The sequence below is a fragment of the Lentzea sp. NPDC051208 genome, assembly GCF_040682435.1.
GTDB classification, from domain to species: Bacteria; Actinomycetota; Actinomycetes; order Mycobacteriales; family Pseudonocardiaceae; genus Lentzea; species Lentzea kristufekii.
In genome coordinates, this window is the sequence record NZ_JBFBAW010000006.1 from 220,678 (window position 1) to 331,206 (window position 110,529).

Here is a 110,529-nt window from a genome sequence, read left to right on the forward strand (position 1 = left end):
CTACTTTCGCAGGTGGCGGCACCCGACCATTCCGCCTGCCGGACACGTGCGTCCGTTCACTGCACTTCCTTGCGGAACAGGGCCGTCCACAGGAACGACTTGCCGAACCACGGGGAGTCCGGCGGTTCCTCCGTCATCCGGCGCAGGTCGACCTCCGTGAGGTCCTGGAAGATCCAGCGCAGGTCGTCCGGGGTGTAGCCGACGCCGCCGGACAGGCCGGACCGCTGGTACAGGTCCGCGTCCGGTGTGGAGGTACCTTCCTCGGCCGTGAAGCAGGTGAGCGCGAAGTGGCCGCCGGGGACGAGGGCGCGGTCGAGCAGGGCGAGATAGCCGACCCGGCGGTGCGGTGGCAGGTGGTGGAAGCAGCCGGAGTCGTAGATCAGGTCGTACGAGCCCTCGGACGTGAACGCGTCACCGTGCCGGAAGCGGATGTCGAGGCCTTCGGCGCGTTCCTCGGCCCACCTGATGGCGGTGGCCGAGATGTCCACGGCGTCGACCTGGAACCCGTTGCGCGTCAGGAAGAGGGCGTTGCGACCGGGACCGCAGCCGACGTCGAGCGCACGACCCGGCACGAGCGTGCCGCGCTCCACGTACCGGGCGAGGTTCTCGTCCGGCTTGGTCACGAAGAACGGGACCTCGCGCGAGCGGTCCGCGTAGAAGCGGTCCCACCAGTCGCCGCCGCAGGGCGCGGACAACTCGTCCAGCAACGCCATGACGTCCTCGATCGTGCGCACGGTCCGATGCTCTCAAACCCCCAGGTAGACGCCTTGCAAGTCTACCTGGGGGAGGGGTTCGCAGGCCGCCTTCGCGCCCACGAAGTCGCACTTCCTGATGGCGTCGACGAAGTTCGGGTTGGCGTACCAGGTGTCCGGGTTCCCAGGGGTCGGCGACGCGGATGTTCGGCTCGTTGCCGCGTCGCGCCCGCCGCGGTCCAGACGTGGTCGGGGAAGTTCTGCCACGGTCCGGAGCCCGGCATGTCCCAGCCCGTCACGACCTTGGCGAGGTTCGCGCCCTGGTTGTTGATCGCGTCGATCCACGTCTGGTAGCCGTCGGTGAGCAACGGGCCGTGCGCGCGGTAGTGCGGTGCGGCCGACGCCCGGCCCGGCAACGACGCCATGGCCGCCGCGACGGCACTTGCCGTCAGCTTGCCGATCGCACGGGCGGTATGCGGTTGCACCCTCGTACGGTGTATGGCAACATCAGTTAGGTGATCTTCTGACCCCGCTTCCGGCATCCGTTCTTCCGGCGATGGGGGTCGCTCATGTCAGCTCAGTTGACGATCAAGAAAGTCACCAGGAACTACGCGTTCAAGCGCGTGCTCGACGACATCTCCCTGACGGTCCGGCCGGGCGAGAAGCTCGGTGTGGTCGGCGAGAACGGCTCGGGCAAGTCGACGCTGCTGCGGCTGATCGCCGGGCAGGACGTCCCGGACGACGGTGAGATCACCGTGGTGGCGCAGGGCATCGGCTATCTCGGGCAGGTGCTCGACCTGCCCGCCGACGCGACCGTCGGCGATGCGATCGACGCCGCGCTCGTCGAGATCCGGTTGCTGGAGCAGCAGATCGCGGCCGCGGCGCGGCAGGAGAGGCTCGACGAGCTCGGGGAGTTGCTGACGGCCTTCGAGTTGCGCGACGGCTACTCCGCCGACGCGCGGGTCGAGGCCGCGATGTCGGCACTCGGTGCGAGCGCTGGCCGCGAGCGCACGCTCGGCACCTTGTCGGGCGGGGAACGCGCCAGGCTCGCGCTCGCCTGCGTGCTGTCGGCCGAGCCGGAACTGCTGCTGCTCGACGAACCCACCAACCACCTGGACGACGAGGCGTTGTCGTGGCTGGAGAACAGGTTGCGGCAGCACCGGGGCACGCTGGTCGTCGTCACGCACGACCGGTTGCTCCTGGAGCGGGTGACGACGGCGATCGTCGAGGTCGAGAACCGGACGATCACCCGCTACGGCAACGGTTACGCCGGTTACGTCGCCGAGAAGAGGGCGGCGCGGCAGCGGTGGGAGCAGGCCTACGCGGAGTGGGTCGGCGAGATCGGGCACTGGACGCAGTGGCGTGGCACGACGGCACAGCGCGTGGCGCCGGGACGCCCGATCCCCGACCACAACAAGTGCAAGTACAACGGCGACGGCCGCCGTGTGCAGGCGTCGATCAGGACGCGGGTGCGCAGCGCGTCCGAACGGCTGGAGCGGCTCCGCGCCGATCCGGTACCGAAGCCGCCGGAACCGTTGCGCCTCAACGTCCCGCTCGACGGGGCGGTGCGCGAGGGCACGCTTCTGGAGTTCGAGGAGGTGAAAGTCGGGGCGGGGCAGCGGTTGCTGGTGACCGGACCGAACGGCGCCGGCAAGTCGACGTTGCTCGACGTGCTGGCGGGTGTGCTCGAACCGGGCCACGGCTCCGTCGTCCGGAACGGTGTCATCGGCTACCTGCCGCAGGAAACCGTTGTGCGTGAGCCGAAGCAGACGGTTCTGCAAGCCTTCGGCGGGAGTGCGGACCGGCTCGAAGCGCTGGGGTTGTTGCACAGGGCGGACTTCGCGACCCCGGTGGGCGCGCTGTCGGTCGGGCAACGGCGGCGAATCGAGCTCGCCCGGTTGCTCAGCGGGGAATTCGACGTGCTGTTGCTGGACGAGCCCACCAACCACCTGTCGCTCGCGCTGGTGGAGGAACTGGAAGCAGCGCTCGCCGACTACCCCGGCGCCGTTGTCGTGGCGTCGCACGACCGGTTGCTGCGGCGGCGGTGGCAGGGAGAGGAGCTCAGAACGGCTCGTAGCAGTCGAACGTCTCGATGGCGCTGATCAGCCCGTCGCGCGTGTCCACGAACTGTGCGATGTGCGCGACGAGCTGCTTGCCGTCTCGGAGCATGCCGGTCCAGGTCAGGCGCAGGATCGCGGTGCTGCCGGACACCAACGCCGAGTGGAGGTCGTACTTCTGGCTCGACAGCAGCCCGGCGCCCTCCTCCGAGTTCGCGATCATCTCGTCGATGGACGACCGGGCGCCGTGCGGCTTGATCAGGTTCGGGCGCTCGACGGTGATCGCGTCGGCGGTGAAGTGGCGGCGCAGCGCGGGACCTGACTCCCCGGCTTCCAGCGCGCGGTGCAGTGACGTGGTGAGACCGATTGGATCCATACTCACAACCATAGTTGTACAACCTTGGTTGTCAATGTGAGGATTCGGTCGTGGACCTGATGGACATCGACCTGGCGACTCTCGCCTACCTCACCGGCAGCTCCGCGAACGACGCGATCCTCAAGCGGCTGCGCGAGATCGGGCACGAGGGTGTCCGCGTGTCGCACGGGTACCTGATCCAGCACCTCGTCGAGAGCGAGCCGAAGGTGGGGGAACTGGGCGAGCTGCTCGGCGTCACCCAGCAGGCCGCCTCGAAGCAGTTGCTGGAGCTGGAACGCCTCGGCTACGTCCGGCGCGTGCCGGACCGCGTGGACGGCCGGATCCGGCGCGCTCAGCTGACCGACCGGGGCCGGCGGCTGGTCGAGGACAGCCGCCGGCTCCGGCGTGAGCTGGACGTGCACGGCGATGACGAGGTCAAACGCGCGTTGATCAGGCTCCTGGTCGCGACGGGCGGTGCCGAGAAGGTGTTGAAGCGCCAGGTGGTCCCGGACGCCTAAGGGCGGAAGACCGGCTCGATCCCGTAGTTGCCGCCGAACCAGGTGTCGGCCGGGAAACCGCCGCTGTAGCTGTACACGCCGGCGTTCACCGGGATCTTGAACAGCGTCTGCGCGAGGTTGCCGATGAAGTAGTTCTCGGTCGCCTTATAGCCGCCTGCGGGCGTGTAGTACGAGACGACGTACTCGGTGCCCGCGACCACGGCCTTTGCTGTACGACACGCACACCCCGGCGATCAACGACCTGGGATGAGCAGGCCGTCGAGGTCGGCATGCGCGTCGCGGTCGACCGTCCGGGCTCGATCACGGCCCTGATCATCAGGCGCGGCGACTACACCGGGCCCGTGACCGCGCGGGTCTGGTCGAACGGCACGCTGCTGGCCGGTGGGGTCCAGTTGGTGCCGTGGTCGGTGGAGAACTCGACCCCGGTGATGCCGCCCGCCTCGCCGTTGACGGCGCCGCCGATCACGAGCAGCGGCTGGTTCACCGGAACGGAGACCTCGGCGGTGGGCGAGAAGATCATCGCCACCGGGTTGTCCGCCGCGAGGGCGGGAGTGGGAGAGACCAGGACAAGAGCCAGCAGCAGTACCGCTATTCGTCTCATGTACGGCGAACCGTCGTCGGAACAGGCGCAGTTACGGCGGCCCGCTGTTCGGTCGTGCACCCATTCGGCTGACGGTCGTACCCGTGTTCGCCAGATGTCGTTGACGAGTGCATGACCTGTGACAACGAAGTCCCGGTCCCCGCAGCCGGGGCTCCGGTTCGTCGTCGGCAGTTCCTCACGTTCCTCGTGGCCGCGCCGGTGCTCACCGTCGCGGTTCCCGGCACGGCCGAGGCCGTCATCCCGACGCTGCCGCAACCGGCCGAGATCCTCGATCTCGGCGACATCCTGATTCTCGCCGGTACTCCGACCGCGGGCGCGCTCGCCGTGCTCAGCGTCGGCGAGGACGGCGTCGTGACCCTCGACCTGCCCCGCGCCGAGGTCGGTCAGGGCATCACCACGGCCTGCGCGATGCTCGTCGCGGAGGAGCTCGACCTGCCCCTCGGTCAGGTCCGCGTCACGCTCGCCGACGCGCGGCCCGAGTTGCTGATGAACCAGCTCACGGGCGGTTCCAACACGATGCGGTCGGTGTACGGGCCGATCCGGCAGGCGGCGGCGGCCGCGCGGGCCAGGTTGCTCGCGGCGGCGGCGAAGCAGTACGGCGTGGAGGTCTCCGGACTGTCCACTCGCGACGGTGCGGTGATCCTCCCGGACGGACGCCCAGTCCTGTACGGGTTGCTGACGTCCGCAGCCGCGCAGCTCACCGGAGTTTTTGCGGCGCAACCGAAACCGGCCTCGGAACACCGGCTCGTCGGCACGCCGCAGTCGCGCATCGACGCCCGCGCGATGGTCACCGGTCAGTTCCAGTACACGCTCGACCGCGACGTGCCGGGCGCGATGCCGACGGTCGTGCGCAGGCCGCCGACGATCAACGGCTCGGTGAGGTCGGTCGACTCCGCGGCGGCCAGGGCCATGCCCGGTGTGCTCGCGATCGGGGTCGTGCCGACGGGCGTGGCGGTCGTCGCGGAGACGTTCGGGCAGGCCATGGCGGCCAGGGACGCGCTGAAGGTCACCTGGAACCCCGGCACGATCGACGCGTTGTCGGACAAGGAGATCCGCGCCAAGCTGCGGGCCGCCACGCTGCCGTTCGTGGTGCCGCCGCTGCTGACTCAGCACCTGGACATGGAGTTCGACTTCGCGTTCGTCAGCCACGCGCCGATGGAGACGAACTCGGCGATCGCGGACGTCCGCGACGACCGGGCCGAGATCTGGGCCGGGTTGAAGTCGCCGATCGTGGCGCGCCAGACCATCGCGGCGGCCATCGGCCTGCCCGAGTCCGCGGTGACCGTGCACGTGACGCAGGGCGGCGGTTCGTTCGGGCGCCGGCTCTTCTTCGACGCCGCAATCGAGGCCGCGCAGATCTCCAAAGCACTGCGCCGCCCGGTGAAACTGATGTGGAGCCGCACCGACGACATGCGGCACGGCCGGGCTCGCGCCGCCAGCCACCACAAGTTGCGCGCCACGTTCGCGCTCGGCAACGTGCTGACGTTCGAGCACCGCGTCGCCTCCGTCGAGACCGACTTCCGGCACGGCCTCGGCGAGGTCCTCACCGCGACCGCCGCGTCGCTGCCGGTCGCGGGCAACCTGTCGTTCGCGCAGACGGTGTTCCTCACGACGTGCAAGGTGCCGTACAACTTCGGCGTGGTGACCTCGCTGCTCAACGAGGTGCCGCTGCGCATGCACACCGGGTCGTGGCGGTCGGTCTACTCGGCGAACACCCGTGGTGCGGAAGAGGTCCTGGTCGACCAGCTCGCGGCGAAGATGGGCAAGGACCCCGTCGCGTTCCGCCGCGAGCACCTCAAGACCGCCCGGCAGCGGGCCGTGCTCAACAAGGTCGTGGCGGAGGGCGATTGGGGCCGTGCGATGCCCAAGGGCTTCGCGCAGGGCATCGGTTTCCACGACGAGTACAAGTCGTGCACGGCGTGCCTGGTCGAGATCGACGCCCGCGACCCGCAGAACCCGCGCGTGGTCAAGGCGGTGATCGCGGTCGACGTCGGCCGCCCGATCAACCCGCGCGGTCTCGAAGCGCAGATGCTCGGCGGCCTGACCGACGCCATCTCCACCACGTTGCGCGCCGGTCTGCACATCGACAGGGGTCTGCCGCTGGAGGGCTCGTACTCGCAGTTCCACTACGCGCGCCAGAAGGACACCCCGAAGGACGTGCGGATCTTCGTGATGCCGGCGACGGGCGAACCGGGTGGCGCGGGCGAGCTGGGTGTGCCGGCCGCGGTCGGCGCGATCGCCAACGCCTACGCGCGGGCGACCGGCGTGGTGCCGCGCAGCTTCCCGATCATCTTCCCGGTCGACTTCGAGCCGTTCCCGCGCTGAAGGAGCGTCCCCTGTGCCTACCTACACGTTCGTCGTCAACGGGAAGCCGGTCACCGTCGACGCTCCCGCGGACCTGGCGCTGCTCTGGGTGCTGCGCGACAAGCTCGGCGTGCGAGGCCCGAAGTTCGGCTGCGGCATCGGTGTGTGCCGCGCCTGCACGTCCCACCTGAACGGTGCGGAGATCCAGCCGTGCGTGACGCCGGTGGCCGAGTGCGCCGGGCAGTCGGTGACCACGATCGAGGGACTGGCGTCGGGTGACGACCTGCACCCGGTCCAGGAGGCCTGGCTGGAGCAGGACGTCGCGCAGTGCGGCTACTGCCAGCCGGGGCAGATCATGGCCGCGGCGGCGTTGCTCCGGACGAAGAGGGAGATTTCGGACGAGGACGTCGACCGGATCGCGAACGTCTGCCGGTGCGGTACCTACTTCCGCATCCGGCAGGCCATGAAGTCGGCGGCGGCCAAGATGTAGAAGTCGGCCGGATGGGTGCCGGCGCAGGAGGATCTCGTGCCGGCACTGTCCGTTTTGCTGCTTGTCGCCGTATTGGCGTGTGCGGTCGTCAGGCCGTGGGGCTGGCCCGAGGCGGCGGTCGCGGTACCGGCGGCGGTGATCGTCGTGCTCGTCGGGGCGTTGCCCGTCGACCACGTGGTGGACGAGGCGGTGCGGCTGGGGCCCGTGATCGGGTTCCTGGCCGCGATCCTCGTGCTCGCGCAGCTCTGCGACGACGAGGGTCTCTTCCAGGCCTGCGGCGCCTGGATGGCGCGCGCGTCCGGCGGCAGGCCGAAGACGTTGCTGGGCGGGGTGTTCGTCACGGCCTCGGTGACGACGGCGGTGCTGAGTCTCGATGCGACGGTCGTGCTGCTGACGCCCGTGGTGTTCGTGACGGCCGCGCAGCTCGGCGTCCGGCCGAAGCCGCACGTCTACGCGTGCACGCACCTGTCCAACAGCGCGTCGTTGCTGCTGCCCGTGTCGAACCTGACGAACCTGCTGGCGTTCGCGTCGAGCGGGCTGAGCTTCACGCGGTTCGCGGCGCTGATGGCGTTGCCGTGGGTCGTGGCGATCGTGGCCGAGTACGGGGTGTTCCGGCGGTTCTTCCGCACCGATCTCGACGCGCCCGCGCACGAGCCCGGGGAGCAGCCGCAGCAGGAACTGCCGGTGTTCGCGCTGGCCACCGTCGGCCTCACGCTGGCGGGGTTCGTGGTCGCGTCGGCGACCGGCGTCGACCCGGCGTGGGCGGCCTTCGCGGGTGCGCTCGTCATGGCGGTGCGCGCGCTCGTCCGGCGCCGCACCACGCTGGTCAAGGTCGTGCGGGCGGCGTCGCTGCCGTTCCTCGCCTTCGTGCTGGGCCTCGGGGTCGTCGTGCGGGCGGTGGTCGACAACGGGCTGGACGACGTCCTGCGGCTCGTGATCCCAGGCGGCACCGGCCTGCTCGCGCTGCTCGGGGTGGCCGCGGTCGCCGCCGTGCTCGCCAACGTGATCAACAACCTGCCGGCGGTGCTGGTGCTGCTGCCCCTGGTCGCGCCGATGGGGCCGGGTGTGGTGCTGGCGGTGCTGCTGGGCGTGAACCTCGGCCCGAACCTCACCTACGCCGGGTCGCTCGCCACGTTGCTGTGGCGGCGGATCGTGCACTACCACGACACCGAGGTGAACCTGCCGGAGTTCACGAAGCTCGGCCTGCTCGCCGTGCCTGCCACCCTGATCGGCGCCGTCGTGGCGCTGTGGGCGTCCCTGCACGTGATCGGAGGATGACCATGACGGTGGTCGTGTGGATCGCCGACGACACCTGGCAGGACTGCGTCGACGCGGCCCGCACCTGCTCGGGAGACTTCCTGTTGCTGCACGTCAGCGATCACGACGTGCCCGGCGCGGCGCACAGCGCGTTCGCCGGGTTGTTCGGCCGCGGCCATCCGTCGCGCGACCCCGGCAGCCGCCTCGACGACCTCGCCGCGGGCCACGCCTCGCAACTTCTCGAAGCGGCCGCGGAACGCCTGGGGCTTCCGTGTGCGAAGGAAGCGCGCATCGGTCGCGTCGAGCACGAAGTCGTTGCGGCTGCGCAGGGAGCATCGCTGCTCATCCTCTGCCGCGACGGCGCCGTGAGCCACGCCGGTCCGCGCAGCCTCGGTCCGGCCACCCGGTTCGTCGTCGACCACGCGCCCTGTCCGGTGCTGCTCGTCTGGCCGTCACAACTACGTAGGCGCAAACTTGCGCGCACGCACTTTTGGCGCCTAGTCTTGGTGGCATGCGCGCCAAAGGCATCGCGTACGACACCGGTTTCGTGCGCCACGGAGAGATCTCGCCGGAGAAGTTCGACCTGGACGCGGTCAGGCGGGACCTGACCGTCATCAGGGACGACCTGCACTGCAACGCCGTCCACCTGGTCGGCGGTGATCCGGAACGGCTCGAACAGGCCGCGGAGATCGCCGCCGGGCTGGGACTGGAGATCTGGTTCTCGCCCTACCCGCTGGAGCTGACACCGGCCGAGATCCTCGACCTGTTCGCGGACTGCGCGCGGCGGGCCGAGCAGGTCCGGCTCACGGGTGCCGAGGTCGTGTTCGTGACCGGCGTCGAGCTCAGCATCATGAACTCCGGCTTCCTTCCCGGCGACGACGTGATGCAGCGCCTGAGCCGGCTCTTGGGGCAGCCGCAACGGATGCAGGAGGCGGGCGCGAGGCTCAACGAGTTCCTCGCCGAGGCCGTCGCACTGGTGCGGGACCACTTCGGGGGCAGGCTCACCTACGCCTGCATCCCGTTCGAGAACCCCGACTGGGACCTGTTCGACATCAGGTCGTTCGAGCTGATCCGGTCCGCCGAGGTCGCCGACGTGTACGCCGAGAGCATCAGGAACTTGGTGGCGCAGGGAAAGCCGGTCGCCATCACCGGTTTCACCACGGCGGCCTGGCGCGGTTCCGGCGCCGTGGCGCCACGCAGCATGGAGATCGTCGAACACGACGAGGCCGGGGTGCCGGTGAGGGTGAAGGACGGCTACGTCCGCGACGAGGCCGAGCAGGCCACGTACCTGCGCGAGGTGCTGGAGACCTTCGAGGCCGAGGGAGTCGACGCCGCGTTCGTCTACCTGTTCGCGCTCAACAGCTACACGCACCGGCCGGACGATCCGAGCCGCGACCTCGACATGGCGAGCCCCGGCATCGTGAAGGTCTTCGAGGACCTGTCGTGGGAGCCCAAGGCCGCGTTCGGTGCTGTCGCCGAGGTCTACGCCCGGATTTAACCGCTTGGCGCGCGCGGTGCCGCCAGCCAGACTCGGGGCACCATGAGCAGCAGATTGCGAGCGATCGCCCACGACACGGTCGAGATCTCCGGGCGAGGCTCCTACTCCACCGCCGCGGGCGAGGTCTCGATCGCCGTCGCTCCCGCCGTCGCGGGAACCCGGCTCCACCTGCCGGACGAGGTGCTGTCGCTGCCCCCGGAGACTTCCGGTGTGCGCATCGACGTCACCAACGAGTCCACTTTGGAGTCGACGCGCCGGCTCGGCGGTGACGTCGCGTGCCTGGTCTTCGCTTCCGCTCGCAACCCCGGCGGCGGGTTCCTCAACGGCGCGCAGGCGCAGGAGGAGAGCGTCGCCAGAGGGTCGGCGCTCTACCCGTGCCTGCGTGCCGCCGGTGAGTTCTACGCTTACCACCGCGCCCACGACGACCTCACCTACAGCGACCGCGTGATCTACTCGCCGCGCGTGCCGGTGTTCAAGGACGACAAGGGAACCCTGCTGCCCCAGCCGTACGAGGTCTCGTTCCTCACCGCCGCCGCGCCGAACCGGTCGGCGATCCTGCGCAACCAGCCCGAACGCGCCGACGACATCCCGCTCGCGTTGCTGCGGCGCGCCATCCGCGTGCTGCACGTCGCGGCGGCGCACGGGCACCGCCGGCTCGTGCTCGGCGCCTGGGGTTGCGGGGTCTTCGGCAACGACCCCGCCACCGTCGCCCAGGTCTTCCGGATCGCGCTGCGGGACAACCGCTTCTTCGACCACGTCGTCTTCGCGGTGCTGGACCGGCAGAAGGGGACGCCGACGTTCGCGGCGTTCGCCGACGCCCTCAACTCTGCTCGGTGAAGCCGTCGGGGATCGAGGTCTTGAGCTGCGCGAGGTTCTCCGGCGTGGGCGGCAGCCACGTGACGTCGAACGCCGTCGCCCCGTCCTGCTCCCAAAGCCAGCGCATCGGCAGGTAGCTGGAGGCGTCTACCCACATCTGGGTGGTGGGCTCCGCCTTGTGCCCGGCGATGGTCAGGCGCACCGTCTGAGCCCCGCGGATCGGCTCACCAGGCCCGGCGACGGTGATGCGGCCGTCCCGGATCGCCTGCTGGATCTTCTCCGGCGTCCACACCTCGTCGTCCGGGCTCTCACCCGGTTCGTCGCGGAAGGTGCGGGCCCGGTGGTCGGTGAAGACGTTCCCGGCGGCCGAGCGGCTCAGGTCCACGATCGTCCTGCCGTCCACGGACGCCCGGTACCGGAACGCACTGCCGTCCGCGGCGTGGCCGACGTCCCCCACCAGAAGCACGGCTGTGCGCAGCAGCGCGGTCGAGCGGTCCAGTACGAACCGTTCGAAGTCTGCGCTCGATTCAAGTTGCACGCACAGGTAGACGACGATCTCCCGGCCTCGGTTGACATGGGTGAGGCATCCCTCGCAGCCCGTCACGCTCGCCGATCAGGCCTCTGACCTGCGTTGAGCCAAAATGGCAGCACTCTGAGCCAGAAATCCTTGTGGGTGGCACCACTGTGTGCCATAGTGGTGCCATGGATCTGACCCCGTATGTGGCTTCCCTCGGCCGCGAGCTGCTGACCGCCGTCGAAACAGGCGGCGACGAAGCGAGCGCGCTGGTCGAGCGGTTGACCGTGACGATGGAGTCGGCGATCCGGCTGGCGCTGCTCGAAGCGCTGTCCGCCGCCGCCGACGAGATCACCGCGGACCTGGCACCGGACTCGGTGCAGGTGCTGCTGCGGGGCCGTGACCCGAAGTTCGTCGTGACGCGCCGGACGCCGGAGCAGCCCGCCGCCGCCACTCCCGAACCGGCTGCCGCCGCGCCCGCCGAGGACGTGGCAGCGGGCTTCGACGACGGCACCACCGTGCGCATCAACGTCCGGCTGCCCGAACCGCTCAAGGCCGCGATCGACGAGGCCGCGGCCAAGGAGGGCCGCTCGGTCAACGCGTGGCTCGTGCGCGCCGCGTCGGCCCAGCTGAGCCCGAAGCGCGACGCCGTCGCCGACGCGCTGACGGGCGGCGTCCCGGCGCCCCAGCGTTTCGTCGGCTGGGTCCGCTAACACCGCTCCCGCACCACTTCGCCCCGACCTGCGGGGATGTTCCACCGACACCTTCTGAGGGGACAGCCATGCCTTCTTACGAAACGCCAGAACCGATTTCCGTACTGCTGGACGTCTACGCGGGGTACGTCCAGATCGTCGCGAGCGACCGCACCGACACGACCGTCGAGGTGCGGCCCTCCGACCCGTCCGACTCCTCGGACGTCGAGGCCGCGCAGAAGACCAAGGTCGACTACGCCGACGGCACGCTGACGGTGCGCGGGCCGAAGCGGACGTTCGACTTCTCCAAGAAGACCAGGTCGGTCGACGTCGTGATCGAACTGCCGGCCGGGTCCACAGTGGACGCGGACGTGTCGGCGGGCGGCGTCCGCACCTCCGGGGTGCTCGGCGTGACCGAGGTCGACATGTCCGCGGGCAACATCCACCTCGACCGGACCGGGCCGCTGAAGGCCGACACCGGCGCCGGAGCGGTCAACATCGGCGAGGTCAGCGGCAACGCCGACGTCAAGACCGGCAGCGGCCACATCCGCATCGGCACGGTTCACGGCGCGCTGGTCGCCAAGAACTCCAACGGCCACATCGACGCCGGCACGGTGGAGGGCGAGCTGAAGGCGCGTTCCGCCAACGGCGACATCACCGTCGAACGCGCGGGTGGACCGGCGGAGGCCAGGACGGCGATGGGATCCATCAACGTCGGCGAGGTCGTCCGCGACACCGTCACGCTCAACACCGCTATGGGCGGCATCGAGATCGGGATCGCCCAGGGCACCGCGGCGTGGATCGACGCCAAGACCTCGTTCGGCCGCGTCACCAACACGCTCGAGGGCAGCGACGGCCCCGGCAACTCCGCGGAGACCGTCAGGGTCACCGCCCACACGTCCTTCGGCGACATCACCGTCCGCCGCAGCTGAGGGGAACACCATGAACGCGATCAAGGCAACCGGCCTGCGCCGCTCCTACGGCGACAACGAGGTGCTCAAGGGCGTCGACCTGAACGTCCAGCGCGGCACCGTCTTCTCACTGCTCGGCGCGAACGGCGCCGGCAAGACCACCACCGTCAAGATCCTCTCGACGCTCATCCGCGCGGACGGAGGCAGCGCGTCCGTCGCCGGTCACGACGTGGCGAGCGACCCTGACGCCGTCCGCGGCGCGATCGGCGTCACCGGTCAGTTCTCCGCCGTCGACAACCTGATGACCGGCCGCGAGAACCTGAAGCTCATGGCCGACCTGCACCACCTCGGCAAGGTGAACGGCAAGCGCAAGACCGAGCAGCTGCTGGAGCAGTTCGACCTGGTGGACGCGGCCGACAAGTCCGCTTCGACCTACTCCGGTGGCATGCGGCGCCGGCTCGACCTCGCGATGACGCTGGTCGGGTCGCCGCAGGTGATCTTCCTGGACGAGCCGACCACGGGCCTCGACCCGCGCAGCCGCCGCACGATGTGGCAGATCGTGCGGGAGCTGGTGGCGAGCGGCGTCACGATCTTCCTCACCACCCAGTACCTGGAGGAGGCCGACGAGCTCGCCGACCGGATCGCGGTGCTGGACCAGGGAAAGATCGTCGCCGAGGGCACGGCGGACGAGCTCAAGCGCCGCATCCCCGGCGGTCACGTCCTGCTGCAGTTCACCGATCCCCGGCACCTCGAAGCGGCCATCCGGATCGTGGGCGACTCCTCCCGCGACGGTGAATCGCTCGCCCTGCGCGTGCCCAGCGACGGCAGTGTCCGCTCGCTCAAGGGATTGCTCGACCGGCTCGAAGACAACTCCGTCCTGGTCGACTCGCTCAGCACCCACACGCCCGACCTCGACGACGTCTTCCTCGCCCTCACCGGCAGCCCCGACAAGGTGGTCCAGTCATGAGCTACGTCCTGACCGACTCGGCGACGATGGTGCGCCGCAACCTCACGCGGATGATCCGCTACCCGTCGCTGACGTTCCAGCTCCTGATCATGCCGGTCGTGTTCCTGCTGCTGTTCGTCTACGTCTTCGGCGGCACGCTGGGCGCCGGGCTCGGCGGGCCGAGCGGCGGACGGGGCGAGTACCTCAACTACGTCACGCCGACGATCATCCTGATGTCGATCACCGCGGCGGTGCAGGGCACGAGCATCTCGATCGCGATGGACATGACCGAGGGAATCGTCGACCGGTTCCGCACCATGAAGATCGCCAGGGTGTCCGTCCTCACCGGACACGTCGTCGGCAGCCTGGTCCAGACGCTCCTCGCCATGTCCGTCGTCTTCGGCGTCGCGGTCGCGATCGGGTTCCGGCCGCAGGCGAGCGGTCTCGGCTGGCTCGCGCTGATCGGCCTGCTGTTCGCCATGTCGTTCGCGATGATCTGGCTGTCCGCCGCGCTGGGCCTCGCCAGCAAGTCCGTCGAGTCGTCGAGCAACGTCGGCCTGCCGCTGATCCTGCTCCCGTTCTTCGGCAACGGTTTCGTGCCCACCGACTCGATGCCGACCGTGCTGCGCTGGTTCGCCGAGTACCAGCCGTTCACCCCGTTCATCAGCGCCCTGCGCGGTCTGCTGATGGGCACACCGATCGGCAACAGCGGCTACATCGCCTTCGCCTGGTGCGCCGTCATCGGGATCGGCGGCTACCTCTGGTCCAAGAAGCTCTTCAACCGCGAATCCACCCGCTGAAGGAGACACCGATCATGCTGCACGGCCTTCCCATGGAGCGCGACGTCACGCCGTTCATCCCGCCCAGCCAGATCTCCCTGGTGCGCGAGACCCGCCCGGTCAGCCCGATGCTCTTCCCCGACGGCCACGAGGGCTGGTTCATCACCGGCTACGAGGCCGTCCGGCAAGCCTTGGCGGACATCAGGTTCAGCAACCGGCAGGACCTCGGCATCATCCACGTGCCGTTCCCGACGCCCGGCATGCCCGAGCAGACGGAACCGTCCCCGCAGACGCCCGGGCTGTTCATCAGCATGGATCCGCCGGACCACACCCGGTTGCGGCGCAAGCTCACCGGCGCGTTCACCGTCAAGCGGATGAAGGCTCTCGAAGAGGGCATCATCGAGATCACCGAACGGCAGCTCGACGAGCTGGCACGGCTCACGCCGCCGGTCGACCTCGTCAAGGAGTTCGCGCTTCCGGTGCCGTCGCTGGTGATCTGCGAGATCCTCGGCGTTCCCTACGCCGACCGCGACACGTTCCAGACCAACTCCTCCAAGTTCATGGAGCGGGAGGTGAACCTGGAAGACAAGATGGCCGCCTACATGGCGATGAACACGTACCTGGCGGAGCTGGTCACCAGCAAGCGCGCCGAACCGGGTGACGACCTGCTGTCCGATCTCGCCCGGGACGAGGACCTCAGCATCGAGGAACTCTGCGGGATGTCGTTCCTGCTGCTGCTCGCGGGCCACGAGACGACCGCGAACATGCTGGCGCTGGGCACTTTCGCTTTGCTGGAGCACCCGGACCAGCTGGCCGCGCTGCGGTCGGACCCGGCGCTGATCCCCGACGCCGTCGAGGAGCTGCTGCGCTACCTCGCCGTCGCCGACGTCTTCTTCCGGTACGCCGCCGAGGACATCGAGTTCTTCGGGGAGACGATCCCCAAGGGCTCGTCGGTCATCCTGTCGCTGCTCGCGGGCAACCACGACCCGGAGCGTTACGAGCACGCCGACACGCTCGACGTGCACCGCAACGCCCGTGGCCACCTCGCGTTCGGGCACGGTGTGCACCAGTGCCTCGGTCAGCAGCTGGCCCGCATCGAGATGCGCGCCGGGTTCGAGGGACTGCTGCGCCGCTTCCCGTCACTGGAACTCGCCGTGCCGGCCCGTGAGGTCAAGCTCAGGACCGACATGAACATCTACGGCGTGCACGCCCTGCCGGTCACCTGGGCATAACCGCCCGTCAGACGGTGAAACCACCGTCTGCGTTGATGCTGGCGCCGGTGACGTACGCACCGGCCTCACCAGCCAGAGCCGCGACGACAGCGGCGATCTCCGCTGGTTCTCCGTAGCGCCCCAACGCCGTCAGACCGCGGATCGTGTCCGACAGCGGCCCGTCCGCCGGGTTCATGTCGGTGTTCGTGGGGCCGGGATTCACGACGTTCGCCGTGATGCCCAGCGGACCCAGTTCACGCGCCAGGCCCTTCGTCATCCCGATCAGCGCGGTCTTGCTGGCCGAGTACAGGGCGAAGCCGGGAAACGGCGCGTACACGGCGACATTGCTGCCGATGCTGATGATCCGGCCACCTTCACGCATGTGCCGTGCCGCCGCACGCGCCGCCAGGTACGGCGCGCGCACGTTCACGGCCATCGTGTGGTCGAACTCCTCCCGGCCGAGCTCCTCCAGCGGTCCCACCTGGAAGACCGCCGCGTTGTTCACGAGCACGTCGAGCCGTCCGAAGTGGACCGCGGTCTCCTCGACCGCGGCCACGACGGCGTCCGGGTCGGCGCTGTCCGCCCGGATCGCGAAACCGTTGTCCGGCTTGGTGTTCTGGTACGTGACCGCGACATGTGCGCCGAGCGCGGCGAGCTTCTCGGCCACCGCGGCCCCGATGCCGCGGCTCCCGCCGGTGACGAGAGCCGCTTTCCCCTCAAGTGATCCCATGTCGATCAGCCTGCTGGAACCGCCGTCAGGATTCTGGCGGGAATCGGACCGTCAGTTGGCGCCTCGGGTGTACGCCCACGCGGTGCGGTTGAGGGAGTCCTCGATCCCCGTGAAGCCCTCGTTGGGGTTGAGCACGTCCTCGTGGAAGTCGACGTCGACGTCGTCCGCCGTGCCGCCGATGCCGTCCGGACCCACGCCGAACATGCCCTTCGGGTTGCCGCCCTGATCCATGATCGCGTCGAGCGCGTTGAACTGGTCCTGGTGCCAGCTGCCCGACATGTGTCCAGCCTCGTGCGCGGTGATGTTGCCGATCGCCCGGCCGATGAACGTGGTCTTGTCGCTGGCCGGCGTGATGTAGGCGTTCAGCGAGGTGCGCGTCTGGGAGGCCGGCGCGCTGAGGACGTCGAGGAGCACCAGCGAGGTCTCCTCCTTGCCGAAGTTGCCCGCGTCGATCGACTGCGCGATGCCGACGGTCTGGATGCCGGACTCGGCGATCGAGCCACCGACGACCACGCGGCTGACGTTCTTCTGGCCCCACGGGTCGGCGTGGTCGCGGCTGTTCAGGATCCGCACGGCGAACCGCCTGTTGGTGCCCTTCGCGGCCAGGTCGTGCTCGATGTTCTCGCGCACGGTCGCGACCACGCCGTCGATCACGGCGTTCTCGTCGGCGCCGGTGAGACCCCAGCCGGGCAGGAACCTCCTCAACGGCGAGAGGTCCTTGTTGCCCGCCGCGGGGTCGACGCCGAAGATCCGGGTGTTGACCCGCGCTCCGTCGAAGTCGAGGAAGATCGTCAGGACCTCGGGCCGCTGGTTGAGCTCCGAGCCGGGACGGTAGGCCTCGACCGTGACGTCGTAGCGGCCGTCACCGTTCTCGACGCCGACGGTGTAGCGGCCGTCCTTCGGCGCCACGAAGTCCGCGACGGCGTTGCCACCGGCGGGCATCGGGGAGTTCGCGGCGTACAGGAAGCTGAAGTCCTGCGACGAACCGAAGACCTCGCGGCCGGCGGGGTCGTGGACGACGACCCTGGTCGCCTTGCCCGCCGCCGACGCGCCCAGCACGTCGCCCGCCTTCAGGTCGACCGAGAAGTAGTCCTTGTCCGCGGGGCCGCCACCGGTCGCGATGGTCAGGTCGTACGCGCCCTCGGTGAGGACGCGCTTGCCGGTGCCGGGTGTCATCGGGTCGGCCGGGATCCCGCCGGGGCCGGCCGCCGCGACCATCACGTAGACGTCCTGCCCGGCGTCCACGGGGACCCGCAGCCTGCTGTCCGTGCTGCCCGCGAGGTTGTCGTGCTGGTCCAGGAGCTGCCCGGTCGCGTCGAACGCGGCGAGCAGGGTGTCCAGGTCGCCGGTCGGCGTGTCCGTCTCGAGGAGGACGATCCGCCCCTCGGTGCCGCCGGCCAGCTTGTAGAAGTCGTGGTCGCCGGTGCCGTCGCCGCCGCTGCCGTACGGGCCGTCGCCGATCTTGCCGCTGGTGCGCACGGCCCTGTCGCGAGCGGGCACACCGGGGTCGCTCGCGAGCGGGATGGCGTCGTTGGTCTCGGCGAACGGCGCCACCACCGGGATCGTGGGGTCACCCGCGAGGTCGCCGACGAGCGTGAGCTTCGGGTTCTTGCCCCTGCCGGTCCCGAACCCGGCCACGTGCTCGGCCTTCGAGGGCGCGTCGTTGGCGCCCTGCCCGGTCTCCTTCTCGGTGTAGGTCAGCGGCTGGCCCGCGCTCTTCGCGGCCGCGCGCGACTGCTTGCGGGTCTCCCGGTTCCGCTGCACCGCGGCCCAGTCGACCTTCGCCTCCGCCGGCAGGAAGGCCAGCATCGGGTCGGGCTGGAACAGCGGTGCCTCGGGCTCGGCCGCCGACTGCCCGCCGGCGACCAGAGCCAGTGCCATACCTGCTGTGAGCACGCCGAACAGATGCTTTCGCATGGTCAGTCCCCCCAGTTCGGTCCTTCCACCGAGGAAACCAGCGCCGTGCGGGCGGGACGAGCGTTTTGGTCAGCCTTTGTCCACTTCAGGACATTCGTGGATCAGACCGTGGCCTTGCGCATCGGCTGCGCGACCTCGTGCAGGTGCTGCAGCACGTACCCGTAGGAACGGAACAGGCCGCACTGGGCGTAGGAGATCCCGTGCTGCTCGCAGAACTTGTGCACGATCGCCTGCGCGTGCTTCAGGTTCGGTCGCGGCATGCTCGGGAACAGGTGGTGCTCGATCTGGTAGTTCAACCCGCCGAGCAGGATGTCCACGAACCAGCCGCCCCGGATGTTGCGCGAGGTCAGCACCTGCTTGCGCAGGAAGTCGAGCGAGTGACCGGCCGACAGCACCGGCATGCCCTTGTGGTTGGGGGCGAACGAACAGCCCATGTAGAGGCCCCACAGGGCCTGGTGCACCAGGATGAAGGTGACCGCGTACACGGGGGACAGGACCCAGAACACGACCGCGAGGTACACCACGACGTTCGCGATCATCACGGTCCGCTCGCGGCCCGCGTACTTGATCGAGTGCCAGTGCAGTGCGAAGCCTTCCAGCAACAGCAGCGGGAAGAACAGCACGGCCTGGTGCGAGGCGATCCACCGCAGCGGTCCGCGCTTGGCCGCTCCCTGCCGTTGCGTGAACGCGAGCACCGAGATGTCGACGTCCGGGTCCTCGTCCTCGTGGTTCGGGTTGGCGTGGTGGCGGCTGTGCTTGCCCACCCACCACTCGTAGCTGACGCCGACCAGGCCGCTGTGGGCGTAGCCGGTGATCTCGTTCCACTTCTTCGAGGCGAAGATCTGCTTGTGGCCCGCGTCGTGCCCGATGAACGCGAGCTGCGTGGACATCACGGCCAGCACGACCGCTACCGCGAGCTGCCACCACGAGTCGCCCAGCAGCGCGAACGCCACCCAGGCCGCCGCGTACACCACGAGGTTCACGCCGATCCGGATGAAGTAGTAACCGCGCCGCCGAGCAAGCAGGCCAGCCTGCTTTATCTCGGTGGACAACTGGGCGAAATCGCTCGCCTGCCGAAGTGCCATTTCCGCAGAATGCCTGATCGCGGCGACTAAGTCATGCACGGCCCATGAAGTCGTTACCAACCAGGCGGGTCACACGGGCGTCGGCGGACCTACCAGCTCACGAGGCAGAAGGGGTGGCCGGTGGGATCCGCGTAGACGTGGAACCGCTCGCCACCGCCTTCGAGCCTGCGCGCACCGAGGGCCGGCACCTTCTCGCCCGCCGCCGCGAGATCGTCCACCCGCACGTCGAAGTGCATGTGCGCGGTCTCGTCCGGCCACTTCGGCGGTTGCCAGCCCTCGACCCGTGCGAACGCCACGCCGGGCCGGTCCGGGGCGTCACCGATGACGACGAACTTTCCGTCGTCCCGGACCCGGACCATCCCGAGCAGCTTTCTCGTAGAACTCCGCGAGGCCCTGTGGATCAGGGCAGTCCACCACCAGGCCGTGCCGGCGTCCGATCATGCGCGGATGCCGGCACGGATCGAGGGCAATTTCCGCCCTGGATCACGCGAGCGGCATCGCCATCACCACGGGTGTGGTCGGTGTCGGCGAACCTCCCGACGGCTCCACGGTCAGGGCGACCTCCTGCGCTCCGGTCAGCCCGCTGACGACGACCGGTGACGACCGCGAGTCGAGCAGCCCGGCCGAGTGCGGGTCACCGTCGGCGCCGATCAGCCAGAGCTGGTAGGTGTGGCCGTCGGGTGCCTGCGGCAGGTCCTTGGCGAGGAACAGCGCCTCATCGCGGCTGACCGACACCACGGCGGTACCGGTGGCGCCGTTGGGCGCCTTGCCGTTGATCAGCTTCGCGTCCGGCGTCGACAGGAAGTCGGAGAAACGGGTGTACTCGCTGGAGAGCTGCGCCAGCTGCCGTTCCTGGTCGGACTGCGAGTACTGCACCGTCACGAACACCGCGGCGACGAGGCAGGCGGCCGCGAGCAGCCCTCCCGCCCAGCGCTTGCGGCGCGGGTCCGGCACGCGTGCCGTGTGGGGGGACAGCTGGCGGGTCTCGGCCGCCGCCGCGAGCACGCGGGCACGGAGCTGAGGAGGTGGCGAGTACTCCACCGCGCCACCCAGCCGTGCTGCCGTGGCCGCGAGTTCGGTGACCTCGACCGCGCAGCTCTCGCAGTGCGTCAGATGCGCCTCGAAGGCCGCTCGTTCGATGTCCGACAACGCGTTCACGGCGTAGGCGCCGGTGAGCGTGTGCAGATCAGCGGATGTGGTCCTCATCCGGTCACCCCCATGCAGTCCCGCAGTCGGATCAGGCCGTCGCGCATGCGGGTCTTGACCGTGCCGAGCGGGATGCCCAGCAGGCTCGAGACCTCCGGATACGAATAGCCCTGGTAGTAGGCGAGCAGCACGGACTCGCGCTGCAGTTCGGTCAGGAAGCTCAGGCAGCGCCGCACCTGACGTTGCTCCAGCCGGACGTCGACCTGCTCGCTCACCTCGTCGAACGGCCTGGCCGGGTCGAGGCGGGCCGCGCGGTCCTCGCGGTGCGTGGCGGCCTGGGCGGACCGGACGCGGTCGACGGCCCGGCGGTGCGTCAGCGTGAGGATCCAGGTGGTGGCGCTGCCCCGGTCGGGGTCGAACCTGGTCGCGGTCCGCCACACTTCGAGCATCACCTCCTGGAACACCTCCTCCGACTGAGCCTGATCCCGCACGACGCGCCTGATCAGCCCGAACACCGAGCCGGACACGACGTCGTAGAGCCGCTCGAACGCCGCCTCGTCACCTCGTGCGACCAGCGCGAGCAGGTCGTCGGCGGTCGGGCCGACGTCACGAGGGGTGCTCTGCAGGCTTTGCAACGCCCGCTCACGCTCTGGCATCCCTGGTCCTCTCCTCGGCTGTTGTCCTCTGTTGTTCGCAGCAGGGCCGCCTTTGGATCGGTTCGGAATGCGTCATCACACCCAGGCGCGGCCGATGGTCTTCCAACCGCCTTGGAAAACCGCTCGTCAGTCCGTTGCGGACTCTTCGGTTGGTAACGGATTCATAACCAGACCCATCCGCTTCCCGAGGGGCGGCGAATCACGAGCAGCAACTGCTCGATCACCCTTTGGAGATGTCTCGTCATGAACATGACCGTCCGCAACACCGTCCTGGCCGTCGGCGCCGTCTCGCTCGCCCTGTTCGGCGCGGCGTGCGGCTCGGGTGACATGGCCAGCAGCGGTAACACTTCCAGTGCCGCGCCCACCACGACCACCCAGTCCTCGGCTGCGATGGCCGACCCGGCCAAGGACCTCGTCGGTCCGGGTTGTGCCGACTACGCCAAGCAGGTCCCGTCCGGTTCCGGTTCCGTGAGCGGCATGGCCGCTGACCCGGTCGCCGTCGCCGCCAGCAACAACCCGCTGCTCACCACGCTCGTCAGCGCGGTGTCGGGCAAGCTGAACCCGAAGGTCAACCTGGTCTCGACGCTCAACGGCGCTGAGTTCACCGTGTTCGCGCCGGTCGACTCGGCGTTCGCGAAGATCGACGCCGCGACGATCGAGAAGCTCAAGACCGACGACGCGCTGCTGACCAAGATCCTGACGTACCACGTCGTTCCGGGCCAGATCTCCCCGGACAAGATCGCCGGTGACCAGAAGTCCGTGCAGACCGGCACCGTGAAGGTCTCCGGTTCGGGCAACGCGATCAAGGTCAACGACGCCAACGTGATCTGTGGTGGCGTGAAGACCGCCAACGCCACCGTCTACCTCATCGACTCGGTTCTGATGCCTGCCTGACCTCACTCGCACGGCAACTGGGCACTCACGTCTCGGACGTGAGTGCCCAATGCCGTGCTTCGGTCTATTGTGGATTGTTCAGAAACTTTGCGCGTGAGCCAATCCACTCAGCCGTCTGTTCCGAACAACAGATGTGAAGGCAACACGATCCGTCCTCATCGGCCTGGTGTCGGTGGCCGTGGCGTTGGCGGTAGGACATCTCGTCGCGGGGCTGGTGAGTCCACTGGCCTCGCCGTTCCTCGCCGTCGGCAACACCGCGATCGACCTGACGCCTCATCCGGTCAAGGACTTCGCGATCCGCACGTTCGGTGAGAACGACAAGCTGGTGCTGCTCGGCGGCATGGCGGTCGTGCTCGCGGGCCTGGGCGTGGTGGCGGGACTGCTGTCGCGCCGCAGTCCGTGGCCCGGCACGGCTCTCGCCGCGGTGCTCGGTCTTGTCGGCATCGTCGCGGTGCTGGCCCGGCCGACGACGACCACGTGGGGCGTGATCGCTCCGCTGGCCAGTCTTGTGGCCGGTGTGGCGGCGTTCCGCTGGCTGTGGTCCCAGGGCCGCGCCCAGACCCCGGCCGAGACCCCGGCCGAGACCCCGGCCGAGACCCCGGCCGAGGCTCCGGGCAGGCGGAAGTTCCTTCTGTCGACAGCGGCGATCGCCGCGGTAGCGGGTGTCGCGGCGGCAGGCGGGCAGTGGCTCGCCGGTCGGGTGGACATCGAGGCGTCGCGGCGTGGCATCACGTTGCGGCCCGGGAAGAAGGCGCCGGAGATCCCGTTCGACGCTGACTTCGCGCGTGAGGGCACGCCGTCGTTTCTGACGCCGAACGAGAAGTTCTACCGCGTCGACACCGCGCTCACCGTGCCCCGGCTGCGCGCCGAGGACTGGCGCCTGCGGGTGCACGGCATGGTGGACAACGAAATGCTGCTCACCTACGACGACCTGCTGCGGCGTCCGCTGGTGGAGAAGACGATCACGCTGGTGTGCGTGTCCAACGAGGTCGGTGGGCCGTACATCTCCACGTCGAACTTCATCGGCGTCGACCTGGCGGACCTGTTGCGGGAGGCCGGTGTGCGTTCCGGCTCCGACCAGCTCGCGACGCGCAGCGTGGACGGCTGGACGTGCGGCACCCCGGTCGACTCCATCATGGCGCCGGGCTCGAACGCGATGCTGGCGCTGGGGATGAACGGCGAGCCGCTGCCGCTGGAACGCGGCTTCCCGGTCCGCATGGTCGTGCCTGGCCTCTACGGCTACGTCTCGGCGACGAAGTGGCTGGTGGACATGGAGCTCACCACCTTCGACGCGTTCGACCCGTACTGGGCGCAGCGCAAGTGGGCCAAGAAGGCACCGGTCAAGACGATGTCCAGGATCGACCGGCCGAAGTCCTTCGAGAGGGTGCCGGCGGGCCGGTTCGTCGCGGCGGGCATCGCCTGGGCCCAGCACACCGGCGTCGACCGCGTCGAGGTCCGGGTCGACGGAGGGCCCTGGCAGGAAGCAACGCTGAGCCGGGAGGTCAACGTCGACACGTGGCGGATGTGGCGCATCGAGCTGGACCTGAAGGAGGGCAACCACACCGTGGAATGCCGTGCCACCGACCGGAAGGGTTACACCCAGACCAACGAGCGTGCCGCTCCGATCCCGGACGGCGCGTCCGGCTGGCACTCGATGGTGTTCACCTCGGTGGCGGGGTAGGCGTGCTCAGCGCGACAGTCCACATCGGACAGCAGCGCCGGTACGAGTTCTGGTAACGGGTCGATAACCAGACCCATCCGTTCGCCCAGTGGTGGCGAATGGCGATTAGCAACTGACCGAACACTCTTGGAGATGTCTCGTCATGAACATGACCGTCCGCAACACCGTCCTGGCCGTCGGCGCCGTCTCGCTCGCCCTGTTCGGCGCGGCGTGCGGCTCGGGTGACATGGCCAGCAGCGGCAACACTTCCAGCGCCGCGCCCACCACGACCACCCAGTCCTCGGCCGCGATGGCCGACCCGGCCAAGGACCTCGTTGGTCCCGGCTGTGCCGACTACGCCAAGCAGGTCCCGTCCGGTTCCGGTTCCGTGAGCGGCATGGCCGCTGACCCGGTCGCCGTCGCCGCCAGCAACAACCCGTTGCTCACGACCCTGGTGAGCGCGGTGTCGGGCAAGCTGAACCCGAAGGTCAACCTGGTCTCGACGCTCAACGGCGCTGAGTTCACCGTGTTCGCGCCGGTCGACTCGGCGTTCGCGAAGATCGACGCCGCGACGATCGAGAAGCTCAAGACCGACGACGCGCTGCTGACCAAGATCCTGACGTACCACGTCGTTCCGGGCCAGATCTCCCCGGACAAGATCGCCGGTGACCAGAAGTCCGTCCAGACCGGCACCGTCAAGGTCTCCGGTTCGGGCAACGCGATCAAGGTCAACGACGCCAACGTGATCTGTGGTGGCGTGAAGACCGCCAACGCCACCGTGTACCTCATCGACTCGGTGCTGCTGCCCGCCTGACATCTCCAGGAAAGCAGTACCGCGACTCCGGGAACCGCGCTGTACGCGCGGTTCCCGGAGTTTTTCATGTCTCCTCGTCGGTGAGTCTGATGTGGACGGACGTCGCGCAGGAGGACACGAACAGCGGGTGGTTCTCCGGTTCGCGGATGACCACCACGACCACGGTGTCCGCGGCCGGCAGTCACTCCATCAGGTGGATCGGGCCATGCGGCCGATCCGGAACCACCGCGCCGCACGGATGTAGAGCGCGAGGATCCGCCAGATGCGGTTCAGCCGGCTCGGGACGGCGCCACGCACGTCCCTGTGCGTCCGCCTTCAGGACCGGGCGCACAGGGACGCGGCCCGCCATCTGATCCGCGATGTTGATCACTGTGCGTCGACGTGATGTGCGCAATTCTGTGTCGCAAAGTAATCGAGAATTCGTGTTTCGAATTAATTCGCTGCTTTGAGCTGCGTGAACGAAATTGCTTCCACTTTCGAGTGAACCGGTGTCCGTGGGGTGTCGAATACACCGATGTACAGGCGCTGATTCATCGAAAGGGGGTGATTACATGAAGTCGACATGCCCCACAGCACTGCGGCGGACGCTAGGTGTGGCCGGTTTCCTGATCGGGTTCGGGCTGCTGTCCGCCGGAGTGGCCAGTGCCGACGAGGGTGACTCGCCCGGCCTGCTGGACGGGGTCACCACTCTCGTCGCCCCCGTGACCGACGCACTCGCGCCGGTCACGCGCACCGTCACCGAGGTGACAGACCCGTTGCTGGCACCGACCGTGGACACCGTCGTGCAGACCTTGAGTCCGGTGTTGGAGCCACTCCAACCCGTGACGGCGCCGTTGCTCGCCCCTGTGGCGCGCACGGTGCAGGACGTGCCGGTGGTGCTGCGGATCGTGGAACCGCTGGTGACGCAGCCATCTGATCAGGCTGACGTACCGCCGCCGGTCACCGCGCCGACCGTGGCCGAAGTGCCGCTCGCACCGGCCGTGGTGCCGGAGATCAACACTGCGGCGCTGCCCGACCGAGTCGCGGTGGCAACATCACCGCGGCAGCAACAGATGTACGCACCTGACGTGGCGCCACCGATCGAGGCGCCCCGGAAGCAGTCGCCTGAAGTGCCGTCCGCCTTACCCGGCACGACAGGAACGGCGTCGTCGAGCGGATCGGCGAGCACGGCCGTGTCGGACCTCCCAGCGGAATCGGGAGTTCGCCCGCACAGCGAGTCGCTCGTCGCGAGCCAGGACCATCAGGTCCACGGGTCGTGGTGCTACTACTACGGCCGAAATCATCCCAGTTGAGCAGTCCTGCCGACCAAGCCGACCAGATCACCAAGCTTGATTGACGGGAAGGTTCGACAATGCACAACTCTGTGCGACGCGGTCTGCTGGCCGCAGCGTTCTCCGGAGGATTCCTCCTGTTCGGAACGGCGATGGCGAGCGCCGACACCGGAGGCAACGGTCTCCTCGGCGGCGTCGGGGACGTCGTGAACTCGGTCGTCAACGGTGGCAACGGCGGTGATTCGGGCGATGGCGGCAACGCCACCAGCTCGAACAACGCCACGTCCGGCAACTCGGGCAATTCCGGGAACTCCGGCGCCACCGGTGGCAACAGCGCTTACGGCATCTGCGTGCTGGCTGAGTGCCACACGAATGTCAGCTCGGGGGACTCGGGTAATACCGGTGCCACGGGTGCGACCGGTGACGCTTCCAACCACAGCAACACCGTGGGTGGTAACTCCGGTTCCGCCGGCAACGGTGGCGACGCCACCGCGGCCGGCCGGGCGCAGAACGCCGGTGCGACCGCGGGCAAGGGTGGCAACTCGGGCGACGGCGGCGACGCCAAGAGCTCGAACACCGCGCGGTCGGGCAACTCCGGTGACTCCGGCAACTCGGGTGACACCGGTGGCAACAGCGCTTACGGCATCTGCGTGCTGGCTGAGTGCCACACGAATGTCAGCTCGGGGGACTCGGGTAATACCGGTGCCACGGGTGCGACCGGTGACGCTTCCAACCACAGCAACACCGTGGGTGGGAACTCCAGTCCCGCCGGTGACGGCGGCGACGCGGCGGTCATGAACCACGGCAAGTGGAGCAACCACGGCAAGTCCGGCTCCACCGCGGGCAAGGGCGGCAACTCGGGCGACGGTGGCAACGCCACCAGTTCGAACAACGCCACGACCGGCAACTCGGGCGACTCCGGGAACTCGGGTGACACCGGCGGCAACAAGGCCGCCGTCCGCACGACCGGTTCCGAGCGCGGCCACGGCTGGTCCTGGAACAGCACCAGGTCCTGGACCACGGTGACGTCGGGCGACTCCGGCCACACGGGTGCCACCGGCGCGACCGGTGACGCGGGCAACCACAGCGTCACCAAGGGCGGCAACTCCGGCCCGGCCGGTAACGGCGGCGGTGCCTGGGCAGTGACCGAGCAGGGCAAGTCCTGGAACCACGGCAAGTGGAGCAACCACGGCAAGTCCGGCTCCAGCGCGGGCAAGGGCGGCAACTCGGGCGACGGCGGCAACGCCACCAGCTCGAACAACGCCACGACCGGCAACTCGGGCGACTCCGGGAACTCCGGCGCCACTGGCGGCAACGAGGCAGTGGTGAAGACCGAGAACAAGAACCACCGCGGCGACAACTGCCACGGCTGGAAGCACCACAACGGCTGGAAGCACGGCTGGAAGAACCACGGCACCAAGTCCTGGACCGAGGTCACCTCGGGCAACTCCGGTGACGCCGGCGCCACCGGTCCGACCGGCGACGCCTCCAACCACAGCACCACGGTCGGTGGCCACTCCGGTCCCGCGGGCGACGGCGGCGACGCCACGTCCTGGACCCACGGGAAGCACTCCGTGGAGGCGTGACCACCAGGTGATCACAGAGCGGGGCCGGCATCTGCCGGTCCCGCTCTTCGCTTTCCGGCGATGTGTCTTCCTCCGCCAGCGGGGTAGTCGAGTGGGGGAAACGCGATATCGGACGAGGAGGAACCGTGTCGATCAACGCCGACGCCCAGACCGTGACGGGGACGAAGGACAAGGACTACAACATCATCTGGTTCGTGGAGGCCTGCCTGAGCAACGCTCTGCGGCTGGAGACCTACGCCCAGGACGCGGAGAGCGCGGGCGACTCGGAACTGGCGGAGTTCTTCCGCCGCGCGCAGGGCGAAAGCCGCAAGGGCGCCGAGCAGGGCAAGGCACTGCTCGCACAGCGACTCGGCAAGTAGCGCACCGGATGGATCGCCGCCTGGCCCTGGACCTCCGGCCGGACGCTCAGGGCCGGGCGAGCGTCGAGTCCGGTGTGGACGACCGGTTACCGGCGCAGCCCCGCCAGCGCCTCGCCGAGCGTCGGGTGCACGCGGAACACCGTGTCCATGCCGGAGAAGTGAAGAGTTCTGAGCACCGCGGCCCTGTCCGCCACCACGCGGAGATCCGCCGCGAGCCGGTGGGCGGCCAGCAGGGCGCGGATGCCGGAGGAGTCGAAGAAGGTCACCTCACGCAGGTCCACGACCAGCACGCCGGGCGACTGGGACAGCTGGGTGGAGAACTCCGCGCGCAGCAGTGGTGCGGTGAAGATGTCCACCTCGCCTGCGACGGCGACGATCGGGACGCCGTCCTGCCACGAGCCGCGCACAGAGCAACTGGGCGTGCCGGGGTCAAGTCCTTGCTTCAACACGGTGACTCCACTCTGCGTTGGTGGGACGTGCACCGAGCTTCTGGTTGAACTCGACAGGCGAAATACGTGACTTCTCCTCCACGGTAGGCCTTGGAACCACAGTTCACAACGCGAAGAGAACAGTGGTGCGGCATCTGGCGCAGTCGAGGCGGCAGCAGCGTCACATCGACCACGAGCGGTCCACGCCGGGATCGCCTACCGTGGGCCAGGGGTTCAGAACGCAGCACCTGGTCAACCCCGTCGCCGTCATCGGTGTCCGCCGGACGGGAAGGAGACGATCCGAGGTGCCGCACATGCCGCCCAGTGCCCAGGACTGGAACGTCGACCGGGCCAGGTTCACGGCCGATGCCGAGGAGGCGCTCGCGTCCGGCCGGGCGCCCACGCGCGATCACGGAGCGCCGCTCGGGCCGCTGGCCCAGCAGTTCGCGACCCTGACCTACTCGCTGCTCGACGCCACCACGGCCGGGGAGGTGCTGCAGCAGATCGTCCAGGCCACGTCGCGGGTCGTGCCCGGTGCGGACCTGGTCAGCGTCACCCTGCGGTCACGGGACGGGAAGTTCCACACACCGGTGGAGACCGACCAGGTCGCGATCGAGCTCGACCAGCTGCAGTACGACCTGGTGGAAGGTCCCTGCCTCGACGTCGCGGACCCGGCCGGCCCCGCCGTCGCCGCCGCGCCCGACCTGGCCACCACGTCGTCCTGGCCCCGGTTCGGCCCGGCGGCCGCCGAACGCGGCTTGGGCGCGGTGTTGTCCACGGCACTGCTGCCCGAGATCCAGTCGCCCCGGCTGTCCGGTGCCCTGAACATCTACTCGCGCCGGCCGCACGGCCTCGACGAGACGGACCAGGCGATCGCGTTGCTGCTGGCCACGCACGCGTCCCTCGCGCTGGCACACACCGAGGCCGTCGACATCGCCACCCTGCAGGCCGAGCAGCTGCGCCGCGCGATCGACTCGCGTGACGTCATCGGCCAGGCCAAGGGCGTTCTCATGGCGCGCCGCGGGCTCACCGCAGACGAGGCGTTCGACCTGCTGCGCCGCTCCTCGCAGCACCTCAACGTGAAGCTCGTCGAGCTCGCCGAGATCGTCGCCAGCCGTCACGACGAGCTCGATCTGCCCTGACCCGCCGACGCGGTGAAGTGCGCGGAGGGTGAGGGGTTCGTAGGCTGGAACCTGACGTGTGACCGTCGGCCAGAGGACAGCTGTTGGACGGGCAACGCCGGGACCGGCTCATAGAGCAGGTGCTCGAGTGCAGGACGACGTCAGGGCGTGCGGAACTGGGGCATGCCCTCAGCGCCGTGTGCGTGCGCGTGCTGCCGGACGTCGATGGCGCCGCACTGGTCTTCTACAGCGACTCCCAGGCTCAGGAGCTTGTCGGTGCCAGCGATCCCTGGGCGGCGGGCATCGAGGAGGCGCAGTACACCGTGGGTGAGGGGCCGGGCTTCGCGGCGGTCGCGGCGCACGGCCCGGTGCTGGTTCCCGACCTCAGCTTCGACGAGGTGCGGTGGCCCGTGTTCGCCGCGACCGCCCGGAGCGCCGAACTCGCGGCCGCGTTCTTCTTCCCCCTGCAGATCGGCGCGATGCTGCTCGGCACGCTCGGGCTGTACCGCCGCCGGCCCGGCGTGCTGTCCGCGGAGTTCGTCTTCGAGGCGGCGTTGCTCGCCGACCTGATCTCGCACAAGCTGCTCCTGCACAACGAGCAGATGGCGAGCGAGGAACGGATCTGGCTGGAGACGTCGTACCAGGACGTCAACATGGCGACCGGCATGCTGGCCGTCCTGCTGCGGATCAGTCTGGAGGACGCGTTCCTGCGGTTGCGGGCGCACGCCTTCGCGGCGGGCAGGTCGGTCGTGGACGTGGCCGGGGACGTGCTGGCCCGGCGTCTTCCTCTCGACCGGCTGACCGACTGACCCGCACGCCGGCACGGGCGCGCGTCTGTCCGAAATGGACGTTGCGGCCCCGGCGCCGGCTGTGCCGCGAGCTCCGGACCATGGCGGGTCGTATGCTGCGGAAGTGCCCCTTGTCCAGGAACAGATCGCCGTCACGCTGAGCGAGCTCACGGCGAGCCTGGTCGGCCGTCACGACGCCGAGTCGGTTCTGCGCCTGGTCACCGCCGCGTGCGAGAACCTGCTGTCGGCGTCCGCGATCGGGGTGATGCTCGCCGATCCGCGCGGCGGGCTGAGCGTGGTGTCGGCCTCTGACGAGCAGGCGCGGTTCCTGGAGCTGCTGCAGAGCCAGATCGACGAAGGCCCGTGCGTGGACTGCGTGCGCGAGAACGCGCTGATCGACTGCCCGGACCTGGAAGACGGCTCCGGCCGGTGGCCGGCGTTCATCCCGGCCGCTCTCGACGCCGGGTTCCGCGCGGTGCACGCCGTGCCGATGCGCCTGGCCGGCGACGCCATCGGCGGCCTGAACGTGTTCTACGCGGCGGTCACCCCGTGGGAGGCCTGGCAGCAACGGCTCGGGCAGGTGCTCGCCGACCTGGCCGTGCTGGGCCTGTCACAGGACGACGACCCCACGCGCACCCACCGGCTCGCCGAGCAGACCCTGACCACGCTCAACGACCGCGTGATGCTCGCCCACGCCATCGGCATGGCCGCCGGCACCCTCGACACCACCACGGACGAGGCCCGCGGCCTCATCCTCGGCTACGCCACGAGGAACCAGAAACCGATCCGCGACGTCACCCGCGAGCTCACCAGCGAAACCTCAAAGCAGCCGCGCTGCGACCTGCGGACGCGAGCTAGTCGCACCGCGCCGTGCCGCGCAGAGGTGCTCCGGCGTCGTGCAGGTGGCGCAGCACCTGGGCGTAGGAGCGGACCATGGTGGTCTTGCTGTACGGAATGCCTTGCCGGGCGCAGAAGTTCTCGACGACGGGTTGCGCGAGGCGCAGGTTCGGGCGGGGCATGTGCGGGTAGAGGTGGTGCTCGATCTGGTGGTTCAACCCGCCGAGCAGGGCGTCGACCCAGCGGCCGCCGGTGACGTTGCGCGAGGTCAGCACCTGCTTGTGGAGGTGGTCGAGGCGCTGTCCCTCGGCGATGATCGGCATGCCCTTGTGGTTCGGCGCGAACGAGCACCCCAGGTAGACGCCCATCAGACCCTGGTGCACGGCGATGAACACGACGGCCTTCAACGGTGAGAGCACCAGGAACACCGCGACCAGATAGGCGGCCAGCGGCACGAACTGGAGCGCGGCCTCACGCCACGGGTTGCGCAGTTCCCTGCGGAACAGGGCGACGAGGCCGGAGATCCGCAGCACGGCGGCCTCGGCGAGCAGCAGCGGGAAGAAGAGGAACGCCTGGTGCTTGGTGATCCAGCCGTACACGCCGCGCTTGCCGTGTGCCTGCGCGCGGCTGAAGGCGAGGGCGTGGATCTCGATGTCCGGGTCCTGGCCCTCGTGGTTGGGGTTGGCGTGGTGGCGGTTGTGCTTGGCCACCCACCACTGGTAGCTGATGCCGGTGAGGCTGCCGTGCAGGTGCCCGACCAGGTCGTTGTTGCGGTGGCTGCGGAAGATCTGCCGATGCCCCGCGTCGTGCCCGATGAACGCGAGCTGCGTCGACGCCACGGCCAGGGCCACCGCGAGGAGCACCTGCCACCAGGAGTCGCCCAGCAGGACGAACGTCACGGCGATCCCGCCGAGCAGCACGCCGTTGATCGCCATGCGCAGCGCGTAGTAGCCGCGGCGGCGGTCCAGCAGGCCGGCCGTCTTGAGCTCTCTGGTCAGACGGGCGAAGTCGCTGCCCCGAGGACGTTCGGCTGTGGCCGGTAGCGCGTCTTGGGTCGAGGTCATGTTCCTGCTCCGGTTCTCGGTTCGTCGGCTTCGGTGTCCAGGCCGGGTTCGTCCGGCCCGGACTCCTCAGGTTCGCTGGTGTGCACGTCGGCGGGTGCCACGTGTTCGTCCGCCTCGCTCAGCAGCGAGCGGATCGCGGAGTTGAGCACCGCCAGCAGCGGTACCGCGAGCAGGGCGCCCGCGATGCCCGCGACGAGCAGTCCCGACGCGATGGCCAGCACCACCGCGAGAGGGTGCAGCTTGACCGCCCGTCCCAGCAGGAACGGTTGCAGCACATGGCTTTCCAGCTGGTTCACGGCGACGACGATGATCAGCGCGATCGCGGCGGTCACCGGGCCGTTCGCGACGAGCGCGATGAGAACGGCCACACCGCCCGCCACCACCGCACCGAAGATCGGGACGAACGCACTGATGAACACCAGTGCTGCCAAGGGAACCGCCAGCGGCACCTTCAGCACGGCCAGCCCGATGCCGATGCCGACCGCGTCCACCACGGCGACCGCCCCGGTCGCGCGAACGTAGCTGACCAGCGCGGCGAGACTGCGCCTGCCGGCGACGTCCACCCGCCTGCGGGGTCCGCCGGGAACGATGCGGATGAGGAACTGCCAGATCCGCGGACCGTCGTAGAGGAAGAACGCGAGCGCGAACAGCACCAGCAGCATCTCGACGAGCGTCTCACCGACCGTCGCGGCCGTCGTGAGAGCGCTCGACGTGATGCCGGACTGGTTGTCCTGCAACGTTTTCACGACCCGGTCGGCGAACTCGCGCAGCTGACCCTGACTGAGCTGCAGCGGTCCGTTGACGAGCCATCCGGACACCGCGTCGATGCTGCGTGCCAGCTGCGCCGCGAGGTCCGGCACACCGTTGACGAAGGTCATCACGACGAACGTGAGCAACCCGCCCAGCACCGCCAGTCCGCCGACGAGCACCACGAACGTCGCGAGACCCCGGGGAAACCGCTTCGCCATGAGGAAACCCACGGCCGGCGCGAGCAACGCGGCCAGCAGCAGCGCGATCGCGAGCGGCACGACGAGTGACGCCAGCCTGCCGAAGATGACGCCGACGACGTAGAGCGAGGCCACCACGACGAGGAAGCGCCAGCCCAGCGCCGCACTCACGCGCAGTGCGGAGGGGATTGTGTTCCGCGTGGGAGACGGGTCCCCGCGGTCGGTCATCACGATGGCTGTACCTCCGGAGTCGATCTCCGACGCCGGGGTCCGGGGTCATCGGTGAGATGGCGTGTCCGCACGCCTCTCCAGGGGATTCCCCGCCGGCCGGGCCACAAACCCGGATGGACTGTGGCGATGTCGAGGGGTGAGGCACAGTCTGCTCCGGCTCTCGAAGAACGAATGCAACGTTCGGGGTCACTTCTCCATTAGGGGTGCGAATTCGAGAGCGAGCCGGACGATCGGGAGTGGCCGATGGAGTTTGCCGAGTACGTGGCGAGGCAGCGTCCCGCGCTGATGCGGTTCGCCATGGTCCTGACCTGCCGGACGTGGCTGGCCGAGGACCTGGTGAGCGACGTGCTGGGCCGGGCGTTCGAGCGCTGGGACCGGATCTCGGTGATGGACGAGCCGAACGCCTACGTGCGGCGGATGGTCGTCAACGAGTACCTGTCCTGGCGAAGAATGCTGACCCGCACGTCCCCGCGTGCCGAGGTCGAGCCGACGGTGATCTCCGACGGCGCGGCCGAGCGGGCCGAGCGGGACGCGATGATCAGCCGCCTCGCGAGCCTGCCCAGGAAGCAACGGGCGGCCGTGGTCCTGCGCTACTACGCGGGCATGTCCGACAGGGAGATCGCCACGCAGTTGGGGTGCAGGGAACCGACGGTGCGCAGCCAGATCCATCGGGCACTCAACGTTCTGCGCATCGACCTCACCACCGGCGCACCCCACTTCCAGGAGACCTCATGAGCGACCTTCGCACCCTCCACGACGCCTTCACCGAGTTGGAGCGTCGCGTCGACGCCGCGGCCACGGGCAGGGCCCCGGTCGTGCGGCCGCGGCGGACCGTGCGGCTGGTCCCCGTCGCGGCCACCGTCATCGCGGTGGCGGGCCTGTTCGCGGGTGCGGTGTGGCTGGTGCCGGGTGACTCCGGCACGCCCGCCGCCGGCCCGCCGACGACCGCACCGGCCACGACCACGGCGCGCAGCCCGGTCCCCACCTCGCCGGACGACCTGATCGCCCGGTTCAGGGTGGTGCTCGGCGACACCGCGACGTTCGAGGTGACCCAGAAGGTGACCGTGCCGAAGGCCTCCCCGTCCAAGCAGCCAGGATCGGGCGTGACAAAGCTGGACGGCCCGGACGGCAACGCGCTCGTCGGCGGGACGCTGACCTCCGAAGGTCTCACCGGGGGCTTCAGCCTGATGATCTACCCCAGCGATTCCGAGCCCGGCGAGTGGTGCAGGAACTCCAGTCCGGCGAACTGCGTTGTCAGCACGCTGCCCGACGGCTCCCGGCTGGCGACCGAGACCGCGCGGCCGGCTCCCGGCGCGGTGTCGTACCTGGCGTGCATAAAGCGGCCCGACGGGACGACGGTCCTCATGAACGTCAGCAACCAGGAGGACCCCTGGGGCGCCGCGATCAACTCGCCGGGCGGCCGGATCTACTCGACACAACCGCCGCTGACCCTCGAGCAGCTGACGGCGATCGTCACTTCGGACAAGTGGTGAGGAGGTTCGTGATGGCCGGGCACCTCGGTGGCCGGCCAGAAACGGAGAACGAGGATGAACCCGCACAATGCAGAGAAGCAGGCCGAGACGAATCTCGACCTGCTTCTCTGGAGTACGCCGCCAGGGACTCGAACCCCGGACCCGCTGATTAAGAGTCAGCTGCTCTAACCAACTGAGCTAGCGGCGCTTGTTTGTGTGCCGGAGGCTTGCTCGTTCCGACGTGAAGAACGTTAGCACAGGGGTTCCAACCGGTTTTCACGCGGGTCACCCGTTCGACTTGTCGAACCCCGTGTGGAGGAGCCACTGGGCCGCCGCGTAGGTCGGCATGACCCCCGCTGACGCCACTCGCGCGGCGCGTTCCCCGAGGACGAAACGGCTCGCGCCGAGCAGGGCGTCCGACACCGCGAACAGGGCCGCGCCGCCGAGAACTCGTCGTGCGCCGGGGCCGCGGGCCGTCGACGCCGCGGCGACCATCGTGCCGAGTGTCAGGGCGTAGAGGCCCACCGGCTTGCCCAGCGGGCCTGCCGCGCGGGCGAACACGGCGGCCCCCGCGGCCGATGCCGCGACGATGGGCACGACCGCCTTCCGGGAGCCCGGCGAGGAGCGGCGGGCCAGGGCCGCGGTGTAGCCGACGTGGGCCACCAGGAAGCTGAAGAGTCCTGTGCGGAACGCCCGGTCCGAGTCGCCGAGCAGCGCCACGTCGCCGAGCCACGAGCCGGCGAGACCTACCGCCATGCCGGCGTCGCGGGGTGGGCTGGTCACGGCCAGGACGGGCATCAGTGCGGTCTTCGTCACGGGGCGCACGGACCTGGCGCCGCGCACGGCCGCCGCGATCGAGTCCGCGATCGCGGCGACCGCGTACGCCTGCTTCTTCATCGAGCACCTCTCGCCATCGAGGCGCTCAGAGTAAGAGCTCCGTCTCACTGTCGCCGCCGTGTCGTCGATCACGAACGACGTCCGCGGTGTGGCGTTCTCCACGCTGGTGAGCCCGGTTCGCCCCCAGAAGTCCGCGCAGTGCGGTCGGCGTGTGTCCGAGGTGTTCGCGCACCGTGCGGCACAGGTGTGCCTGGTCGGCGAACCCGAGGTCGGCGGCGAGCACGGAGAGGCTGGGCTCGCCCTGCTCCAGCCGATCCAGCGCACGGGAGACGCGGACACCGTTGCGGTAGCGGGTCAGCGACACCCCCAGCACGCGGGTGAAGGCACGGCTCAACCGGTACGGCGAGACGCCCAGGAGACCGGCGAGCGGAATCAGTCCCGCGGCAGCCGGATGGTCGTCGCCGATCACGCCTCGAGCCCTGGCGACCAACGCCTCGTCGCCGCCACCGTCCGGGGCCGGTGTGGTGACGACCTGCTGGACGGCCTGCGCCACGAGGCCCACCAGCTCCTCGGCCCCGTCGTCACGCGCGGCCGCGAGAAGCCGGCGGTGGGCGAGGTCGAGCCGGCCGTCCACGTACAGCGACGACCCGGCGAACCGCGGTGCGTCGCCCGCCAGCGCGCGCCACAGGCCGGGCCGCAGGCTGATGGACGTGCACACGTCGCCGCCGGCGGGATGGGAGAACTGCTCCTCCTCGCCGGGTAACCCCAGATAACCGACCGTGCGGTCGAGGTCCGTGCACCCGCTCCGGACACGGCGGCGGAACCCTCCACTGCGCACGAGCACGAGCCGCACGTCCGCGTGCGGCTGCTCGGCCGACCAGCCGCGGTGGTCGTCGTGGCAGTCCACCGAGGACACGGTGAACTCCGGACGGGCCGCGAGAACGGTGAAGGACAGCACTGCCTCAGGCTAGAGACGGGGTCTGACATTTTTCGTCGCAAGGATGTTCAAGACCCGCGAGGCGGTCGCGGCGCAGGCTGGTGCGCACCCACCCAGAAGGAGCGGAACATGCCTGCACTCGCGCAGCTCACCACGGTCGTCCTCGACTGCGCCGATCCCGGCCCGCTGGCCGAGTTCTACCGCGCGGTCACGGGCTGGAAGGTCACCTCCAGCGACGACGACTCCGTCTACCTGGGCGAGAACGGCGTCCAGCTCGCGTTCGTCCGCGTGCCCGGCTACCGGCCGCCCGCCTGGCCCGGTCCGGACAAGCAGGCGCACCTGGACTTCCACGTCGAGGACGTCGCGCTCGCGGTCGAGCAGTTGCTGGAACTCGGCGCTACCAAGCCGGATTTCCAGCCGGGCGAGGGGCAGTGGACCGTCCTGGCCGACCCCCAGGGGCACCTGCTCTGCCTGTCGGAGTGACGCCGGGCGACGAGAAGTCGTAGTCCGACAACGGAAAGCTGTTCGCGGCACGGTGTGCGCTCACCGTCGAGGTCGGCCGCAGCAACGTGGCTTCGCCGTGCTGGTTGAAGTAGTAGCTGTGCGCGGTGGCGCAGTGGCCGAGCGAGAACACCGAGCTGCGCGCGACTTTCGTGCGCATCCGTTGGAGGAACTCGTCGTTGGCCCGCTGCGTGACCTCGAAGACCGACGAACCACGGGAGCGCATCGCCGTGAACAGCCGCCGCATGTGCGCCATCTGGCACTCGATCGTCGTGAAGTACGACAACCCGCTGTAGGAGTACGGACTGTTGAGCGACAGGTAGTTCGGGAACCCCGGCACCGTCACGCCCTCATAGGCCTGGAAGCGGTTCTGCCGCCACCACGCACCGAGGTCCCTGCCTTCGCGGCCGATCACCTCGAACGCCGGGAAGTTGGTGTCCCAGAGGTCGAACCCCGTTGCCAGCACGAGGACGTCGATCTCCGCCCTGCCCTCCGCCGTGACGACCCCGGACGCGTCGACCCGCTCGATCGGCGACGTCTCGAGCCGCACGTGCGGCCGGGTGAACGTGCGGAAGTAGTCGTTGGAGAAGGTGGGCCGCTTGCAGCCGAACGAGTAGTCCGGGGTGAGCCTGCGCCGCAGTTCCGGATCGCGGACCTGGCGGTGCAGGTGCCGGCGGCACCACCGCTCGGCCAGCCGGTTCACCACCCGCAACTGCTTGTAGCGCACCACCCCCGAGATCATCATGAGTTCGAGGATCGCGCTGCCCAGCCACCGCACGGCCCGCTGCGCGAACGGCAGCCGCGCGAACAACGTCCTGATCGCGGGCGGAATCGGGTGGTCCGGCTTCGGGCTGACCCAGATCGGTGTGCGCTGGTGGACGGTCAGCGCGGAGGCCTGCCGGGCCAGCTCGGGAGTCAGCTGCACCGCGGTGGCACCCGTGCCGATGATCGCCACCTCTTGCCGCTCAGGTCCCTCGCCGCCGCGCTGACGTCCGCCTACCTCTCGCACGGCGTCGAACTGGGTTACCTGCGAGCGGATCTCGACGTCGACAACACCGCCAGGGCCATCAACGGCATGATCCTCGGCACCGCGATCTCCTCACTGCGCACGCCGGAAGCCCAGGCCGCGCAGAGTGAAGCGCTGCGGCGCGTCATGTACGACGGGATCGCCGCACGCTAACCGAGCCACGTCCGGGCGGCGACGACCAGCGCGTCGACCCCGGTGGTCAGCGTCGGCTCGACGTCCGGCGCGTACTCGGGGGAGTGGTTCATCGCCACGGGCCGACCGGGTTCGCGGGTGCTGAAGTCGGTGCCGCCGAGGAACCAGAACACGGTCGGCACGCCCGCGGCCGTGCCGAACACGCCGACGTCCTCGCTGGCGTTGACGACCGCGCCGGGGATCAGGTTGCTCTTGCCGAAGTGCTCGGCGAACGCGGCCATCGTCCTCGTGGTCGCGTCCGGATCAGACACGAGCACCGGAGTGCCGTCGTACCAGTCGAACTCGGGCTCGCGCGGCGCCCCGGACGCGGCGGCTTCGGCGCGCGCGATCCGTTCGACGGCCGCCCGGACGATGCCGCGGACGTGCTCGTTGAACGTCCGGATGTTGACGCCGATCTCGGCCGTCTCCGGGATGACGTTCTCCTTGGTGCCCGCCTGCAACCGTCCGACCGTGACGACGGCACGTTCGGACGGCGCGACCTCGCGCGCGACGATGCCCTGCAGCCGCACGACGGTGTGCGCGGCCATCAGCACCGGATCGATCGCGGTCTCCGGCGCCGAACCGTGGCCGCCGCGCCCGAACAACGTGACGCGCACCGAGTCGGAGGCCGCCATCAGCGGGCCGCTGCCGTACGCGATCATCCCGGCGGGCAACGGGCTGACGTGTTGCGCCAGCACCACCTCAGGCTTGCCGAACCGGTCGAACAGGCCGTCCTCGACCATGTTCCGTGCGCCACGGCCCAGTTCCTCGGCCGGCTGGAACACCACGAGCAACGTCCCCGACCACTCCTGACGGGTCTGCGACAGACGTTCGGCCGCGCCGATCAGGCACGTGGCGTGCATGTCATGCCCGCACGCGTGCGCCACCGGCACGTCCTCACCGTCCGAACTGGTCGCACGGACCGTTGAGGCGTAAGGGAATCCCGTCGTCTCCTGCACGGGCAACGCGTCGATGTCCGCCCGGAGCATCACGAGCGGGCCGTCGCCGTTGCGCAGCACGCCCACCACGCCCGTGCCGCCGACCTCGGTGGTGACGTCGTACCCCAGCGGCCGCAACGCCTCCGCGAGCACCCCGGCCGTGCGGAACTCCTGCAGCGACAGTTCGGGGTGCTCGTGCAGATCGCGGTAGAGCGCGTGCAGGTCGGGCACTGTGTCTCCCTCAGTCCTGGCCGAGTTTCGGCAGCTCGTCGACGAGCACGGCCAGCGAGCGCAGCAGCGCCTCGCGGTCGGCGGGCGCCAGCCGGGAGAGCAGGCGTTCCTCGCCCCGCTGGATCTCGGCCTGGACCGCGCCGTGCCGGCGACGGCCTTCCTCGGTGATCGAGACGAGCCGTGCGCGCCGGTCCGCCGGGTCGCGCGTGCGCTCCAGCAGGCCGTCGGCCTCCAGTTCGTCCAGCACGCCGATGATCCGGCTCTTGTCCGCGCCGATGAACTCCGCGAGCGCGGCCTGGGTGCGCACCGGCTGGCCTTCGAGCGCGTCGAGCACGACGTAGCCCCACATGCTCAGGCTGTGGGCGCGCAGCACCGGCTGCTCGGCGGCGACCAGCGCTCGCTGCAGCGGCGCGATCATCGCCGCGAGGTCACGTCGCCGGCCGTCCACGGACAGGATGATAGCGACCTTGCGGCGATAATATGCATGTGCATATCGTAAGCACATGCTTATTAATGACTTACTCGTCCAGCACCGCGGTGTGGTGGCGGACCAGCATCGAGATCGTGTCCCGGGTGTCGGCCGACGACCTGGGCAGACGCACGCCCTGTGCCGAGTGGACACTCGCCGATCTGCTCGCCCACATGACCGCCCAGCACCACGGCTTCGCGGCCGCGGCCCGCGGCACCGGCGGCGACCTCGCGGCCTGGGAGGTCAGGCCCGCCGGCTCGGCCGGCTACGCCGAGGCGGCGGAGGACGTGCTGGCCGCGTTCGCGGAACCCGAGGTGCCGCAACGGGAGTTCGCGCTGCCGGAGTTCGGGGCGAGCTTCCCGGCGGTGCAGGCGGTGAGCTTCCACCTGATCGACTACGTGGTGCACGGCTGGGACGTCGCGCGCTCGCTCGGGCTCGGCTACCGCCTTGCTCCCGAGGTCGCCGAACCGGCGCTGCGGATCGCGCGGGCGGTCCCGGACGGCGACACCAGGCTGGCACCCGGCGCGCCGTTCAAGCCCGCGGTGGACGAGAACGGCCAGGATCCGCTTCGCCGGATCCTGGCGGCGCTGGGGCGGTCGCCGGACTGGGCTTGAGCCTCAGGACCAGTCCCAGCCGATGCCGAGCACGCCCGGCTGGACGTCCTTCGCCGTCAGGTGCAGCACCCGGCCCGGCGCGAGCGCGAGTTCCTCCCCGCGCACCAGCGCCGCGTCCACGCCGGGCTGCGCGAGGGCGTAGCAGCGGACCGGGAGCCGGGGCTCGGTGAACTGCACGCTCATCACGTACGCGCCCACGGGATAGCGGAACGCACGCCGGTGGTCGTGGGCCACCGCACCGGTCTCCGCGATGGTGAAGCGGTACTCCAGCAGGTGGGTCTGGCCTGCCCGCAAGGTGTGGTCGAACAGCAGTTCCGCGGCGATCACCGGTGCTCGGGGATGCCTCCGCACGCGTCCCAGACGGCAGTTGCGCACGGCCTCCGCGCCCAACGCCTCCGGTGGCGTGCCGTCGTCCGCGCAGTACACCGCCAGGTAGCGGTCGGGGTGGCCCGCGACCGCGCGCAGCACCTGTCTGGTGTGGATCGAGCGGAGCGCGCCGTGGCCGTCCACTGTGGCCGCGTCGTCCTGCGACCACAGGCGCAGGTCGCTGTCGGACGGACCGACCAGCGCCTCCACCGTCTCCGCCAGCGACTGCGCGGGTTCCAGCATCCGCCCGTAGCGCCGGGGCTGCCGCTGCTCGGTCACCCACCTGCCACGCGGGCGCGGCGGCCCGAGCAGGGCTTCCAGGGAGTGCCGCGGCAGGCCGAGGATGGTCTCGATGGCCTGGACCGCGCGCAGCGAGTCGGCGCGTTCGGGACGGCTGCGGCCCAGCCGCCAGTAGCTCAGCGTGGAGAGGCTGACGTGGATGCCCCGGCGGTCCAGGCGGTCGCGCAAACGTTCCAGCGTGAGACCGCTGCGCTCGATGGCGGCGCGCAACGCGGCGTGGAACGGACCGGAGTGCAGCAGCACCTCGACCTCGTGGCCGACGTCGGGCGGAACGGCCACCGCGCACCCCCTCCACTGTGGAAGAAACAGTTTAGAAGGCTGCTCACGCCCGATATGACCGACGAAGGTGGGTATCCCTCCACAGTATTGAAGGTGCTTTCCACAGTTGTGGACATCTGCCACAGGCAACCTTGACCGCGTCGGACCACCGGTATGTCATCGGCGCGGCGGCCCCTGCAAACGCCGCCGAATCCCTGCACTGTGCCGATTTCCCCTGGAGGGCACATGTCCCGTCCGTTGTCCGCGCGCCGATTCGCCGCGCTTCTCTCCGCACTCGCGACCGGTGCCGCCCTGGCGGTCGCGCCGTCCGCGACGGCCGCCGAGACCGACCTCGCCACGACCGTGCGCGCCACCATGCTCCAGCAGCACGGCGACGCGCTGAAGCGGCAGTGGGACACGCAGACCTTGCGTGAACCGCTGTTCGAGCCGACCCGCACGTCCGGTGCGTGGGTGTTCGGCAGCACCACCATCCCGCTCGCCCACGGCCAGGAGCACGGGGCACCGCACATGGCGTTGTTCCTGGCCCGCAAGGAACGTTCCGCGTGGCGGGTCGAGCTCGACGGCACCGCCGGGTTCGCCGCTCTCGCCGCACAGGCGCCGTCCGGCGTGCTCAGCGACGGCGAGAAGCGGACGTTCGCGGCCAACCAGAACAACCGGGCACAAGCACTCGCGCCCACCGGCCTCGGTCTGCCGTGGCCGGTGAACGTGGCGTGGTGGATGGGCGGCGGCCCGCACGGCAACAGCGGCAGCAGCCGGCCGTTCAGTTCCATCGACTTCAACGGCGGTGACGGCCGGGTCCTGTCCGCGGGCAACGGCCGCGTCTACAAGAGCTGCGTCGTCGGCCGCAGCGCACTCGTGAAAGTCGTGCACGACAACGGTTACAGCACCACCTACTACCACATGTACAACCTGACGACGCTCGCCGACGGCAGTGCCGTGCGCACCGGCACGTACCTCGGCAACATCGGCAACGAACTGCCGTGCGGCGGTTCGAGCAGCGGTGCGCACGTGCACTTCTCGTTGCTGCGGGGCAACACCCACGTGAGCGTCAACGGGATGACGATCGGCGGCTGGACGTTCTACGAAGGCTCGCAGGCCTACGGCGGCTACGCGCAACGCGGCAGCACGCGCGTGTCCGTCGGCGGCCGGGTCACGAACTACGGCGGTGGCGGCACGACGCTGCCCACCGGCACGGTCGACGCGGGCCCGAACAGCACGGTGAACCTGCGGTCCGGACCCGGCCTGAGCCACTCGGTCGAGGGCACGGTCGCGGACGGCGCGGTGGTGGCCATCGCGTGCACCAGCCGCGGCGAGACCGTCGAAGGGGTCTGGGGCAGCACGAACCTGTGGAACCGGCTCGAAGACGGCAAGTGGATCAGCGACGGTTTCGTCGACACCGGCTCGAACGAACCGGTGGCTGCGGACTGCTGAGCCGAAAACGGAGAAGCAGGTCGAGACGAATCTCGACCTGCTTCTCCGGAGCACACGGAGCCGTCACGGCGATCGTTTCCGAGCCGCTCCGAACTCCTCTCCGGCCTTGGTGCCCCCGTCGACCAAGCATGTCGACCCCGGTCAGATAGCCGGGTGCTTGGCTCGCGCAGAATGCGAGCACAGCTCGAAGTCGTCGGGTCGTTGCTCGGCAAGGCGGAAGGCAGACTCCGCGTGCTGGAACAGTTGCTCGACGGATGCCTTGCCGGTGATGTCGCACAGCACGCCGACCGCTTCGACTCCGGCCACGGCAAGCTCGCGCACCGCATCGTCCAGGTGCGTCCGGTCGAGGTCCGCCAGCACGATCCGGTGGTCGTGACCCATGAGCCTTGCCGTTGCCAGCCCCATGCCGCCGGTCCCGCCGGTGATGACCGCAGCGGCGCGTGCAGTCGACATGTTGGTCCTCGTCGTCGGGGCTCAGCTCAGGGATACCGTGCTCGCGTCCGCATCCTCGTCCCTCCTCGCCGTCGCGACCAGTTGACCGGGGTGGAGCTACCCGATCCGGTCGTGCCGGCCCCGCGTTGAGCGGCGTTCTCGCGATGGTGATCGATCACCTGGCGGTGACGCCGGCTTCGAGCCCGGAATCGCCGCAGTGGCGGAGCTCGTGTTCGACATCGGCACGGGCTCGGATCTGGTCGTTGTGCGTCGCGACGACCACTGCGGCGCCGGTGGCCGCCAGCTCGCTCATGATGTCGATGACGACACCGGTGTTGACGTTGTCCAGCGCCGAGGTCGGTTCGTCGAGCAGGAGGATCGGCGGGCTCTTCACGAGCAGTTGGGCCAGCGCCACGCGCTGCTGCTCACCGCCGCTCAGGTGGTAGATCTTCTCCTTCTCCCGGCCTGCCAGGCCGACGCGGTCGAGGGCCTCCTGCCGGCGAGCCGCGTGGCCGCGCCGGGTGGTGCGAGCCAGCCGCAGGTTTTCCTCGACCGTCGCGTCCTCGATCAAAGCGAGGTCCTGCAACAGGTATCCGATGTTGTCACGCCGATAGCGGCGGCTGGCGCCGCGGTTCAGCGCGGTCACCTCTGTCCGGTCGTAGGTGATGCGGCCCTCGGTCGGGCGATCGAGCAGGCTGAGACAGTTGAGCAGCGTCGTCTTGCCGGTGCCGCTCATACCGGTGATCGCCACCACCTGCCCGGCTTCGACTGCGATGTCCAGTCCGGACCACAGCGTCCGTCGACCGAACGACTTGCCCAGTCCGTCAACACGAATCATCGACCGTTCCTTCACAGCGATTCGACGGGCCACGATCATGCCTCGTCCGGCACGGCAGCGGTGATGCGGCGATGCACGACGACGAGAAGCGCGGTGAACAGGAGGATCGCAGCCATGGACGCGGTCATCGCGGGCACCAGCCGCCACCAGTCGGGCGCCGGCACCGACGGGGGCGCCGGAATGCCGCGGCGGGCGTAGGTGGCCACCTCTCCCGCACGCTGCCAGTTGCTCACGCAGATCCACGCGGCGACCGCCAGCGGAATGATGCTCTCGATCAAAAACTGCCGCCGGTGGATGCGCCAGAAACCGCGACCGGCGACGTGCCCGGCGTAGATCGCGCGAGAGTGCTTGCGCGTGTAGAGCAGGCAGCTGGAGACCGCAGCCGACGCCAGGACGGAAATCACCAGCACCAGCATCAGGGAATCGGAGATCAAGCGACGGATCTCCGCCGTCTTGTTGTCGGTGAGCAGCCCTGCGATCGGCAGCATCCCCAAGATGCTGCCGGAAGGCAGATCGCGCCCCACCGACGACGTGACGTCCTCCGGTGAAAGGACGGCACCGTAGTAACTCGCCCATGCGGCGAGGCGGGAGTCGCTGATCAGCGGTGAGCCGTTGGGAATCGAGACGATCACCGCGTCGCGCGCCATCGGCCGGTTCATCGGAGTGCCGTCGGCATTGGAACTCTGACTCTTGACCGCGTAGAGGAAAAGCTCCTGCCCATCCGCTGCCGCCAGCCGCTGCACGTGCGGCACCGCCACTCCTGCCGGCAACGCCGCAGGGGCGAAGCTGTCGAGAACACTGCCGGTTATGGAGTCGGCGTGCTGGTTCAGACGTTCAGGGACGATGATGCGAACGGTGTTCTCGGGAGCAGATCCGATCCGGGAACCCGCGGAATCCAGAACCGGCTGCGAGGCAAGAAACGTGTCGTTCACCCACAACACTTCCGTCTCACCCAGAGACTCCGTTGCCGGGAGATAGGCCTGCAGTGAATCCCGTTTCACGACGGTGACTCGCCCACGGGAATCCAGCTGCCGCAGCCACGCGCCGACTTCCTGGTAGTTGCGGTCACTCTCCTCCCGGGTGCGATAGCCGGGCAAAGTGATGTTGACCGATTCGCCCACGCCGGCAACGTGCGGAAGAGCGGCATTTCGATTCATCAGACCCGTGTAGTCCGCAGCTACCCCGGCTACCGCGGGAACGACCAGCAGGACGGCGGCCACTCTCAGCGGGTACAGCAACGCCATCGCCGGGCCCAGCCGCATCCTTCCCTTCAACGCCTCCACCGTGGAAGTCACGGACACCGCGAGGACTGCGATGACGTAGGACAACACCACGACAATTCCGGTGGCCACAGCAGTGTTTCCGGCGAAACGGGCGAACACGGAGAACTGATTCCACCCGTTGTACCAGAACAGGAAAGCGCAAACCGCCGCGCCGAACACCAGAGTGGTCGTCGCGCAGAACGGGGCCAGTGCTCGCGCGTCCCGCCACATCATCTGCAGCACTGAAGCACCGTGCAGACGCCACACCGCATATCGCCGGGCGCTGAGCAGCACCGATCCGACGGTCAACGTGACCAGCCCGGTCACCAGCGCGACGGCCAGGCCCGCCAGGCTCAGCAGGTAACGCAGGAACACCATGCCGAACGTGACCGAGGAAGGCGGCGTGCCGTGCAGACCGAGCTCGTCGAACCGCGCCGCCAGGTCCAGTGCCGCATCCGGTGGCCCGAACACCCGGTACGCGGCCCGGGGGTCCAGTCCATCGCCTGGAACGAAGGGTTTGACGGTCAGCTCCAGAGCTGGTGACCGGCCGAAAGGACGCAGCAGATCCCGCGCCCACCTCGCGTCATCCGCCCCCGGATCACCGGACGTGACGTAGACGTTCCGACGGTGATCGCCGTCGTAGAAGTTCTCGTCGACCCGGATGATGCCGACGTGATGCTGATCAGCGACCGCGGTGAGAGTCGCCACCACCTGCTCCCACGAGACGGTGCCGCGGTTGTCGGTGATCTCCAGCAGTGAACTGCCCCGCCAGCCCGGATGTTCGTCCGAATCCCCGGCGGCCAGGAAACCCAGCAGCGTCGCAGTGGTCAGCACGAGACAGGCCACGAACTTCAATCCGATGTACCGCACGCCTACCATTTTCGAGTCCAGTCGCAGGTGAGGCTTCCCGCTCGAACATCTCCGCCTCTCGCAGGGCGAACCTGCCCACGCTCCGCACGTGCCGCCGGCCCTTCATCACCGCAATCCAGGCATCGCGTCGCACAACAACGCCTGAAAATCGGTGCCGATCGCCGGCGGCACGCCGCACCTTAAGCTGCGAAGCCAATCCGCCGCAGGATCAGCTCACACGCCAGAAAGCTTCGATCGGAGCGCTGTCGAAGATGTCGCGGTTCACCGACGTGTCGGCCCACAAGCGCGGACCCTTGTCCGACGAGTCCGATCGGCTTCCCTGCCGCGAGGTAGCGCCATGGTTTTTGTCGGGGTGGATGTAGTTCGACCAGCCCTTGACGAGGTTGGTGCCGCGATCCCAGGTTCCGCCGCCCACCTCTTCCGCAGCGACGACGAAACGGGCCGCATCCCCGTTTCGCGTCGACACCCCGGCGGGAAAGATCTCGGACCCGCCGACGAGTTCACCAGCGGCGTTGAACTGGTCAGCACCCTTGATCACGCTGCCCGCGCTCGCCGAGCCCAAGGTTTCCGAACCCTCCGCCGAAGCGGACGACACTCCCGCGAACACAGTGGAGCCCACTGCCAGGCCAACAATCAGTGCGTTCCTCAAACCGGCCATGATCGCCTTCCTTGATGTGATGAATAAGGATGCAGGGGGCGATGAACAGTGCAGGATCAAAAACGTGAATCGAGCAATCGACGACAGGCAAAACCAGGATGGCAACGATGTCATTCAATGCAGCATCTTGCAACGACGATCAGACCCCCAGAATCTGTCACTGTCGTCAAATGGGAAAGATCTGCCCCCAGACCCGAAAATGATCATATGGATGAGGCGCAGGAGCGTCAATCACGGTTGAACGATTCGGTTGCACGGACCAGTGGTCAGCGCGGCTCAGAGCGGACGACCCGGAGCAACGCCCAGTTCCACCGCAACGGCACTCCCGGCTACGCCCCGCGGCATCGTGCTGCCGAGGCATGGAGGTGTGCGAGGTGATGACTCGGTTGAGTACCCGAAAAGCAGAGAAGCAGGCCGAGACGAATCTCGACCTGCTTCTCTGGAGTACGCCGCCAGGGACTCGAACCCCGGACCCGCTGATTAAGAGTCAGCTGCTCTAACCAACTGAGCTAGCGGCGCTTGTTTGTGTGCCGGAGGCTTGCTCGTTCCGACGTGAAGAACGTTAGCACAGCGCCTCCGCGCGCTCCCAATCGGCTGGTCAGCACCGGTTTGGGGGTGTGCCCGCCACGTAACGATCCGGCCACTTGCGCAACTCGGAGCCACCCCCTGTCGTCACCTAGTCGGGGGACGACGAAACACCTTCGTGCAGTCTCGGGAGCGGCGACAAGCAGATCGGAAGTACGTCGATGGGGATGTGGAGCAGGCGCGGTCGTGGGGTGGTCATGGCGGGAATCGCTGTGATGCTGATCGCAGGCTGTTCGGGTGGGGGCGATCCGGCGAGTGGTGGTGGTGCCGGTGGGGAGTCGAGCGCTCCTCCTCCGCCGCCGAAGCCCGTCACGCTGACACTCGCGTTGAACAACGGCGCGGCCGACGTGTCGCCCGGTCTGCCCGTCATCGCGACGGCGGCGGACGGGAAGCTGACCGACGTCAAGCTGACCAACCCCGACGGCAAGGTCGTCGAGGGCAAGATGAACGCCGAGTCGACGCAGTGGACCAACACCGAGCCGCTCGGGTACTCCAAGACGTACAAGCTGGTCGCCACGGCCACCGGTGAGGACGGCAAGACGGAGACCAAGGAGTCGTCCTTCACCACGGTGAAGCCGCGCACGCTCACGTACGTGTCGACGAACCCCCAGGACGGCACCACGATCGGCGTCGGGCAGCCGCTCGCCTTCTACTTCGACGAGCCGGTGGCCGACAAGGTCGCGGCCGAGAAGATGCTCGAGATCACCACCGAGCCCAAGGTCGAGGGCGCCTTCTACTGGTTCAACAAGAAGGAGGTGCACTGGCGTCCGGAGAAGTTCTGGAAGTCGGGCACCAAGATCACGATGAACATCAAGGTCTACGGCAAGCACATCGGTGACGGCATCTACGGCCAGGAAGACCGCACGATCACCACGACGGTCGGCGACGAGGTCATCCACGAGGCGGACGGCCAGTCGCACCAGGTGATCACCAAGGTCAACGGCCAGGTCGTGCGCACCATGCCGACCTCGATGGGCAAGCCGGCCGACGCCACTCCCACCGGCACGTACGTGCTGATGGAGAAGTACAACCACATGATCATGGACTCGACCACGTACGGCCTCGCGCTGGAGAACGGCGGCTACAAGACCCCGGTCGACTGGGCGTACCGCATGTCCAACAGCGGCATCTTCTTCCACGGCGCGCCGTGGTCCATCGGCGACCAGGGCAAGCGCAACGTGAGCCACGGCTGCCTCAACCTGTCGCCGGAGAACGCCAAGTGGGTGTTCGACAACAGCAAGCAGGGCGACGTCGTGATCGTCACCAACTCCGGCGGTCCGGCGCTGGAGCCGTGGGACGGCTTCGGCGACTGGCAGGTCCCGTGGACCACCTGGGTCCAGGGCAACCGCTAGCGGCCTAGGAGACCGTCACCTGACCGCCCGACACGGTCAGGTGACGGTTCACCTGCACCGCCTCCAGCATCCGCCGGTCGTGCGTCACCAGCAGCAACGTGCCGGGGTAGTTGTCCAGGGCCGACTCCAGCTGCTCGATCGCGGCCAGGTCCAGGTGGTTCGTCGGCTCGTCCAGCACCAGCAGGTTGACCCCGCGGCCCTGCAGCAACGCCAGCGCCGCCCGCGTCCGCTCACCCGGTGAGAGCGACGCCGCCGGGCGCATCACGTGCACCGCCTTCAGGCCGAACTTCGCCAGCAGCGTCCGCACGTCGGCCGGGTTCATCTCCGGCACGGCCTCCTCGAACGCGTCCACCAGCGGCAGATCGCCCAGGAACAGCCCGCGTGCCTGGTCCACCTCGCCGACCACGACGCCGGAGCCCAGCGTCGCGTGGCCCGAGGTCAGCTCCACGCGGCCGAGCAGCGCGGCCAGCAGCGTCGACTTGCCCGCGCCGTTCGCCCCGGTGATCGCGACCCGGTCCGCCCAGTCGATCTGCAGGTCCACCGGGCCGAGGCGGAAGCCGCCGCGCTCGACCACGGCCGCCCGCAGCGACGCCACCACGGCACCGGAACGCGGGGCCGCGGCGATCTCCATCCGCAGCTCCCACTCCTTGCGGGGCTCCTCGACGACGTCCAGCCGTTCGATCATGCGGTCGGTCTGCCGGGCCTTCGAGGCCTGCTTCTCGGTGGCGTCGGCACGGAACTTGCGGGCGTTCTTGTCGTTGTCGCCCGCCTTGCGCCGGGCGTTCTTCACGCCCTTCTCCATCCACGACCGCTGCATGCGCGCACGGGCCTCCAGCGAGGCCTTGGTGTCCGCGAACTCCTCGTAGTCGTCACGGGCGTGCTGACGGGCCCGCGCGCGTTCTTCGAGGTACGAGTCGTAGCCGCCGCCGTACAAGCGCACGGAGTTCTGGTGCAGGTCGAGCTCCAGCACGCTCGTGACCGTGCGGGCCAGGAACTCGCGGTCGTGCGACACCACCACCGTGCCGGCGCGCAGGCCCGTGACGAACTTCTCCAGCCGCTCCAGGCCGTCGAGGTCCAGGTCGTTGGTCGGCTCGTCGAGCAGGAAGATGTCGTAGCGGCTGAGCAGCAACGACGCCATGCCCGCCCGTGCCGCCTGGCCACCGGACAGCGAGGTCATCAGCGCGTCGAGGCCGACGGTGAGGCCCACGTCGGCGATGACCTCGAGCGACCGTTCCTCCAGGTCGGCGCCGCCCAGCGCGAGCCACTGGTCGAGCGCGTCCGAGTAGCCCTCGTCGTTGCCCGCGGTCAGCGCCTCGGTGGCCGCGTCCAGCGCGGCCTGCGCGTCCGCGACACCGGTCCGCCGGGCCAGGAACTCGCGGACGGTCTCGCCCTCGCGGCGTTCGGGTTCCTGCGACAGGTGCCCGACGTTGGCCGCGGGCGGGCTCAGCGTCACCCGGCCGGATTCGGCGGGGACGAGCCCGGCCAGCGTCTTCAGCAACGTCGACTTGCCCGCGCCGTTGACGCCGACGAGCCCGATGACGTCGCCGGGAGCGACCACGAGGTCCAGCCCGGAGAAGAGGACGCGGTCACCGTGTCCGGCGGCGAGGTCCTTGGCGACAAGAGTGGTCACAGCGCGCTCCGACAGGGGTGGGCCGTGGCGGCCGCCGGTGGTTTGGTGTATCGGGGGTCCGGGGGACGTCCCCCGGCTGGGGTCTGGGGGCTCGGCCCCCGGGAAAGAACGAAGCCGGACCACGTTCGCGCTTTTTGCGAACATGGTCCGGCTTGTCAGGGTGAGTGACGGGACTTGAACCCGCGACACCTGGGATCACAACCCAGTGCTCTACCGACTGAGCTACACCCACCATTGCCAGTCGTTGACCGGCGAGAGAAGCATAGCAACGGCATCCACTGATATTGAAATCGGGGGTCAGTCGACGTTCTTGAGCAGGTCAGCGGCCACGGCCTGGGCCTGCTCGGTCGACGGCCCCGGCTGCGGCACGAACGCCGTCCGCCGGTAGTACGCGAGCTCCCGGATCGACTCGACGATGTCGGCGAGCGCCCGGTGCGCGAGACCCTTGCCCGGCTGCGCGTAGTAGATGCGCGGGTACCAGCGCCGGCACAGCTCCTTGATCGACGACACGTCGACCATGCGGTAGTGCAGGTGGGCGTCCAGCGCCGGCATGTCGCGGGCGATGAAGCCGCGGTCGGTGGCGATGGAGTTGCCGGCCAGGGGAGCGGTCCGCGGGTCGGGGACCCATTCCTTGATGTAGGCCAGCACGGCGGCCTCGGCCTCCTCCAGGGACACCGTCGACGCGCGCACCTCCTCGGTCAGGCCCGACTTGGCGTGCATCTGCATGACGACTTCCGGCATCGAGGCGAGCACGTCGTCATCCGCGTGGATCACAATGTCCACGCCGTCGCCGAGCACGTTGAGCTCGGCGTCCGTGACCAGTGCCGCGATCTCGATCAGAGCGTCCTTGCCCAAGTCGAGTCCGGTCATCTCGCAGTCGATCCACACCAGACGATCCATCACGCCCGGAACATTACTGCGCGGAGCGTCAACTTCGAGTGGCGGCGTGCAGCAACCTGGTTACGCTCCTCGTGCATGACGGCTCAAGCTGAGATCGCTGCCGGGTATGAGTCGGAGAGCGCGGCCATCGAGCTCGGCGCCGTGCTGGTCGACGGGACTGTGGAGCCGAGCGCCCGCGTCCGCATCCCGCTGGCCATGGTCAACCGCCACGGACTTGTCGCGGGCGCAACGGGAACCGGCAAGACGAAGACCCTCCAGCTGCTCGCCGAACAGCTGTCGGACAACGGCGTGCCGGTGCTGATGGCGGACGTGAAGGGCGACTTGTCCGGTCTGTCGCAGCAAGGTGCGGACAGCGACAGGACGAAGGCCCGGGCCGCGGACACCGGGGACGACTGGCAGCCGGCGTCGTACCCCGTGCAGTTCCTGTCGATCGGCACGGGCGGTCTCGGCGTTCCCCTCCGCGCCACGATCACGAGCTTCGGGCCGATCCTGCTGTCGAAGGTGCTGGGCCTGAACGACACCCAGGAGTCGACGCTCGGGCTGATCTTCCACTGGGCCGACAGCCGCGGCCTGCCGTTGCTCGACACCAAGGACCTGCGCAGCGTCATCCAGCACCTCACCGGCGACGAGGGCAAGGAGGACCTGAAGGGCATCGGCGGTGTCTCCAGCTCCACCGCGGGCGTGATCTTGCGGGCGCTGGTCAACCTGGAGGCGCAGGGCGGCGACAGGTTCTTCGGCGAACCGGAGCTCGACCCGGCCGACCTGATGCGGCAGCGCGATGGCAAGGGCGTCGTCAGCCTGCTGGAACTGGCCGAGCTGCAGGGCAACCCCGCGCTGTTCTCCACGTTCCTGATGTGGCTGCTGGCGGAGCTGTTCGAGACGCTGCCCGAGGAGGGCGACGTCGAGAAGCCCAAGCTCGTCTTCTTCTTCGACGAGGCGCATCTGCTGTTCTCCAACGCCTCCAAGGCGTTCCTCGACCAGATCACCCAGACCGTGAAGCTCATCCGGTCCAAGGGCATCGGCGTCTTCTTCTGCACGCAGCTGCCGACCGACATCCCGAACGACGTGCTGTCGCAGCTCGGCGCACGCGTTCAGCACGCACTGCGCGCGTTCACGCCCGACGACCAGAAGGCGTTGGCGCGCACGGTGAAGACGTATCCGACGACGCCGCACTACGACCTGGAGAAGGCCCTCACGTCGCTCGGCATCGGCGAGGCGATCATCACCGTGCTGAGCGAGAAGGGCGCACCGACGCCGGTCGCGTGGACCCGCCTGCGGGCGCCGCGCTCGTTGATGGACACCATCGGCAACGACGCGATCAAGCAGGCCTCGCAGGCGTCGGACCTGCACGGCAAGTACTCGGAGACCGTCGACCGCGAGTCGGCCTACGAGCAGCTGATGCGGAAGGTCGCGCCGCCGCAGGAAGAACGAGCCCCGGACGCCCCTCCCCGGCGACAGGAGAAGGAGGAGCCGGGGCTCGTCGAGAAGGTGCTGGGCAACAGCGCCGTGAAGTCGTTCCTGCGGTCAGCGGGCAGCGCCCTGGCGCGCGAGATCACGCGCGGCATCTTCGGGACCTCGCGCAAGCGACGCTGACAGCACGGCCGCGCCGATGCACAGGGCGCCCGCGACGTACCAGGCCAGGTCGTAACTGCCCAGGTGGTCGCGGGTGAGCCCGGCCGCCGAGGCTGCGAGGGCCGCGCCGAGCTGGTGCGACGCGAACACCCAGCCGAACACGACGGGGCCGGACACGCCGAAGTACTGACGGCACAACGCCACGGTCGGCGGCACCGTCGCGACCCAGTCCAGGCCGTAGAAGATGATGAACACCAGCATCGACGGGTGCGCCGACTCGCTGAACAGCTGCGGCAGCAGCATGAGCGAGAGGCCGCGCAACGCGTAGTAGCCCGCCAGCAGCAGCCGTGAGTCGACGCGGTCGGTCAGCCAGCCGGACGCGATCGTGCCCACGATGTCGAACACGCCGACCAGCGCGAGCAACCCGGCGGCGGTCGTCGTCGGCATGCCGTGGTCGTGCGCGGCGGGGATGAAGTGCGTGCCCACCAGGCCGTTCGTGGACGCGCCGCAGATCGCGAAACCACCGGCCAGCAACCAGAACGGCCGGGTCCTGGCCGCCGTGGCCAACGCGCCCAGCGCACGCTTGGCGGCTCCACCGGCCGGCGGCGGGGGAGTGTCCTCGGTCGCGCCGAGAGGCAGCAGGCCCACGTCACGCGGGTACTCCCGCAGGAAGAGCCCCGCCAGCGGTACGACGGCCAGCGCGGCGATGCAGATCACCAGCGAGGCGTACCGCCAGCCGTAGGACTCGGACAGCCAGGCCACCGTCGGCAGGAACACCAGCTGGCCGGCCGCGCCGCCCGCCGTCAGCACGCCGGTGACCAGGCCGCGGTGCTTCACGAACCAGCGTCCGGTGATCGTCGCGACGAACGCCAGCGCCATCGAGCCGGTGCCGAGTCCGACGACGACGCCCCACAGCAGAACCAGCTGCCACGACGCGGTCATGAACACCGTCAGCCCGCTGCCGATCGCGACCAGCGTCAACGCGCTGGTCACCACGATCCGCACGCCGAACCTGTCCATCAGCGCGGCCGCGAACGGCGCGGTCAGCCCGAACAGCAACAGGTTGATCGAGATGGCGAGCGAGATCGTGCCGGTCGTCCAGCCGAACTCCGCCTGCAACGGCTCGATCAACGCACCCGGCGCCGCCCGGAACGACGCGGCGCCCACCAGGGCGATGAAGGACACACCTGCGACAACCCAGGCCCAATGGAGTCTCACGCCGACAAGATTCGGTGATGGCCGATCCTGCGACCAGTGGCCCGATGGCCAACATGTGAAAGAATCAGGCCATGCATCGGATCGCCGTTCTCGCGCTCGAGAAGTCCGTCGCGTTCGACATCGGCAGCGCGACGCACATGTTCGGACGGCTCGAAGACTGCTACGAGGTCGTCGTCTGCTCGCCGGACCGCCGACCGATCCCCACCACCGGCGGCTTCACCATCGCGCCCGACCACGGCCTGGAGGTGCTCAGGGACGCGGACACGGTGCTCGTGCCGGGCACCCACTACCAGCCGGCGCGCGAAGGCCGGCTCGAACCCGCCGTCCTGGAGGCGCTCACGACGACGAAGGCGCCGCGGATCATGTCGATCTGCACCGGCGCGTTCGTGCTCGCCGCCGCCGGGTTGCTCGACGGCAGGCCCGCGACCACGCACTGGAAGACCACCGACGAGTTCCGCGCGCTGTACCCGAAGGTGCGCCTGAACCCGGACGTGCTGTTCGTCGACGACGGCGACGTGCTGACGTCCGCGGGCGTCGCGGCCGGCATCGACCTGTGCCTGCACGTCATCAGGTCCGACCACGGCAGCGAGGTGGCGAACTGGGTCGCCCGCTACTGCGTCGTCCCGGCGTGGCGGCAGGGCGGGCAGTCCCAGTTCGTCGACCGGCCGGTGCCGGACTACCCGGACACCTCGACCGCGCTCGCCCGCGAATGGGCGCTGGAGCGGCTCCAGGAGCCGCTCGACCTGGCCGCGATGGCCGCGCAGGTGCGGATGAGCGTGCGGACGTTCACCCGCCGGTTCCGCGCGGAGACCGGCATGTCACCGGGTCAGTGGCTGACGCAGCAGCGCGTCGACCGGGCCCGGCACCTGCTGGAGTCCACGGACCTGCCGATCGACCAGGTCGCGAACCACGCCGGCTTCGGCACCGGCGCGGCTCTGCGGCAGCAGCTGGCCGCCTCGATCGGGATCTCGCCGAGCGCCTACCGTCAGTCGTTCCGCTCGGCTTGACCGTCCACAGTGGAGTCGATCAGGAACGGGCGCAACAGGTCCGGCACGGCCTCGTCGGCGAGCGCCAGCCCGTGCGACTCGCCGACGTCCGTCACGTGGTAGATGCCCGCGCCCGCCGCCGTGGTCGCGCCGATCGTCATCAAACCGCTGCGGCGCTGGAAGAACGACCGCTGGATGCGCCAGCCGATGATGCCGGTGCGCTGCAACGCGACGGTGCTGCGCACGAGGGAGTTGTTGCGCGTCACCAGATAGCGCTCGTCCAGGGCGTTGCCCAGTGACCGGTAGTTGTCCCAGCCGACCAGCGCGGCGAACGGGAGGATCGCCACCGGGATCGGCCACGCCCACGACGGCGCCCAGATCGCGAGGCCCGCGGCGATCACGACCCACGGCAGCACGTGCCGGAACATGCTGCGGCGCAACGCGGCGAACGGGTGCTTGCGGAGCCGGAGCGTCGTCGGGTCGTTGCCGACCTTCAGCACGTCCCGCGACACCTGGTGCGCCACCGACAGCGGCGCGGGCGGCAGCAGCAGGTTGCTCTCGCCCTTCGAGCCCAGGCCCGTGGTCACCGCGGCGAGCTTCGCGCCCTTGCCGGCGCGCACCAGCAGCGGTTCCTGGATGTCGACGCCGCGCAGGCGCTGTTCCTCGACCGACACCGAGCGGGTGGTGAGCAGACCCCGTTGCACGCGCAGGGTTCCGTCCGGCTCGCGGGTCAGCCGGTAGTTCCAGAACTGCAGGATGTAGAGCGGGATCGACAGCAGCAGCCCGACCACGGCCAGCAGGACCAGGAACCCGGCGAAGAGCGCGAGGCTCGGGTTCTCGAACAGCCACTCCCACAGGTCCCGCACCGGGTGCAGGCCGAGGTCGTCGGCGTAGTTGGACAGCACGCCGAACAGGGCGCCGATCGCGACGAGACCCGACAGCGACAGCGGTGCGAACTTCAGCCACTTCAGGTCGAGCTGCGAGATGACCTCGGACTCGGGCAGCGGAACCGGTTCCGCGTGCTCGCCCTCCGCCGCCTGAGCCGTCCGGGGCGCGACGCCCTTCCGCAGCAACAACAACCGCAGCCGTTCGGCCTCCTCCTGCGTCACCGCGTCGAGCGTCAGGCCGTCCGTGCCGGGGACGTCCTGCTGCCCCGTGCCGATCCGCACCGCCGAGAGCCCGAAGATCCGGTGGCCCGGCTTGGAGGTGAGGTCGACCGTCCTGATGCGATCACGCGGCACCGCGAGCTGCTTGCGGGTCAGCAGGCCCGTGTGCAGCTCGACCTGGTCGTCGGTGATGCGGTACCTCGTGGTGCGCCAGATGAGGTAGCTGAAGGCGAGGATCGCCGCGACCGTCGCGCCGCTGGCGATGAGCCGCCACTTCTCGCCGTTGCCGGTGAACAGCAGCACCAGGATCGGCACCAGCATCGCGACGCCCTCGTTGAGCGGCCGCACGACCAGCATCCGCACGTGCAGGCGGTGCCACTCCTGCAGCGGCTCGACGAACTCCGGTGCGGCGGGAAGCCCGGCCGGCACCTCCGAAGGCGTGCTCACGTGGCATCACCGGGCGTGGCCTGCGTGGTGTTGGTCAGTTCCACCACGAGCCTCTGCGCGACCTCGTGCTCCAGGCCCTCGATCTCCACCGGTCCGGCGGCCGACGCCGTCGTCACCGTGACGGTGGACAGGCCGAGCATCTGCTGGAACGGCCCGCGTTTCGTGTCGATCGTCTGGATCCGCGACACCGGCGCGACTCGCCACTCCTGGTTCAGCCAGCCGGAGAGGGTGTAGACGGCGTCCGGCGTGGTCTCCCAGCGGTGGACGCGGTAACGCCAGCTCGGCTCGACCGCGGTGTGCACGATCCCGACGACCAGCGTGGCGATCATGAGCACGAACTCCCACGTCGGCGGCTCGTCCACCAGCAGGTACACGACGAGCTGGGGCACGAAGAGCACGAGCCAGAAGAGGGCGGCCTGCATCGTCCACAGCAGGACGGACTTCGGGCTCACCTGGTGACGAGGCGTGCGCAGTTGCAGAGTCACCTCACCAGGGTGCCTCACCTGCACCAGGTGGTGTGGCCAGGTGTGTCAATTGGTGTGTCGGCGACCGAGGTGGTCTTGCTTGCGAGGGAGGCAAGACCACCTCGGGCAGGGCGGGTCGGTCAGGGCTGCGAGCAGTACGGCGGGGTGAACTTGTCGCTGTCGTCAGCCGAGGCCGCGCCCGACATCGCCAGCAGCGCCCCCAAACTGAGGATCACGGCCGCGATGCTTCGAGCGATAGTGTTCAACTTCATTGAGGGGCTCCTTCGTTAGGTGGCGGCCGTGGATGAGGGCAGGAAGTCGTTGACGAGGTTCGGTGCTCGGTTGCGGACGGTCCGGCTGCAACGCGGTTTGTCGCAAAAGGACCTCGCGTGCCCCGGTGTCTCCATGAGCTACGTGTCCCGGCTCGAGTCCGGTGAACGCGTTCCGTCGCCCACCGTCGTCCGCAGGCTCGCCGAGGTGCTCGGCGTCGAGGAGTCCGAGCTGGTGGTCGACGAGGACCGCACCGCCATGCAGGACGAGGCGCTGGCGTGGTGCGAGGCACTGCTCGCGTACCACGACGGCGACCTGGTGCTGGCCGTCGATCTGCTGGAAACGCTGGGAAAGCGGTCGGACGAGGAGATGTTCGGCTGGTGCGTGCGCTGGACGCGCCTGGTGATGCTCGCGCGGCAGCGAGACCACGAGGGTCTGCTGCTGGCGGCGGCGAAGTTGCGCAAGTCGTGGTCTCCCGGTCCGGCGGTGGACGCGCTCGTGGAGATCCTGCGCGCATCCTCGTTGCGGCGCCTCGCCCGGACGGCCGAATCCGTGCGGGCCGCGACCGAGGCCGTCGAGCTGGCGAGCGGTGACGGCGACCGGGTGCGCCGCGTCCACACCCGCGCGCTCATCGCGTTGTGCGCGGAGCTCACCGCGGCGGGACGACTGGCCGACGCCGAGCAGGTCGTGGACCAGCTTTCCGTGCGGTTGCCCGAACTCGGCCGCGACCGGCTCGCGATCTCCACGTGGTGGGTGCGCGCCAAGGTCGCGGATCGCCTGGGGGACCGGATGGAGGCCGCGCACTGCATCCGCGAGGCCGTCGCGCTGCTGGACGACTTCGACGGCGATCCCGAGTACCGCTGCCGGGTCCGGCTGGCCGGGGCGTCCATCGCGTTGCGCACGCCGGGAGCGAACCTCGACGAGGTGGTCGCGTTGCTGGACGAGGTGGAGACAACGGTCGCCGCGATGCGCCGGCAGGACGGCCTGCTCGCGCACGCCCGTGCGTTGCGGGCGGAACTGGCGTTGCGCGACGGAGAGGTCGACAGGGCGCGCGAACTGGCCGAGGTCGCGCTCGGCACCGGAGAGCTCGACGCCGAACAGCGGTTGCGGTGTCACCTGCTGCTCGTGCGGGCGGCGGACGAGGTCGACGCGGACGGCGGCGACGCGCGCACCGCTCTGGCCGCCATGCTGGAGCACATCAACCCCGAGGTCGTCGACCCGCTGCTGTGGCGCGACGTGGCACGCGTCGCGCTCCGAAAGCACTGACGGGAGCGCTCGGCGGCGTTGCCTGCCCATGACCGCCCCTCGCTCATTAACCGGACACGTTGTTAACGGAGCATGACACAGACCAGTTACCCATCACATCACCCAATTGAACCGCGCCGCTGTGGGTAAAACACCCGGGAACCGGCAGTTCCCGGTCAGGGACAAGCGGCCGAACGGGCGATGGTCAACAAGTGCTCTCAAACCAGTTGTCAATAGGTTGACAATGCATTACTGGCCGGTGGTCAAGTTCATCCACCACACGATGGCGCCGGCACGGCCGTTGACGTCAAGGGTCGTGTAGATGCGCTGGAGGTGGTTCTGCACGGTCTTGGGGGACAGGCCGAGCGACTCCGCGACCATGGCCGTGCTCGCCCCGGCGGCCACGAGCCGCAGCACCTCGATGCCGCGTTTGGTGAGCCCCGCCCGCAGCGCGCGGGCGATCCGGGTGTTCGTGTGCTCCGCGGTACCGGTTTCGTGCAGCTCGCCGACGTTCGGAACGCGGACCACCGCGTCCTCCCGCTTGGGCTCGAAACGCCTGTGCGCCAACTGTTCCACGAGCCGTGACGACAGGTCGTGCTCGCGCATCCGCAGCAGATCGCGGCCCTCCTGCAGTTCCCACAGCCGGTACTGCTCCAGTTGCATCCGCGCGTGGCGCAACGCCCGTTCGAGATCGCCGGACCGTTCGTGCGCCTCGCTCAGCTGCTGGTGCGCGTGCACCGCCACCTCCCGTGCCAGGCAGCTCATCGCGAGCTCGGCGGCCTGGGAGAGCTGGGCGATCTGCTCGGGGTAGCGCGCCCGCGCACCGCTGAGCCGCGCCCGTGCCATCAGCGCCTCCGCCCGTGCCACCGGGCGGTTCCTTCCGGCAAGCAACTGGTCAGCGCGCTGCCAGCTGCGGTGTGCGCGGTCAAGTTCACCCAGATCGATGCGCACGTGTGTCAGCAGCACGGTGACCATCGCCATCCGCACCGGGTCGCCGAGCGTCTTCCAGCGGTCGCGCACCTGAGCGCACAACGCCTCGGCGCGGCGGAGCTTGCGCACGCACGGCTCCCCGTCGAGGCTGCAGCGGTTCTCCGCGGTGCGGATCATGCAGTGCTCGTGGTACTGCATCCGCATCACCCGTGCCTGTTCGAACAGCACCGAGCCGATCAGCTCGTTGTCGCCGGTGAGCTCCGCGAGACCCAGCGCGCGGGCGAAGGAGTTGAAGCTCCGCTCCCGCGAGTCGAGCCGCAACTCCACCACGGCACGCGAGAAGCTGCACCGCGCCTGGAGTCCGATGTGGCGGTTGGCGGCCGCGATCGCCTGCACCTTGTCGATCGTGTCGAGCGCGCTCGGCCACAGCCCTCGCTTGCCCAGCGCCACCGACTGCGCCAGGACACCTTCGGCCACGCCCTCCGCGTCGTCCAGCCACGAGTACGCGGCCACGGCCTTCTCCGCGTACTCCAGGGCCTCGCCTGGCCTGCCCTCGTCCAGCGCTATCCGCGCCTCGCGCAGGTTGTGCACGGCGTTGGATCGCGGATCCGCGGTCCGGCCGGGAACCGTCATGGTGAAGCCCCCTAGTTCGGAGGCTGACTCTAGTGCTGTTCGCGCAATTGACGTTTCAACACTTTTCCGGCTGCGTTGCGCGGCAACTCGTCGACGAAGAAAACATCCCGGGGAACGGAGTACCGCGCCAGATTCGCCTTCACGTGTTCACGTACGTGTTCGGCCGTCAGGGTTTTTGCGCCGACAACGAAAGCGGCGAGACGTTGACCCCATTCTTCGTCCGGCACGCCGAGCACCGCCACCTCCGTGACGCCGTCCAGCGTCGAGAGGAGGGCCTCGACGTCGTGCGGGTACACGTTCTCGCCGCCGGAGACGATCATCTCGTCGTCGCGGCCGGCCACGAACAGCAGGCCGTCCTTGAGGTAGCCGAGATCGCCGGTCGACATCAGGCCGTTCAACGACTCCTTGCTGGTGCCGTTGGTGTAGCCGTCGAACAACATCTCGTTGCCGACGAAGATCCGTCCGGTCTCGCCCGGCGCCACGGGTTCGCCCTTATCGTCCACAATGGCCAGTCTGGTGCCGAGCGGCGGTTTTCCGGCCGTGCCCGGCTCGCGCAGCATCTCCTCGGGCGTGGCGATGCTCGCCCAGCTCACTTCCGTTGAGCCGTAGAGGTTGTAGAGCACCGGCCCGAACTCCTCCAGCGTGCGGGCGGCGACCTTTGGCGGCAGGGCGGAGCCGCTGGACGCGATGATCCGCAGCTTCGGCCGGTGCTCCGCCTCCAGCATGCGTTGCAGCATCACGGGAACCACGAACATGGCGGTGCACCTGTCGGCGTCCTTCAACGCCTGCGCCGGGTCGAACCTGCGGCGCAGCACCAGGGTGGCGCCGAGCACGAGCCCGAGCTGGAAGGCGGCGAGCCCCCACGCGTGGAAGAGCGGGGAGGTGATGGAGATGACGTCGCCGTGCCGGAGCGGGATCCGGGACAGCAGCGCGGCGGCGGGCGCGAGGCTCGCGGGTTCCGGCCTGCGGGCGCCCTTCGGCGTGCCGGTGGTGCCGGAGGTGAGGATGATCAGCCGGCCGCGCGGAGGCCTGCGGGGGAGTGGTTTCGTGGACCCGTTGGCGATCAGCGACTCGAGCTCGTCGGTGAAGAACGTCGGCAGGCCGGGCAGGACCTCGGCGAACTCGCGGTCGGCGACGATCCTGTCGATCTTCTGGTCCTGGGCGACCTGGGCGAGTTGTCCTCCGCTCAGGCCGGTGTTGAGCAGCACGGCGTCCGCGCCGATCTTCGTGCACGCGGTCATCGTCTCGACGAAGGCGCGGCTGTTGCGGCACAACAGGCCGATGCGTTCGCCGGGGCGGAAGGCGTGCGCGAGCCTGCTCGTGCGCTCGTTCACTTCCGCGTACGTGAGCACACCGTCGTCGTCGATGATCGCCGCGCGGTCCGGGTGGCGTCCCGCGCCGGTCTGGTAACCCCACGCGAGCGTGATGTTCCAGTGCAGATACCCGCGCACGGTGCCGGCGAGCCCCCGCGGGCCCAACGGCCGGATCACTCCGGCTTTGACCAAGGTCAGCAGCACGCGGGTCACCATGCGACCCACTTTGCCATCTACCTACTAGCGAGTAGGTAAGAGTGTGACGGCAGTCACATATCGGTGTTGGACGCACTCACCACGGCGTCGCGCAACGCCGCTCGCAGACGGCCGACCTCCAGCGGTGTCAGCACGGCGGCCTCTCCCGGCGGCACGGTGATCACTACGTGCCCCTGGCTGACGAACACCGTCATGTCCCGTCGGCGCGAAGCGATGTCGCGGCAGCTCACCTGCCACTCCTCTTGGGCTCCCACGGGTTTCTTCCTCCAGCTCACTCGGCGCGCCGGCCCGGTGTTCGGCGCTCGCGTCAGAGAGACGCGCGTCACCGGTCGTCATGACGACGGTTCGGCGTTCTCTGTCCGGCGACCGTGCCGAGCTGCGGATAGCGTCGCACGTGGGACGACATCAGGTCACCTGGAGGGGTGAATATGGCGGAACCGCAACGCATTGTGATCGTGGGTACGGGCCTGGCCGGTGCCTCGGCGGCGGGAGCGCTCCGGGACCGCGGCTACGGCGGCAGGATCACCATGTTCGGCACCGAACTCCACCGCCCGTACGAACTTCCCGCGCTGTCCAAGGACGTGCTGCTCGGCAAGGCCGCGGAACCCGCGTGGGTGCACGAGCCGGGCTTCTACTCCGACAACGAGATCGACCTCCAGCTCGGAGTGTCCGTCCTGGAGCTGCGGACCGGCGATCACACGATCGTGGACTCGGAAGGAGCAGTGCGGCCCTACGACCGGCTCCTGCTCGCGACCGGCTCGCGGCCACGCGTACTGCCTGGCGCGCAAGGACATGTGCTGCGCACGCTGGACGACTCGCTGGCGCTCAGGTCGGCGTTGCGCGAGGGCCGGCACGTCGTGATCATCGGCGCGGGCTGGATCGGCTGCGAGGTGGCGTCCGCCGCCCGTGCGCACGGCTGCCGCGTCACGGTGGTCGACCCGCTGGCCGAACCGCTGGTGCGCGTGCTGGGTGCCGAGATGGGCGCGGTGTTCCGGGGCCTGCACCAGGAGCACGGCGTGCAGTTCGAGCTGGGCACCGGGGTCGCGAGCTTCTCCCCGTCCGGTGTGCGCCTGGGCGACGGCACCGAACTGATCCCGGACGTCACGGTGCTGGCCGTGGGAGCGGCACCACGACTCGAACTGGCCGAAGCGGCCGGCCTGGAACTGACCGACGGTGGCATCGCGGTCGACGCCACGTTGCGCACGTCCGCCCCCGACGTGTTCGCGGCGGGCGACGTGGCGGCGCAGCACCACCCGCGCTACGGCCACCGCGTCCGCGTCGAGCACTGGGCGAACGCGAAGGACCAGGGCACGCACGTGGCGGGGTCGCTGATCGGGCTGGACGAGCCGTACGTGAAGTCGCCGTACTTCTTCACCGACCAGTACGACCTGGGCATGGAGTACCGCGGTCTCGCGGCCCCGGACGACGAGCTGGTCGTGCGCGGCGATGTCGCGTCGCGGGAGTTCATCGCGTTCTGGCTGCGTGACGGACGGCTGCGGGCGGCGATGAACGTGAATGTCTGGGACCACGGCACGGCGTTGAAGGCGCTGGTGGACGCGCAGGCGACGGTGACGCCGGAGCAGTTGCGCGAGGCGGACCTGGGGGCGCTCGTCTAGATGCAGGAGCCGTGCACAGGGCCCTCGCCGCGCGAGAGGTCCTGCAGGGCCTTGCGGATGATCGCCATCTCCTCGGGGGAGAAGCGGGAGTGGAGGGCGCGTTCGACCTCGGCGAGCGCGTCGCCCGCCTCCTTCTGCAGCTCACGGCCCTTGTCGGTGATCACCGGTGTGCGCACGCGCCGGTCGTTCGGATCGGGGACGCGCACGATCAGCCCGGCCCGCTCCAGCTTGTCGAGCTCGCTCGTCAGCGTGGTCTTGTCGAGGCCGAGCATCGCGCCGAGCTTGAGCTGGGTGCGCTGGATCTCCTCGTTGGCGAGCGTCTGCAGTACGAGCTGACCGCGCAGCGAGATGCCGAACTTCGCGATCTCGTCGCCGTACGCGGCGCCGACGCGCTGGGTGGCGCGGTGCAGCAGCCAGTTGAAGTCCCACTTCTGCAAGCAGGCTTCGATGACTTCCGACTGCTCCTCCATGTGTCCCATCCTACATCCCGGAGAAGATGTTCTCGGCTCAGAACATCTTGACTCGGAAGTTCTTTGCTCGTATGTTCCGAGTATGACCAATCTGCTTCACATCGACACGAGCATTCGGTACGAGGGGTCCGTCACCCGCGAGATCTCGGGCGCGTTCGCCGAGAACTGGCGTGCCGCGAACCCCGGCGGCAGCTACGTCTACCGCGACTTGCACGCGTCACCGATCCCGCACAAGGACGGCACCGACCAGGGCATCGCCGCCGACCTGATGGCCGAGGTCGACGCCGCCGACGTGATCCTCATCGGCGCGCCGATGTACAACTTCTCGATCCCGTCGACCCTGAAGGCCTGGATCGACCAGGTCGCGACCTCCGCGAACTTCGCCCGTGAGGACGGCACGTTCGCGTGGGGCGGCAAGCGCGTCGTCGTCGTGACGGCACGCGGCGGTTCGTACAAGCCGGGCACTCCGCGCGAGGGCTTCGACTTCCAGGAGCCGTACCTGCGCGCCGTGCTGTCGATGGTCGGCCTCGACCAGAACCTGGAGTTCGTCCACGCCGAACTGACGCTGGCGGACGTGGTGCCGCAGATGCACCAGTTCCGCGAGCTGGCGGTCGAGTCGCTGGCCGACGCGCACCGCGTGGTCAAGGAACTCGCCAGCGCCTAACGTCGGTCGCATGATCGACAAGGTGGCTTGGATCTACCTGGAAGACGGCCGCGTGCTCGGCACCCGGTCGGCAGGCAAGGACACGTACTACCTGCCCGGCGGCAAGCGCGAGCCGGGGGAGTCCGACGTCGAGACGCTCGTGCGCGAGATCCGCGAGGAGCTGTCCGTCGAGATCGACGCCGCGTCGGCGAAGCACGTGGGGACGTTCGAAGCGCAGGCGCACGGCCACACGTCGGGGGTGACCGTGCGCATGACCTGCTACACCGCGTCGTTCGACGGGGAACCGGTGGCATCGGCCGAGATCGAGGAACTCGCCTGGCTGACCACCGCCGACGCGGACCGGATCTCCCCGGTCGACCGGATCATCTTCGCCCACCTGAACGAGGCAGGGCTTCTTCGCTGACCCTCGAAAACAGAAAAAGGAGAGCGCTGCTCTCCTCCCACTCCAACATATAGCGCACCCGGGGCCTTGCCACAAGACCCTGGGTGTGCTTCACCATTTCCCGGCCAACGTCATTCACCTGGGGAAATGGGGATCACTCCATGATCGACGTCATCATCGCCGGCGGCGGACCGACCGGCATGATGCTGGCCGGCGAACTGCGGCTGCACGGCGTGGGCGTGGTGGTGCTGGAGCGGGATCCGGAGCCGACGAAGGTCGTCCGGGCACTCGGCCTGCACGCGCGCAGCATCGAGGTCCTGGACCAGCGGGGCATCGCCGAGCGGTTCCTGGAGGCGGGCACGACCCACCCGCTCGCCGGGTTCTTCGCGGGCATCGACAAGCCCGCGCCGGAACGGCTCGACACGAAGTACCCGGTCGTCCTCGGCCTGCCGCAGCCGCACATCGAACGCCTGCTCACCGAACACGCCGTCGACGCCGGCGCCGAGATCCGGCGCGGCAGCACGGTGACCGCGTTCGACCAGGACGACGACGGCGTGACCGTCGAACTCGCCGACGGCACGTCGTTGCGGGCGCGGTACCTGGTCGGGTGCGACGGCGGGCGCAGCACCATCCGCAAGCTGGCCGGCATCGACTTCCCCGGTGAGCCGTCGCGGGTGGAGACGCTGCTCGGCGAGATGGAGATCGGCATCCCGTGGGAGGAGGCGATGCCGCTGATGCTGGAGGTCCGCAAGACGCAGAAGCGCTTCGGCATCGGCCCGATCGGCGGCACCGCGACGTACCGCGTCATCGTGCCCGCGGAGGGCGTGAACGAGGACCGGACGGTCATGCCGGCCCTGGACGACTTCAAGGAGCAGCTCGTCAGGATCGCCGGGACCGACTTCGGCGTGCACACGCCGCGGTGGATGTCCCGCTTCGGCGACGCCACCCGGCAGGCCGAGCGCTACCGGTCCGGCCGCGTGTTCCTCGCGGGCGACGCGGCGCACGTCCACCCGCCGACCGGTGGCCAGGGGCTCAACCTCGGCGTGCAGGACGCGTTCAACCTGGGCTGGAAGCTCGCCGCGGCCGTGCACGGGTGGGCGCCGGAGGGGTTGCTGGACACCTACGAGGCCGAACGGCACCCAGTGGCCGAGGAGGTGCTCAACAACACCCGTGCGCAGATCGAGCTGATGAAGGTCGAGCCCGGCCCGCAGTCCGTGCGGCGGCTGTTCACCGAGCTCGTGCAGTTCGAGGAGGTCAACCGCTACCTGATCGAGAAGATCATCGCGGTCTCGGTCCGCTACGACCTGGGCTCGGAGAACGACCTGGTGGGGCGGCGGATCGGCGACCTCGCGCTCAAGCGCGGCGGGCTCTACGCGCAGATGCACGCCGGTCGCGGGATCCTGCTCGACCAGGCAGGGACGTTGTCGGCCGCGGGCTGGGCGGATCGGGTCGACCACGTCGTCGACGTCACCGAGGACCTCGACGCGCCCGCGGTGCTGCTGCGGCCGGACGGGCACGTGGCGTGGGCCGGCGAGGACCAGGCAGGCCTGGAGGGGGCGCTGACCCGCTGGTTCGGGACGGCTCGCTGAGGTCACCCGTTCGAGGGCCGGGGGCGCTTGTCACACTGTGCGGCGTGTCCGAGCCGATGACAGCGGTGCTCTTACGAGCCGCCGACCTCACCGCCTCGGGGAAGCCGCGGCAGGCGATCGACCTGCTGCGGCCCCTCGTGGCGGCGAACCCTCGGCACGCGGAGGCGTGGTGCCGGCTCGCCGCCGCCCACCTCGACCTCGGTGAGGCGGACAACGCCCTCGACTCGGCCAAGCGCGCGATGGTCCTCGACGGCGAGCCCGCCTGGCCTCAAAGACTCGCGGCACTGGCCCTGAGCGACCTCGGCCGGCACCAGGAGGCGGCGGTCGCGGCGCGGGAGTCCGTGCGGCGCAAGCCCGGCGACTGGCGCTGCTACGTCGTGCTCGCCGAGGTCCTCGCCGACAACCCGGACGGCGCCGTCGAGGCGTTCGACTCGGCCCTGCACGCCTCCCAGCTCGCGCCGACCGAGGCGCGGGCGTTCCAGGTGCTCGGCGACGCGGCCCTGCGGATGCGCGACTGGGGCACCGCCGAGCACGCGTACCGCTCGGCGATCAAGCTCGATCCGTCCGACGCGGACTCCAAGGCGAACCTCGCGACCGTGCAACGGCGCCGTTCGGCCAAGCCCACGCCGCTGCAGTTGAACAAGGTGCAGGTGTGGCGTGCGCTGCGCACGCTCTCGTTGCTGCTGATCGGTGGCGGATTACTCGGGCTGATCGCCGGCATGCCCCGGCCGACGCCCTACCTGGGCTTCTTCACCGGTGCGTTGATCCTGTGCTGCCTGGTCGTGGCGTTGCGGCTGCGTCCGTACAAGCTGCTCTTCGGTCTGCGCAAGCTCGCGGTGACCGTGTCCCTGCTCGCCGTTTCGGCCCTGGTCCTGCTCGGCTGGACCGTCGCGTTGTTCTTCGGGGCTACGACGATGCAGCCACTTGTGCTTTCCTGGTTGTGCGCTGTCGTGGGGGGAGCGCTCGTCTACGTCGGTGGAGGCAGGAAGCGGTGATGCGTCGCAACGCGGTCGCGCTCGCGTTCCTGCTGTTCCTCGGACAGCTGTTCATCGTCGCCGCGCCCGCCGAGCCCGTCGTCGCCGGATCCGTCATCCGGCACGGCCACGACTTCGCGAACCTGCCCGTCACCGCTCCCCAGCCGCACAACCCCCACGCCGCCCAGGTGCCGCAGGCACAGGTGCCTTCCGACGTGCCGCCGGTCGCGAAACCCGCGCTGCCGGTCCGGTTCGTCATCTCCTTCGCCCGGCGCGTGCACCGCACGCCCGACGGCCTGCGCTGGACGCCCCAGCCCGCTCGTTCACCGCCTTCCGGTCGCTGAATCCCTTTTCCAGCAACCCCACTCCGGAAGGTCTTCTCACCCATGTCGCGCGACACCGCGCGACGAGGGCTGCTCGTGCGCGCACTCATAGCGCTCGGGGTCCTCGTCGCATCCGCTTTCCTGCTGCTCACTACGGATCCCCGCCTCGGCCTCGACCTGCGCGGCGGAACCCAGATCGTCCTCGAAGCCAAGGGCGATGCCGACGCCGCCGACCGTTCACTGGAGGTGTTGAGGCGTCGTGTGGACGCTCTGGGCGTCGCCGAACCGGTGATCGCCCGCTCCGGCGAGAACCGCATCGTCGTCGAACTGCCCGGCGTCCAGGACCCGCAGGAGGCCGTGAAGGTCCTCGGCCAGACCGCGCAGCTCACCGTGCAGCGGGGCGGCCAGACCGTCATGACCGGTGAGGGCATCTCCGATGCCCAGTCCGCGCGCAACCCGCAGGGCGCGGGTTTCGTGGTCAACATCCAGTTCCAGGGCGACGCCCCGGCGAAGTGGCAGAAGGTGACCGGCGAGGCGGCGTGCGAGCCGTCCGGCACCCCCGGCCGGCAGATCGCGTTCGTGCTGGACGGCAAGCCGATCTCGTCCCCCGAGGTCAGCCTCGACACGCCCTGCGGCGCCGGTCAGGCGGGTGGCTCGACCACGATCACCGGCCGGTTCTCCCAGGCGGAGGCCAAGGAGCTCGCGCTGGTCGTCCGTTCCGGCGCGCTGCCCGTGCCCGTCGAGGTGATCGAACAGCGCACCGTCGGCGCGACCCTGGGCGCCGAGGCCATCGAGGCCAGCGCCCAGGCCGCGATCATCGGCATCGCCCTGACCTCGCTGTTCCTGATGGTCGCCTACCGGCTGGCCGGGTTCCTGGCCGTGGTCGCACTGGTCGGCTACGCGGGCGTCGCGTACGCCGAGCTGCTGGCGGTGGGGGCGACGCTGACCTTGCCGGGCCTGGCCGGCTTCGTGCTGGCGATCGGCATGGCGGTCGACGCGAACGTCCTGATCTTCGAACGGGCGCGCGAGGAGTACGCCAGGAAACCCAATCTCCGCCGCGCCTCGGAGAGCGGCTTCCGCGGCGCCCTGAGCGCGATCGCCGACTCGAACGTGACGACCCTGCTGGCAGCCGGTCTGCTGTTCTGGCTGGCCACGGGCCCGGTCCGCGGCTTCGGCGTCACCCTGACCATCGGTGTGCTGGCCTCGATGTTCAGCGCACTAGTGCTCTCCCGCGTGCTCGTGGTGTGGGCCCTCGGCACCCGGTTCGTCACCAAGCGCCCTCGTCTGAGCGGCCTGCACACGCTCGGTTTCGTCCGCCAGCGCCTGTCCGTCGTGCTGTACCGCCGCCCGTCGTTGTGGCTGATCAGCGCCGGTGCCGTGGTGCTCGTGGCCGTCGCGGGTCTCTTCGCGCGGGGCCTGAACCTGGGCGTCGAGTTCACCGGCGGCCGCATGCTCGACTTCGCCGCGGGCGGCCCCGTGGACTCAGGCCGGGTGCGCACCGCCCTGGCCGACGCGGGCTTCTCCGACGTGGTCGTCTCGTCGTCGGGCAACGAGGTCTCCCTGCGCACCGCCCCGATCGACGACGCCACCTCCGCCCGCCTGGGCGAGGTCGTCTCCTCGGCCGTCGACGGCGGCGCCCGCCAGTCCAGCAACGAGCTCATCGGCCCGTCGCTGTCCTCGGAACTGCGCCGCAACGCCGTGATCGGCCTCGCCATCGCCGTGGCGGCCCAGCTGGGCTACCTGGCCGTGCGCTTCGACTGGCGCCTCGGCCTCGCCACGGTCGCCGCGCTGCTCAGCGACGTCCTCGTGCTCATCGGCGTGTTCGCGTGGATGGGCAAGACGGCCGACGGCGTGTTCCTGGCGGCCCTGCTGACCGTGATCGGCTACTCGGTCAACGACTCGGTCGTCGTCTTCGACCGCCTCCGCGAACTGCGCGGCTCGCGCCTGAAGGCCTCGTACCCCGACGTGGTGTCGGACGCGGTCGTGCAAACCGTGCCCCGCACCGTGAACACCGGCCTCGGCGTGCTCTTCGTCCTCTCGGCGTTGCTGGTGCTCGGCGACGGCTCCCTGGCCAACTTCGCGATCGCACTGCTGATCGGCCTCGTCGCCGGCACGGCGTCCACAGTGGTCACCGCCGCACCGATCGCGATCTGGCTGGAATCCCGCTGGCCCAGGCGAGCGGTTTCGAAGAAGCGTCCGGTGGGGGCGCACGCCTAGCGTTCTGCGCATGATCACTCATGTGCACTCCACCACCATCAACGTCCGCAATCTCGACGAGGCCGCGGCCTTCTACGTGGACGTGCTGGGCTGGGAGAAGCGGCAGGACAGCAACGAGGCGGGCATGCGCTGGCTGACCGTCGCTCCTCCCGGCGCCCAGACGGCGTTCGCGCTGTCGCTGGCGGACGCGCCCAACGTGTCGTTCGCGATGGGCTGCGGGATCTCGCTGATCACGGACGACATCGACGGCGACGTCGCTCGGCTCGTGGGGGAGGGGGTGACGGTGAAGGGGGAGCCGGAGACCATGCCGTGGGGTGATCGGGCCACCTGGTTCAGCGATCCTTTCGGCAACGAGTTCTTCCTTGTGCAGCTCGCTTCGTAGCAAAGTAGGCGGCATGACGTCCTTCGCCGCGTACCAGAACGAGATCTACCTGCAGGGGCTCGGTGGCGCCGTGCCGCCGTTCACCACCGACCCGGACGCGCTGGAGCAGTCCGCGCGCGACAGGCTGGGACCGGGCCCGTTCTGGTACGTGGCGGGCGGCGCGGGTTCGGGCGCCACCGTGCGGGCGAACCGCGAGGCGTTCGACCGGGTGCGGATCGTGCCGCGCATGCTGACCAACGCCACCGAGCGGCATCTGGGTGTGTCGGTCCTCGGCACGGAGCTGCCGGCGCCGATCATGCTCGCACCCGTTGGCGTGCAGTCGATCCTGCACCCGGACGGTGAGCTGGCGACCGCGCGGGCCGCCGCCGAGCTCGGCGTGCCGATGGTGTTGTCGACCGCCTCCTCGCACACCATCGAGGAGGTCGCCGAAGCGTCCGGCGACGGGCCGCGCTGGTACCAGCTCTACTGGCCGAACGACCCCGACGTGTGTGCGTCGTTGCTGGACCGGGCGCGCAAGGCCGGCTACACGGCGCTGGTCGTCACCTTGGACACGTGGACGCTGGCGTGGCGGCCGCACGACCTGGACCAGGCCTACCTGCCGTTCCTGCGCGCGGTCGGCACGGCGATTCCGTTCAGCGACCCGGTTTTCCGCGCCGGGCTGGAGAAGTCGCCCGAGGAGGACCTGCCGATGGCGATCCTGCGGTGGGTGCAGCTGTTCACCGGCACCGACAAGTCGTGGGACCAGCTGGCGTTCCTGCGCGAGCACTGGGACGGACCGATCGTCCTGAAAGGAATCCAGCACCCCGACGACGCGCGCAAGGCCGTCGAGTACGGAATGGACGGTGTCGTCGTCTCGAACCACGGCGGCCGTCAGGTCGACGGTGCCGTCGGATCGCTGGACGTGCTGCCCGCCGTCGTCGAGGCGGTGGGGGAGCAGGTCGACGTGCTGTTCGACTCCGGGATCCGCACCGGCGCCGACATCGTGAAGGCGCTGGCGCTGGGGGCGAAGGCCGTGATGGTCGGACGGCCCTTCGCGTACGGGCTGGCGCACGGCGGCCAGGTCGGCGTCCGGCACGTGCTGCGAAGCCTGCTCGCGGACTTCGACCTGACGCTCGGGCTGTCGGGTCACCGCAGCCCCGCCGACCTGGGGCCGGACGCGCTGCGGTTCTCCTGAACGGCGTCGGCCGGGTCGCAGCGGCTGCGACCCGGCCGACGTGGCGTTCGTTCTCCTACGGCATCGTCGCGGTCATCCGCGTCAGCGTGCCGAAGTCGGCCGGCTGCACCCGCAGCCAGCCGTCGCTCTGGGCCGCGAGGTACCGCCCGCTCGGCGTGTCGATGAACGTCAGCGGGTTCGCGCAACGCTGCTTGCGGCCCAGGTGGTCGCGCTTGGCCGAGAAGACCTGACCGCCGCCGGTGCGCGGCTGGCTCATGATCTCGTTGAGCTGCGCGACGAGCTGGTCGTTCGGCGTGCTCGTCGGCCTGCTCTGCTGCAGGAACGAGCCGGTGTCCTCGTAGGACGGCTGCCGCTTCTGCCGCAGCGCCTCCTCGGGCACCGTGATCGGGTTGCCCCGGCCCGCCGGCGTGGGCGGCAAAGCGCCGACCAACGCCTGCGGCGCCTCCTCCGCCCGCACCGGTTCGAGCACGAACTGCTGGTCCGGCGTGAGCACGATCCGCAGAGCGTCCTGGCCGTTCGACACGACCAGCACGCTCTGCTGAGGGCCGTCCTTCAGGCTGAAGAACGCCCAGTACTCCACGCCGGCCTCGACCACGAGCCGCAGCGCGTTGGTCAGATCCGGGTGGATCTGCCCGCCGCGCGCGAGCCCGTACTGCTCGAGCTGCGCCCACGCCGACCGCTGCAACTGTTCGAGCTCGCTCACGTCACCCGACTCGAGGCGTCCCTCGTCGAAGTCGACCTCAGCCAGCAGCGCACGGTGCATCGTCGGCAGGCCCGCGGCCTGCCACGCCTGATAAAGCGCCGTGACAGGGATGGCGACCCTGCTCCGCAGCACGTTTCCCCCTTATCCGCCGATGACCGGCGGAGCGACCATCGTTCCGTCGCCGAAGATGTCTTCGGTCTCCTGCAGGTACGACGCGGACTTGTGCTCCGCGTCCTCCGCACCTTCACCACGACCGCCACCGGCGCCCATACCTCCGGCACCCATGCCCGCCGCACCACCACGACCGGCGGCACCCGCGGCGCCGGCACCGGACGGCCCGAAGCCACCAGCGCCACCACGGCCGTCACCGGCGACACCGGCCGCGCCACCGAAGCCGCCGCCCATACCGCCAGGTCCACCCATGCCCTTGGCCGCCGCGGCGCCACCGAGACCGCCAGCACCGGGCCCGCCGAGGCCGCCACCGCCGCCGCCACCACGACCGCCGCCGGCACCACCACCGGCACCGCCGCCGGGGCCGTTGAGCCCGCCGGGACGGTTGCGCGGGTTGTTGGGGTCGAGCGGACCGCCGGGCCTGCGCGGGTTGTTGGGATCCAGCGGACCGCCGGGCCTGCGCGGGTCGTTCGGGTTGTACATGCCGTCCGGCGGCAAGGTCGGAACGCCGATGTCGGGCCGCGGGCGGCCGATGTCGGTGGGCGGAGGAGTGAACCGGGGGTCGTCGACGCCGGCCTTGCCGGTGTCGTCCCCACCGCCGGTGCCCGGCGGCTTCACGCCGGACAGGTCCGTGCCGTCCTGGCTGCCACCGATGCGGTCGCCGCTGCCGGGGGGAGGGTTGCTGCCGATCGGCGGCGGGTTCTTGCCGTTGGGACCGACCTCGTCGATCCGGTAGTCGCCGCCTGTTCCCTCTTGGACGCTTCCCTCCGTGGCGGTGGGCGCGATGAACGTCGGCTGGTTGTCCATGGTCGCGTTGACAGCACCGGCGTACTGGTTGAACGCCCGGACGTTCTGCTCGCTGACCTGCTGGTTCTTCTCCAGCGCCTTGTCGTAGTCCGTGTCCCACGGACGCAAGTCGTTCAAGAACGGCTTGTCGGGGACGGATGGCGGCATGGACATCGAGTTCTTGGCGTCGGCGTACGCGCTGCCGACGGTGTCGGCGGTCGTGCTTGCCTGAGTAGCCGAATCGCCAGTGACCGTGGCCCACGTCGCAAGCGGTGAGGTCCCACCACGCGCCGCGTCACCGGCAGAGCCTTCCCAAGCTGCACCGGAATCACGCACGGCCTTCTCGATCAGCTGGGCGACGTCGCCGTGGCCGCTCGAGAGACCACGCCAGCCCTCCGAGGTCAGCGAGGTGCTCTGGCCGGGTCCCTTGCCATTCTCGAACCACTTGTAGATCGTTTCGCCACCCGCGAAGGGAAGAAGGGCGAAACCAGCGATGTTCGGCTCATCCCCAGGCATCTAGCTATCCCTTCAGGTTTGTGATGATCAGCTGCGCGACCCGCTCGGTCTCGGGGCACGGCTTCTTCGTCGCGCGCTCGTCCGCGGCTCCGGCGATCTGCACCGTGACCGAATCGGTCTTGGAGACCTGGATCGAGGTCAGGCAGTACATCGCTCCGTCGGTGCCGTCGGAGCTGACGACCCGCACGCCATCGATCTGCTTGTCGACGAACACGGGGTTTTGCTTGGCCTGCCCGACCATGCCCTCGAAGTCCTTGTTTTCGGTCACGCTGACGTCGTAGCCGGAATTCTTGATCGGGTCAGCTCCGTCCCAGACGCACACCGGACCGAGCGCCTTGGTCTCCACCACGCCCTGCTTGACGGAACCGAGCGTCGCCACCTGATCGGGCTTCAGGATGGAGCACGGGTTGCTGACGTACTTCGCGATGCTGAGGCCTGACGGCGACTCATCGGACGTCGGCGTGCTGCTCGTCTGCCCACCGGTCCCGCTAGGAGTGGTGGGGGTTCCGCCGGTCGAGTTGCCCGTGCAGCCCACCAGCGCACCGAACGTGAGCACGGCGGTGAGCAGAGCAGTCATGCGCTTCAAGATCGTGTCAGCCCTTCATCGCGGTCTTCGCCGCTTCGTCGGTGGCCCGGTACTCGGCGAGGGCCTTCTCGATGTTCTTGATGGTCTGTTCCAGCGCCTTCTGGGCCTGCTCGTTCGCCCACAGGTATCCGCCAGGCTCGCTACCTGCGGTCTTGCGCATCGCGAAGGTGGCCAAGCCGCTGTAGGGGTCAGGGCCGGGGGCGCCGGCGGACTGGAGCTTGGCGGCGTCCTTCCGCAGGTCCAACAGCTTCTGGAGGGCTTCTTTCAAGCCGTCGATCATCTTCTGGGCCTGGTCCGGGTCGACGCTGAACTTCGCGACTCCGCCACCGCCCGCACCCGCCGCGGCTCCGGCAGCACCTGCTGCCGCACCGATGGCAGCTCCGGCAGCCTTCACGGGTACGAGTGCGTCGAACATCAGCATCCTGGCCAGCTCCCCTCAGAACTCCACACCCCTGTTGGAGGATTTTCGCATAGGACCGGTTCCCGATGGAGCCGATCGAATCAGCTGATCAGGTCACATGGCCGATTCGTTCAAGACCCCGCACCGCGACCGGCCTAGGTTCGGGGACATGATCGAGCAAGCGAGGACCTTCCTCTGGCACAACGCCCGCACGCTGGAACAACGCTGGTTCGAGCACGCCTTCCGCGGTGGAAGCGCCGAGCACGTGGTCCAGGCGGTGCTGGCCTACCGCAACGACGACGGCGGGTACGGCTACGGGCTCGAACCCGACCACCGCGGCCCTACCAGCCAGCCGCTGCACGCCCTGCGCGCGCTGCAGATGTTCGGCGAGGTCAACGCCCCCGAACACGCTGAATCGATCCTGGCCTGGCTGACCGGCACCTGTCCGGACGGCAGTGTGCCGTTCGGCATGTCCACCTCGAAGGACCATCCCAAGGCACCGTGGGTCGCCGCCGACGACGAGGGCGGCCTCCTCCTGACCGCCCAGATCGCCGCCGCCCTCCACGCGCTCGGCGCAGCAGACCCGTGGCTCGACAAGGCCACCGGCTACTGCTGGCAGGAGATCGAGAAGCTGGAGAACACCCACCCGTACGAGCTGCGAGCTGCGGTGATGTTCCTCGACGAGGTGCCGGACCGGGCCCGCGCCGAACTGGCCGCCGAGAAGCTCAGGCACCTCAAGCCGAGCACCGAGGGCTATGCCGACGGCGAAGGTCTGGAACTGCACATCTACGCACCGAAGCCCTCCAGCCTCGCCCGCGCGTGGTTCACCGACGAGGAGTTCGGCCAGGACCTCGACGAACTGCAGAACGGTCAGCAGGAGGACGGCGGCTGGAACTTCGCCTTTCCCGCCTTCACGCCGATCGTGGACTTCGAATGGCGTTCCATCGCCACGGTCGACGCACTGCTGACCCTGCGCCGCTACGGCCGGATCAGCTGACCCAGGGGCACGCCGGCCAGCGCACGCACTTCGCGGGCCAGGTGCGCCTGGTCCGCGTAGCCCGCTTCGAACGCCACGGCCGAGAACGGCACGCCCTTCCAAGCCAGCCGCAGCGCCGCGTCGAACCGCAGCACCCGTTGCAACACCTTGGGCGGGTAGCCGAACGCGTCCAGGCACCGGCGCCGCAGCTGACGTGCGCTCAGCCCGATCTCCCACGCGACCGCGCCGACGTCACCGGACCGCAGCAACGACGCGGTGGCGGCCAGAGCGGGATCCACGGCCACCCGTGAAGCGCAGAACGACACCATGTCCGAGAAGGAGTCGAGACGGGCCGAGGGAACCAGCTCGGACAACGGCACCCGCAGGTCCCGGACGGCGTGCGCGGGCACCCCGAACACCGACGGGAACGCACCGGGTGGCAACCGCACTCCGTACAACGTGCCGGGAGCGACCGTGGCGAGCTGGGCCGAAGTGTCCGGACCGGCCACGAACAGCGCACCGGACGCAGGCGCCCACATCAGGTCCGTGCACCCGTCCGGCACCACGCGCTGCACGGCCGGCGACGACACCGTGCGCGTCCAGAGGCAAGCCAGACCCGCGGGAGCGGGACGTTCGGCGTACACGAGCCGACCGTACCTGCTCGGCGGCAACAGAAAACGGGCCCGGTCACGTGACCGGGCCCGTTCTCGAGTGGACGATACTGGGATTGAACCAGTGACCCCTACCGTGTCAAGGTAGTGCTCTCCCGCTGAGCTAATCATCCGCGTGTTGCGGATGCCATCTTAGCGGACGAGCGCAGCGGGCCGCGAACCCAGGGGTCAGGTCCCGAACTTCACCCAGTTCAAGCTGACGTAAGGCGCGGGCTGGCCGCTTGTGAACGTCACGTACACGTCGTGGGTCCCCGAGATGTTCGAGATGTTCGCGGGGATCGTTCTCCACGCGTCCCAGCCACCCGTGTTGCCCACCGCGAACGATCCGACCGGCGTGGCCGTGCGCGACCCGAGCCGCACCTCGACCAGTCCGCTCACGCCGCCTGCGGCTCCGGAGGCCACGCGGGCGTAGAACTGCCGGGCGGGTCCGGTGCCGAAGTTGACGCCGGAGAACTTCACGAAGCCGCCGTTCGCGATCTGGTGCACGCCCGAACCGCCGTCACCGGGTGCCACCGAACCGCCGGACCGCTCGGAAGCGTTCTCCGCCTGCAGTTCGCTGTACGCGGAACCCCCGCCGCCGGGGTTCGACGTCGTGGTCGTAGTGGTGGTGGTTGTCGGGGTGGTGCCGCCAGCCGAGTAGACGGCCACGTAGTCCACGACCATCGAGTGCCCGGACTGGGTGGCCGCGACAGGGGTCGGCTGGTTGTTGTTCAGCGCGTTCGGGAACGCGCCGCCCATCGCGAGGTTGAGCAGGATGAAGTGCCCCGCGTGCGACGTCATCGCGTTCCAGACGTTGACGCCGACACGAGCCTGCGTCACCTGGTGGAAGGCCTGGCCGTCGACGAACCACGTGAACGTCTTCGCGGCGTCGTCCCACTCGAAGCGGTAGGTGTGGAAGGCGGACTGGCAGGACGCGCCGGGGCACGTCCGCGAGTTGCCGATGCCGGTGAACTCGCCGCAGGCACCGCCGGGAGCGACGTCGCAGTGCAGCACACCCCAGACGGAGTTGATGCCGTTGACGTTCTCCATGATGTCGAACTCGCCGATGCCCGGCCAGTTCCAGTAGTTGCCGCGGTACGGCGCGCCGAGGGTCCAGAACGCGGGCCAGTAGCCCAGGGCGGCCTCTCCCGTGACGTTCGGCATCTGGATGCGGCCCTCGATGGCGAGCTTGCCGCCGGCCGCCGGCTTGAAGTTCGAGCGCTGGGTCTCGATCCGCGCCGACGTCCAGTTGCCCCCGCCGTCCTTCAGGGCGGTGATGCGCAGGTTGCCGTTGCCGTCGAGCTTGAGGTTGTTCGTGCTGTTCGTGTAGTTCTGGATCTCGCCCGTACCCCAGTTGGCAGGTCCGCCGGGGTAACCGTGGCCGGTGTCGATGATCCAGTTGGCGCTCGACGGCAGCGATCCGTTCGAACCGTTGAAGTCGTCACCCCACACCTGCGTCCATCCCGGGGCAGGGGGTGGGATAGCGGCGTTGGCGGACATGGCGACGATCGCCAGGGGTACCGCGGCAATAAGAGCTGTCGTGGCCGCGAAGATGCGGCGGCGTTGCCTCATGCGCGAGTGACCTCCTTGTCACGGGTGCAGTCCATTTATGAGAGCGCTCTCACGGCGTAAGAGCAATCGCCCGTTCGGACCAACGGGCCGGAGTGCACCGTCTCGTTTGGACTTATTTCGCGTCGGCGTAGCAGGTCACGGGCACCGCGTTCATCGGGAAGCGCACCGATGTCTCGCCGAACAGCAGCCGGGTCGCCTCGCGCCCGGCCGCGGCGATCGCCTCGACCACGGCGTCGGCATCGGCACGCGGGCAGTGCACGAGCACCTCGTCGTGCTGGAAGAACACGAGGTGCGCGTCGGCGGGGAGCCTGGTGCGCAGCACGCCCAGCAACGCCGCCGTCCAGTCCGCCGCGCTGCCCTGCACCACGAAGTTGCGGGTGAACCGCCCCCAGTTGCGCGCCGCCTGCCGCGACGAGCTCGACGACTCCCCGGAGTCGTCGGCGCCCCCGGTCAGCTCCTGCCACGCTGCTGACGGCGTCGGCGACGTGCGGCCCAGCCGCGTGCGCACCATCCGGCCCTGCTCACCGGCTCGGGCGGCGTCCTCCACGTACCCGACCGCGACCGGGAACCTCTTGCGCAGCACGGCGAGCAGCGGACCGGCCTCACCGGACGTGCCGCCGTACATCGCCGACAGCATCGCGATCTTCGCGCGCGACCGCTCGCCCTTGAACGAGTCCTGCGCCAGTGCCGCGTAGAGGTCGTCGTCCCCGCAGACCTCGGTCAGCCGCGGATCTCCTGACAGGGCAGCGAGAATCCGCGGTTCGAGCTGCGACGCGTCCGCCGCGACGAGGCACCAGCCGTCGTCGGCGATCACCGCCTGCCGCATCAGCCGCGGGATCTGCAACGCGGCTCCGCCTCGCGACGCCCACCGCCCGGTGACGACGCCACCGACGACGTAGTCCGGCCGGAACCGCCCGTCCTCGACCCACGTGTCGAGCCACGACCAGCCGTGCGCCACCCACAGCCGCGCGCGCTCTTTGTAGTCCAGCAACGGTTTCACCGCGGGGTGGTCGACCTTCTTCAACACCCACCGCCGTGCGGACGGCACCTCGATGCCCGCCCGTGCGAACGCGCGGACGATGCTGGCCGGCGCGTCCGGGTTCATCTCCCGGCCACCGAACGCCTCCTGGATCTCGTCCGCCAGGTCCTGCAACAACTTCGGCCGCTGACCGGGTGCCGGACGCGGCCCGAGGACCTCCTCCAGCAACCTGGTGTGCACGTCCTCCCGCCACGGCAGCCCGTGGTGCGTCATCTCCGCGGCCACCAGCGCCGACGCCGACTCCGCCGCGATCAGCAGCCCCAGCGCCGGATTCCGTTGCTGTGCGCGGAAAACCATCGACAACGCGGCGAGCGGGTCGGTGTCGCCCGGCAGCACCACCGGATCCGGCCCGAACAACGTCAGCGCGTCGTCCTTCTTGGGCGGCCCGACGTCGGCCGGCGCGGGCAGCCCGAGCACCCGCGCCAACGCCCCCGCGAGCTCCTTCGGCTCGCGGTGCCGGCCCTCCGCGCCGAGCAGCAACGCCTCGGTCAGGTGCAGGTCCCAGCACCGGTCGACCCGCACCCCGGCGGCCAGCAGCACCGGATAGACCTCGGACGTGTCCGCCCAGACCCAGCGCGGTCTGTGGGCGCGCTCCAGCGACGCGACGGCGGCGGCCGGCGACGAAGCCGTCATCGCGGGACCCGCCGGAGTCCCGTCGTCGTGCAGCTTCTGCCACCGGCCGGCGCCGTCAGCGTCGAGGACGAGGGCGACCAGCACAGTCAGATTGTGCCGGGGAGGTCTGACAATTTCAGTCCAGGGTGAAACCGACGCCGTCGCACGTAGCTGGTGGACCTTCTCCAAGCCAGTAGACGTTGAGGTGAAGGAAAATCGGGAAAAGGCCACGATGGTGTGGTCTTCCTACCCCTCGGCTGACCGGCGACCGACTATGTGACGGTGGACCGAGCACTCAGCGTTGCCGCATTGCTGGATCCCACCCGGCAGGTGGTCCCCTTTCACGGCAGAGAATCCGAGCTGCACACACTGACGCTGTGGCGCGACAGCCCCGCGCTACAGGCGTCCCTGTTGTTGTACGCCCCGGCGGGCGCGGGCAAGACCAGGCTGCTCCAGCAGTTCCAGGAGGAGTGCTGGGACGACGCCGAGCACGGCAGGCTGCTGGTGATCGACGACGCCGACCGGCTCCGCTGGCAGGACGTCTTCCTGCTGCTGCAGGACACGCTGCGGCACGGACCGGCGCGCACGCGGGTGCTGCTCGCGGCGAGGATCACGGGCTGGTGGTGGTCCTCCACCCGTCAGCGCATCGCGGACTTCGACCACGAGGTCATGGCGGTCGAGCTCGCCGCGACGCTCGACGACCGCGAGGAGTCGTTCACGCTCGCCTGCCAGCACTTCGCCAAGGAGCTCGACGTCACGGCCCCGGACGAGCCACCGCCCAACATCGCCCAGGAGACCGTCCTCGACCTGCACATGGCCGCGCTGACCGCAGTGCACGGCGATCCGTGCGACGTGAACCGCACCCAGCTCGTCCGGCAGCTCCTCAAGCGCGACACCGGCCGCAAGACCGGCCGCATCGCCGAGGACTACCTGGCGGTCGCCACCCCGGACACCCCGGATCCGGACCTGCTGGCACGCGCCGCGCAGCGCTGGCCGGCACTGAGGCCACGCCTCGACGAGCTGATCACGGGCAACCCGAAGATCGTGCGCGACATGGCCCGCGACAGCCTCCGCATCGCCGCGGAGATCGGGTCCACCGCCACCGTGGAGGCCATCGCCCGCCAGGTCTTCCGCGACGAGCGGTTCGCCACCGACGCGATCCCGTCGATCCTCACCCGCCGGCTGCTCGAGCGCGCCGACGACGTCCTCGAACGCGCCGAGATGTACGGGATGCTGAGCGCCCGCACGATGCTGTGCGGCCTGCGCCAGGAGTCCGTCGAGGCCTCCCAGGCCGAGGTCGGGTGCTACCGCGAGCTCGTGGCGCGCGACCGGGAGAACCGGCCGCTGCTCGCGGACGCGCTGGGGGACCTGGCGCTCAGGCTCATCAACGCCCAGCGCAACGACGAGGTGCTCGCCGTCTCCGAGGAGGCGATCGACCTCTGGCGCGAGATCGCGGAGGACGACCCGGAGACCATCCCGCAACTCGCGTCCGCGCTGGAGCAGATCAGCTACCGCTACCAGACGCTCGGCCGCGACGAGGACGCGACGACCGCCATCAGCCGCGCCACGCTGCTCTTCCAGGAGCTCGCGAACAACCACCCGGCGCTCTTCCGCGCCGACTTCGCGAGGGTCGCCGCCGTGATGGCCCGCCGCTTCCACTTCGAGGGCAACAGGCAGCACGCGGCCGACTCGATGCAGCTCTCCATCGCGAACTGGAGGGTGGTCGCGCAGGAGGACCCGCGCTTCGAACCCGAGCTCGCCCGCAACCTCGTCACGGCCGGCGTCATGTTCCTGGACCTGGACAGGGCCGAGGCCGCCAGCGAGACGTTGAAGGAGGCCGTGGACCTGTTCCGCCGTCTCGCCGTCGCCCACCCGGAGACGTTCGGCAGCGAACTCGCCGACGCGCTGACGCGGCGCAGCCAGGCGTTGCTGGAGCTGGCCGACGACATCGACGCCGCGCTCACCGCGCGCGAGGCCGTCATGCTCTGGCGCGAGACGGGGGACCGCAAGGGCCTGGGCGCCGCACTGCTCAACGTCGCCAAGGTCGTGGGTGACGTCGGCGCGGCCGAGGAGGCCGTCGAGGTGTACCGGGAACTGGTCGCCGAGGACCTCGTCTCGAACCAGGCGGGCCTCGTGATCGCCCTCGCGACGCTGGTCGAGCAGCAGCTCCTGCACGGCCAGGACGGTCAGGCGATGACCACGGCCGACGAGTGCCTCGACCTCTGCCACCGCCTGCCGTCGCAGCTCGTCGAGTTCTTCGGCGCGAAGCTGGCGCCACCGCTGCAGAACACGGCCCGCGCACTGTCCGATGCGGACCACCACGTCCGCGCGGTGGGGCTGTCCGAGTTCACGGTCGAGATCTGCCGGGCGCTGCGGTCGAGGACAGCGGCCACCGTCTACCTCTCGGCCCTGCAACGGCACGTGTGCAGACTCCGTGCCGCGGAACGCAAAGAAGAGGCGCGCAACACCGCGCACATCGCGATCGTGCTGTGGCACATGGCGGGACTCGACCTCGACGTCAGCGCCGACTACGCCGACGCGGTGACGATCTACGGCCGGCTCTGCGCCGAGACGAGGTACGAGACGGAGAAAGCACTCCGGCTCACCCGCCACGCGGTCGAAATCCTCCGCGGGGCAGGTGAGCCGGTGAAGTTGCAGTTCGCGCTGGAAACGGCCGAGGAACTCAGCTCTTGGTGAGCAGCGAGCGTGCGAAGAACGCCACGTTGGCCGGACGCTCCGCGAGACGGCGCATGAAGTAGCCGTACCACTCGTCACCGTACGGCAGGTACACGCGCATGCGGTTGCCCTCGGCGGCGATGCGGCGCTGCTCCTCGGGCCGGATGCCGTACAGCATCTGGAACTCGTAGGAGTCCTTGGAGCGCGCGGACGCCAGGTCGGCGGCGATCGCGATCAGGCGCGGGTCGTGCGAGGCCACCATCGGGTAGCCGTCGCCCTCCATGAGGATCTTCAGGCAGCGCACGTACGACAGGTCGACGTCGTGCTTGTCCTGGTACGCAACGGAAGCAGGCTCCTGGTACGCGCCCTTGCACAGGCGCACGCGCGAACCGGCGTACGCCAGGTCACGGCAGTCCTGCTCGGTGCGCTTCAAGTACGCCTGCAGCACCGCGCCCACCCACGGGAAGTCCACCCGCAGCTCCCGCAGGATGCCCAGCGTGGAGTCCGTGGTGGTGTGGTCCTCCATGTCCAGCGTCACGGTCGTGCCGACGACGGCGGCCGCCGTGCAGATGCGCCGTGCGTTCTCCAGCGCGATCTTCTCGCCGTCGATCGCCAGTGACTGGCCGACGGCCGACAGCTTGACCGACACCTCGGCGCCCTGAGTGAGCCCCTGCGACTCCAGCCTCGACAGCAGCGTCAGGTACGCCTCGACGGTGGCGTTGGCCTGCGACTCCTCGAAGGTGTCCTCGCCGAGGTGGTCGAGCGTGACCAGACGACCGTCCGCGAGCACCTCGGCGGTCGCGCGGATCGCGGAGGAGACGTCGGCACCGGCGACGAACCGCTCGACGACGGGCCGGGTCAGCGGTGTCGACTCGACGAGCTTGCGCGCACCGGCACTCCGGGACGCAGCGAGCAGCACACTACGCATGATCACTTCCTCGGGTGAGGTCGATGAGGGGAGCTTTCATCAACTTGTGGTTGATGAAAGCTCCCCTCATCAATTTCGGGCTTGGGTATCAGCCCTGGTGCGGGTGGAGGTGGGAGGTGGGCGCCGCGAAGGTCTCCTTGATGGAGCGCGGGCTGACCCAGCGGAGCAGGTTGTGGACCGACCCCGCCTTGTCGTTCGTGCCGGACGCGCGACCGCCGCCGAACGGCTGCTGGCCCACGACGGCACCGGTGGGCTTGTCGTTGACGTAGAAGTTGCCGGCGGCGAACCGCAGCTCTTCCTGCGCGTGCGCCACGGCGGCGCGGTCACGGGAGATGATCGAGCCGGTCAGGCCGTAGGGCGCCGCGCTCTCCATCTGCTTGAGCACGGTCAGGTAGTCCGCGTCCTCGAACACGTGGATCGCGAGCACCGGCCCGAAGAACTCGGTGGTGAACACGGAGTTCGTGGGGTCGGCACCGAGCAGCACGGTCGGCCGGACGAAGAAGCCGTCGCTGTCGTCCGCGGTGCCACCGGCGGCGATCTCCAGCGACGAGTCCGCGCGAGCGGCCTGCAGCACGCCCGACAGCTTGTCGAACGAACGGCGGTCGATCACCGCGCCACCGAAGTTCGAGAAGTCGGTGACGTCGCCGTAGGTCAGGGCGTCGACCTCGGCCAGGAACTGGTCGGAGATCTTGTTCCACACCGAGCGCGGCACGTAGGCGCGCGACGCGGCGGAGCACTTCTGGCCCTGGTACTCGAAAGCACCGCGGATCAGGGCGACGCGCAGCACGTCCGGGTCGGCCGACGGGTGCGCCAGGATGAAGTCCTTGCCACCGGTCTCGCCGACGATGCGCGGGTACGAGCGGTAGTTCGCGATGTTCGAGCCGACCTGCGCCCACAGCTTCTGGAACGTCGCGGTGGAGCCGGTGAAGTGGATGCCCGCGAGGTCGGGGGAGTTCAGCGCCACCTCGGACACGGCGAGGCCGTCACCGGGCAGCAGGTTGATGACGCCGGGCGGCATGCCCGCCTCTTCCAGCAGCCGCATGGTGAGGTGCGCGGCGAACGACTGGGTGGGCGACGGCTTCCACAGCACCACGTTGCCCATCAGCGCGGGCGCGGTCGGCAGGTTGCCGGCGATGGCGGTGAAGTTGAACGGCGTGATCGCGTAGACGAAACCCTCGAGCGGACGGTGGTCCGTGCGGTTCCACACGCCGGGGGAGGAGATCGGCTGCTCGGCCAGCAGGTTGCGGGCGAACTGCACGTTGAAGCGCCAGAAGTCGATCAGCTCGCAGGCCGAGTCGATCTCCGCCTGGATCGCGGTCTTCGACTGGCCGAGCATCGTCGCGGCGTTCAGCGTCTGACGCCACGGGCCGGCGAGCAGGTCGGCGGCACGCAGGATGATCACCGCGCGGTCGTCGAACGACATCGCGCGCCACGCCGGAGCGGCCTCGCGGGCGGCCCGCAGCGCGTCGGTCGTGTCCTGCTGGGTCGCGCCGGCCAGCGTGCCGAGGACCGAGCGGTGGTTGTGCGGCTGGACGACGTCGAAACGCTCACCGCCACCCATGCGCTGCTCGCCGCCGATGGTCAGCGTCAGATCGAGCGGCTCCTTCTGCAGCTCGACCAGCTTGGCCTGCAGCTCAGCGCGCTCCGGGGTACCGGGGGCGTACTGCAGGACCGGCTCGTTGACCGGGGCGGGAACCTGGGTGACCGCGTCCACTCGCAACTCCTTATGGGCTTGTTCGGTACGCACACCGTAAGTCCGCGCGACCTGGCCTCGGTTGTGCAGACCGCCAAGATTCACCAGGTCAGATGTACGATCGAACAGTGCTGAATGCCTCCTGGCTATGAGCCTCCGCCACATCCTGATCGCACTCGGTGATCCACTCGTCGAACTGCAGGTCGCCCCCAACGGCCTGGAGGTCGACGTGCGCGACGTCGTGATCATGGACCCGGACGACCCGCCGGACGTGGCTCAGGGCGACCTCGCGCTGGTCATCGGTGCACGTGGCCGCGCCGCCCTGCCGCTGATCAGGGCCGCCGGACGAGCGAAAGCGGCCGCGGTCGCCGTCAAGGAGTCGTCCAAGCCGCTCGAACAGGCCGCCGTGGACGCCGGCGTGGCGTTGCTCGAAGTCAGGCCCGAGGTCCGCTGGGGCCACCTGGAGTCGCTCGCCAAGGGCGTCCTCACGACCACGACCGACGACGGCGAGGTCCTCGGCGACCTGTTCGCGCTCGCGCAGACGATTGCCACCCTGACCGGCGGCATCGTCAGCATCGAGGACACCGCGAGCCGCGTGCTCGCCTACTCGCGCTCGTCCGACGAGGTCGACGAGCTGCGCCGGCTGTCGATCCTCGGCCGTCAGGGCCCCGAGCCGTACCTGAAGATGCTCCGCGAGTGGGGCGTCTACAACCTGCTGCGCTCGGGCGAAGAGGTCGTCCGCATCGACGAACGCCCTGAGCTGGGCATCCGCCGGCGCATCGCGGTCGGCATCCACGCGGGCCGGCAGCCGCTGGGCACGATCTGGGTGCAGGAGGGCGACCAGCCGCTGACCGAGCAGGCCGAACGAGCCCTGCTCGGCGCCGCCCGCGTCACGGCACCGCACCTCATCCAGCAGCGCAACCAGCCCACGTCGAGGTTCCGCGAGAACCTCCTCGCCGCCCTGCTCACCGGCCGCATGGACGCCGCCACCGTCGCCGGCCAGATCGGCGCCGACCCGAAGAAACCCGCCGCCGTCGTGGTGTTCGCCGTGCGCAGCGCCGAGGGCGACCGCAGCGAACACGAACTCCGCCGCGCCGAGATGACCGGCCTGATCTCCGTGCACGCGGCGGCGTACCGGCGCAGCGCGCTGGTCAGCGAGTCCGGCGGCCGCACCTACGTGCTGCTGCCGGACCTCGCCCCGAACGCCCAGCTCCTGAGCCTGACCAGGGAGATCGTCACCACCGCACGCCGTCACCTGCACACGGCGGTCCAGGCGGCGGTCGGCTCGACGGTGTCCACACTGGACGACGCGCAGGTCTCCCGCCAGGAGGCCGAACGCGTGCTGGACGCGATGGCCCGCGACCTCGACGCCGAGGTGGCGACGCTCGCCGACGTCCGCTCGCAGGTGCTCGTGAGCGAGATCCTGGCGCTGCTGCAGGACAATCCGCGCATCCGGGACCCGAGGATCGACGCACTGGACCCGGAGCTCGCGAAGTCGTTGCTCGCCTACCTCGACGCGTTGGGTGACGTGCGTGCCGCAGCAGACCGGCTGCACGTGCACCCGAACACGCTCAGGTACCGGCTCAAGCGGATCGACCTGGACCTGGACGACCCGCTCGTCCGGCTCATCGCCCAGCTTCAGCTCAGGATGCGGTAGAGCAGCGCCCGTTCCGCGATCGTCCACGTGGTCGTGGTGAGCAGGTACAGCCCGGCGGCCAGCGGCAGGTACGCGGCCACCAGGATCGTCCCGAACGGCAGCACCTTGACCAGCCCGGTCATGAACCCCGGCGCGGGCGTGGTGGTCATCCGCGACTGCTGCCACTTCACGGTCACATAGGCGACCACCGCCAGCAGCCCGAACAGCACGAAGAACACCCATGCGAAGCCGGACGTGAAGTGCGCGCCGAGCGAGACGCCGAACAACGTGCCCTCCAGCAACGGGTTCGGCGTCGTCACCACCTGGTAGACGACCATGAAGAACGGGATCGTCGCGAGCATCGGCAGCATGCCCGCGAACATCGACACACCGTTGCGCTTGTAGACCTTCTGCGACTCCTCGGAGAACCGCATCAGGTCCTTGCCGTACTTCTTCTGCAGCTTCTGGATCTCGGGCGCGAGCTTGGCCTTGGCCTTCTCCCCGCGCACGGCCGCGCGGTAGAAGGGGTGCAGCGCGAGCCGCACGACGATCGTGAACAGGACGATGGCGAGCGCGGGCATGCCGAAGCCGGCCAGGGCAGCGCCCAGGTCTGCGAACAAGGGAGGTTTCTCCGTCTTGAGTTGGGACGTGCGGGACGTGTCAGAACGTCCGGCATCCCGGTGCTCGAGGACGGGACTTGCCTGCGGCATCTGGGTTTCGCAGCCGCAGTTGTGCCGTGCGCTGGGCTCGTTCGCGGATCGAGAGCGACCGCGCCGGTGCCACCGACAGCGGCACCAGCGCGACGACCACGATCAACGCGAGGGCGAGCGCGGTCACGGCCGCGACGACCTCGGTCGGAGACGAGAACAACGTGAAGGCGTAGAGGGCGGGCAGGAAGACCGCGAGCACGAGCATCGCTCGCTGCTTGGTCTCCGGCCGCCACATACCTCGCAGACTACCGAACCACGGCCGGTTCCTCGCCTCGCGGTTCACGACTCGACCAGACCTGGCCGTTCCGGGTGGTCGTAGCGCACGAAGAGGTCGGCCACCGGCTCGTAGTCGTCGAACGCGGGCAGCGTCCACTCCTCGGCGGTCTTGCGCTTCAGCGCGCCGGGGGAGAGCCACAGGTGCACGGTGAGCTCGGCCGGCAACCACCGGTCGAGCATCAAGGTGCCGTCGACGAGCACGACCCCGTTCTCCGGCACGTCGACGTACTCGGCGCGGCTGGCGCGGTCCGTGGCGGCGTTCCACAACGACGGCAGCACCTTGCCGTCCATCGCCGGGTCGAGGACCTCGCGCTGCAGGCCGCCGAAGTCGAACCAGTCGTGCCGGTAGGAGTACGAGTCGGTCCGGCCGTGTTCCAGCCGCACCGACGCCGGTCGCAGGAAGTCGTCGAGGGACACGCGCCGCACCGCGCGGCCCAAGGCGCGCAACGGTTCCACGACGGCGTCCGCGAGCGTGCCCGGCTCGGCGGCGGGTGCGCCGTCGATCAGGACACGCGTCCGGCCCGGCAGCGCTTGAACGCGGGTGACGATCTCGGCGACGAGCGTGTCGAACGTGAGCGGCCGGACCTTCACGGGTGCCAGTCCGCCCAGGCCGTGTCCCACCAGATCTCGCCGGACGCCAGCATCTTCTCGATCTTGAGCCCCTCGGCCCTGATCGCTTCCGCCTCGGCGGCGGAGTACTTGCCCGACGCCACCTGCTCCTCGAACTCGTCGAGGTCGCGCTGCTCCCACGTGCCGTCCGGCGCCAGGGTGTAGTCCAGCGCGTGGTCGAGGGTCTCGAATCCGTCCTCGACGCGGCGGTAGGGCGCCTGCAGGTTCAGGTAGTAGTTGCCGAACACCCGGTCGTCGCCCTTCCAGAACAGGTCGACGGAGTAGGCGTCCCGCGGGCGGTGCAGCATGAGCTTGCCGTGACCGCGCCAGAAGCCGCGTTCGGGCTTGTCCCACGGGTGCGGGTGGTGGTGGTCGGGGTAGGTGAGCCGGGTGCCCGGCTCGACGAACACCGCCAGCAGGCCCGGCTCGTCGACGACCACCTTGGTCGGCATCTCCGACCACACCTTGCCGTGCAGCACCTCACGCCGCACTACGACCTCACCGGGCGTGAACAACCTCATGGTCAGAACTTACGTGATCACGCTCCGCCGCGTCCTGGGCCAGCATCTTCCGCTTGAGCACCGGCACGGCGTTGGTGACGCGCAGGAACGTCCGGGAGAACGCCGCCACGACCGGTCCGATCACGGGCTTGTGGACCAGGCTGGTGCCGTCCATCATCTCGCGCGACGCCTTTACGGCCTCGAACCCGTACTCGATCATCTCCCGCTCGTACTCGCCGATCGCCTGCACGGCGTCCTTGCCCGCGTGGGCCTCGACGAGCTTGCGGCACAACAGTTCCGCGTCCCGCAGCGCCGTGTTCGCGCCGATGCCGCGGCCGGGCGTCATGATGTGCACAGAGTCGCCGATCATCGTGACGTTGCTCGGCTGCCACGGCCTCAGCCGCTCGGACGTGCGAACCCTGATCTGGAACACGGTCTCCGGAACGGCCAGCGCGAAGAGCTTGCGCAGGTGCGGGTGGAACTTCGGCGTCAGGTTCAGCACGACCTGCTTGAGCTCGGCCTGGCTCATGCCCTTCATGTCCGGGAACTTGTCGTGCGAGGCCGCGTAGCCCCACATGATGTAGTCGTCCTCGACACCCGTGCCGTCGAAGCGCATCACGTGGATGATCACGAACTCGCCGTGCGGGCCGAACACCAACGTGATGCCGCCGTCGGCCAGCGGTGGCAGCAGCTTCACGTTCTCGTCGGTCAGCGGCAGTTTGCCCGCGATCGACGTGATGCCGGTGTCGACCACCTCGGCGTCCGGCAGGTACTGCCTGCGCACCTTCGACTGCGCGCCGTCCGCGCCCACCAGCACGTCACCGGTCTCGGACGTGCCGTCGCCGAAGAACGCGGTGACGGTGCCGTCGTCGTTTTGGGTGAAGTGCGTGAACGTCTTGTCGAACCGGACGACGTCGTCCAGGCCGCCGAGCAACGCCGTGCGCATCGCGATCCGGCTGACCGACTTCTCGCTGCGGCTGGCGTCGCGGTCCGTGTCGATGTCGCCGACCAGCAGTTCCTTGTACTTCTCGGTGCGCATGACGATGTGCTTGGGCGGCCGGGCGGTGGTGCGGACGAACTCGGCGAACACATCCGGTGGCAGGCAGCTGTGCAGCGCTTTGCTGCCGTCCGGGCTGATCCCGACGCGGTAGCCGATCACCATGCTGCGCGGCGTGCGATCGCGTTCGAACAGGGCCACGTCCACGCTGGCCTTCTTCAGCCCGTGCGCCAGGCATAAGCCACCGGTGCCCGCTCCGATGATGAGTACACGCATGACAACTCCCCCTTGCCAAGTATCTTAGCAAGGAAGATATTCAGTTTCTGAGAGTCTTGTCAATCGTCCTGACTGAGTCTCCGGAGCCGGGCGGTGGCGATGGCGAGCCGGACGTCGTCCGGCGGCAGCAGCTTGACCAGCTGTTCCAGCGCCTCGACGTCGTGTTCGCCGGAGTCGGTCTGGGTGAACGTCCACAGCGCGTTCGCGTCGCCGCGCTGGAGAACCGCCTTGCGCACCCCGGTCGCCAGGTCGTCCCGCTCGGCCAGCACGACGGGTGCCTCGGAGCGGCGCAGCAGTGAGCCGCGGTACCTGCTCGCGGCCAGCGGCACGTCACCGGCCTTGAGGGCGGCCCGCACCGCGAGGAAGTCGGTCTCGACGTCGGCGGTGAGCCGGTACGGCCTGGTCGCGAGGACGTCCGGGCCCAGCTGGGCCCGCAGCCGGTGCAGCTCGGCGCGCACGGTCGTCGGGTTGCCGCGCTCGCCGTAGAGACGTAACGCGAGCTGGCCGGCCGTCAGCCTGCCCTGCAACGTCAGCGCCGCCAGGATCTCCGCGTGCCGCAACGAGATCGGCACCTCGCGGCCGTCCAGCACGACCTTGGGCTCCGGCAGCAGGAACGACAGCGACAGCACGCTGCGCCGCACGTGCCGCTGCCGGGGAACGCGCAGCAGATAGCCGTGGGCGAGCGGCTCCAGCACCGCCTCGCGGCCGTCCGGGAGTTCGACCCGGTCCGCGGAGACGTCGACGCGCGAGGGCAGCAGGCCGTACGGCTCGACGGCCACGACCCGTCCGGTCGGGCTGAGCAACGCGCCGGGCTCACCGCGCAACGCGATCAGGTGGCGCATGTTGCGCGCCCGCAGGTCCTCGTCCTGCGCGTGCATCCGGGCGAGCATCTCCGACTCGGCGAGGCGGGCCGACGCCGAGACGAGCGCCACCATCGAGGGATGAACCGTCTCGATCGGGCCGCTGAGGTCGACGACCCCGATCGTGGTTCCCGTATCGGGGTCGCGGATCGGGCTCGCCGCGCAGGTCCAGTGGTGGTAGGTCCGCACGAGGTGCTCGGCCGAGTGGACCGTGACGGGGGAGTTCACCGCCAGCGCGGTGCCCATCCCGTTCGTCCCCGCCGCACCCTCCGACCAGAGCGTTCCCTCCGCCAGGCCGACGTCCTCGGCGCTGCCGCGGGTGTCCTTGGAGCCCTCGCACCACAGGATGTGGCCCTGGGCGTCCGCGACGATCATGATGTGCTTCGCCTCTTCCGCGAAGCCCAGCAACGTCTCGCGCAGCAGCGGCAGCGTCGGGTGCAGCGGGTGCCGTTCGCGCAGGTCCGAGAGCTCGTCGGCGGCGAACACGGTCGGCGCGGTGTGCAGGTCTGGATCGACGTTGGCGGCGAGTGACCGCTGCCACGACGCGGAAATCACCGAGCGTGGCAAATCAACCGTGTGAGTACCACTCAACACGGCTTCTCTGACTCGACTCAGCAACAGTGCGTGTTGCCCAGGTTCGTGGGTCACTGATCCATCCACGGCTTGCAACGGGCATGCAACGTTCTGCTGCCTACTTTCTCATTTTCCCCACCCCGGGCATCGAGTGGCCCATCTCTGGCAGGGAGTCGAGAATGACGCAGTACGCGGCGCCGGGGCAGCCCGGCAGCGTGGTCGCGTACCGAGCGAGGTACGACCACTTCATCGGCGGCGATTACGTGTCACCCGTGACCGGCGAGTACGTCGAGAACGTCACGCCGGTGACCGGAGACGTCTTCACCGAGGTCGCCCGTGGCACCGACGCCGACCGCGCCCGTGCGATGCACGCGGCCAGTGGCGCCGCACGCGCGTGGGGGAACACCACGCCCCGAGAGCGCGCCACCGTGCTGTGCGAGATCGCGGACCGCATCGAAGAGCACGCGACCGAACTCGCCGTCGCCGAGACATGGGACAACGGCAAGCCGGTCCGTGAGGCCCTGGTCGCCGACGTCCCGATGCTGATCGAGCTGTTCCGCCAGTACGCCGCCGTCGTCCGCGCCGAGGTGGGCGAGGTCGAGCAGCTCGGCCGCAGCACCTTCGACTACCGCTCGTTCCAGCCGATCGGCGTCGTGCACGAGCGCGTCTCGTGGACGTTCCCGCTGATGAACGCGTGCCGGGTGCTCGCACCCGCGCTGGCCGCCGGCAACGCCGTGGTGCTGGAGCCCGCCCTGCAGACGCCGGCGTCGATCCACGTCCTGCTGGGCGTGATCGCCGACCTGCTGCCGCCCGGCGTCGTCAACGTCGTCACCGGCTCCGACGACCACCCCGTCGTCGCCGGCCGCTGCCCGAACATCTTCTTCTCCGACGTCACGGCGCGCCGCGACAGCTTCCTGGACAAGGCGCTGGAGGGCTTCGTGATGTTCGCGGCCAACCAGGGCGAGGTCTCCACGGCCCCGTCGCGCGCGTTGATCCAGACCGCCGTCTACGAGGAGTTCCTGCACCTCGCGACGGTCCGGACGGAGGCGTTGCGCTCGGGTGACCCGCTCGACACGGACACGATGGTCGGCGCTGTCGTGAGTCTTGCGCAACGCGATCGAGTTCTTGCGTACGTGGAGCGCGGCAAGGCCGAGGGCGCCCGCCTGGTGACCGGCGGCGAGGCCTCCGGGCACTTCGTGCAGCCCACGATCTTCGAGGGCGACCACCGTTCGGGCGTGTTCTCCGACGACGTGCTCGGTCCCGTCGTGTCGGTGACCAGGTTCGACGACCGCGACGACGCCCTGAAGATCGCCAACGAGGCCGTCGCCCAGCTCGGCGCCGGCATCTGGTGCCGCGACGTGGCACTCGCGCACAACGTCGGCCAGGACCTGCGCGCCGAACGGGTGTGGGTCAACAACTACCACGCGTACCCGGCGAACACCGCCGTGCTCGCCGGGTACCGCCGCGTGAAGCACCTGCTGGTCAGCTACTCCGACCGCGGGCAGGGCCACTTCTGAGTCACTTCTTCCACGGCACCTGAGGGCTCGCGTAGAAGTTGACGCCCTGGACCTTCCAGCGCGGCCCCTGCGCGCCCAGGCGCGGGGCGAAGCGGTCCCAGTTGTGGACAGATGCCGGAGACCAGCCGAGCTCGGCCGCGACCGGGAGCCTCGGGAACGCCATGTGCTCGATGTCGGCGGAGGTCCGGATGGTCTCCGTCCACAGTGGAGCCTCGACGCCGCGCACGCTGCCCTCGGTGACGCCCTGCAGGTACGCGCCGGGGTTCCAGCTGTAGGCGTCCCTGACCTCGACCAGGCCCGCCCAGTCCAGGCCGAGCTCGGTGTTCTCGTCGTACTTCATGTCGAGGTAGATGCGGTTCGCCGGAGACATCAGCACCTTGTTGCCCCGCTGGGCCGCCGCGGCCACGCTGGCGTCGGTCGTGGTGGTGCCCCAGAACTGCGGGATGACCGCGGTGTCCCCGGTGGTCTTGATGAACTCGTGCCAGCCGGTGGTGGTCTTGCCGTACTTCTTGACGATGGGCAGGACCCGGTTCATGAACGTCACGTAGTCGGCGTCAGGGGTGCTGTGCGCCTCGTCGCCGCCGATGTGGAAGTACGGGCCGGGGGTGATCGCGGAGACCTCCCGGACCACGTCCTCGACGAACTTGTAGGTGATGTCCTTGTTGATGCAGAGGGAGCTGAAGCCGACCTCGGTGCCGGTGTAGAGCGGGCGCTTCTTGCCGTCGCAGTTCAGCTCGGCGTAGCTCGCCTGCGCGGCGTTGGTGTGGCCCGGCATGTCGAACTCGGGGATGACCGTGATGCCCCTGCTCGCCGCGTGGGCGACGATGTCCTTGTACTGGCTCTGGGTGTAGAAGAGCTTGCCCGTCCGGCCGCCGACCTCCGTGCTGCCACCGATCCTGGTCAGCTCGGGCCAGCTGTTGATCTCCAGCCGCCAGCCCTGGTCGTCGCTCAGGTGGAGGTGGAAGTAGTTGATCTTGAACGCGGCGATCTGGTCGATGTAGCGCTTGACCTGGTCCGGGGTGAAGAAGTGGCGGGAGACGTCGAGCATCGCGCCCCGGTGGTGGTACCTGGGGTGGTCGAGGATGCTGGCGCCCGGCACCTTCCACGGGCCCGGCTGCTTCGTTCTGGCCTCGGCCTTGGGCGGGAGGAGCTGGCGCAGGGTGGCGATGCCGTTGAAGTGGCCGGCCTGGGAGTTCGCGCGGATGACCACCTGTTTCGGGGTCACGTCCAGCTGGTAGCCCTCTGGGCCGGTTTTGGGGTCCGCGCCGCCGGTCAGGACTACGCCGTGGCCTGAGATGCCGTTCGTGACAGGCAGGGCGTAGCCCGTGGAGGGACGCAGGACCTTCGCCAGCAGCTCGGCCGGTCTGCGGGCGTCCTGGGTCGTCAGCTGGATCTTGGCTGCCGCGGTCAGGGCGAAGGTGATGTCCCGGTGGGGCTGCACCTGGACCGGCTGGGGGACCAGCTCTTGGAGGGTGCTCGGGGCTGCCGCTTCTGCTGTGTTGGTCACCAGCACTCCTGATCCGGCGATCACCAGTGCCGCTAGTGCGGCCTGCAGTTGTTTCGCTTTCACGCCATCCTCCACTGGGCATTGGGGGGACTCGGCGGCGTTCGGTCACGGTTTCAGGGGCGGGATTCGGTGTCAAGGTTCAGACCAATTTCGCCGCTCTGCCCGCGTGGTCAGAGGTGTTCCTTGCTCAGCTTGTGCCACAGGGCCGGGAGGGCTGCTTCCGTCTTGTGCGCCAGCTCCACCTCCTTGCCGTAGAGCAGGCCGAACGTGAAGCCGTTCTCGTCGCCCCTGCCCAGTTCCAGCAGGACCGGGCGTGCGACCACCGAGTCCTGGTGGTCGCCCAGCACGGTTTGGACGTCCTTCGCGCGCTTGCGCAGGGCCTTGGCGTGCTTGCCGAGTGCGGGCTCGGCGACCTCGGCCGAGTAGCGCAGGCGTTTCGCCGCCTTGCGGGCCTCGTGGAGAGGTTCGTCGCTGTCGCTGGTGGCCAGTGCTTCCTCCACGCGGACGTCCAGGCGGTGGCGGGCCTTTTCCACCAGGCGCGGGAGGACGTCCTTCGCCTTGCCTGAGGCAAGGGACGTGAAAGGGGGCGTGGACAGCAGCGTGTCGATGGTGTTGAGGAGGGTGAAGTAGCGCTCGCTGTCCAGCGCGGCCACGGAGTCCTTGTGCGCCTTGGCTTCCAGCGGAGCGAAGTAGCGGGTCGTGCGGGCGGCCACGTCACCCAGGACCAGTTCCGGCGGGAGGGCGTGCAGGCCCTCTTCGAAGCGCATGCGGAGCACTTCCAGGTCGCGCGAGGTGCCCAGGACGGAGGTCAGCCACTTCAGTTCGTCGGTCAGGGCTCGGGTCTGCTCGCGGTCGACGATCTTGCCGAAGGCCTGGAGGGCCGAGCGCATGCGGCGGGTGGCCACTCGCATCTGGTGGACGGCGTCGTCCTCGTTGCGGCGGACTCGGGGGTCCTGGTTCTGGAGCGCGGCTCGTTGTTCGTAGAGGTAGGCGAGGACCACGTCGCCCGCCGTCGGCTTCTTGCCGAGGGTGGGACCTGAGTCCCGCTTCACGCCGATCACCTGGGAGAGCTTGGACTTCGAGGACGACGGGACGATGCCCGCGTCGGCCAGGTGGCGTTCGACCGTGTCGAGGAGAGCGCGGTCGCCGCTTTCGCCCAGTTCCACCTCGATCTCGCGCCACGAGGTGGTCGTGGTGGAGGAGCCCATGGTCTGGGCGGTGACCACGTCGTCGACGACCTCGGCGAGCATGTCGCCGTTGCCGTTGGAGAGCTGCCAGCGGCGGCGGTTGGTGCGGATCTCGGCCACCGGGCTCAGGTCGCCGCCCCTGGTGTGGGCGCGGACCAGGGAGGAGAGGTCCTTCGGGGGCTTCTTCACGGCGCGGCCCAGGGGGACGTGGAGTTCCTGGCGGGAGTCCTCACCTGCCGGGAGTTTGAGGTGCCAGCCCTCGTCGTTGCCACCCACCCGCCTGCGCAGCGTCACGCCGGCGCGGGCCAGGCGGTAGTCGTCGGTGTCGAAGTAGGTGGCTTCGAGATCGAACTCTTCCGGGCCGGTCGCCACGCCGGTGATCTCGGTGAGGTCCGGCAGACTCGCGTCCGATGGTGCCTCGTACTTGCGTTCGGTCTCAGTAACGGAGGTCGCCATTTTCTATTAATACCTCGTTCTGTCCGGGTTCACCCACTGTGGTGACGGTGCGTGAGGGTGGGCGCCACGGCCGGGCGGAACCACGCCTCTAATGCGTGCATTGGTCGGGTACCCGCTTTTCCCGGTCCACTGTGTCCGGTTCGCTGGTCGCGTGCCCACGGAGAAGGAACGGCTCGACGTGGTCGAGCCGCAGGTCGCCACGTTGATCAGTCACGTCGGTCAGCTCACGGCGGAACTCGAGCGCGTCACGGCCCGGCTGACGGTGCTGGAACGGCGGTTGTCCGGTGCCGGGGACGGGCCGCTGGCCGACCTCGACGCGGTGACCGGCGAGGTCGAGCCGCTGGTCGAGGCACTGCGCAGGGCGTGGGACGCCGAGCAGGAGATCCTCGCTGACCCGGCCCGGATCGCCCTCAGGCAGGAGGTGCTCGAGTTCGACGGGCTCAAGGCCCGCCGCGACGAGGCCAGGTCCAAACTGGACGGTGGGCGGGTGCCCCGGTTCGAGCGGGACGCGCTGTCGCACGAGGTGCGCCAGATGGAGTGGCTGATCAACGCGAACGAGGCCAGCGCGCGGCGGGCCGCCGAGCGGCTGGAGGCCGACGAGGACGCGATGGGCGAGCAGTGGCGCACCGAGGCCGTGCTCGCGGGGGACAAGGCCCGCGGCGAGATCAAGGACGCGGCCGAGCGGCGCATCTCGCAGGCGCTCGGGCAGTACGCGCGGATGCCGGTGTGGTTCCGGGTCGGACTGGGCGAAATCCCGACGCCGGACCCGTCGTTCTGGCTCGAGTCGGCGATCGCGGTGCTCGCGTACCGGCTGGAGTACGGCGTCACGGACGCGGTCACGCCGCTGGGCACGCCGCCGTCCGCGTCGTCCGGCAGTGAGAACTGGGTCCGCCGCGCGAACGTCCACGCCGACATCACCGACCGCCTGACGACGTTGGCCGCGACCTTCCACCTGCAGTAGCCTGTTCTGCAACCGTCGGGTTGCAGAAGGGGTGCGCGAGTGAGTCAGGTCGATGACGTCTTGGCCGCGCTCGCCGACCCGATGCGCCGGCGGATCCTCGACCTGGTCGCGGCGAAGGGTGCGGCGTCGGCGTCGGCGCTCGCCGCCGAACTGCCGGTGAGCCGGCAGGCGATCGTGAAACACCTGGGTGTGCTGGAGAAGGCGGAGCTGGTGGCCTCCGAGCGCGCCGGCCGGGAGAACAACTTCTCCGTCCGGTCGGGCGCGCTCGACGCCACCGCCTCCTGGATGGCCTCGCTCGCCTCCCAGTGGGACCAGCGGCTGGCCGCCATCAAGAAGATCGCTGAGTCATGACGGTGCCGCCGACCACGGTGGCGAGCACGGGGATCTCCGCGATGGCGTCGCTCGTGCGCGGGTCCTCGCCGAGCACGACGAGGTCCGCGAGCTTGCCCGGGGTGAGGCTGCCCAGCACGTGCTCCTTGCGGCACGCGTAGGCGCTGCCGAGCGTGTACGCGCGGATCGCCTCCTCCACGGTGATCGCCTCGTCCGGTCCGACCGCCCGGCCGCTGGACGACCTCCGGCGCACCATGAACTCGATGGCGCGCAACGGTGCCCCGTCCGCGACCGGCCGGTCCGAGCTGCCCGCGACGGTGATGCCGTGGTCGAGGAACGACCGTCCGCGGTACATCCACGGCGCCCGGCGCGGGCCCATGATCTCGCTGTAGTCGTCGCCGTAGGAGTGCAGGAACGTCGGCTGGACGACGGGAACCAGGCCGAGCGCGGCGATCCGGCCGAGCTGGTCCGGGCGGACGAGCCCGCAGTGCTCGACGCGGTGCCGGGCGTCGGGGCGCGGGCGTTGCCGTTGCGCTTCTTGGACCGCGTCCAAGGTGAAGTCGATGGCCCTGTCGCCGATCGCGTGGATCGCGAGCTGCCAGCCGGCGTGGTGGCCGTCGATGATCGCCGCCCGCATGAACTCCTCGGACTCGGCGAGCTGACCCGAGCCACCGGTCCCGAGGTACGGCTCGGACAACGCGGCCGTGCGCGCCATCATGCCGCCGTCGGTCCACAGCTTCAGGGCTCCCAACGACAGCATGTCGTCGCCGAAACCGGTGTGCAGCCCGAGGTCGATCGCGCGCGGAACGCCGTCGGACGGGTCGGCGGTGACGTCGTGCAGGACGTGCGCGGACACCATGAGCTGCACGCGGATCGGCAGCCGGGCGCGTTGGTACGCGGCGGCTTCGAGGGGGCTGCTGGCGATCAGGCCCGCGCCGATGCCCGCCTCCGCGCACATCGTCACGCCCTCGGACAGCACCTGACGGGCGCTCTCGCGCAGCTCGGCGGTGATCTCGTCGAGCGAGTGCGGCAGCCGCAACGTGCGGGCGGCCAGTTGCTCGTTCTCGGTCAGCCAGCCGTCACTCGTGATCTCCGGAAGTTGCTTCAGCACCACGGAGTTCACGACGCAGGCGTGACCGGACAGGTCGGCGACGTACACCGACCGGCCGTCGCTGATCCGGTCGAGGTCCAGCGCGGTGAGCGGGCGGTCCATGATCCGGCGGTCGTAACCGGACGCCTCGATCCAGCCCGTGCCGGGGGCGTTGGCGAGGCGGTCGAGGATCTGGGAGACCGTCGTCAGGCCGGTGATGTCGATCGCGCGGCGGCCGTTCCACGCGAGGTGCGTGTGGGCGTCGATGAAACCGGGCAGCACCACGGCTCCGCCCAGGTCGACGGTCTCGGTCGCGGGCAGGTCCGCGACCTGCTCGTCCAGTCCCGCGATGCGGCCCTGCCAGATGCCGATCGTGTGCGCGGCGGGGCGTGCCGGGTCCATCGTGATGGCCCGGCAGCCCGTCAGCTTGAGGTCGAGTCTCACGCGGTCGCGAGGACCGGCACGGGAGTGTTGGTCAGCACGGACGTCAGGATCTCACCCGACCGCACCGCGACGTTGGACAGCAGCGACGACGTGATGCCGTGCGAGTGCTCAGTGCCGCCCTGCAGGTAGATGCCGCCCCTGAGCGACGTCTGAAGGCGGTAATCGCGGCCGACGACCAGACGGCCGGCCTCGTCGCGTGCGCACGTCTCGTCCAGCGAACCGAGAACCGGCGCGGCCTCGTCGTAGCCGGTCGCGAGCAGCACGAGATCGGTGTCGACGAACTCCTGCTCACCGGTGACGAGCGACTGGATCACCGCACGCGCGCCGTCCGCAGACTCCTCCACCGCGACGAGCCGGGTCATCTTCATCATCTTCAGGCGCTCGGTGCCCAGCACCTTCTCCTGGTACGCGGTGCGGTAGAGCTGCGCGATCAGGTCGACGTCGACCACGGAGTAGTTGGTGTTGCGGTGGTAGTCCATCAACCGCTGCTTCACGGCGTCCGGGGCGTCGTAGTAGTGGTCGACGGCCTCGGGGTCGAAGATCCGGTTCGCGAACGAGCTGTCGTCCGCGGGGGAGTAGCCGTAGCGGGAGAACACCGAGCACACCTCGGCGCCGGGAAACTGGCGGTGCAGGTACGCCACGGCCTCCGCGGCGCTCTGCCCGGCACCGACGACGACGCAGCGCTTCGGGTCCTTCAGCGTGCCGACGCGGTGCAGGAACTCGCTGTTGTGCCACACGCGGTCCGACAGCGTGATGCCCTCGGGCACGGTCGGGCGCAGTCCGGTCGCGAAGACGAGGTTGCGGGCGTGGTACACGTCACCAGTGGCCGTTGTCACCTCGAACAGGTCGTCCTGGATCGCTTCCACGCCAACGGCTTCGGTGCCGTAGGTGACCACGTCGTCGACCTGGGCCGCGGCCCACTCGAAGTAGTCGTGGAACTCGACGCGCAGCGGGAACAGGTTCTTGTGGTTGACGAAGTCGATCAGCCGGCCGCGGTCCCGCAGGTAGCACAGGAACGAGAAACGACTGGTCGGGTTCCGCATGGTGACGAGGTCCTTGAGGAACGACACCTGCATGGTGGCGTCGTCCAGGAGCATGCCCCGATGCCACCCGAACGCCTCCTGGCGTTCCAGGAACACCGCGGTGACAGGGGTTTCGGCCTGCTCGTTGTGCTCGGTCAGAGCGATGGCGAGCGCCAGGTTCGAAGGACCGAACCCGATACCGACGATGTCGTAGATCGGATGCATGAGCACCGAACTTAGGGCAGCCTAAGCTGCCTTGGCAAGCCGTCAGTTAGGTTAGCCTGACCGTATCGCACCGGAGTGAAGGAGGACACCCCCATGAGGGTCGTCATGTTCGGGTTCCAGACCTGGGGTCATCGCACCCTGCAGGCACTTTTGGCGTCCGAGCACGAGGTCGTCCTGGTGGTGACCCACCCCAAGGGAGAGGGCGCGTACGAGAAGGTCTGGAGCGATTCGGTCGAGGACCTGGCCCGCGAGAACGGCGTCGAGGTCCTGGTCCGCGAACGCCCGGAGGACCAGGAGCTGCTCGACGCGCTCAAGGCCGCCGAGCCGGACGTGATCGTCGCCTGCAACTGGCGGACGTGGATCCCGCCGCAGGTCTTCGCGCTGCCCAAGCACGGCACGTTGAACGTGCACGACTCGCTGCTGCCGAAGTACGCGGGCTTCTCGCCGTTGATCTGGGCGCTTCTCAACGACGAGAAGGAAGTCGGCGTGACGGCGCACATGATGGACGACACGCTCGACGCCGGCGACATCGTGCTGCAGCGCTCGGTCCCGGTCGGCCCGCGCGACACCACGGCCGTGCTGTTCGAGAAGACGCTGGAGCTCTTCGGTCCGATCACGGTCGACGGCCTCGCCGAGATCGCGTCCGGCCGCACGGACTTCCAGAAGCAGGACCGTTCGCAGGCCTCGTTCTTCCACAAGCGCGCCGAGGAAGATCTGCGCATCGACTTCACCTGGACCGCCGAGGAGCTGGACCGCCTGGTGCGCGCGCAGTGCGCGCCGTACCCGAGCGCGTTCTGCTTCCACCGCGGCCAGCGCCTGGAGATCATCGAGGCGGACGTCTCCGCCGAGGTCTACGGCGGCACTCCCGGCCGGATCTTCTACCGCGAGGGCGACGGCGTGGCGATCGTCGCCGGCGCCGAGGCCCGGCGCGGCAGGAGCAAGGCGTTGCTGGTCAAGAAGGTTCGTACCGCGGATGGCACCGAGCTCAAGGCGCACGAGTACTTCAAGCACATGGGCGGCTACCTGACCTCGCGTCCGTAGTCCCGACACGCTGATCACGGGCCGGGTGACCGGTCCGTGATCAGCATGGTCGATCATGGGCGCATGAATCGCGCGGCGGTGACGTCACTGGTGGTCTTCGTGCTGCTCGTGGCGGTCGGCTGGTACCTCACGAATCTCCAGTCGTCCCAGCAGAATCCGCCCACGACGCCCGCGCCCGTTCCGACCGGTTCGTCGGACCTCGCCGCCCTGAAGATCGCGCCGGAGGGCAAGATGGCCGGCTACAGCCGCGACCGCTTCCCGCACTGGGCCTCGCAGGGAAACTCCTGTGACACCAGGGAGATCGTGCTGCAGCGCCAGGGCGCCGACGTGAAGACGGACAAGGACTGCAAGGCGACCTCGGGCACCTGGAACAGCGTCTACGACGGCGTGGTGATCAAGGAAGCGGGTGACGTCGACATCGACCACACCGTGCCGCTGGCGGAAGCGTGGCGGTCGGGTGCCGACAAGTGGACCGACGACGAGCGCAAGGCGTTCGCCAACGACCTCGGCGGCGTCCAGTTGATCGCGGTGACCGCGAAGTCCAACCGCTCCAAGGGTGACCAGGACCCGGCGAAGTGGAAGCCGCCGGTCACGGCGTACGGGTGCACGTACGCGCAGCACTGGATCTCGGTGAAGATCGCCTACAAGCTGACCGTGGACCAGCCGGAGCACGACGCCTTGGCGGGGTTGCTCAAGACCTGCTGATCGGCCCGGTCCACCGCGGCCGGAAATCGTCGGGAAACGCGAACCCCAGGTGCTCCACGGCCTCCGCCCACGCGATCCCGGGCGCGCCCTTCGGCTCTTGCCTGAGCGACCTGGTCCGCGCCCCCGACGACTCCTCCCCCGTGAGGGTTCTACGACACGGCCCGACCCTCCTTGACGGACCGCGTCGTCTCTCCCCCTACCCGACCTGAACGGACTCGAACAGACCGGACAGCTTCCAGTGCGTCACGTACCCCATCGCCTCGGCGGCGATCAGCACGTCGAGCTTGCCGAGGTTCGTGCGCGCCGGCATCTGGTACGCCTTGCCGCGCCGCGCGTCGAGCACCATCGGGATGGCGCCGGGCAGCGTGTCCGCGACCGTGTGCTGCAGGATCCGCAACCCGACGTTGGCCGCCTCCCTCGTCAGCGGCACCTCCTTGGTGTGCACCAGCACCGCGTACGTCGTGCCGTCCTTCTTGCGCAGCCCCAGGTGCGGCCGCACCTTCAGGGTCAGTTCGCCGGCGCGGTAGGTGGCGCCCTCCACCGGCACCCCCGTCGCCTTGAACGACGCCAGCCAGGGCAGGAAGCCGTCGGCGATCTCCTCGAACGCCCGCGGCTGCCCCGTGCGGTTGGCGCTCATGATCGCCTTCTTGAGCTCGATCTCGGGTTCGGTCGAGTTGACCGCTCGTCGCATGGCGTCGCGGATCGGGTTGTAGAACCCGCACACCCGCGTGTCGGAGGCCAGGTACATCCCCCGCTGTTCCGACACGATGTTGATGCGTCCACGCTGACCGCTCATGACGTACTCGGTGAACGACAATGCGGTGACGCTGACGTTGTTGTCCGGCAACGTTTTCTCCCCTCGTACCGCGAGCTTCACCTGACGTTATCCGAGGGGTCTGACAAAAACGGGCCTGCTCCGAACGGCGCAACCGCTACTCAGCGTTGAGCGGTCACCCGAGTAGGTGACACGCAGAGTTGCGACCTGGATCGCAATCGGTAAACGGACGGTGACGGACCGGCAACCGATCAAGCGGATGACCGTTCGTCTGCCGTTCGTCGACGCTCATCGAACGCTTACCGCAAGACCAGCGGAAGTAACCCTCCGTAGAAGATCAACTCAGGAGAATGGATCCGTCAGGAGGAATCACGGCGAGGGAGCACGATGGCGGTAAGGGCGGAGCGTTCACCCGATAGAGCGGGTGACGTGGAAGATCCGCAGCCGCGGCAGTGGGGGAGGTGGCTGGTCCACCCCGGCAACTGGCCGCACGCGATGCAGGTGACGGTCATCCTCGTGCTGATCGCGCTGCTGCTGTGGGCCATCGCCGTCACGCTCGGTCCGGACCAGGCCTTCATCGTCGGCTCCGCGGGCATCGCGGCCAAGCTGATCTGCATGTACCTCGACACCCGCGCGCAGAACTAACTCCCGTACCTCTCTGCGGCCCGCGCCTTGGCCTTCGCCGCCTCGACCTCGCGGTCCTTCGGCGGCGCCGTGGTCACCAGCGCGTCGAGCAGTTCCTGCGTCGCCGCAGCCACCGCCGCGACCGCCCTGTCGAACGCGGCCTGGTTCACCGCGGACGGTTTCGTCGCCCCGGCCACCTTCCGCACGTACTGCAGCGCCGCGGCCTGCACCTCGTCGGACGTGGCGGGCGGTTCGAAGTTGTGGAGCACCCGGATGTTTCGGCACATGCCTCCACTATGACCTGTTCGGCGGCGCCGCGCGGGTGTGGATGCGTTCTCCCTGCTTGCCGAACAGGCTGATGATCTCGGCGGGCCTGCCGTCCGCGCTGCTGAAGCTGTGCGGCTGCCGGCAGTCGAACTCGGCCACCTCGCCCGCGCGCAGCACGATCTCCTTGTCGCCGAGCCGCATCCGGATCCGCCCGCTCAGCACGTAGAACCACTCGTAGCCCTCGTGCACGCGCGGTTCGTGCAGCTCCGAGTCCGTGATGATCATCTTCCACGCCTGCAGCGGCCCGATCGAGCGGGTCAGCGGGATGCCGACGCGGCCGTGGTCGAGCTGGCGCGGCTTCATCGCGACGCGCGGATCGCCCACCTCGGGCGCGCCGACCAGGTCGTCCAGCGACACCTGGTAGGTCCGCGACAACGGCAGCAGCAGCTCCAGCGTCGGCTTGCGCTGGTCGGTCTCCAGGCGCGACAGCGTCGACTTCGAGATGCCCGTCATCTCGGACAACGTCGCCAGCGTCAGGTCGTGCTCGGCTCGCAGCGCGGCGAGCCGTTGCCCCACGGTTGTTGCCATAACAGCAACTTACTTTGCCAAAACCGGACTGTCGACCGCACTCTCGAAGCATGACGACGTACGAAGTGGTGATCATCGGTGGGGGAGCGGCCGGGCTGAGCGCCGCTCTGATGCTGACCAGGGCGCGCCGCAGCGTGCTCGTGGTCGACGGTGCCGAACCGCGCAACGCGCCGGCTGCGCACATGCACAACTACCTCTCTCGCGACGGGTTCTCGCCGTTGGAACTGCTCAAGCACGGACGGGCCGAGGTCGAGGGCTACGGCGGAGAGATCGTCAACGACGAGGTTCGCGGCGTCACGGCGCTCGACGACGGGTTCGCGGTCGACCTGAGCGAGCGCACGGTGCGCGCCAAGCGCTTGCTGTTCGCGACCGGCATGGTCGACGAGGTGCCGGACAACCTGCGCGAGCGCTGGGGCCGGGACGTCTTCGGCTGCCCGTACTGCCACGGCTACGAGGTCCGCGACCAGAAGCTCGTGGTGTTCGGCGAGGAGATGAAGGTCGCGCTGGTCCGGCAGTGGTCGGACGACGTCACCCACGTGCCGTCGGTCGACGGCATCGAGGTCGAGGACGACCGGCTGGTCGCCGTGATCTCCGGCGGCGAGCGGGTACCGGCCGACGCGCTCGTGTACTCAGCACCGGTCAAACCGCGTGACGAGTTCCTGCTGGCGTTGGGCGCCGAGACCGAGGAGACGATGGCCGGCCCGTTCGTGCGCACGGACGCGAAGGGCCGCACGAGCGTGCCCGGCGTCTACGCGGCCGGCAACGTCACGGACCCGACGGCCATCGTGATCGTCGCCGCCGCCCAGGGCGCCCAGGCGGCCGGGATGATCAACGTAGACCTGCTGGGCCTCATGCCGGCAGGCTGATCCGGAACGTCGACCCCTCGCCGAGAGTGCTCGTCACCGACACCGCGCCGCCGTGCGCCTCCACGAGGTGACGCGTGATCGCGAGGCCGAGCCCGCTGCCGCCGGTCCGGCGGCTGCGGGACTTGTCCGCCCGCCAGAACCTGTCGAACACGTGCGGCACGTCGTCCGACGCGATGCCGGTACCGGTGTCCGTGACCTCCAGGACCGCCCTGTCCTGCTCTCGGAACAGCTTCACGACGACCTCGCCGCCCGGCGGGGTGTAGCGCACGGCGTTCGCGACGAGGTTGCCGAGCGCCTGCCGCAGCCGCACCGGGTCCGCGGTGATGTGCACCGGTGTGGTCTCGGCGCGCAGCAGGATCTCGCGGTTCTGCTGCGCGTTGACGACCTGGTCCACGACGTCGTCGAGTGCGATCGGCTCGGGGTGCAGCCGGAGCGTGCCCGCGTCGGCCTGGGCCAGGTCGTGCAGGTCGTCCACGAGTCGTTGCAGCAGAAGGGATTCCTCCAGCAGCATGTCGATCAGGTGCGGATCCGGCTCGGCCAGCCCGTCCTGGGTCGCCTCCAGCCAGCCGGTGATGTTGCCCAGCGGTGTGCGCAGCTCGTGCGCGACGTCGCTGACCATCGCCTGCCGCTGGCGTTCGGTCTCGGCGAGCTTCTCCGACATCGCGTTGAACGACCGCGCGAGTTCGCCGATCTCACCCGAGCCGCCGTCCACCCGAGCCGTCCGATCGCCTTCGGCAGTGCGTTTCGTGGCGGCGGTGAGGGCTCGGATCGGCCGCACGAGCTGCGTGGCGGTGAGCCACGAGGCGAACCCGGCCAGGGCGAGAATCCCCAGCGCCACCAGCGTGATCCGGGTGGCGCCGGTCGTCGAGAGATCGATCGCCATCGGCTCGTCGCCGGCCGGTGAGGTGAGGAACAGCTGCGCCGGCGCCGCGACGTGCGGCCTGAGCTGTTCGCGCCGCGAGCTGTCCATGCACGCCACCACCTCCGGCGGCGCGCTGTCCACGGTCGTGATCTCCCAGTCGAAGGTGGTGGGAGTGAGCGACTTGCCGTAGTTCCTGCCGCTCCAGCCTCGCTGGTCGAGGCACTTCGAGAACAGCGCCTGGAGCTGCCCGTACGCGGCCTTCTCCGTCACCGTGAGCGTGTAGAGGCGATTGCCGACCGGGCAGTCCTCCCAGATCGAGAGCTCGCCGGGCCCGAGGTCGGGCAGCCGCGGCCGGCCGTTGGGTGCTTCCACGAGCGTGATCCTGTTGTTGCACCCGAGGAGCTGGTCCGCATAGGCGTGCAGCGTGCGGTACTCCTCGTCGTTGAGCTTGAACGGCCCCACCGCCCTGGGGTCGATCTTTCCGTTGACGTTCAACGGGTCGACCAGTGCCTTGGGGGTGATGGGCAGTTGCGGCGCGTTCTCCCCGCCGGAGTCGACCAGCGTCGTGCCGTTGCCGTCGGTCAGCGCGATCCGGCGGCCGTACTTCTGCGCGATGCCGTCCACATCGGACTTCGCACCCGTCCAGTCCTTGTGCGTGGCCGCGTAGCGCACCAGCTCGTCGAAGATCTGTGCGTCCGTCTCCAGCACGTCGCCCTGCTCCTGCCGGATCGCACCCGTCGTCGCCTGCGACGCGAGCCACGCCGTGACGGCGATCGAGCAGGCCGCGATCACCAGGGAGAACAGGAAGAACCGGACCAGCAGGCTTTTCATCTGAAGTTCTCCAAGGAGACCTTGTCCTTCAGAACGAGGAGGAATCGGGCCTCTGCGGAGCAGGGCGGGAACGGCCGTGTCACCGTCGGGGCTATATGGCGTCCACGACCCGGTCGTACAGGGACACATGGTGGCCGGGTGATTCGTGAACGGTGAACGTGCCGGCGAAGCGGGCTTTTCGCTACCGCTTCCATCCGAGCGAGGCGCAGGCGGCGGAGTTGTCGCGCACGTTCGGATGTGTCCGCAAGGTCTGCAACTTGGCGTTGCAGGCCCGTGAGGACGCGTGGACGCTGCGTGGGCAGCGGGTCGGTTACGAGGCCACGTCGGCGTTGCTGACCGTGTGGAAGCGCACCGAGGAGCTGGCGTTTCTGGCCGAGGTGTCGTCTGTGCCGCTGCAGCAAACGCTGCGGCATCTGCAGACCGCGTTCACGAACTTCTTTGCCAGGCGTGCGCGGTTCCCGCGGTTCAAGTCGCGGAAAAGGTCGCGCGCTTCGGCGGAGTACACGCGGTCGGCGTTCCGCTGGCGTGACGGTGCGCTGACGCTGGCCAAGATGGCCGAGCCGCTGGACATCCGCTGGTCCCGGCCACTGCCCGAGGGCGCGGTGCCGTCGACGGTGACGGTGTCGCGGGACCCGGCCGGGCGCTGGTTCGTGTCCCTGCTGTGCGAGGACCCCGGTGTGCGGCCGTTGCCGGCTACCGATTCGGTGGTGGGCATCGATGTCGGCCTCGATCACTTGCTGGTCCTGTCGACCGGGGAGAAGATCGGCAACCCCCGGCATGAGCGGCGGGACCGCACGGCACTGGCCAGGGCCCAGCGGGCGTTGTGCCGTAAGCAGAAGGGCAGCGGCAACCGGGCCAAGGCCCGCGTCAAGGTCGCCCGTGTCCATGCTCGGATCGCTGATCGGCGTTCCGATTTCCTGTACAAGATCACTGCTCGGCTCGTGCGTGAAACCCAAACGCTCGTGATCGAGGACCTGGCCGTGTCGAACATGGTCGGCAACCGGCGCCTGGCCCGTGCGATCAGTGACGCGGGCTGGCGGCAGTTCCGGCAACTGCTGCAGTACAAGGCGAACTGGTACGGGCGGGACGTGATCGCAGTTGATCGCTGGTTCCCATCGTCCAAGCTGTGCTCGGCCTGCGGCGCGCTCGCGGCGGCGATGCCGCTGGGTGTGCGCACGTGGGCCTGTGTCTGCGGTGTGACCCATGACCGGGACGTGAACGCGGCACGCAACATCCTGGCCGCCGGGCTGGCGGTGACAGTCTGTGGAGCCGGTGTAAGACCTCAACGGAATCCTCCGGGCGGGCAGTCGGCGACGAAGCAGAAAGCCTTGCGGCGCGAGCCGTAGGAATCTCCCTCGTTCAGGAGGGGGAGGAAAGTCAAACGAGCTTGTACCCGATGCCGTAGACGGTGAGAAGTCGTTCCGGCCGGCGTGAGTCCTGCTCGATCTTGCGGCGCAGTTTCATCATGTGCACGTCGACCGTGCGGGCGGTGATGAACCCGTCCTCCAGCAGCTGCTCGCGCGTGAACACCCGTTGCGGCTGCGCGGCCATCTTGGCCAGCAACCGGAACTCGGCGGGCGTGAGGCTCACCAACTCGTCCCTGATGCGCACTTCGTGCCGGATCGGGTCGACGGTCAGATCGCCGACCTTGAGCACCGTGGCGTTCGTCGCGCGCGCACGCCCGGTGCGCCGCAGGATCGTCCGCACCCGCGCGACCATCTGTCGTGGCCGGAACGGCTTGGTGATGTAGTCGTCGGCGCCCAGGTCGAACCCGAGCAGCACGTCGTCCTCGGTGGACCGCGCGGTGAGCAGCACGATCGGCACGTCCGACTCGGCCCGGACGGCGCGCAGCACGTCGATGCCGTCGACCAGCGGCATCATCACGTCGAGCACCAGCAGGTCTGGATTGCGGCGCCGGGTCTCGTCGATCGCCGCCCGTCCGTCGTGCACGACCACCACGGAATGCCCGTCGTGCTCCAAATACCGGCGGACGAGTTCGGCCTGGTGGACGTTGTCCTCCGCGACGAGGATGTGGGCGCACACGGTCCGAAGTATGCAGGCCTTCACGACAGTCAAGCGGGACGTAAACAGGTTCTTCATCAGTTCCGTCGAGCGTTGCCGTCATGAGGGTGCATCTGGCTCTGGCGGCGGTCGCGCTGACCGCGATCCTGCTGACGACGACGCAGCTGGCAGGCGAGACGTCCCCCGCGGCCGCTCCGACCACGCCGATCACGTCAGCCGTCACGCTCGTCGAGGTCCCGTCTTCGCCGGCACCGCCTCCGCCGCGCGTCTACGCGTCCAGCTCCGAGTTGCCCGACGGCCCGGAGTTCCCGGTGGCCGGCGCCGGCACGTTCCACGTGGTCCCCGGCTCGGGCCCGGTCGTGGGTACCGGCCCGTTGCGGACCTACGCCGTGGAGATCGAGAACGGCATCACCGTCGACGAACAGGCATTCGCGGCGTTCGTGGACGCCACACTCGCCGACCCGCGTGGCTGGACGGCCCGTGGCGCGCGCTCGGTGCAACGCGTCTCCGGTGCCGCGTCGGTGCGTGTGCGGCTGACGTCCCAGCAGACTGCCCGCAGCGTCTGCGGCTTCGAGATCCCGGTCGACGTCTCGTGCCGTGACGGCAACCTCGTGTTCCTCAGTGCCGCCCGCTGGTTCCGCGGCGCCGTCGCCTTCCTCCCGGACCTGGACTCGTACCGCGCGTACATGGTCAACCACGAGGTCGGCCACGCGTTCGGACAGGGCCACCAGCCGTGTGGCGTCGCCGGTGGGCCCGCGCCGGTGATGATGCAGCAGACGTTCAGCGTGTCCAACGACGAGATCGTCAGCATCACCAACGGTGTGCCCCAGGGCGCGGTCATCCCGCAGGACGGGAAGGTGTGCACGCCGAACGGGTGGCCGTATCCATGACCGCGGTCGTCGGCTCACTCGTGGTTGATGTCCGGCTCCATAGCCTTGACGGAATGGACGTGGACACGAGGCTGCTGAGATATTTCGCCGCCATCGCCGAGGAGGGCAACCTCACGCGCGCTGCCCACCGGCTCTTCGTGTCACAACCATCACTGACAAAACAGCTCAAGCACCTCGAGTCGCAGCTGGGCGTGCGGCTGTTCACGCGGTCCAGCACCGGGATGAGGCTGACGGAGGCGGGCCGCGCCCTCGCCGCACGCGTCCCGCCGGTCCTCGCGGACTGGGACGCGGCGGTGAGCGAGACCAGGAGCGCCGCCCGCGTGCTGCGCGTCGGTTTCCTGGCCAGCGCGGCGAACGACGCGACACCGGCCATCGTCAGGGCGTTCGGGAAGCTCCGGCCGGGCTGGCGGGTCGATCTGAAGCAGGCGCCCTGGTCGGATCCTTCCGCGGGTCTCGCCGGCGCGGAGGTGCCCGTCGCGTTGCTGCGATCACCCTTCCCGGGCGAGGAGACGTTCGGCGTGCGGACGTTGTTCAGCGAATCCCGTTGCGTGGCACTGCCTTCCACGCACCCGCTGGCCGGCCGCGCCTCGATCGACTTCCGCGAACTGTGGGACGACCCGGTCATCGTCGCCCCCGCCCTGAAGGGAACCTGGCGCGAGCACTGGCTGGCGTTGTCCGAAAGGGACGGTCGTGAGGTCCGCGTCGGTGCCGTGACCGAACACCCCGACGAGTTCCTCGGCGCGATCGCGGGCGGCTGCGGCATCGCACTCGTTCCGGCGTCCACGTCCCACTTCTACTCGCGGCCGGGCATCGTCTACGTGCCCGTGAGAGGCGTGAGCCCCAGCGAAGTGGCCGTGGCGTGGCTGCCGGACCCCGGCGAGGCCGCCGTCGACTTCGTCCGCTGCTGCCTCGACGTCACGCGCTCTCGGCGCACCGGCTGCGGCACTCGCTCGGGCTGAACCCGTGCACGCGCTTGAACGCGGCACTGAACCCGAACGCGTCCGCGTACCCGACCTTGCGCGCCACCGACGCCACCGTCGCCGACGACTCGGCCAGCAGATCCGCCGCCAGCGCCATCCGCCACTCCGTGAGGTACGTCAGCGGCGGC

113 protein-coding genes, 4 tRNA genes and 2 pseudogenes (1 of these 119 only partly in view) are annotated in these 110,529 nt (G+C 69.3%); 55 read left to right on the plus strand and 64 right to left on the minus strand.

The window, feature by feature from the left end:
• Positions 1–56 precede the first annotated feature (56 nt).
• Positions 57–734 (minus strand): class I SAM-dependent methyltransferase, encoded by a 678-nt coding sequence (locus AB0M48_RS16550; protein ID WP_363841996.1) that lies wholly within the window; start codon positions 732–734, stop codon positions 57–59.
• A gap of 41 nt (positions 735–775) precedes the next feature.
• Positions 776–1,177 (minus strand): hypothetical protein, encoded by a 402-nt coding sequence (locus AB0M48_RS16555; protein ID WP_363841999.1) that lies wholly within the window; start codon positions 1,175–1,177, stop codon positions 776–778.
• Positions 1,178–1,261: 84 nt separating this feature from the next.
• Here AB0M48_RS16555 and AB0M48_RS16560 point away from each other — a divergent pair, with 84 nt between their 5' ends.
• On the plus strand, positions 1,262–2,794 hold the full coding sequence (locus tag AB0M48_RS16560) for an ABC-F family ATP-binding cassette domain-containing protein (RefSeq protein ID WP_363842002.1): 1,533 nt from the start codon (positions 1,262–1,264) through the stop codon (positions 2,792–2,794).
• On the opposite strand, the gene AB0M48_RS16565 is transcribed toward AB0M48_RS16560, so the two are convergent.
• Positions 2,754–3,125, minus strand: a complete 372-nt coding sequence (locus AB0M48_RS16565; protein WP_363842005.1) for a nuclear transport factor 2 family protein — start codon at positions 3,123–3,125, stop codon at positions 2,754–2,756. The genes AB0M48_RS16560 and AB0M48_RS16565 overlap by 41 nt on opposite strands.
• Positions 3,126–3,184: 59 nt before the next feature.
• On the opposite strand from AB0M48_RS16565, the gene AB0M48_RS16570 reads away from it, so the two are divergent.
• Entirely contained in the window at positions 3,185–3,622 is a 438-nt protein-coding gene (locus AB0M48_RS16570; protein WP_363842719.1) for a MarR family transcriptional regulator, read from the plus strand.
• Here AB0M48_RS16570 and AB0M48_RS16575 read toward each other — a convergent pair.
• Positions 3,619–3,822: a DUF4082 domain-containing protein gene (locus AB0M48_RS16575; protein WP_363842008.1), complete on the minus strand. Its 204-nt coding sequence runs from the start codon at positions 3,820–3,822 to the stop codon at positions 3,619–3,621. The two genes, AB0M48_RS16570 and AB0M48_RS16575, sit on opposite strands and share 4 nt — an antisense overlap.
• 69 nt (positions 3,823–3,891) lie before the next feature.
• Here AB0M48_RS16575 and AB0M48_RS16580 point away from each other — a divergent pair.
• A pseudogene (locus AB0M48_RS16580) lies at positions 3,892–3,948 on the plus strand (hypothetical protein); the annotation flags it as partial.
• Between the two features lie 2 nt (positions 3,949–3,950).
• On the opposite strand, the gene AB0M48_RS16585 reads toward AB0M48_RS16580, so the two are convergent.
• On the minus strand, positions 3,951–4,223 hold the full coding sequence (locus AB0M48_RS16585; protein WP_363842742.1) for a hypothetical protein: 273 nt from the start codon (positions 4,221–4,223) through the stop codon (positions 3,951–3,953).
• A 111-nt stretch (positions 4,224–4,334) separates the two neighbouring features.
• Here AB0M48_RS16585 and AB0M48_RS16590 point away from each other — a divergent pair, with 111 nt between their 5' ends.
• Genes AB0M48_RS16590 through AB0M48_RS16615 form a run of 6 tightly spaced genes read left to right on the plus strand, consistent with a single transcriptional unit; the run spans position 4,335 to position 10,609 of the window.
• Positions 4,335–6,548 carry a molybdopterin cofactor-binding domain-containing protein gene (locus AB0M48_RS16590; protein ID WP_363842011.1) on the plus strand — a complete coding sequence of 738 codons (2,214 nt, stop codon included), beginning with the start codon at positions 4,335–4,337 and terminating at the stop codon, positions 6,546–6,548.
• A gap of 13 nt (positions 6,549–6,561) precedes the next feature.
• Positions 6,562–7,017: a (2Fe-2S)-binding protein gene (locus AB0M48_RS16595; RefSeq protein ID WP_363842014.1), complete on the plus strand. Its 456-nt coding sequence runs from the start codon at positions 6,562–6,564 to the stop codon at positions 7,015–7,017.
• A 36-nt stretch (positions 7,018–7,053) separates the two neighbouring features.
• On the plus strand, positions 7,054–8,295 hold the full coding sequence (locus AB0M48_RS16600; RefSeq protein WP_363842017.1) for an SLC13 family permease: 1,242 nt from the start codon (positions 7,054–7,056) through the stop codon (positions 8,293–8,295).
• A gap of 2 nt (positions 8,296–8,297) precedes the next feature.
• Complete coding sequence (locus AB0M48_RS16605) at positions 8,298–8,882, plus strand: universal stress protein (protein WP_363842020.1); 585 nt, start codon at positions 8,298–8,300, stop codon at positions 8,880–8,882.
• Positions 8,786–9,772, plus strand: coding sequence for a hypothetical protein (locus AB0M48_RS16610; protein WP_363842023.1), 987 nt, complete (start codon positions 8,786–8,788; stop codon positions 9,770–9,772). Before AB0M48_RS16605 ends, AB0M48_RS16610 begins: the two co-directional genes overlap by 97 nt.
• A gap of 42 nt (positions 9,773–9,814) precedes the next feature.
• Entirely contained in the window at positions 9,815–10,609 is a 795-nt protein-coding gene (locus AB0M48_RS16615; protein ID WP_363842026.1) for a TIGR02452 family protein, read from the plus strand.
• On the opposite strand, the gene AB0M48_RS16620 is transcribed toward AB0M48_RS16615, so the two are convergent.
• Positions 10,593–11,126, minus strand: a complete 534-nt coding sequence (locus tag AB0M48_RS16620) for a hypothetical protein (RefSeq protein WP_363842029.1) — start codon at positions 11,124–11,126, stop codon at positions 10,593–10,595. The genes AB0M48_RS16615 and AB0M48_RS16620 overlap by 17 nt on opposite strands.
• Before the next feature lie 164 nt (positions 11,127–11,290).
• On the opposite strand from AB0M48_RS16620, the gene AB0M48_RS16625 reads away from it, so the two are divergent.
• From AB0M48_RS16625 to AB0M48_RS16645, 5 genes are all read left to right on the plus strand, one after another.
• Complete coding sequence (locus AB0M48_RS16625) at positions 11,291–11,815, plus strand: ribbon-helix-helix protein, CopG family (protein ID WP_363842032.1); 525 nt, start codon at positions 11,291–11,293, stop codon at positions 11,813–11,815.
• Positions 11,816–11,883: 68 nt separating this feature from the next.
• The gene (locus tag AB0M48_RS16630; RefSeq protein ID WP_363842035.1) at positions 11,884–12,726 is read left to right on the plus strand and encodes a DUF4097 family beta strand repeat-containing protein; all 843 of its coding nucleotides are present in this window, start codon (positions 11,884–11,886) and stop codon (positions 12,724–12,726) included.
• A 10-nt stretch (positions 12,727–12,736) separates the two neighbouring features.
• Positions 12,737–13,672 carry an ATP-binding cassette domain-containing protein gene (locus AB0M48_RS16635; protein WP_363842038.1) on the plus strand — a complete coding sequence of 312 codons (936 nt, stop codon included), beginning with the start codon at positions 12,737–12,739 and terminating at the stop codon, positions 13,670–13,672.
• Positions 13,669–14,451, plus strand: a complete 783-nt coding sequence (locus tag AB0M48_RS16640) for an ABC transporter permease (protein WP_363842041.1) — start codon at positions 13,669–13,671, stop codon at positions 14,449–14,451. The genes AB0M48_RS16635 and AB0M48_RS16640 overlap by 4 nt, the downstream gene beginning before the upstream one ends.
• A gap of 14 nt (positions 14,452–14,465) precedes the next feature.
• Entirely contained in the window at positions 14,466–15,662 is a 1,197-nt protein-coding gene (locus AB0M48_RS16645; protein WP_363842044.1) for a cytochrome P450, read from the plus strand.
• A gap of 7 nt (positions 15,663–15,669) precedes the next feature.
• Here the strand turns inward: AB0M48_RS16645 and AB0M48_RS16650 are convergent, their stop codons facing one another.
• From AB0M48_RS16650 to AB0M48_RS16675, 6 genes are all read right to left on the minus strand, one after another.
• Positions 15,670–16,371: an SDR family oxidoreductase gene (locus tag AB0M48_RS16650; protein ID WP_363842047.1), complete on the minus strand. Its 702-nt coding sequence runs from the start codon at positions 16,369–16,371 to the stop codon at positions 15,670–15,672.
• Positions 16,372–16,422: 51 nt separating this feature from the next.
• On the minus strand, positions 16,423–18,288 hold the full coding sequence (locus AB0M48_RS16655; RefSeq protein WP_363842050.1) for a hypothetical protein: 1,866 nt from the start codon (positions 18,286–18,288) through the stop codon (positions 16,423–16,425).
• Between the two features lie 101 nt (positions 18,289–18,389).
• Complete coding sequence (locus AB0M48_RS16660) at positions 18,390–19,373, minus strand: acyl-CoA desaturase (RefSeq protein WP_363842053.1); 984 nt, start codon at positions 19,371–19,373, stop codon at positions 18,390–18,392.
• An 89-nt stretch (positions 19,374–19,462) separates the two neighbouring features.
• A complete protein-coding gene (locus tag AB0M48_RS16665) occupies positions 19,463–19,777 on the minus strand; it encodes a VOC family protein (protein ID WP_363842722.1) in 315 nt (104 codons plus the stop codon).
• 79 nt (positions 19,778–19,856) lie between these two features.
• Positions 19,857–20,579 (minus strand): anti-sigma factor, encoded by a 723-nt coding sequence (locus AB0M48_RS16670; RefSeq protein WP_363842056.1) that lies wholly within the window; start codon positions 20,577–20,579, stop codon positions 19,857–19,859.
• Entirely contained in the window at positions 20,576–21,175 is a 600-nt protein-coding gene (locus AB0M48_RS16675; protein ID WP_363842060.1) for a sigma-70 family RNA polymerase sigma factor, read from the minus strand. Before AB0M48_RS16675 ends, AB0M48_RS16670 begins: the two co-directional genes overlap by 4 nt.
• A 243-nt stretch (positions 21,176–21,418) precedes the next feature.
• Between AB0M48_RS16675 and AB0M48_RS16680 the strand changes: the two genes are divergently transcribed.
• The 6 genes from AB0M48_RS16680 (at position 21,419) to AB0M48_RS16705 (ending at position 27,759) form a co-directional block, all read left to right on the plus strand.
• On the plus strand, positions 21,419–22,069 hold the full coding sequence (locus AB0M48_RS16680; RefSeq protein ID WP_363842063.1) for a fasciclin domain-containing protein: 651 nt from the start codon (positions 21,419–21,421) through the stop codon (positions 22,067–22,069).
• A 133-nt stretch (positions 22,070–22,202) separates the two neighbouring features.
• On the plus strand, positions 22,203–23,750 hold the full coding sequence (locus tag AB0M48_RS16685; RefSeq protein ID WP_363842066.1) for a molybdopterin-dependent oxidoreductase: 1,548 nt from the start codon (positions 22,203–22,205) through the stop codon (positions 23,748–23,750).
• Positions 23,751–23,892: 142 nt separating this feature from the next.
• Positions 23,893–24,543 (plus strand): fasciclin domain-containing protein, encoded by a 651-nt coding sequence (locus AB0M48_RS16690; protein WP_363842069.1) that lies wholly within the window; start codon positions 23,893–23,895, stop codon positions 24,541–24,543.
• A 551-nt stretch (positions 24,544–25,094) separates the two neighbouring features.
• A complete protein-coding gene (locus AB0M48_RS16695) occupies positions 25,095–25,835 on the plus strand; it encodes a hypothetical protein (RefSeq protein ID WP_363842072.1) in 741 nt (246 codons plus the stop codon).
• A gap of 59 nt (positions 25,836–25,894) precedes the next feature.
• A complete protein-coding gene (locus tag AB0M48_RS16700) occupies positions 25,895–27,400 on the plus strand; it encodes a hypothetical protein (RefSeq protein WP_363842075.1) in 1,506 nt (501 codons plus the stop codon).
• 125 nt (positions 27,401–27,525) lie between these two features.
• Positions 27,526–27,759 carry a hypothetical protein gene (locus AB0M48_RS16705; protein ID WP_363842078.1) on the plus strand — a complete coding sequence of 78 codons (234 nt, stop codon included), beginning with the start codon at positions 27,526–27,528 and terminating at the stop codon, positions 27,757–27,759.
• Positions 27,760–27,845: 86 nt separating this feature from the next.
• On the opposite strand, the gene AB0M48_RS16710 is transcribed toward AB0M48_RS16705, so the two are convergent.
• Positions 27,846–28,208, minus strand: coding sequence for an STAS domain-containing protein (locus AB0M48_RS16710; protein ID WP_363842081.1), 363 nt, complete (start codon positions 28,206–28,208; stop codon positions 27,846–27,848).
• A 284-nt stretch (positions 28,209–28,492) separates the two neighbouring features.
• On the opposite strand from AB0M48_RS16710, the gene AB0M48_RS16715 reads away from it, so the two are divergent.
• From AB0M48_RS16715 to AB0M48_RS16725, 3 genes and pseudogenes are all read left to right on the plus strand, one after another.
• A complete protein-coding gene (locus AB0M48_RS16715) occupies positions 28,493–29,329 on the plus strand; it encodes a GAF and ANTAR domain-containing protein (protein WP_363842084.1) in 837 nt (278 codons plus the stop codon).
• 83 nt (positions 29,330–29,412) lie between these two features.
• Complete coding sequence (locus AB0M48_RS16720) at positions 29,413–30,117, plus strand: GAF and ANTAR domain-containing protein (protein WP_363842087.1); 705 nt, start codon at positions 29,413–29,415, stop codon at positions 30,115–30,117.
• Positions 30,118–30,151: 34 nt separating this feature from the next.
• A pseudogene (locus tag AB0M48_RS16725) lies at positions 30,152–30,637 on the plus strand (GAF domain-containing protein); the annotation flags it as partial.
• Positions 30,638–30,950: 313 nt separating this feature from the next.
• On the opposite strand, the gene AB0M48_RS16730 reads toward AB0M48_RS16725, so the two are convergent.
• A complete protein-coding gene (locus AB0M48_RS16730) occupies positions 30,951–31,997 on the minus strand; it encodes an acyl-CoA desaturase (protein ID WP_363842090.1) in 1,047 nt (348 codons plus the stop codon).
• Positions 31,994–33,172 (minus strand): AI-2E family transporter, encoded by a 1,179-nt coding sequence (locus AB0M48_RS16735; protein ID WP_363842093.1) that lies wholly within the window; start codon positions 33,170–33,172, stop codon positions 31,994–31,996. The genes AB0M48_RS16730 and AB0M48_RS16735 overlap by 4 nt, the downstream gene beginning before the upstream one ends.
• A 246-nt stretch (positions 33,173–33,418) precedes the next feature.
• Between AB0M48_RS16735 and AB0M48_RS16740 the strand changes: the two genes are divergently transcribed.
• Entirely contained in the window at positions 33,419–33,910 is a 492-nt protein-coding gene (locus AB0M48_RS16740) for a SigE family RNA polymerase sigma factor (RefSeq protein WP_363842096.1), read from the plus strand.
• The gene (locus tag AB0M48_RS16745; protein ID WP_363842099.1) at positions 33,907–34,668 is read left to right on the plus strand and encodes a hypothetical protein; all 762 of its coding nucleotides are present in this window, start codon (positions 33,907–33,909) and stop codon (positions 34,666–34,668) included. Before AB0M48_RS16740 ends, AB0M48_RS16745 begins: the two co-directional genes overlap by 4 nt.
• Before the next feature lie 113 nt (positions 34,669–34,781).
• Here AB0M48_RS16745 and AB0M48_RS16750 read toward each other — a convergent pair.
• The 3 genes from AB0M48_RS16750 to AB0M48_RS16760 form a co-directional block, all read right to left on the minus strand.
• Positions 34,782–34,855 (minus strand) — tRNA-Lys (locus AB0M48_RS16750).
• A gap of 77 nt (positions 34,856–34,932) precedes the next feature.
• Complete coding sequence (locus tag AB0M48_RS16755) at positions 34,933–35,544, minus strand: lysoplasmalogenase (protein ID WP_363842101.1); 612 nt, start codon at positions 35,542–35,544, stop codon at positions 34,933–34,935.
• Between the two features lie 25 nt (positions 35,545–35,569).
• Positions 35,570–36,442 carry a helix-turn-helix transcriptional regulator gene (locus AB0M48_RS16760; protein ID WP_363842104.1) on the minus strand — a complete coding sequence of 291 codons (873 nt, stop codon included), beginning with the start codon at positions 36,440–36,442 and terminating at the stop codon, positions 35,570–35,572.
• Positions 36,443–36,550: 108 nt separating this feature from the next.
• Between AB0M48_RS16760 and AB0M48_RS16765 the strand changes: the two genes are divergently transcribed.
• Positions 36,551–36,904 carry a VOC family protein gene (locus AB0M48_RS16765; protein ID WP_363842107.1) on the plus strand — a complete coding sequence of 118 codons (354 nt, stop codon included), beginning with the start codon at positions 36,551–36,553 and terminating at the stop codon, positions 36,902–36,904.
• Here the strand turns inward: AB0M48_RS16765 and AB0M48_RS16770 are convergent.
• A complete protein-coding gene (locus AB0M48_RS16770; RefSeq protein ID WP_363842110.1) occupies positions 36,819–37,877 on the minus strand; it encodes an NAD(P)/FAD-dependent oxidoreductase in 1,059 nt (352 codons plus the stop codon). The genes AB0M48_RS16765 and AB0M48_RS16770 overlap by 86 nt on opposite strands.
• Positions 37,878–37,880: 3 nt before the next feature.
• On the opposite strand from AB0M48_RS16770, the gene AB0M48_RS16775 reads away from it, so the two are divergent.
• A complete protein-coding gene (locus AB0M48_RS16775; protein ID WP_363842113.1) occupies positions 37,881–38,102 on the plus strand; it encodes a hypothetical protein in 222 nt (73 codons plus the stop codon).
• On the opposite strand, the gene AB0M48_RS16780 is transcribed toward AB0M48_RS16775, so the two are convergent.
• Positions 38,099–39,289, minus strand: a complete 1,191-nt coding sequence (locus tag AB0M48_RS16780; protein WP_363842116.1) for an amidohydrolase — start codon at positions 39,287–39,289, stop codon at positions 38,099–38,101. The genes AB0M48_RS16775 and AB0M48_RS16780 overlap by 4 nt on opposite strands.
• A gap of 10 nt (positions 39,290–39,299) precedes the next feature.
• Positions 39,300–39,737 carry a MarR family transcriptional regulator gene (locus AB0M48_RS16785; protein WP_363842119.1) on the minus strand — a complete coding sequence of 146 codons (438 nt, stop codon included), beginning with the start codon at positions 39,735–39,737 and terminating at the stop codon, positions 39,300–39,302.
• Positions 39,738–39,802: 65 nt separating this feature from the next.
• Here AB0M48_RS16785 and AB0M48_RS16790 point away from each other — a divergent pair, with 65 nt between their 5' ends.
• Positions 39,803–40,372 carry a TIGR03086 family metal-binding protein gene (locus AB0M48_RS16790; RefSeq protein ID WP_363842122.1) on the plus strand — a complete coding sequence of 190 codons (570 nt, stop codon included), beginning with the start codon at positions 39,803–39,805 and terminating at the stop codon, positions 40,370–40,372.
• A 3-nt stretch (positions 40,373–40,375) separates the two neighbouring features.
• On the opposite strand, the gene AB0M48_RS16795 is transcribed toward AB0M48_RS16790, so the two are convergent.
• Positions 40,376–41,317 carry a hypothetical protein gene (locus tag AB0M48_RS16795; RefSeq protein WP_363842125.1) on the minus strand — a complete coding sequence of 314 codons (942 nt, stop codon included), beginning with the start codon at positions 41,315–41,317 and terminating at the stop codon, positions 40,376–40,378.
• Between the two features lie 225 nt (positions 41,318–41,542).
• On the opposite strand from AB0M48_RS16795, the gene AB0M48_RS16800 reads away from it, so the two are divergent.
• Positions 41,543–42,748: a peptidoglycan DD-metalloendopeptidase family protein gene (locus AB0M48_RS16800; protein ID WP_363842128.1), complete on the plus strand. Its 1,206-nt coding sequence runs from the start codon at positions 41,543–41,545 to the stop codon at positions 42,746–42,748.
• Between the two features lie 141 nt (positions 42,749–42,889).
• Here the strand turns inward: AB0M48_RS16800 and AB0M48_RS16805 are convergent, their stop codons facing one another.
• From AB0M48_RS16805 to AB0M48_RS16825, 5 genes are all read right to left on the minus strand, one after another.
• Complete coding sequence (locus tag AB0M48_RS16805; protein WP_363842131.1) at positions 42,890–43,201, minus strand: SDR family NAD(P)-dependent oxidoreductase; 312 nt, start codon at positions 43,199–43,201, stop codon at positions 42,890–42,892.
• Between the two features lie 154 nt (positions 43,202–43,355).
• The gene (locus tag AB0M48_RS16810; protein ID WP_363842134.1) at positions 43,356–44,018 is read right to left on the minus strand and encodes an ATP-binding cassette domain-containing protein; all 663 of its coding nucleotides are present in this window, start codon (positions 44,016–44,018) and stop codon (positions 43,356–43,358) included.
• Between the two features lie 35 nt (positions 44,019–44,053).
• Positions 44,054–46,150: a hypothetical protein gene (locus tag AB0M48_RS16815; protein ID WP_363842138.1), complete on the minus strand. Its 2,097-nt coding sequence runs from the start codon at positions 46,148–46,150 to the stop codon at positions 44,054–44,056.
• A 208-nt stretch (positions 46,151–46,358) separates the two neighbouring features.
• Entirely contained in the window at positions 46,359–46,922 is a 564-nt protein-coding gene (locus tag AB0M48_RS16820) for a lactococcin 972 family bacteriocin (RefSeq protein ID WP_363842141.1), read from the minus strand.
• Positions 46,923–47,253: 331 nt separating this feature from the next.
• A tRNA-Lys gene (locus AB0M48_RS16825) sits at positions 47,254–47,327 on the minus strand.
• A gap of 263 nt (positions 47,328–47,590) precedes the next feature.
• Between AB0M48_RS16825 and AB0M48_RS16830 the strand changes: the two genes are divergently transcribed.
• The gene (locus AB0M48_RS16830) at positions 47,591–48,745 is read left to right on the plus strand and encodes an Ig-like domain-containing protein (RefSeq protein WP_363842144.1); all 1,155 of its coding nucleotides are present in this window, start codon (positions 47,591–47,593) and stop codon (positions 48,743–48,745) included.
• Between the two features lie 4 nt (positions 48,746–48,749).
• Here the strand turns inward: AB0M48_RS16830 and AB0M48_RS16835 are convergent, their stop codons facing one another.
• The 3 genes from AB0M48_RS16835 to orn all read right to left on the minus strand — a co-directional run bounded on the left by AB0M48_RS16835 (position 48,750) and on the right by orn (position 51,278).
• Positions 48,750–50,375: an ABC-F family ATP-binding cassette domain-containing protein gene (locus AB0M48_RS16835; RefSeq protein ID WP_363842147.1), complete on the minus strand. Its 1,626-nt coding sequence runs from the start codon at positions 50,373–50,375 to the stop codon at positions 48,750–48,752.
• 159 nt (positions 50,376–50,534) lie between these two features.
• Positions 50,535–50,607: transfer RNA gene (locus AB0M48_RS16840), tRNA-His, on the minus strand.
• 65 nt (positions 50,608–50,672) lie between these two features.
• On the minus strand, positions 50,673–51,278 hold the full coding sequence (gene orn, locus AB0M48_RS16845; protein ID WP_363842150.1) for an oligoribonuclease: 606 nt from the start codon (positions 51,276–51,278) through the stop codon (positions 50,673–50,675).
• Positions 51,279–51,350: 72 nt separating this feature from the next.
• Between orn and AB0M48_RS16850 the strand changes: the two genes are divergently transcribed.
• Positions 51,351–52,868, plus strand: a complete 1,518-nt coding sequence (locus AB0M48_RS16850; protein WP_363842153.1) for a helicase HerA-like domain-containing protein — start codon at positions 51,351–51,353, stop codon at positions 52,866–52,868.
• Here AB0M48_RS16850 and AB0M48_RS16855 read toward each other — a convergent pair.
• Positions 52,800–54,065, minus strand: a complete 1,266-nt coding sequence (locus AB0M48_RS16855; protein ID WP_363842156.1) for an MFS transporter — start codon at positions 54,063–54,065, stop codon at positions 52,800–52,802. The two genes, AB0M48_RS16850 and AB0M48_RS16855, sit on opposite strands and share 69 nt — an antisense overlap.
• Positions 54,066–54,136: 71 nt before the next feature.
• Here AB0M48_RS16855 and AB0M48_RS16860 point away from each other — a divergent pair, with 71 nt between their 5' ends.
• On the plus strand, positions 54,137–55,072 hold the full coding sequence (locus AB0M48_RS16860) for a helix-turn-helix domain-containing protein (protein WP_363842160.1): 936 nt from the start codon (positions 54,137–54,139) through the stop codon (positions 55,070–55,072).
• Here the strand turns inward: AB0M48_RS16860 and AB0M48_RS16865 are convergent.
• The 3 genes from AB0M48_RS16865 to AB0M48_RS16875 all read right to left on the minus strand — a co-directional run bounded on the left by AB0M48_RS16865 (position 55,051) and on the right by AB0M48_RS16875 (position 57,340).
• Complete coding sequence (locus AB0M48_RS16865; RefSeq protein ID WP_363842163.1) at positions 55,051–56,604, minus strand: PH domain-containing protein; 1,554 nt, start codon at positions 56,602–56,604, stop codon at positions 55,051–55,053. The two genes, AB0M48_RS16860 and AB0M48_RS16865, sit on opposite strands and share 22 nt — an antisense overlap.
• Positions 56,601–57,089: a PH domain-containing protein gene (locus tag AB0M48_RS16870; protein ID WP_363842166.1), complete on the minus strand. Its 489-nt coding sequence runs from the start codon at positions 57,087–57,089 to the stop codon at positions 56,601–56,603. The genes AB0M48_RS16865 and AB0M48_RS16870 overlap by 4 nt, the downstream gene beginning before the upstream one ends.
• 119 nt (positions 57,090–57,208) lie before the next feature.
• Entirely contained in the window at positions 57,209–57,340 is a 132-nt protein-coding gene (locus tag AB0M48_RS16875) for a hypothetical protein (RefSeq protein ID WP_319986651.1), read from the minus strand.
• Positions 57,341–57,368: 28 nt separating this feature from the next.
• Here AB0M48_RS16875 and AB0M48_RS16880 point away from each other — a divergent pair, with 28 nt between their 5' ends.
• A complete protein-coding gene (locus AB0M48_RS16880) occupies positions 57,369–58,604 on the plus strand; it encodes a helix-turn-helix transcriptional regulator (protein ID WP_363842170.1) in 1,236 nt (411 codons plus the stop codon).
• Between the two features lie 228 nt (positions 58,605–58,832).
• Here the strand turns inward: AB0M48_RS16880 and AB0M48_RS16885 are convergent, their stop codons facing one another.
• The 3 genes from AB0M48_RS16885 to AB0M48_RS16895 are packed head-to-tail and all read right to left on the minus strand — an operon-like array spanning position 58,833 to position 61,929.
• A complete protein-coding gene (locus tag AB0M48_RS16885; protein WP_363842173.1) occupies positions 58,833–60,146 on the minus strand; it encodes a LuxR C-terminal-related transcriptional regulator in 1,314 nt (437 codons plus the stop codon).
• Positions 60,147–60,175: 29 nt separating this feature from the next.
• Positions 60,176–61,675, minus strand: a complete 1,500-nt coding sequence (locus tag AB0M48_RS16890; RefSeq protein WP_363842176.1) for an AMP-binding protein — start codon at positions 61,673–61,675, stop codon at positions 60,176–60,178.
• 53 nt (positions 61,676–61,728) lie between these two features.
• Positions 61,729–61,929 carry a hypothetical protein gene (locus AB0M48_RS16895; protein ID WP_363842179.1) on the minus strand — a complete coding sequence of 67 codons (201 nt, stop codon included), beginning with the start codon at positions 61,927–61,929 and terminating at the stop codon, positions 61,729–61,731.
• A gap of 174 nt (positions 61,930–62,103) precedes the next feature.
• On the opposite strand from AB0M48_RS16895, the gene AB0M48_RS16900 reads away from it, so the two are divergent.
• Complete coding sequence (locus AB0M48_RS16900; protein ID WP_363842182.1) at positions 62,104–63,291, plus strand: FAD-dependent oxidoreductase; 1,188 nt, start codon at positions 62,104–62,106, stop codon at positions 63,289–63,291.
• Here the strand turns inward: AB0M48_RS16900 and AB0M48_RS16905 are convergent.
• Positions 63,288–63,761 carry a MarR family transcriptional regulator gene (locus AB0M48_RS16905; RefSeq protein ID WP_363842185.1) on the minus strand — a complete coding sequence of 158 codons (474 nt, stop codon included), beginning with the start codon at positions 63,759–63,761 and terminating at the stop codon, positions 63,288–63,290. The genes AB0M48_RS16900 and AB0M48_RS16905 overlap by 4 nt on opposite strands.
• A gap of 82 nt (positions 63,762–63,843) precedes the next feature.
• Between AB0M48_RS16905 and AB0M48_RS16910 the strand changes: the two genes are divergently transcribed.
• The 8 genes from AB0M48_RS16910 (at position 63,844) to AB0M48_RS16945 (ending at position 71,466) form a co-directional block, all read left to right on the plus strand.
• Complete coding sequence (locus tag AB0M48_RS16910; RefSeq protein WP_363842188.1) at positions 63,844–64,425, plus strand: NAD(P)H-dependent oxidoreductase; 582 nt, start codon at positions 63,844–63,846, stop codon at positions 64,423–64,425.
• A 10-nt stretch (positions 64,426–64,435) separates the two neighbouring features.
• Entirely contained in the window at positions 64,436–64,828 is a 393-nt protein-coding gene (locus AB0M48_RS16915; protein WP_363842191.1) for an NUDIX domain-containing protein, read from the plus strand.
• A gap of 140 nt (positions 64,829–64,968) precedes the next feature.
• Complete coding sequence (gene rox, locus AB0M48_RS16920) at positions 64,969–66,396, plus strand: rifampin monooxygenase (protein WP_363842194.1); 1,428 nt, start codon at positions 64,969–64,971, stop codon at positions 66,394–66,396.
• Between the two features lie 44 nt (positions 66,397–66,440).
• Positions 66,441–67,391 (plus strand): tetratricopeptide repeat protein, encoded by a 951-nt coding sequence (locus AB0M48_RS16925; protein WP_363842197.1) that lies wholly within the window; start codon positions 66,441–66,443, stop codon positions 67,389–67,391.
• Positions 67,391–67,714 (plus strand): hypothetical protein, encoded by a 324-nt coding sequence (locus AB0M48_RS16930; protein WP_363842200.1) that lies wholly within the window; start codon positions 67,391–67,393, stop codon positions 67,712–67,714. The genes AB0M48_RS16925 and AB0M48_RS16930 overlap by 1 nt, the downstream gene beginning before the upstream one ends.
• 42 nt (positions 67,715–67,756) lie before the next feature.
• Complete coding sequence (gene secD, locus AB0M48_RS16935) at positions 67,757–69,910, plus strand: protein translocase subunit SecD (protein WP_363842203.1); 2,154 nt, start codon at positions 67,757–67,759, stop codon at positions 69,908–69,910.
• A gap of 10 nt (positions 69,911–69,920) precedes the next feature.
• Positions 69,921–70,292 carry a VOC family protein gene (locus tag AB0M48_RS16940; protein WP_363842206.1) on the plus strand — a complete coding sequence of 124 codons (372 nt, stop codon included), beginning with the start codon at positions 69,921–69,923 and terminating at the stop codon, positions 70,290–70,292.
• A 13-nt stretch (positions 70,293–70,305) separates the two neighbouring features.
• Complete coding sequence (locus AB0M48_RS16945; RefSeq protein ID WP_363842209.1) at positions 70,306–71,466, plus strand: lactate 2-monooxygenase; 1,161 nt, start codon at positions 70,306–70,308, stop codon at positions 71,464–71,466.
• Positions 71,467–71,521: 55 nt separating this feature from the next.
• Here the strand turns inward: AB0M48_RS16945 and AB0M48_RS16950 are convergent, their stop codons facing one another.
• The 4 genes from AB0M48_RS16950 to AB0M48_RS16965 are packed head-to-tail and all read right to left on the minus strand — an operon-like array spanning position 71,522 to position 74,649.
• Positions 71,522–72,301: an ESX secretion-associated protein EspG gene (locus AB0M48_RS16950; protein WP_363842212.1), complete on the minus strand. Its 780-nt coding sequence runs from the start codon at positions 72,299–72,301 to the stop codon at positions 71,522–71,524.
• A gap of 9 nt (positions 72,302–72,310) precedes the next feature.
• Positions 72,311–73,642 (minus strand): PPE domain-containing protein, encoded by a 1,332-nt coding sequence (locus AB0M48_RS16955; RefSeq protein ID WP_363842216.1) that lies wholly within the window; start codon positions 73,640–73,642, stop codon positions 72,311–72,313.
• Positions 73,643–73,646: 4 nt separating this feature from the next.
• A complete protein-coding gene (locus AB0M48_RS16960; protein WP_363842219.1) occupies positions 73,647–74,219 on the minus strand; it encodes a DUF3558 domain-containing protein in 573 nt (190 codons plus the stop codon).
• Between the two features lie 16 nt (positions 74,220–74,235).
• Entirely contained in the window at positions 74,236–74,649 is a 414-nt protein-coding gene (locus AB0M48_RS16965) for a hypothetical protein (RefSeq protein ID WP_363842222.1), read from the minus strand.
• A 148-nt stretch (positions 74,650–74,797) separates the two neighbouring features.
• Here AB0M48_RS16965 and AB0M48_RS16970 point away from each other — a divergent pair, with 148 nt between their 5' ends.
• On the plus strand, positions 74,798–75,625 hold the full coding sequence (locus AB0M48_RS16970) for a hypothetical protein (RefSeq protein ID WP_363842225.1): 828 nt from the start codon (positions 74,798–74,800) through the stop codon (positions 75,623–75,625).
• Here the strand turns inward: AB0M48_RS16970 and AB0M48_RS16975 are convergent.
• The 4 genes from AB0M48_RS16975 to AB0M48_RS16990 all read right to left on the minus strand — a co-directional run bounded on the left by AB0M48_RS16975 (position 75,607) and on the right by AB0M48_RS16990 (position 79,582).
• Positions 75,607–76,248, minus strand: a complete 642-nt coding sequence (locus tag AB0M48_RS16975; RefSeq protein WP_363842228.1) for a helix-turn-helix domain-containing protein — start codon at positions 76,246–76,248, stop codon at positions 75,607–75,609. The genes AB0M48_RS16970 and AB0M48_RS16975 overlap by 19 nt on opposite strands.
• Before the next feature lie 68 nt (positions 76,249–76,316).
• Positions 76,317–76,388, minus strand: a tRNA-Val gene (locus AB0M48_RS16980).
• 55 nt (positions 76,389–76,443) lie between these two features.
• Positions 76,444–77,826 carry a carbohydrate-binding protein gene (locus AB0M48_RS16985; protein WP_363842231.1) on the minus strand — a complete coding sequence of 461 codons (1,383 nt, stop codon included), beginning with the start codon at positions 77,824–77,826 and terminating at the stop codon, positions 76,444–76,446.
• Between the two features lie 112 nt (positions 77,827–77,938).
• The gene (locus AB0M48_RS16990) at positions 77,939–79,582 is read right to left on the minus strand and encodes a bifunctional 3'-5' exonuclease/DNA polymerase (protein ID WP_363842234.1); all 1,644 of its coding nucleotides are present in this window, start codon (positions 79,580–79,582) and stop codon (positions 77,939–77,941) included.
• Between the two features lie 177 nt (positions 79,583–79,759).
• On the opposite strand from AB0M48_RS16990, the gene AB0M48_RS16995 reads away from it, so the two are divergent.
• Positions 79,760–82,174, plus strand: a complete 2,415-nt coding sequence (locus tag AB0M48_RS16995; protein WP_363842237.1) for a hypothetical protein — start codon at positions 79,760–79,762, stop codon at positions 82,172–82,174.
• Here the strand turns inward: AB0M48_RS16995 and AB0M48_RS17000 are convergent.
• Together AB0M48_RS17000 and pruA are read right to left on the minus strand one after the other, a co-directional pair.
• Positions 82,161–83,084, minus strand: a complete 924-nt coding sequence (locus tag AB0M48_RS17000) for a proline dehydrogenase family protein (RefSeq protein WP_363842725.1) — start codon at positions 83,082–83,084, stop codon at positions 82,161–82,163. The genes AB0M48_RS16995 and AB0M48_RS17000 overlap by 14 nt on opposite strands.
• Positions 83,085–83,169: 85 nt before the next feature.
• Positions 83,170–84,795 (minus strand): L-glutamate gamma-semialdehyde dehydrogenase, encoded by a 1,626-nt coding sequence (gene pruA / locus AB0M48_RS17005; RefSeq protein ID WP_363842240.1) that lies wholly within the window; start codon positions 84,793–84,795, stop codon positions 83,170–83,172.
• A gap of 127 nt (positions 84,796–84,922) precedes the next feature.
• Between pruA and AB0M48_RS17010 the strand changes: the two genes are divergently transcribed.
• On the plus strand, positions 84,923–86,431 hold the full coding sequence (locus tag AB0M48_RS17010) for a helix-turn-helix domain-containing protein (protein ID WP_363842243.1): 1,509 nt from the start codon (positions 84,923–84,925) through the stop codon (positions 86,429–86,431).
• On the opposite strand, the gene yidC is transcribed toward AB0M48_RS17010, so the two are convergent.
• From yidC to AB0M48_RS17040, 6 genes are read right to left on the minus strand one after another with little or no spacing between them, the layout of a single operon-like run.
• The gene (yidC, locus tag AB0M48_RS17015; RefSeq protein ID WP_363842246.1) at positions 86,413–87,030 is read right to left on the minus strand and encodes a membrane protein insertase YidC; all 618 of its coding nucleotides are present in this window, start codon (positions 87,028–87,030) and stop codon (positions 86,413–86,415) included. The two genes, AB0M48_RS17010 and yidC, sit on opposite strands and share 19 nt — an antisense overlap.
• A gap of 40 nt (positions 87,031–87,070) precedes the next feature.
• The gene (locus AB0M48_RS17020) at positions 87,071–87,355 is read right to left on the minus strand and encodes a DUF6412 domain-containing protein (RefSeq protein ID WP_229905080.1); all 285 of its coding nucleotides are present in this window, start codon (positions 87,353–87,355) and stop codon (positions 87,071–87,073) included.
• Positions 87,356–87,399: 44 nt separating this feature from the next.
• A complete protein-coding gene (locus AB0M48_RS17025; RefSeq protein WP_363842251.1) occupies positions 87,400–88,017 on the minus strand; it encodes a uridine kinase in 618 nt (205 codons plus the stop codon).
• Positions 87,984–88,526 carry a DUF402 domain-containing protein gene (locus AB0M48_RS17030; RefSeq protein ID WP_363842254.1) on the minus strand — a complete coding sequence of 181 codons (543 nt, stop codon included), beginning with the start codon at positions 88,524–88,526 and terminating at the stop codon, positions 87,984–87,986. The genes AB0M48_RS17025 and AB0M48_RS17030 overlap by 34 nt, the downstream gene beginning before the upstream one ends.
• Complete coding sequence (locus tag AB0M48_RS17035; protein ID WP_363842257.1) at positions 88,504–89,778, minus strand: NAD(P)/FAD-dependent oxidoreductase; 1,275 nt, start codon at positions 89,776–89,778, stop codon at positions 88,504–88,506. Before AB0M48_RS17035 ends, AB0M48_RS17030 begins: the two co-directional genes overlap by 23 nt.
• A 59-nt stretch (positions 89,779–89,837) precedes the next feature.
• Positions 89,838–91,193, minus strand: a complete 1,356-nt coding sequence (locus AB0M48_RS17040) for a GAF domain-containing protein (RefSeq protein WP_363842260.1) — start codon at positions 91,191–91,193, stop codon at positions 89,838–89,840.
• Between the two features lie 197 nt (positions 91,194–91,390).
• On the opposite strand from AB0M48_RS17040, the gene AB0M48_RS17045 reads away from it, so the two are divergent.
• Positions 91,391–92,728, plus strand: coding sequence for an aldehyde dehydrogenase family protein (locus tag AB0M48_RS17045; protein WP_363842263.1), 1,338 nt, complete (start codon positions 91,391–91,393; stop codon positions 92,726–92,728).
• Between the two features lies 1 nt (position 92,729).
• Here AB0M48_RS17045 and AB0M48_RS17050 read toward each other — a convergent pair whose 3' ends face one another.
• Both AB0M48_RS17050 and AB0M48_RS17055 read right to left on the minus strand, forming a co-directional pair.
• Complete coding sequence (locus tag AB0M48_RS17050; protein ID WP_363842266.1) at positions 92,730–94,298, minus strand: beta-N-acetylhexosaminidase; 1,569 nt, start codon at positions 94,296–94,298, stop codon at positions 92,730–92,732.
• A 107-nt stretch (positions 94,299–94,405) separates the two neighbouring features.
• Positions 94,406–95,878, minus strand: a complete 1,473-nt coding sequence (locus AB0M48_RS17055) for a CYTH and CHAD domain-containing protein (protein ID WP_363842269.1) — start codon at positions 95,876–95,878, stop codon at positions 94,406–94,408.
• Positions 95,879–96,029: 151 nt separating this feature from the next.
• On the opposite strand from AB0M48_RS17055, the gene AB0M48_RS17060 reads away from it, so the two are divergent.
• Entirely contained in the window at positions 96,030–96,839 is an 810-nt protein-coding gene (locus tag AB0M48_RS17060) for a hypothetical protein (protein ID WP_363842272.1), read from the plus strand.
• A 39-nt stretch (positions 96,840–96,878) separates the two neighbouring features.
• Entirely contained in the window at positions 96,879–97,190 is a 312-nt protein-coding gene (locus AB0M48_RS17065; RefSeq protein ID WP_363842275.1) for a helix-turn-helix domain-containing protein, read from the plus strand.
• On the opposite strand, the gene AB0M48_RS17070 is transcribed toward AB0M48_RS17065, so the two are convergent.
• The gene (locus tag AB0M48_RS17070; protein WP_363842279.1) at positions 97,168–98,703 is read right to left on the minus strand and encodes an amidohydrolase; all 1,536 of its coding nucleotides are present in this window, start codon (positions 98,701–98,703) and stop codon (positions 97,168–97,170) included. The two genes, AB0M48_RS17065 and AB0M48_RS17070, sit on opposite strands and share 23 nt — an antisense overlap.
• On the minus strand, positions 98,700–99,950 hold the full coding sequence (locus AB0M48_RS17075) for a SidA/IucD/PvdA family monooxygenase (protein ID WP_363842282.1): 1,251 nt from the start codon (positions 99,948–99,950) through the stop codon (positions 98,700–98,702). The genes AB0M48_RS17070 and AB0M48_RS17075 overlap by 4 nt, the downstream gene beginning before the upstream one ends.
• A 93-nt stretch (positions 99,951–100,043) precedes the next feature.
• Here AB0M48_RS17075 and AB0M48_RS17080 point away from each other — a divergent pair, with 93 nt between their 5' ends.
• The gene (locus AB0M48_RS17080; protein ID WP_319986689.1) at positions 100,044–100,991 is read left to right on the plus strand and encodes a methionyl-tRNA formyltransferase; all 948 of its coding nucleotides are present in this window, start codon (positions 100,044–100,046) and stop codon (positions 100,989–100,991) included.
• A 63-nt stretch (positions 100,992–101,054) separates the two neighbouring features.
• Positions 101,055–101,696, plus strand: a complete 642-nt coding sequence (locus AB0M48_RS17085) for an HNH endonuclease family protein (RefSeq protein WP_363842286.1) — start codon at positions 101,055–101,057, stop codon at positions 101,694–101,696.
• 196 nt (positions 101,697–101,892) lie between these two features.
• On the opposite strand, the gene AB0M48_RS17090 is transcribed toward AB0M48_RS17085, so the two are convergent.
• A complete protein-coding gene (locus tag AB0M48_RS17090; RefSeq protein ID WP_363842289.1) occupies positions 101,893–102,543 on the minus strand; it encodes a hypothetical protein in 651 nt (216 codons plus the stop codon).
• 357 nt (positions 102,544–102,900) lie between these two features.
• Between AB0M48_RS17090 and AB0M48_RS17095 the strand changes: the two genes are divergently transcribed.
• Positions 102,901–103,116, plus strand: a complete 216-nt coding sequence (locus tag AB0M48_RS17095) for a hypothetical protein (protein WP_363842292.1) — start codon at positions 102,901–102,903, stop codon at positions 103,114–103,116.
• Here the strand turns inward: AB0M48_RS17095 and AB0M48_RS17100 are convergent.
• Positions 103,113–103,382, minus strand: coding sequence for a DUF2277 domain-containing protein (locus AB0M48_RS17100; RefSeq protein ID WP_363842295.1), 270 nt, complete (start codon positions 103,380–103,382; stop codon positions 103,113–103,115). The genes AB0M48_RS17095 and AB0M48_RS17100 overlap by 4 nt on opposite strands.
• 7 nt (positions 103,383–103,389) lie before the next feature.
• Positions 103,390–103,950, minus strand: coding sequence for a helix-turn-helix domain-containing protein (locus AB0M48_RS17105; protein WP_266037804.1), 561 nt, complete (start codon positions 103,948–103,950; stop codon positions 103,390–103,392).
• Positions 103,951–104,000: 50 nt separating this feature from the next.
• Here AB0M48_RS17105 and AB0M48_RS17110 point away from each other — a divergent pair, with 50 nt between their 5' ends.
• Positions 104,001–104,816, plus strand: a complete 816-nt coding sequence (locus tag AB0M48_RS17110) for an NAD(P)/FAD-dependent oxidoreductase (protein WP_363842300.1) — start codon at positions 104,001–104,003, stop codon at positions 104,814–104,816.
• Here the strand turns inward: AB0M48_RS17110 and AB0M48_RS17115 are convergent.
• Positions 104,800–106,509 carry a HAMP domain-containing sensor histidine kinase gene (locus AB0M48_RS17115; RefSeq protein ID WP_363842303.1) on the minus strand — a complete coding sequence of 570 codons (1,710 nt, stop codon included), beginning with the start codon at positions 106,507–106,509 and terminating at the stop codon, positions 104,800–104,802. The two genes, AB0M48_RS17110 and AB0M48_RS17115, sit on opposite strands and share 17 nt — an antisense overlap.
• A gap of 158 nt (positions 106,510–106,667) precedes the next feature.
• Here AB0M48_RS17115 and AB0M48_RS17120 point away from each other — a divergent pair, with 158 nt between their 5' ends.
• Positions 106,668–107,855 carry a transposase gene (locus AB0M48_RS17120; RefSeq protein ID WP_363842729.1) on the plus strand — a complete coding sequence of 396 codons (1,188 nt, stop codon included), beginning with the start codon at positions 106,668–106,670 and terminating at the stop codon, positions 107,853–107,855.
• Positions 107,856–107,886: 31 nt separating this feature from the next.
• On the opposite strand, the gene AB0M48_RS17125 is transcribed toward AB0M48_RS17120, so the two are convergent.
• Positions 107,887–108,552: a response regulator transcription factor gene (locus tag AB0M48_RS17125; RefSeq protein WP_363842306.1), complete on the minus strand. Its 666-nt coding sequence runs from the start codon at positions 108,550–108,552 to the stop codon at positions 107,887–107,889.
• A gap of 80 nt (positions 108,553–108,632) precedes the next feature.
• On the opposite strand from AB0M48_RS17125, the gene AB0M48_RS17130 reads away from it, so the two are divergent.
• Positions 108,633–109,421: a DUF3152 domain-containing protein gene (locus AB0M48_RS17130; RefSeq protein WP_363842309.1), complete on the plus strand. Its 789-nt coding sequence runs from the start codon at positions 108,633–108,635 to the stop codon at positions 109,419–109,421.
• A gap of 53 nt (positions 109,422–109,474) precedes the next feature.
• Entirely contained in the window at positions 109,475–110,380 is a 906-nt protein-coding gene (locus tag AB0M48_RS17135; protein WP_363842312.1) for a LysR family transcriptional regulator, read from the plus strand.
• On the opposite strand, the gene AB0M48_RS17140 is transcribed toward AB0M48_RS17135, so the two are convergent.
• On the minus strand, positions 110,337–110,529 hold the 3' end of the coding sequence (locus AB0M48_RS17140) for an AraC family transcriptional regulator (protein WP_363842315.1). 569 nt of this gene lie beyond the right edge of the window; only the last 193 of its 762 coding nucleotides appear in the window; its start codon lies beyond the right edge, outside the window; it ends in the stop codon at positions 110,337–110,339. The two genes, AB0M48_RS17135 and AB0M48_RS17140, sit on opposite strands and share 44 nt — an antisense overlap.

What these genes read in the sequence shown, in the direction of transcription:
- AB0M48_RS17105 (WP_266037804.1), bottom strand. Translation starts at nt 103,950, where the DNA reads ATGGCAACAACCGTGGGGCAACGGCTCGCCGCGCTGCGAGCCGAGCAC.
- AB0M48_RS16960 (WP_363842219.1), bottom strand. Translation starts at nt 74,219, where the DNA reads ATGACTGCTCTGCTCACCGCCGTGCTCACGTTCGGTGCGCTGGTGGGC.
- AB0M48_RS16765 (WP_363842107.1), top strand. Translation starts at nt 36,551, where the DNA reads ATGCCTGCACTCGCGCAGCTCACCACGGTCGTCCTCGACTGCGCCGAT.
- AB0M48_RS16585 (WP_363842742.1), bottom strand. Translation starts at nt 4,223, where the DNA reads ATGAGACGAATAGCGGTACTGCTGCTGGCTCTTGTCCTGGTCTCTCCC.
- AB0M48_RS16820 (WP_363842141.1), bottom strand. Translation starts at nt 46,922, where the DNA reads ATGACATCGTTGCCATCCTGGTTTTGCCTGTCGTCGATTGCTCGATTC.
- AB0M48_RS16630 (WP_363842035.1), top strand. Translation starts at nt 11,884, where the DNA reads ATGCCTTCTTACGAAACGCCAGAACCGATTTCCGTACTGCTGGACGTC.
- AB0M48_RS16610 (WP_363842023.1), top strand. Translation starts at nt 8,786, where the DNA reads ATGCGCGCCAAAGGCATCGCGTACGACACCGGTTTCGTGCGCCACGGA.
- AB0M48_RS16640 (WP_363842041.1), top strand. Translation starts at nt 13,669, where the DNA reads ATGAGCTACGTCCTGACCGACTCGGCGACGATGGTGCGCCGCAACCTC.
- AB0M48_RS16605 (WP_363842020.1), top strand. Translation starts at nt 8,298, where the DNA reads ATGACGGTGGTCGTGTGGATCGCCGACGACACCTGGCAGGACTGCGTC.
- AB0M48_RS16875 (WP_319986651.1), bottom strand. Translation starts at nt 57,340, where the DNA reads ATGAAGTTGAACACTATCGCTCGAAGCATCGCGGCCGTGATCCTCAGT.
- AB0M48_RS16955 (WP_363842216.1), bottom strand. Translation starts at nt 73,642, where the DNA reads ATGCCTGGGGATGAGCCGAACATCGCTGGTTTCGCCCTTCTTCCCTTC.
- AB0M48_RS17010 (WP_363842243.1), top strand. Translation starts at nt 84,923, where the DNA reads ATGAGCCTCCGCCACATCCTGATCGCACTCGGTGATCCACTCGTCGAA.
- AB0M48_RS16735 (WP_363842093.1), bottom strand. Translation starts at nt 33,172, where the DNA reads ATGACCGACCGCGGGGACCCGTCTCCCACGCGGAACACAATCCCCTCC.
- AB0M48_RS16670 (WP_363842056.1), bottom strand. Translation starts at nt 20,579, where the DNA reads ATGAGGACCACATCCGCTGATCTGCACACGCTCACCGGCGCCTACGCC.
- AB0M48_RS16850 (WP_363842153.1), top strand. Translation starts at nt 51,351, where the DNA reads ATGACGGCTCAAGCTGAGATCGCTGCCGGGTATGAGTCGGAGAGCGCG.
- AB0M48_RS17055 (WP_363842269.1), bottom strand. Translation starts at nt 95,878, where the DNA reads ATGGCGACCTCCGTTACTGAGACCGAACGCAAGTACGAGGCACCATCG.
- AB0M48_RS17035 (WP_363842257.1), bottom strand. Translation starts at nt 89,778, where the DNA reads ATGCGTGTACTCATCATCGGAGCGGGCACCGGTGGCTTATGCCTGGCG.
- AB0M48_RS16680 (WP_363842063.1), top strand. Translation starts at nt 21,419, where the DNA reads ATGAACATGACCGTCCGCAACACCGTCCTGGCCGTCGGCGCCGTCTCG.
- AB0M48_RS16650 (WP_363842047.1), bottom strand. Translation starts at nt 16,371, where the DNA reads ATGGGATCACTTGAGGGGAAAGCGGCTCTCGTCACCGGCGGGAGCCGC.
- AB0M48_RS16860 (WP_363842160.1), top strand. Translation starts at nt 54,137, where the DNA reads ATGCATCGGATCGCCGTTCTCGCGCTCGAGAAGTCCGTCGCGTTCGAC.
- AB0M48_RS17030 (WP_363842254.1), bottom strand. Translation starts at nt 88,526, where the DNA reads ATGAGGTTGTTCACGCCCGGTGAGGTCGTAGTGCGGCGTGAGGTGCTG.
- AB0M48_RS16790 (WP_363842122.1), top strand. Translation starts at nt 39,803, where the DNA reads ATGACTTACTCGTCCAGCACCGCGGTGTGGTGGCGGACCAGCATCGAG.
- AB0M48_RS16660 (WP_363842053.1), bottom strand. Translation starts at nt 19,373, where the DNA reads ATGGCACTTCGGCAGGCGAGCGATTTCGCCCAGTTGTCCACCGAGATA.
- AB0M48_RS16930 (WP_363842200.1), top strand. Translation starts at nt 67,391, where the DNA reads ATGCGTCGCAACGCGGTCGCGCTCGCGTTCCTGCTGTTCCTCGGACAG.
- AB0M48_RS16690 (WP_363842069.1), top strand. Translation starts at nt 23,893, where the DNA reads ATGAACATGACCGTCCGCAACACCGTCCTGGCCGTCGGCGCCGTCTCG.
- AB0M48_RS17110 (WP_363842300.1), top strand. Translation starts at nt 104,001, where the DNA reads ATGACGACGTACGAAGTGGTGATCATCGGTGGGGGAGCGGCCGGGCTG.
- AB0M48_RS17085 (WP_363842286.1), top strand. Translation starts at nt 101,055, where the DNA reads ATGAATCGCGCGGCGGTGACGTCACTGGTGGTCTTCGTGCTGCTCGTG.
- AB0M48_RS17045 (WP_363842263.1), top strand. Translation starts at nt 91,391, where the DNA reads ATGACGCAGTACGCGGCGCCGGGGCAGCCCGGCAGCGTGGTCGCGTAC.
- AB0M48_RS16730 (WP_363842090.1), bottom strand. Translation starts at nt 31,997, where the DNA reads ATGACCTCGACCCAAGACGCGCTACCGGCCACAGCCGAACGTCCTCGG.
- AB0M48_RS16700 (WP_363842075.1), top strand. Translation starts at nt 25,895, where the DNA reads ATGCACAACTCTGTGCGACGCGGTCTGCTGGCCGCAGCGTTCTCCGGA.
- AB0M48_RS16755 (WP_363842101.1), bottom strand. Translation starts at nt 35,544, where the DNA reads ATGAAGAAGCAGGCGTACGCGGTCGCCGCGATCGCGGACTCGATCGCG.
- AB0M48_RS17115 (WP_363842303.1), bottom strand. Translation starts at nt 106,509, where the DNA reads ATGAAAAGCCTGCTGGTCCGGTTCTTCCTGTTCTCCCTGGTGATCGCG.
- AB0M48_RS16885 (WP_363842173.1), bottom strand. Translation starts at nt 60,146, where the DNA reads ATGACGGTTCCCGGCCGGACCGCGGATCCGCGATCCAACGCCGTGCAC.
- AB0M48_RS16970 (WP_363842225.1), top strand. Translation starts at nt 74,798, where the DNA reads ATGATCGAGCAAGCGAGGACCTTCCTCTGGCACAACGCCCGCACGCTG.
- AB0M48_RS16890 (WP_363842176.1), bottom strand. Translation starts at nt 61,675, where the DNA reads ATGGTGACCCGCGTGCTGCTGACCTTGGTCAAAGCCGGAGTGATCCGG.
- AB0M48_RS16945 (WP_363842209.1), top strand. Translation starts at nt 70,306, where the DNA reads ATGACGTCCTTCGCCGCGTACCAGAACGAGATCTACCTGCAGGGGCTC.
- AB0M48_RS16965 (WP_363842222.1), bottom strand. Translation starts at nt 74,649, where the DNA reads ATGCTGATGTTCGACGCACTCGTACCCGTGAAGGCTGCCGGAGCTGCC.
- AB0M48_RS16740 (WP_363842096.1), top strand. Translation starts at nt 33,419, where the DNA reads ATGGAGTTTGCCGAGTACGTGGCGAGGCAGCGTCCCGCGCTGATGCGG.
- AB0M48_RS16910 (WP_363842188.1), top strand. Translation starts at nt 63,844, where the DNA reads ATGACCAATCTGCTTCACATCGACACGAGCATTCGGTACGAGGGGTCC.
- AB0M48_RS16805 (WP_363842131.1), bottom strand. Translation starts at nt 43,201, where the DNA reads ATGTCGACTGCACGCGCCGCTGCGGTCATCACCGGCGGGACCGGCGGC.
- AB0M48_RS17135 (WP_363842312.1), top strand. Translation starts at nt 109,475, where the DNA reads ATGGACGTGGACACGAGGCTGCTGAGATATTTCGCCGCCATCGCCGAG.
- AB0M48_RS16560 (WP_363842002.1), top strand. Translation starts at nt 1,262, where the DNA reads ATGTCAGCTCAGTTGACGATCAAGAAAGTCACCAGGAACTACGCGTTC.
- AB0M48_RS17080 (WP_319986689.1), top strand. Translation starts at nt 100,044, where the DNA reads ATGAGGGTCGTCATGTTCGGGTTCCAGACCTGGGGTCATCGCACCCTG.
- AB0M48_RS16905 (WP_363842185.1), bottom strand. Translation starts at nt 63,761, where the DNA reads ATGGAGGAGCAGTCGGAAGTCATCGAAGCCTGCTTGCAGAAGTGGGAC.
- AB0M48_RS16645 (WP_363842044.1), top strand. Translation starts at nt 14,466, where the DNA reads ATGCTGCACGGCCTTCCCATGGAGCGCGACGTCACGCCGTTCATCCCG.
- AB0M48_RS16915 (WP_363842191.1), top strand. Translation starts at nt 64,436, where the DNA reads ATGATCGACAAGGTGGCTTGGATCTACCTGGAAGACGGCCGCGTGCTC.
- AB0M48_RS16590 (WP_363842011.1), top strand. Translation starts at nt 4,335, where the DNA reads ATGACCTGTGACAACGAAGTCCCGGTCCCCGCAGCCGGGGCTCCGGTT.
- AB0M48_RS16695 (WP_363842072.1), top strand. Translation starts at nt 25,095, where the DNA reads ATGAAGTCGACATGCCCCACAGCACTGCGGCGGACGCTAGGTGTGGCC.
- AB0M48_RS16985 (WP_363842231.1), bottom strand. Translation starts at nt 77,826, where the DNA reads ATGAGGCAACGCCGCCGCATCTTCGCGGCCACGACAGCTCTTATTGCC.
- AB0M48_RS16830 (WP_363842144.1), top strand. Translation starts at nt 47,591, where the DNA reads ATGGCGGGAATCGCTGTGATGCTGATCGCAGGCTGTTCGGGTGGGGGC.
- secD (WP_363842203.1), top strand. Translation starts at nt 67,757, where the DNA reads ATGTCGCGCGACACCGCGCGACGAGGGCTGCTCGTGCGCGCACTCATA.
- AB0M48_RS17130 (WP_363842309.1), top strand. Translation starts at nt 108,633, where the DNA reads ATGAGGGTGCATCTGGCTCTGGCGGCGGTCGCGCTGACCGCGATCCTG.
- AB0M48_RS16940 (WP_363842206.1), top strand. Translation starts at nt 69,921, where the DNA reads ATGATCACTCATGTGCACTCCACCACCATCAACGTCCGCAATCTCGAC.
- AB0M48_RS16570 (WP_363842719.1), top strand. Translation starts at nt 3,185, where the DNA reads ATGGACATCGACCTGGCGACTCTCGCCTACCTCACCGGCAGCTCCGCG.
- AB0M48_RS16810 (WP_363842134.1), bottom strand. Translation starts at nt 44,018, where the DNA reads ATGATTCGTGTTGACGGACTGGGCAAGTCGTTCGGTCGACGGACGCTG.
- AB0M48_RS16745 (WP_363842099.1), top strand. Translation starts at nt 33,907, where the DNA reads ATGAGCGACCTTCGCACCCTCCACGACGCCTTCACCGAGTTGGAGCGT.
- AB0M48_RS16900 (WP_363842182.1), top strand. Translation starts at nt 62,104, where the DNA reads ATGGCGGAACCGCAACGCATTGTGATCGTGGGTACGGGCCTGGCCGGT.
- AB0M48_RS17020 (WP_229905080.1), bottom strand. Translation starts at nt 87,355, where the DNA reads ATGTGGCGGCCGGAGACCAAGCAGCGAGCGATGCTCGTGCTCGCGGTC.
- rox (WP_363842194.1), top strand. Translation starts at nt 64,969, where the DNA reads ATGATCGACGTCATCATCGCCGGCGGCGGACCGACCGGCATGATGCTG.
- AB0M48_RS16565 (WP_363842005.1), bottom strand. Translation starts at nt 3,125, where the DNA reads ATGGATCCAATCGGTCTCACCACGTCACTGCACCGCGCGCTGGAAGCC.
- AB0M48_RS16800 (WP_363842128.1), top strand. Translation starts at nt 41,543, where the DNA reads ATGTCCCGTCCGTTGTCCGCGCGCCGATTCGCCGCGCTTCTCTCCGCA.
- AB0M48_RS16615 (WP_363842026.1), top strand. Translation starts at nt 9,815, where the DNA reads ATGAGCAGCAGATTGCGAGCGATCGCCCACGACACGGTCGAGATCTCC.
- AB0M48_RS16675 (WP_363842060.1), bottom strand. Translation starts at nt 21,175, where the DNA reads ATGCCAGAGCGTGAGCGGGCGTTGCAAAGCCTGCAGAGCACCCCTCGT.
- AB0M48_RS16635 (WP_363842038.1), top strand. Translation starts at nt 12,737, where the DNA reads ATGAACGCGATCAAGGCAACCGGCCTGCGCCGCTCCTACGGCGACAAC.
- AB0M48_RS16625 (WP_363842032.1), top strand. Translation starts at nt 11,291, where the DNA reads ATGGATCTGACCCCGTATGTGGCTTCCCTCGGCCGCGAGCTGCTGACC.
- AB0M48_RS17100 (WP_363842295.1), bottom strand. Translation starts at nt 103,382, where the DNA reads ATGTGCCGAAACATCCGGGTGCTCCACAACTTCGAACCGCCCGCCACG.
- AB0M48_RS17075 (WP_363842282.1), bottom strand. Translation starts at nt 99,950, where the DNA reads ATGCATCCGATCTACGACATCGTCGGTATCGGGTTCGGTCCTTCGAAC.
- AB0M48_RS16655 (WP_363842050.1), bottom strand. Translation starts at nt 18,288, where the DNA reads ATGCGAAAGCATCTGTTCGGCGTGCTCACAGCAGGTATGGCACTGGCT.